136 protein-coding genes are annotated in these 87850 nt (G+C 58.2%); 83 read left to right on the top strand and 53 right to left on the bottom strand.

The genetic code is table 11. The features are described from left to right. Positions 1–143: 143 nt before the first annotated feature. The 3 genes from A9513_RS15375 to A9513_RS36540 are packed head-to-tail and all read left to right on the top strand — an operon-like array spanning position 144 to position 1944. Positions 144–1082: a hypothetical protein gene (locus A9513_RS15375; RefSeq protein WP_255302864.1), complete on the top strand. Its 939-nt coding sequence runs from the start codon at positions 144–146 to the stop codon at positions 1080–1082. 28 nt (positions 1083–1110) lie between these two features. Beyond that, on the top strand, positions 1111–1347 hold the full coding sequence (locus A9513_RS15370; RefSeq protein WP_065327574.1) for a hypothetical protein: 237 nt from the start codon (positions 1111–1113) through the stop codon (positions 1345–1347). A 24-nt stretch (positions 1348–1371) separates the two neighbouring features. Further along, positions 1372–1944 (top strand): hypothetical protein, encoded by a 573-nt coding sequence (locus tag A9513_RS36540; protein WP_065327573.1) that lies wholly within the window; start codon positions 1372–1374, stop codon positions 1942–1944. Between the two features lie 100 nt (positions 1945–2044). Here the strand turns inward: A9513_RS36540 and A9513_RS15360 are convergent, their stop codons facing one another. Further along, positions 2045–2728: a hypothetical protein gene (locus A9513_RS15360; protein WP_065327572.1), complete on the bottom strand. Its 684-nt coding sequence runs from the start codon at positions 2726–2728 to the stop codon at positions 2045–2047. A 174-nt stretch (positions 2729–2902) separates the two neighbouring features. Between A9513_RS15360 and A9513_RS15355 the strand changes: the two genes are divergently transcribed. From A9513_RS15355 to A9513_RS15335, 5 genes are all read left to right on the top strand, one after another. Next, on the top strand, positions 2903–4024 hold the full coding sequence (locus A9513_RS15355; protein ID WP_065327571.1) for a hypothetical protein: 1122 nt from the start codon (positions 2903–2905) through the stop codon (positions 4022–4024). 80 nt (positions 4025–4104) lie between these two features. Beyond that, positions 4105–4527 (top strand): hypothetical protein, encoded by a 423-nt coding sequence (locus tag A9513_RS15350; protein ID WP_065327570.1) that lies wholly within the window; start codon positions 4105–4107, stop codon positions 4525–4527. Positions 4528–4529: 2 nt separating this feature from the next. Beyond that, positions 4530–4751: a hypothetical protein gene (locus A9513_RS15345; RefSeq protein WP_065327569.1), complete on the top strand. Its 222-nt coding sequence runs from the start codon at positions 4530–4532 to the stop codon at positions 4749–4751. Between the two features lie 380 nt (positions 4752–5131). Then, positions 5132–5296: a hypothetical protein gene (locus tag A9513_RS36100; protein WP_176707252.1), complete on the top strand. Its 165-nt coding sequence runs from the start codon at positions 5132–5134 to the stop codon at positions 5294–5296. Then, positions 5296–5730, top strand: coding sequence for a hypothetical protein (locus tag A9513_RS15335; protein WP_065327567.1), 435 nt, complete (start codon positions 5296–5298; stop codon positions 5728–5730). Before A9513_RS36100 ends, A9513_RS15335 begins: the two co-directional genes overlap by 1 nt. Before the next feature lie 259 nt (positions 5731–5989). Here the strand turns inward: A9513_RS15335 and A9513_RS15325 are convergent, their stop codons facing one another. Then, positions 5990–6391 carry a hypothetical protein gene (locus A9513_RS15325; protein ID WP_065327565.1) on the bottom strand — a complete coding sequence of 134 codons (402 nt, stop codon included), beginning with the start codon at positions 6389–6391 and terminating at the stop codon, positions 5990–5992. A 257-nt stretch (positions 6392–6648) separates the two neighbouring features. Between A9513_RS15325 and A9513_RS15320 the strand changes: the two genes are divergently transcribed. The 24 genes from A9513_RS15320 (at position 6649) to A9513_RS15220 (ending at position 21090) form a co-directional block, all read left to right on the top strand. Then, on the top strand, positions 6649–7038 hold the full coding sequence (locus A9513_RS15320; protein ID WP_141678435.1) for a hypothetical protein: 390 nt from the start codon (positions 6649–6651) through the stop codon (positions 7036–7038). A gap of 40 nt (positions 7039–7078) precedes the next feature. Next, a complete protein-coding gene (locus tag A9513_RS15315) occupies positions 7079–7315 on the top strand; it encodes a hypothetical protein (protein WP_065327563.1) in 237 nt (78 codons plus the stop codon). Between the two features lie 11 nt (positions 7316–7326). Then, the gene (locus A9513_RS35585; protein WP_141678434.1) at positions 7327–7749 is read left to right on the top strand and encodes a hypothetical protein; all 423 of its coding nucleotides are present in this window, start codon (positions 7327–7329) and stop codon (positions 7747–7749) included. Next, entirely contained in the window at positions 7746–8606 is an 861-nt protein-coding gene (locus tag A9513_RS15310; RefSeq protein WP_065327562.1) for a hypothetical protein, read from the top strand. Before A9513_RS35585 ends, A9513_RS15310 begins: the two co-directional genes overlap by 4 nt. Before the next feature lie 70 nt (positions 8607–8676). Continuing rightward, positions 8677–9942 (top strand): hypothetical protein, encoded by a 1266-nt coding sequence (locus A9513_RS15305; protein ID WP_065327561.1) that lies wholly within the window; start codon positions 8677–8679, stop codon positions 9940–9942. 71 nt (positions 9943–10013) lie between these two features. Next, positions 10014–10319 carry a hypothetical protein gene (locus tag A9513_RS15300; protein ID WP_065327560.1) on the top strand — a complete coding sequence of 102 codons (306 nt, stop codon included), beginning with the start codon at positions 10014–10016 and terminating at the stop codon, positions 10317–10319. Positions 10320–10365: 46 nt separating this feature from the next. Next, entirely contained in the window at positions 10366–10815 is a 450-nt protein-coding gene (locus A9513_RS15295; protein WP_065327559.1) for a hypothetical protein, read from the top strand. 33 nt (positions 10816–10848) lie between these two features. Continuing rightward, complete coding sequence (locus tag A9513_RS15290) at positions 10849–11163, top strand: hypothetical protein (protein WP_065327558.1); 315 nt, start codon at positions 10849–10851, stop codon at positions 11161–11163. Next, positions 11160–11327 carry a hypothetical protein gene (locus A9513_RS36095; RefSeq protein ID WP_176707251.1) on the top strand — a complete coding sequence of 56 codons (168 nt, stop codon included), beginning with the start codon at positions 11160–11162 and terminating at the stop codon, positions 11325–11327. The genes A9513_RS15290 and A9513_RS36095 overlap by 4 nt, the downstream gene beginning before the upstream one ends. A 166-nt stretch (positions 11328–11493) precedes the next feature. Further along, a complete protein-coding gene (locus tag A9513_RS15285; protein ID WP_065327557.1) occupies positions 11494–12477 on the top strand; it encodes a hypothetical protein in 984 nt (327 codons plus the stop codon). A gap of 422 nt (positions 12478–12899) precedes the next feature. Next, positions 12900–14177, top strand: a complete 1278-nt coding sequence (locus A9513_RS15280; protein ID WP_141678433.1) for a DUF5623 domain-containing protein — start codon at positions 12900–12902, stop codon at positions 14175–14177. Between the two features lie 89 nt (positions 14178–14266). Beyond that, entirely contained in the window at positions 14267–14689 is a 423-nt protein-coding gene (locus A9513_RS15275) for a hypothetical protein (protein WP_065327555.1), read from the top strand. Positions 14690–14760: 71 nt separating this feature from the next. Continuing rightward, a complete protein-coding gene (locus tag A9513_RS35005; RefSeq protein ID WP_083196144.1) occupies positions 14761–15456 on the top strand; it encodes a hypothetical protein in 696 nt (231 codons plus the stop codon). Positions 15457–15491: 35 nt separating this feature from the next. After that, on the top strand, positions 15492–15710 hold the full coding sequence (locus A9513_RS15265; protein ID WP_065327554.1) for a hypothetical protein: 219 nt from the start codon (positions 15492–15494) through the stop codon (positions 15708–15710). A 65-nt stretch (positions 15711–15775) separates the two neighbouring features. Beyond that, complete coding sequence (locus A9513_RS15260; protein ID WP_141678432.1) at positions 15776–16165, top strand: hypothetical protein; 390 nt, start codon at positions 15776–15778, stop codon at positions 16163–16165. A gap of 106 nt (positions 16166–16271) precedes the next feature. After that, complete coding sequence (locus A9513_RS15255) at positions 16272–16694, top strand: hypothetical protein (protein ID WP_065327552.1); 423 nt, start codon at positions 16272–16274, stop codon at positions 16692–16694. Positions 16695–16764: 70 nt separating this feature from the next. Beyond that, the gene (locus A9513_RS15250) at positions 16765–17187 is read left to right on the top strand and encodes a hypothetical protein (RefSeq protein WP_065327551.1); all 423 of its coding nucleotides are present in this window, start codon (positions 16765–16767) and stop codon (positions 17185–17187) included. A gap of 18 nt (positions 17188–17205) precedes the next feature. Further along, entirely contained in the window at positions 17206–17565 is a 360-nt protein-coding gene (locus A9513_RS15245) for a hypothetical protein (RefSeq protein ID WP_065327550.1), read from the top strand. Positions 17566–17616: 51 nt separating this feature from the next. Further along, entirely contained in the window at positions 17617–17754 is a 138-nt protein-coding gene (locus A9513_RS36090; protein ID WP_176707250.1) for a hypothetical protein, read from the top strand. A gap of 33 nt (positions 17755–17787) precedes the next feature. Then, positions 17788–18009 (top strand): hypothetical protein, encoded by a 222-nt coding sequence (locus A9513_RS15240; RefSeq protein ID WP_065327549.1) that lies wholly within the window; start codon positions 17788–17790, stop codon positions 18007–18009. A 139-nt stretch (positions 18010–18148) separates the two neighbouring features. Then, complete coding sequence (locus A9513_RS15235; protein WP_141678431.1) at positions 18149–18856, top strand: hypothetical protein; 708 nt, start codon at positions 18149–18151, stop codon at positions 18854–18856. A 55-nt stretch (positions 18857–18911) separates the two neighbouring features. Continuing rightward, positions 18912–19454, top strand: a complete 543-nt coding sequence (locus tag A9513_RS15230; protein ID WP_065327547.1) for a hypothetical protein — start codon at positions 18912–18914, stop codon at positions 19452–19454. A gap of 11 nt (positions 19455–19465) precedes the next feature. Next, on the top strand, positions 19466–19957 hold the full coding sequence (locus A9513_RS15225; RefSeq protein ID WP_065327546.1) for a hypothetical protein: 492 nt from the start codon (positions 19466–19468) through the stop codon (positions 19955–19957). 308 nt (positions 19958–20265) lie between these two features. After that, entirely contained in the window at positions 20266–21090 is an 825-nt protein-coding gene (locus A9513_RS15220; RefSeq protein WP_065327545.1) for a metallophosphoesterase, read from the top strand. A gap of 10 nt (positions 21091–21100) precedes the next feature. On the opposite strand, the gene A9513_RS15215 is transcribed toward A9513_RS15220, so the two are convergent. Continuing rightward, complete coding sequence (locus A9513_RS15215) at positions 21101–21646, bottom strand: GNAT family N-acetyltransferase (protein ID WP_232925161.1); 546 nt, start codon at positions 21644–21646, stop codon at positions 21101–21103. 38 nt (positions 21647–21684) lie between these two features. Next, on the bottom strand, positions 21685–23712 hold the full coding sequence (locus A9513_RS15210) for a hypothetical protein (RefSeq protein WP_086250761.1): 2028 nt from the start codon (positions 23710–23712) through the stop codon (positions 21685–21687). 173 nt (positions 23713–23885) lie between these two features. Here A9513_RS15210 and yejK point away from each other — a divergent pair, with 173 nt between their 5' ends. The 11 genes from yejK to A9513_RS15155 all read left to right on the top strand — a co-directional run bounded on the left by yejK (position 23886) and on the right by A9513_RS15155 (position 30908). Beyond that, entirely contained in the window at positions 23886–24893 is a 1008-nt protein-coding gene (gene yejK / locus A9513_RS15205) for a nucleoid-associated protein YejK (RefSeq protein ID WP_065327543.1), read from the top strand. Positions 24894–25054: 161 nt separating this feature from the next. Continuing rightward, positions 25055–25297 (top strand): hypothetical protein, encoded by a 243-nt coding sequence (locus A9513_RS15200; RefSeq protein WP_065327542.1) that lies wholly within the window; start codon positions 25055–25057, stop codon positions 25295–25297. A gap of 323 nt (positions 25298–25620) precedes the next feature. Continuing rightward, a complete protein-coding gene (locus tag A9513_RS15195; RefSeq protein WP_141678430.1) occupies positions 25621–25974 on the top strand; it encodes a hypothetical protein in 354 nt (117 codons plus the stop codon). Positions 25975–25997: 23 nt separating this feature from the next. After that, positions 25998–26255, top strand: a complete 258-nt coding sequence (locus A9513_RS15190; protein ID WP_065327540.1) for a hypothetical protein — start codon at positions 25998–26000, stop codon at positions 26253–26255. A gap of 14 nt (positions 26256–26269) precedes the next feature. Continuing rightward, the gene (locus tag A9513_RS15185) at positions 26270–26548 is read left to right on the top strand and encodes a hypothetical protein (RefSeq protein ID WP_065327539.1); all 279 of its coding nucleotides are present in this window, start codon (positions 26270–26272) and stop codon (positions 26546–26548) included. Between the two features lie 10 nt (positions 26549–26558). After that, positions 26559–27053, top strand: a complete 495-nt coding sequence (locus tag A9513_RS15180; RefSeq protein ID WP_083196142.1) for a ParB N-terminal domain-containing protein — start codon at positions 26559–26561, stop codon at positions 27051–27053. Beyond that, positions 27043–27261, top strand: a complete 219-nt coding sequence (locus tag A9513_RS15175) for a hypothetical protein (RefSeq protein WP_065327537.1) — start codon at positions 27043–27045, stop codon at positions 27259–27261. The genes A9513_RS15180 and A9513_RS15175 overlap by 11 nt, the downstream gene beginning before the upstream one ends. A gap of 262 nt (positions 27262–27523) precedes the next feature. Further along, complete coding sequence (locus A9513_RS15170; RefSeq protein ID WP_065327536.1) at positions 27524–28300, top strand: protein KlaA; 777 nt, start codon at positions 27524–27526, stop codon at positions 28298–28300. A gap of 50 nt (positions 28301–28350) precedes the next feature. After that, complete coding sequence (locus A9513_RS15165) at positions 28351–29478, top strand: toxic anion resistance protein (RefSeq protein ID WP_065327535.1); 1128 nt, start codon at positions 28351–28353, stop codon at positions 29476–29478. Beyond that, positions 29478–30521, top strand: coding sequence for a hypothetical protein (locus A9513_RS15160; RefSeq protein WP_065327534.1), 1044 nt, complete (start codon positions 29478–29480; stop codon positions 30519–30521). The genes A9513_RS15165 and A9513_RS15160 overlap by 1 nt, the downstream gene beginning before the upstream one ends. A 123-nt stretch (positions 30522–30644) precedes the next feature. Continuing rightward, positions 30645–30908, top strand: coding sequence for a hypothetical protein (locus tag A9513_RS15155; RefSeq protein WP_065327533.1), 264 nt, complete (start codon positions 30645–30647; stop codon positions 30906–30908). Positions 30909–31337: 429 nt separating this feature from the next. Here the strand turns inward: A9513_RS15155 and A9513_RS15150 are convergent, their stop codons facing one another. From A9513_RS15150 to A9513_RS15130, 5 genes are all read right to left on the bottom strand, one after another. Further along, entirely contained in the window at positions 31338–31763 is a 426-nt protein-coding gene (locus A9513_RS15150; protein ID WP_065327532.1) for a hypothetical protein, read from the bottom strand. A 68-nt stretch (positions 31764–31831) separates the two neighbouring features. Continuing rightward, positions 31832–32020 (bottom strand): hypothetical protein, encoded by a 189-nt coding sequence (locus tag A9513_RS15145; protein ID WP_065327531.1) that lies wholly within the window; start codon positions 32018–32020, stop codon positions 31832–31834. Beyond that, positions 32020–32448 (bottom strand): hypothetical protein, encoded by a 429-nt coding sequence (locus A9513_RS15140; RefSeq protein WP_065327530.1) that lies wholly within the window; start codon positions 32446–32448, stop codon positions 32020–32022. The genes A9513_RS15145 and A9513_RS15140 overlap by 1 nt, the downstream gene beginning before the upstream one ends. 211 nt (positions 32449–32659) lie before the next feature. Further along, the gene (locus A9513_RS15135) at positions 32660–33079 is read right to left on the bottom strand and encodes a hypothetical protein (RefSeq protein WP_065327529.1); all 420 of its coding nucleotides are present in this window, start codon (positions 33077–33079) and stop codon (positions 32660–32662) included. A 179-nt stretch (positions 33080–33258) separates the two neighbouring features. Continuing rightward, positions 33259–33726, bottom strand: coding sequence for a hypothetical protein (locus A9513_RS15130; RefSeq protein WP_065327528.1), 468 nt, complete (start codon positions 33724–33726; stop codon positions 33259–33261). Positions 33727–33929: 203 nt separating this feature from the next. Between A9513_RS15130 and A9513_RS15125 the strand changes: the two genes are divergently transcribed. The 3 genes from A9513_RS15125 to A9513_RS15115 all read left to right on the top strand — a co-directional run bounded on the left by A9513_RS15125 (position 33930) and on the right by A9513_RS15115 (position 37326). Beyond that, positions 33930–35396, top strand: coding sequence for an HNH endonuclease signature motif containing protein (locus tag A9513_RS15125; protein ID WP_065327527.1), 1467 nt, complete (start codon positions 33930–33932; stop codon positions 35394–35396). An 88-nt stretch (positions 35397–35484) separates the two neighbouring features. After that, complete coding sequence (locus tag A9513_RS15120; protein ID WP_065327526.1) at positions 35485–35949, top strand: hypothetical protein; 465 nt, start codon at positions 35485–35487, stop codon at positions 35947–35949. Positions 35950–36135: 186 nt separating this feature from the next. After that, positions 36136–37326 (top strand): Fic family protein, encoded by a 1191-nt coding sequence (locus A9513_RS15115; RefSeq protein WP_083196140.1) that lies wholly within the window; start codon positions 36136–36138, stop codon positions 37324–37326. A gap of 20 nt (positions 37327–37346) precedes the next feature. Here A9513_RS15115 and A9513_RS15110 read toward each other — a convergent pair whose 3' ends face one another. Together A9513_RS15110 and A9513_RS15105 are read right to left on the bottom strand one after the other, a co-directional pair. After that, positions 37347–38666, bottom strand: a complete 1320-nt coding sequence (locus A9513_RS15110; RefSeq protein ID WP_065327525.1) for a type II toxin-antitoxin system HipA family toxin — start codon at positions 38664–38666, stop codon at positions 37347–37349. 1 nt (position 38667) lies between these two features. Next, entirely contained in the window at positions 38668–39063 is a 396-nt protein-coding gene (locus tag A9513_RS15105) for a helix-turn-helix transcriptional regulator (RefSeq protein WP_065327524.1), read from the bottom strand. A 384-nt stretch (positions 39064–39447) separates the two neighbouring features. Here A9513_RS15105 and A9513_RS15100 point away from each other — a divergent pair, with 384 nt between their 5' ends. Continuing rightward, complete coding sequence (locus A9513_RS15100; protein ID WP_065327523.1) at positions 39448–39930, top strand: hypothetical protein; 483 nt, start codon at positions 39448–39450, stop codon at positions 39928–39930. 85 nt (positions 39931–40015) lie between these two features. After that, positions 40016–40360 carry a hypothetical protein gene (locus tag A9513_RS15095; protein WP_065327522.1) on the top strand — a complete coding sequence of 115 codons (345 nt, stop codon included), beginning with the start codon at positions 40016–40018 and terminating at the stop codon, positions 40358–40360. A gap of 71 nt (positions 40361–40431) precedes the next feature. Here A9513_RS15095 and A9513_RS15090 read toward each other — a convergent pair whose 3' ends face one another. The 16 genes from A9513_RS15090 to A9513_RS15005 all read right to left on the bottom strand — a co-directional run bounded on the left by A9513_RS15090 (position 40432) and on the right by A9513_RS15005 (position 53120). Then, a complete protein-coding gene (locus A9513_RS15090) occupies positions 40432–40869 on the bottom strand; it encodes a hypothetical protein (RefSeq protein WP_065327521.1) in 438 nt (145 codons plus the stop codon). Positions 40870–40899: 30 nt separating this feature from the next. Beyond that, positions 40900–41373 (bottom strand): hypothetical protein, encoded by a 474-nt coding sequence (locus A9513_RS15085; RefSeq protein WP_065327520.1) that lies wholly within the window; start codon positions 41371–41373, stop codon positions 40900–40902. 14 nt (positions 41374–41387) lie between these two features. Then, entirely contained in the window at positions 41388–41876 is a 489-nt protein-coding gene (locus A9513_RS15080) for a hypothetical protein (RefSeq protein ID WP_065327519.1), read from the bottom strand. 15 nt (positions 41877–41891) lie between these two features. Beyond that, entirely contained in the window at positions 41892–42392 is a 501-nt protein-coding gene (locus A9513_RS15075) for a hypothetical protein (RefSeq protein WP_176707249.1), read from the bottom strand. A gap of 6 nt (positions 42393–42398) precedes the next feature. After that, positions 42399–42812, bottom strand: coding sequence for a hypothetical protein (locus A9513_RS15070; protein WP_065327517.1), 414 nt, complete (start codon positions 42810–42812; stop codon positions 42399–42401). Between the two features lie 91 nt (positions 42813–42903). After that, positions 42904–43299: a hypothetical protein gene (locus tag A9513_RS15065; RefSeq protein ID WP_065327516.1), complete on the bottom strand. Its 396-nt coding sequence runs from the start codon at positions 43297–43299 to the stop codon at positions 42904–42906. Positions 43300–43685: 386 nt separating this feature from the next. Beyond that, a complete protein-coding gene (locus tag A9513_RS15060; protein WP_065327515.1) occupies positions 43686–45218 on the bottom strand; it encodes a Fic family protein in 1533 nt (510 codons plus the stop codon). A gap of 482 nt (positions 45219–45700) precedes the next feature. Continuing rightward, a complete protein-coding gene (locus A9513_RS15050; protein WP_065327513.1) occupies positions 45701–46258 on the bottom strand; it encodes a hypothetical protein in 558 nt (185 codons plus the stop codon). Further along, positions 46258–46857, bottom strand: a complete 600-nt coding sequence (locus A9513_RS15045; RefSeq protein ID WP_065327512.1) for a GNAT family N-acetyltransferase — start codon at positions 46855–46857, stop codon at positions 46258–46260. The genes A9513_RS15050 and A9513_RS15045 overlap by 1 nt, the downstream gene beginning before the upstream one ends. Positions 46858–46945: 88 nt before the next feature. After that, positions 46946–47452, bottom strand: a complete 507-nt coding sequence (locus tag A9513_RS15040) for a hypothetical protein (RefSeq protein WP_065327511.1) — start codon at positions 47450–47452, stop codon at positions 46946–46948. 54 nt (positions 47453–47506) lie between these two features. Beyond that, positions 47507–47926, bottom strand: coding sequence for a hypothetical protein (locus A9513_RS15035; RefSeq protein ID WP_141678428.1), 420 nt, complete (start codon positions 47924–47926; stop codon positions 47507–47509). 100 nt (positions 47927–48026) lie between these two features. After that, complete coding sequence (locus A9513_RS15030) at positions 48027–48758, bottom strand: hypothetical protein (protein ID WP_065327509.1); 732 nt, start codon at positions 48756–48758, stop codon at positions 48027–48029. An 884-nt stretch (positions 48759–49642) separates the two neighbouring features. Further along, complete coding sequence (locus A9513_RS15020) at positions 49643–51280, bottom strand: class I SAM-dependent methyltransferase (protein ID WP_083196138.1); 1638 nt, start codon at positions 51278–51280, stop codon at positions 49643–49645. 75 nt (positions 51281–51355) lie between these two features. Beyond that, the gene (locus A9513_RS15015) at positions 51356–51808 is read right to left on the bottom strand and encodes a helix-turn-helix transcriptional regulator (RefSeq protein WP_065327507.1); all 453 of its coding nucleotides are present in this window, start codon (positions 51806–51808) and stop codon (positions 51356–51358) included. Positions 51809–52088: 280 nt separating this feature from the next. Beyond that, a complete protein-coding gene (locus A9513_RS15010; RefSeq protein WP_065327506.1) occupies positions 52089–52514 on the bottom strand; it encodes an NUDIX hydrolase in 426 nt (141 codons plus the stop codon). A 9-nt stretch (positions 52515–52523) separates the two neighbouring features. Next, positions 52524–53120 (bottom strand): hypothetical protein, encoded by a 597-nt coding sequence (locus A9513_RS15005; protein WP_065327505.1) that lies wholly within the window; start codon positions 53118–53120, stop codon positions 52524–52526. 113 nt (positions 53121–53233) lie between these two features. On the opposite strand from A9513_RS15005, the gene A9513_RS15000 reads away from it, so the two are divergent. The 4 genes from A9513_RS15000 (at position 53234) to A9513_RS14985 (ending at position 55460) form a co-directional block, all read left to right on the top strand. Further along, positions 53234–53449 (top strand): hypothetical protein, encoded by a 216-nt coding sequence (locus A9513_RS15000; protein ID WP_065327504.1) that lies wholly within the window; start codon positions 53234–53236, stop codon positions 53447–53449. A gap of 33 nt (positions 53450–53482) precedes the next feature. Beyond that, positions 53483–53827: a hypothetical protein gene (locus A9513_RS14995; protein WP_065327503.1), complete on the top strand. Its 345-nt coding sequence runs from the start codon at positions 53483–53485 to the stop codon at positions 53825–53827. 65 nt (positions 53828–53892) lie between these two features. Beyond that, positions 53893–54993: a hypothetical protein gene (locus A9513_RS14990; RefSeq protein ID WP_065327502.1), complete on the top strand. Its 1101-nt coding sequence runs from the start codon at positions 53893–53895 to the stop codon at positions 54991–54993. 245 nt (positions 54994–55238) lie between these two features. Then, on the top strand, positions 55239–55460 hold the full coding sequence (locus A9513_RS14985) for a type II toxin-antitoxin system Phd/YefM family antitoxin (protein ID WP_232925017.1): 222 nt from the start codon (positions 55239–55241) through the stop codon (positions 55458–55460). Between the two features lie 18 nt (positions 55461–55478). On the opposite strand, the gene A9513_RS14980 is transcribed toward A9513_RS14985, so the two are convergent. Next, complete coding sequence (locus A9513_RS14980) at positions 55479–55958, bottom strand: phage regulatory CII family protein (protein ID WP_065327500.1); 480 nt, start codon at positions 55956–55958, stop codon at positions 55479–55481. A 77-nt stretch (positions 55959–56035) separates the two neighbouring features. Further along, the gene (locus A9513_RS35580; protein ID WP_141678427.1) at positions 56036–56314 is read right to left on the bottom strand and encodes a hypothetical protein; all 279 of its coding nucleotides are present in this window, start codon (positions 56312–56314) and stop codon (positions 56036–56038) included. Between A9513_RS35580 and A9513_RS14970 the strand changes: the two genes are divergently transcribed. The 5 genes from A9513_RS14970 (at position 56313) to A9513_RS36085 (ending at position 59560) form a co-directional block, all read left to right on the top strand. After that, positions 56313–57167, top strand: a complete 855-nt coding sequence (locus A9513_RS14970) for a TIGR00266 family protein (protein ID WP_065327498.1) — start codon at positions 56313–56315, stop codon at positions 57165–57167. The two genes, A9513_RS35580 and A9513_RS14970, sit on opposite strands and share 2 nt — an antisense overlap. A gap of 60 nt (positions 57168–57227) precedes the next feature. Beyond that, complete coding sequence (locus tag A9513_RS14965; protein ID WP_086250766.1) at positions 57228–57674, top strand: hypothetical protein; 447 nt, start codon at positions 57228–57230, stop codon at positions 57672–57674. Between the two features lie 45 nt (positions 57675–57719). Continuing rightward, positions 57720–58241 (top strand): hypothetical protein, encoded by a 522-nt coding sequence (locus A9513_RS14960; protein WP_065327496.1) that lies wholly within the window; start codon positions 57720–57722, stop codon positions 58239–58241. Between the two features lie 83 nt (positions 58242–58324). Then, the gene (locus A9513_RS14955; protein WP_065327495.1) at positions 58325–58510 is read left to right on the top strand and encodes a hypothetical protein; all 186 of its coding nucleotides are present in this window, start codon (positions 58325–58327) and stop codon (positions 58508–58510) included. Between the two features lie 582 nt (positions 58511–59092). After that, positions 59093–59560, top strand: a complete 468-nt coding sequence (locus A9513_RS36085) for a hypothetical protein (protein ID WP_176707248.1) — start codon at positions 59093–59095, stop codon at positions 59558–59560. A 91-nt stretch (positions 59561–59651) separates the two neighbouring features. On the opposite strand, the gene A9513_RS14945 is transcribed toward A9513_RS36085, so the two are convergent. Together A9513_RS14945 and A9513_RS36535 are read right to left on the bottom strand one after the other, a co-directional pair. Then, positions 59652–59912: a hypothetical protein gene (locus tag A9513_RS14945; RefSeq protein ID WP_065327494.1), complete on the bottom strand. Its 261-nt coding sequence runs from the start codon at positions 59910–59912 to the stop codon at positions 59652–59654. Positions 59913–59919: 7 nt separating this feature from the next. Beyond that, on the bottom strand, positions 59920–60048 hold the full coding sequence (locus tag A9513_RS36535) for a hypothetical protein (RefSeq protein ID WP_255302863.1): 129 nt from the start codon (positions 60046–60048) through the stop codon (positions 59920–59922). Positions 60049–60387: 339 nt separating this feature from the next. On the opposite strand from A9513_RS36535, the gene A9513_RS35575 reads away from it, so the two are divergent. Next, positions 60388–60834: a hypothetical protein gene (locus A9513_RS35575; protein WP_141678426.1), complete on the top strand. Its 447-nt coding sequence runs from the start codon at positions 60388–60390 to the stop codon at positions 60832–60834. 118 nt (positions 60835–60952) lie between these two features. Beyond that, positions 60953–61252 carry a hypothetical protein gene (locus A9513_RS14930; RefSeq protein WP_065327491.1) on the top strand — a complete coding sequence of 100 codons (300 nt, stop codon included), beginning with the start codon at positions 60953–60955 and terminating at the stop codon, positions 61250–61252. A gap of 19 nt (positions 61253–61271) precedes the next feature. Here A9513_RS14930 and A9513_RS35570 read toward each other — a convergent pair whose 3' ends face one another. The 10 genes from A9513_RS35570 to A9513_RS14885 all read right to left on the bottom strand — a co-directional run bounded on the left by A9513_RS35570 (position 61272) and on the right by A9513_RS14885 (position 66526). Further along, on the bottom strand, positions 61272–61529 hold the full coding sequence (locus A9513_RS35570; RefSeq protein ID WP_141678425.1) for a hypothetical protein: 258 nt from the start codon (positions 61527–61529) through the stop codon (positions 61272–61274). Positions 61530–61606: 77 nt separating this feature from the next. Continuing rightward, complete coding sequence (locus A9513_RS14925) at positions 61607–61957, bottom strand: hypothetical protein (RefSeq protein ID WP_065327490.1); 351 nt, start codon at positions 61955–61957, stop codon at positions 61607–61609. 151 nt (positions 61958–62108) lie between these two features. After that, entirely contained in the window at positions 62109–62324 is a 216-nt protein-coding gene (locus A9513_RS14920; RefSeq protein WP_065327489.1) for a hypothetical protein, read from the bottom strand. Positions 62325–62355: 31 nt separating this feature from the next. Next, positions 62356–63333, bottom strand: a complete 978-nt coding sequence (locus A9513_RS14915) for a hypothetical protein (protein WP_065327488.1) — start codon at positions 63331–63333, stop codon at positions 62356–62358. 91 nt (positions 63334–63424) lie between these two features. After that, positions 63425–63787 carry a hypothetical protein gene (locus A9513_RS14910; protein ID WP_065327487.1) on the bottom strand — a complete coding sequence of 121 codons (363 nt, stop codon included), beginning with the start codon at positions 63785–63787 and terminating at the stop codon, positions 63425–63427. 37 nt (positions 63788–63824) lie between these two features. Then, entirely contained in the window at positions 63825–64103 is a 279-nt protein-coding gene (locus tag A9513_RS14905) for a hypothetical protein (protein ID WP_065327486.1), read from the bottom strand. Positions 64104–64118: 15 nt separating this feature from the next. After that, positions 64119–65312 (bottom strand): hypothetical protein, encoded by a 1194-nt coding sequence (locus tag A9513_RS14900; RefSeq protein ID WP_065327485.1) that lies wholly within the window; start codon positions 65310–65312, stop codon positions 64119–64121. Between the two features lie 110 nt (positions 65313–65422). Next, positions 65423–65665: a hypothetical protein gene (locus tag A9513_RS14895; protein WP_065327577.1), complete on the bottom strand. Its 243-nt coding sequence runs from the start codon at positions 65663–65665 to the stop codon at positions 65423–65425. A 394-nt stretch (positions 65666–66059) separates the two neighbouring features. Further along, positions 66060–66233 carry a hypothetical protein gene (locus A9513_RS36080; protein ID WP_176707247.1) on the bottom strand — a complete coding sequence of 58 codons (174 nt, stop codon included), beginning with the start codon at positions 66231–66233 and terminating at the stop codon, positions 66060–66062. Positions 66234–66244: 11 nt separating this feature from the next. Next, positions 66245–66526 carry a hypothetical protein gene (locus A9513_RS14885; protein WP_232925253.1) on the bottom strand — a complete coding sequence of 94 codons (282 nt, stop codon included), beginning with the start codon at positions 66524–66526 and terminating at the stop codon, positions 66245–66247. A 123-nt stretch (positions 66527–66649) separates the two neighbouring features. Here A9513_RS14885 and A9513_RS14880 point away from each other — a divergent pair, with 123 nt between their 5' ends. Next, entirely contained in the window at positions 66650–67108 is a 459-nt protein-coding gene (locus tag A9513_RS14880; protein ID WP_065327483.1) for a hypothetical protein, read from the top strand. Positions 67109–67122: 14 nt separating this feature from the next. After that, complete coding sequence (locus A9513_RS35565; RefSeq protein WP_141678424.1) at positions 67123–67653, top strand: hypothetical protein; 531 nt, start codon at positions 67123–67125, stop codon at positions 67651–67653. A 79-nt stretch (positions 67654–67732) separates the two neighbouring features. Here A9513_RS35565 and A9513_RS36075 read toward each other — a convergent pair whose 3' ends face one another. After that, complete coding sequence (locus A9513_RS36075; RefSeq protein ID WP_176707246.1) at positions 67733–67894, bottom strand: hypothetical protein; 162 nt, start codon at positions 67892–67894, stop codon at positions 67733–67735. A 125-nt stretch (positions 67895–68019) separates the two neighbouring features. Here A9513_RS36075 and A9513_RS14875 point away from each other — a divergent pair, with 125 nt between their 5' ends. From A9513_RS14875 to A9513_RS14830, 11 genes are all read left to right on the top strand, one after another. Then, on the top strand, positions 68020–68262 hold the full coding sequence (locus A9513_RS14875) for a hypothetical protein (RefSeq protein WP_065327482.1): 243 nt from the start codon (positions 68020–68022) through the stop codon (positions 68260–68262). Between the two features lie 107 nt (positions 68263–68369). Further along, entirely contained in the window at positions 68370–69278 is a 909-nt protein-coding gene (locus tag A9513_RS14870; RefSeq protein WP_065327481.1) for a hypothetical protein, read from the top strand. A 93-nt stretch (positions 69279–69371) separates the two neighbouring features. Then, on the top strand, positions 69372–70088 hold the full coding sequence (locus A9513_RS36325; RefSeq protein WP_198731563.1) for a hypothetical protein: 717 nt from the start codon (positions 69372–69374) through the stop codon (positions 70086–70088). A 300-nt stretch (positions 70089–70388) separates the two neighbouring features. Further along, complete coding sequence (locus tag A9513_RS14860; protein WP_065327479.1) at positions 70389–71624, top strand: RtcB family protein; 1236 nt, start codon at positions 70389–70391, stop codon at positions 71622–71624. A 115-nt stretch (positions 71625–71739) separates the two neighbouring features. Further along, the gene (locus tag A9513_RS14855; protein ID WP_065327478.1) at positions 71740–72264 is read left to right on the top strand and encodes a DUF262 domain-containing protein; all 525 of its coding nucleotides are present in this window, start codon (positions 71740–71742) and stop codon (positions 72262–72264) included. Positions 72265–72316: 52 nt separating this feature from the next. After that, positions 72317–72727, top strand: coding sequence for a hypothetical protein (locus tag A9513_RS34990; RefSeq protein ID WP_141678423.1), 411 nt, complete (start codon positions 72317–72319; stop codon positions 72725–72727). Next, entirely contained in the window at positions 72724–72927 is a 204-nt protein-coding gene (locus A9513_RS14845) for a hypothetical protein (RefSeq protein ID WP_065327476.1), read from the top strand. The genes A9513_RS34990 and A9513_RS14845 overlap by 4 nt, the downstream gene beginning before the upstream one ends. An 87-nt stretch (positions 72928–73014) precedes the next feature. Next, on the top strand, positions 73015–73422 hold the full coding sequence (locus A9513_RS14840) for a hypothetical protein (protein WP_065327475.1): 408 nt from the start codon (positions 73015–73017) through the stop codon (positions 73420–73422). 24 nt (positions 73423–73446) lie between these two features. Further along, positions 73447–74088, top strand: a complete 642-nt coding sequence (locus A9513_RS36530; RefSeq protein ID WP_255302862.1) for a hypothetical protein — start codon at positions 73447–73449, stop codon at positions 74086–74088. A gap of 38 nt (positions 74089–74126) precedes the next feature. Then, a complete protein-coding gene (locus A9513_RS36070) occupies positions 74127–74303 on the top strand; it encodes a hypothetical protein (RefSeq protein ID WP_176707245.1) in 177 nt (58 codons plus the stop codon). Between the two features lie 16 nt (positions 74304–74319). Then, positions 74320–74652 (top strand): hypothetical protein, encoded by a 333-nt coding sequence (locus A9513_RS14830; protein ID WP_065327474.1) that lies wholly within the window; start codon positions 74320–74322, stop codon positions 74650–74652. 494 nt (positions 74653–75146) lie between these two features. Here A9513_RS14830 and A9513_RS14820 read toward each other — a convergent pair whose 3' ends face one another. The 9 genes from A9513_RS14820 to A9513_RS14785 all read right to left on the bottom strand — a co-directional run bounded on the left by A9513_RS14820 (position 75147) and on the right by A9513_RS14785 (position 79611). Continuing rightward, positions 75147–75758, bottom strand: coding sequence for a hypothetical protein (locus tag A9513_RS14820; protein ID WP_065327472.1), 612 nt, complete (start codon positions 75756–75758; stop codon positions 75147–75149). A gap of 165 nt (positions 75759–75923) precedes the next feature. Next, positions 75924–76469, bottom strand: a complete 546-nt coding sequence (locus tag A9513_RS14815; protein WP_065327471.1) for a hypothetical protein — start codon at positions 76467–76469, stop codon at positions 75924–75926. Between the two features lie 2 nt (positions 76470–76471). Then, entirely contained in the window at positions 76472–76792 is a 321-nt protein-coding gene (locus tag A9513_RS14810) for a hypothetical protein (protein ID WP_065327470.1), read from the bottom strand. 574 nt (positions 76793–77366) lie between these two features. Further along, positions 77367–77531, bottom strand: coding sequence for a hypothetical protein (locus tag A9513_RS36065; protein WP_176707244.1), 165 nt, complete (start codon positions 77529–77531; stop codon positions 77367–77369). A gap of 90 nt (positions 77532–77621) precedes the next feature. Beyond that, positions 77622–78008: a hypothetical protein gene (locus tag A9513_RS14805; RefSeq protein ID WP_065327469.1), complete on the bottom strand. Its 387-nt coding sequence runs from the start codon at positions 78006–78008 to the stop codon at positions 77622–77624. A 234-nt stretch (positions 78009–78242) separates the two neighbouring features. Next, positions 78243–78452: a hypothetical protein gene (locus A9513_RS14800; protein WP_065278581.1), complete on the bottom strand. Its 210-nt coding sequence runs from the start codon at positions 78450–78452 to the stop codon at positions 78243–78245. Between the two features lie 35 nt (positions 78453–78487). Beyond that, complete coding sequence (locus A9513_RS14795) at positions 78488–78910, bottom strand: type II toxin-antitoxin system VapC family toxin (RefSeq protein ID WP_065327467.1); 423 nt, start codon at positions 78908–78910, stop codon at positions 78488–78490. Continuing rightward, on the bottom strand, positions 78910–79161 hold the full coding sequence (locus A9513_RS14790; RefSeq protein WP_065278579.1) for a type II toxin-antitoxin system Phd/YefM family antitoxin: 252 nt from the start codon (positions 79159–79161) through the stop codon (positions 78910–78912). Before A9513_RS14790 ends, A9513_RS14795 begins: the two co-directional genes overlap by 1 nt. 75 nt (positions 79162–79236) lie before the next feature. After that, positions 79237–79611: a hypothetical protein gene (locus A9513_RS14785; RefSeq protein WP_065327466.1), complete on the bottom strand. Its 375-nt coding sequence runs from the start codon at positions 79609–79611 to the stop codon at positions 79237–79239. A 147-nt stretch (positions 79612–79758) separates the two neighbouring features. Between A9513_RS14785 and A9513_RS14780 the strand changes: the two genes are divergently transcribed. The 7 genes from A9513_RS14780 (at position 79759) to A9513_RS14760 (ending at position 82619) form a co-directional block, all read left to right on the top strand. After that, positions 79759–80127 (top strand): hypothetical protein, encoded by a 369-nt coding sequence (locus A9513_RS14780; RefSeq protein ID WP_141678422.1) that lies wholly within the window; start codon positions 79759–79761, stop codon positions 80125–80127. 124 nt (positions 80128–80251) lie between these two features. Next, the gene (locus A9513_RS14775; protein ID WP_065327464.1) at positions 80252–80818 is read left to right on the top strand and encodes a hypothetical protein; all 567 of its coding nucleotides are present in this window, start codon (positions 80252–80254) and stop codon (positions 80816–80818) included. A gap of 65 nt (positions 80819–80883) precedes the next feature. Continuing rightward, positions 80884–81099 (top strand): hypothetical protein, encoded by a 216-nt coding sequence (locus A9513_RS14770; RefSeq protein ID WP_065327463.1) that lies wholly within the window; start codon positions 80884–80886, stop codon positions 81097–81099. A 102-nt stretch (positions 81100–81201) separates the two neighbouring features. Further along, complete coding sequence (locus A9513_RS14765) at positions 81202–81765, top strand: hypothetical protein (RefSeq protein ID WP_141678421.1); 564 nt, start codon at positions 81202–81204, stop codon at positions 81763–81765. A 40-nt stretch (positions 81766–81805) separates the two neighbouring features. Continuing rightward, positions 81806–82084 carry a hypothetical protein gene (locus A9513_RS35555; protein WP_086250771.1) on the top strand — a complete coding sequence of 93 codons (279 nt, stop codon included), beginning with the start codon at positions 81806–81808 and terminating at the stop codon, positions 82082–82084. Between the two features lie 154 nt (positions 82085–82238). Further along, on the top strand, positions 82239–82397 hold the full coding sequence (locus A9513_RS36060) for a hypothetical protein (protein ID WP_176707243.1): 159 nt from the start codon (positions 82239–82241) through the stop codon (positions 82395–82397). Between the two features lie 24 nt (positions 82398–82421). Continuing rightward, positions 82422–82619: a hypothetical protein gene (locus A9513_RS14760; protein WP_065327461.1), complete on the top strand. Its 198-nt coding sequence runs from the start codon at positions 82422–82424 to the stop codon at positions 82617–82619. A 64-nt stretch (positions 82620–82683) separates the two neighbouring features. Here A9513_RS14760 and A9513_RS14755 read toward each other — a convergent pair whose 3' ends face one another. Together A9513_RS14755 and A9513_RS14750 are read right to left on the bottom strand one after the other, a co-directional pair. After that, complete coding sequence (locus A9513_RS14755; RefSeq protein WP_065327460.1) at positions 82684–83331, bottom strand: hypothetical protein; 648 nt, start codon at positions 83329–83331, stop codon at positions 82684–82686. 547 nt (positions 83332–83878) lie between these two features. After that, the gene (locus A9513_RS14750) at positions 83879–85066 is read right to left on the bottom strand and encodes a hypothetical protein (RefSeq protein ID WP_065327459.1); all 1188 of its coding nucleotides are present in this window, start codon (positions 85064–85066) and stop codon (positions 83879–83881) included. 113 nt (positions 85067–85179) lie between these two features. Here A9513_RS14750 and A9513_RS14745 point away from each other — a divergent pair, with 113 nt between their 5' ends. From A9513_RS14745 to A9513_RS14730, 4 genes are all read left to right on the top strand, one after another. Further along, the gene (locus A9513_RS14745; protein ID WP_232925157.1) at positions 85180–85689 is read left to right on the top strand and encodes a hypothetical protein; all 510 of its coding nucleotides are present in this window, start codon (positions 85180–85182) and stop codon (positions 85687–85689) included. Positions 85690–85747: 58 nt separating this feature from the next. Next, the gene (locus tag A9513_RS14740) at positions 85748–86146 is read left to right on the top strand and encodes a GNAT family N-acetyltransferase (RefSeq protein ID WP_065327458.1); all 399 of its coding nucleotides are present in this window, start codon (positions 85748–85750) and stop codon (positions 86144–86146) included. Positions 86147–86221: 75 nt separating this feature from the next. Further along, on the top strand, positions 86222–86914 hold the full coding sequence (locus A9513_RS14735) for a hypothetical protein (protein ID WP_065327457.1): 693 nt from the start codon (positions 86222–86224) through the stop codon (positions 86912–86914). Between the two features lie 167 nt (positions 86915–87081). Then, a complete protein-coding gene (locus tag A9513_RS14730) occupies positions 87082–87342 on the top strand; it encodes a hypothetical protein (protein WP_065327456.1) in 261 nt (86 codons plus the stop codon). Positions 87343–87850: the final 508 nt, after the last annotated feature.

Raw genomic sequence — 87850 nt, 5'->3', positions numbered from 1 at the left:
AAGATCTACATCTACGGCTATCTCAATCGCATCCAGTCCAGCCGCCGTCTCGAACGCGAGGCTCACACATCGGTGTCTAGGGGTTGACTTAATGGATAAAACATGGGTGCTGGCTGTGCCTGAGGGTTCAGTCAGATCGCAGCATGGAAAACATGCTGGCGGAGGAGTCGGGCAAGTACACCTGGATGACTCCCCTTCACAAATTCCGCAACTACCTAAAAGCCCGCCACTACGATCCGAAAGGCCGGAACTGGATCTCGCGCTCGATCAACGAAGAAACCGGCATGATCAAGATCGCGGCCAACGCGTACTCCCCAGAGCTGTGCCTGGAGTTGCTGCGCTACGCCCTGACGATCGATGCTGACGAGGCAGTTCGCGCCAGCAATGCAGGCGAACCCGCACGCTTCCAGCTGCTGGGCATGAAGGAGGTCCTGACGATTGACCTCTACTGGGGTCGCTACTCGTATCAGCGCCCTTTCACCGCCCTGAACGAGTACCGCGAGATTCTTGAACGCGGCAAGCGCTACTACATCCCAGATGAGTACGAGGAGTTCACTCGGGATGACCTGGATGTCAGCCGCTCGATCGAAGTCCCCTTTGTCGACAAGGAGTTTCACGGCATCTACGAAGGTCTGCGCTCGGCCATCAGCTCGGTGGCCAACGCAGAAAGCGTGATCAAGAAGAACGGCGTTTACTACACCCACGTGGACGAATCCAACGAGTTCGACATCGATTCTGAGGGTGTTCACCTGTTCTACGAATTCGAGCTGGACCGTGCGCTCGAGTACTACGGTCCACACTCGGACGTCTGCCCTTCCGACGTCGTGCACTACCTGGCTCGCTTCGGGACAGCGAGTTTCAAGAAGGGCGGCCACTCTTCCTGGGACAAGATGCTCCGCATTGGAAACCAGCTGCATCGTCACGGGCTGCGCGACATCCTGAATGACCCGGATGCCCTGATCGCCAAGCTCACCGCATGGGGAGCGGAAAACGGCTACAGCAACGCCATTTCCGCCCCTATTCCTCACCAGGCCCCGACATCGCTCGTGGCTGCCGATGGTCAGTACCTGATGTCCTTCTGAGGACAACCATTTTCGAACAGAGGTGTTTATGCCTATCAAGCGAATCGTTCTGAAATACCCCTCGGCTCCCACCGAGTCCTTCTACACCGAAGAGCACATGTACGTTGCGCTCGACTCGGGAAGTGGCGGCTATCCAGTACGCAGCACCATTCTCAACGCGCACGATTTCAAAACGCTCGAGGCAGCTCAGAAGTACGTCGGTCAATTCGATGAGTTCAAGCCGGTAGAACTGTCGATCGAAGTCCAGGAAAAGCCGCTGGCCTAATACGGCCACAGAGGTAGAACCAACATGAGCAGCATGCAAGCACAGGCTGCACGGCCCCGCGCAGGGACTGTGGCAGAGACCTTCAAGGGCGATCCCAGAATGCTGAACATGCTGGGAGTTCGGGTGATTGCCCCTAGGCTGAGCCGCATGTCCTCTCAGGGAGAGGAATACACCTTCGACGAGTTCCACAACGTGCTCGAAGCCAGGGGCAGCACTGCCAGTTATGGCTATGAGTACATGTTCGATTGGAACCCTGCTGAGCGCTGTCGACTTCCGCCTGTGCTGCAGGATCTACCCGCGGCCGTACCTTCGCCGGTGAAAATCTCTCCCTGGAAGGAATCGGCAATTAAGGTCGTGGCCCTGATGCGAAGGCAAGGCTTCGTTACCGCCAAGCAGATAACGTCCCACGGTATGGGTATGACAGCGTGGACTCAGCCAAAAGGCATGAAGCAAGCCTGGTTGAGAAAAGGTGCTGCTCGAGGTCAATGGGTAGAGACCGAACACATGCCGCCATTCGATATCCAGCACCCCGAGCTCTATCAGATGGCGTTGAAAGCTCTGGATGAGGAAGCGGAAAACCAGTTCAGCCTGGTCTAAGCAGGGACAAACTGAAAGCTGAGCACCGCTAAAAGATAAAACCCCGAAAGCTAATGCGATCGGGGATTTCTTTACCCACACCCTAAGTGCAGGGTGGCCCTTACGGTTTAGCGAAGGCAGCCTTAAAGCGGGCAACTTCTTCTCGCTGTTCAGCAACCAAGCTCTTCAGCTTGTCCATGTGCTTCATGACAAGAATGGGGCTCTGCAGGAACGCGACGCCTGGCATGGTGTTGGGAAACACCGCGGTTACCTTGGCATCTGCTGCCGCCCGGATGGGCTCGTACCACTGCGCAAATCCGCCGTGACGCATTTCGCTTGTATCTCGGAAGATGGATTGAGCATCGCCTACAGGCACGTCCAGTTGCTTCCGGCACTCCAGTGAGTCGTAGCTGTAACAACCAATCTTCAGATCGCCATCCAGGATACCTTGGCGTAGCGCACTGACCTCGGAGGTTGCGAAAACGGCCGACATGCCGATTACCATCATGGTGAGTCCGACCAACCTCCCACTTAGGAGGTTCATCACCCCAAATAAAGCGATTAGCAGGCCAAAGGCGGAGCCATGCCAGTACACCCCTATGCGCCAGCTGAGGAAAGATGCGTTACGCATGTCTTCATCGGTAATCGGAACCTGGAAGGTCAGCCATGACGACGCGCCAATGCAAATGGCCAGGTATGAAAAAGCTACCAGCATGAAGATGACAACAGCCAGGCCGGCGGCCTTGGCCAGTGGCCCCTGCGGCAATTCTGCCTGCTGATTCTGTTGTGCGGTTTCGGCTATCACGTCGGCGCTCCATGGTTTGAAGAAGATGCCAGGAGGATCGCCTTTCTTCAGCCTTTGAAATCGTCAATCTGTCCCCTCGCCCGGCCCCAACCGGCGGTTGCAGTTTCTACATGGGTGGGAGAATGGCTTTACAGGCACCTCCCGTGCTCTGGTTCAGTCTTCCCAGGTATCCGCATGAAGTTACTTCTCGCAGCCGCTTTTGCCCTGTGCGCAATCAACGCCTCAGCCGCATCCACTGTGGTGCCCGCCGATGATCCTCGGCTTCAGCCAGCAGAGGTAGTGCGCGTCGAGCCTTCGGGGCCAGCTGGCTTCCCTGAGATCTACGTCGATGGGTACATCCACAAGGCAACCGTAGAGGCATTCAAGCGACTGGGAAACCTGAATGGCTCCGGCATGGGCATGGTGTATTTCAATTCACTCGGCGGGGATCTGGTGGCTACAGTCGAACTGGGCCAGCTCATCAGGGAGCGAGGGTTCTCCACCAGGGTTGGCAGCAAAGGTACTTCGGGCAAACCTTTACCTGGTCGCTGCGAAAGCGGGTGCCCTTTTGCCTTCGCAGGTGGCCGCTTCCGATTCCTTGAAGCGGGCTCAAGCCTCGGCGTGCACCAGTTCTACCGAGCAGCCGGCCTGCAGGCGAATGACCTGTCCCACGCTCAGATTGCTTCAGCTCTGATTGCAAGTCACCTGGCAGACATGGGCGTTAGCATGGCGCTAATGGGCAAAATGGTCTCTGCAGATAGCGAGAGCATGCGCTATCTCACCCCGCTGGAGGCCTACGACATGGGACTGATCAACGCAGGGACTCTTCCTGCGCAATGGGGTATTCGCGAGATCAATGGCGCTATCGTTCTGGTTGGGGAGCAGGAAACTATCCAGGGAACCGCCAAGATCGCCCTTGCCTGCGGCAGCCATAACGACGTGGAAATGGCTGGGCTGTTCAAAGGGTGGTTCGACCCTTCTCTCTTCAAGCCCTTCAACGAGGTGTCCTTGCAGGTCGATGGTCAACCTATTGGAGCTGCATCGAGCGTCGCCGAACAAAGCATCCACAATGGTTTCCTGAGCTACAAGGTTCTACCCACCGATCATCAGCTCGATGCCTTGGCTCGCGCTCAGGAAATCGGGCTTCAACTTCACAAGTCTGGGACGGAGCACCGGGTCGACTTCAAGGTTGATGCCGCAGGCGCCGGGAACCTGATCACCAGTTTTGTGAAGCTCTGCCGCGGCGACCGGCCCAACTTAACCGGTGGCGTCTCAAGCCACCTACCGCAATCCGCGCCCCAGACCATCACGTTTTAGTCGCTTCGCTTGCAAATTTCGATGATGTGCGAGAATGCAATTCAATCTAGAACCCCGCCGCATCGCGCAGGAACACCAGGATGAAGCTCAATCTCACGCTACCTAATGCCCAGGCCCTCTACGAAGAGCTCCTGCAGAACAAGGCAGCGCTCAGCGCCCCCATGGCGACCCTCCTCGACTCTCTGGAGGACTTCTGCGGCGTGAATCTGGAATGGCACCCTACTGGCGGCCGGAAGCTTCCGACCATTCGCGGGCAGGGCTGGATGGTCTTCTTCAACGAATCGCCGACCGATTCCGATGCACCTGAAACCACACTCTGGGATCGCGAGTTGGATCGCCACTACGTGCTTACGGGCGACCACCGGGAAGCCTTCTCAAGGCTTGCCTCGCAGGGATTCAATGCGCTCTTTGCGCTGTACCTGGAACTCGATCAGAACCCTGACTTCCACAATGGTTGCACCTATGCCCCGCGCGGTGCACACGATACCCCACTGAGGAAATGACAATGGCCCGCGCCCTCACCCAGTCTCAACACCTGGCCCTGAAGTACCTCGAGAGCAAGTGCCCCGATTTCGTCTCTCCTACCGAGGTAGGGGAAGAAGTTGGCAAGCAAATGGGCAAGGAAAATCGACATAGCTCTTTCGGCAGCCCACTGTGCCGCAAGCTGGTCGATCTTGGCCTTGCCGTTCGAAACGAAGCAGGCCATTACGCAGCCGCGACGAAGTAACGAGTTCGTATGCAGACCCCAATTCGCCGGACCGTTCTCCGCCGCGGTTTCGTGGAAGGGTATCAGCTGGTTCAGCTGCACCTGGACTGCGGCCACTACGTCGACGCTGGGCATGGCTTGCCCAAAACTGCTCGCTGCACTCAGTGCGAATTGGCCCGATCCGGAAAACTGGTGGACGCCTGCATGCAGGCTGAAAAGACTCTCACAGAATGCCCGAAGGCCTTGAGGCTTCTGGGCGAATACACAAAGCATGCTCGCGCAGGGCGTCTCTCTACATAGAGCTTGCGAAGCTTCTTCCTGGGACTTAATGCTGCTGGCGCTCTCTCAGATGAGGACTTCAGCAGGCTAGACGCAAACCTTTAACGTGAAGACCAACCACCATGACCGGACTAGCGATCGTTTTCCTAGGATTCATCCTTCTGATTGGGATGGGCATTATCGCAACCCGCCTCGAACGGCTGGACGCGCAATGGAAACGTCAGAATGACCTGCGCGAGGCCGAACTTCGCGCACAAGGCATCGAACTCAAAAAGGAGTCTGCTTGATGAACGTTCCAAACCTTCAAGAACTGTTAGCTGCCGGGCCTGTAGCCATCGAGTTTTCCGAGGGCGTTGAGGAACATGAGGCTTACGCAGAGCCCAAAATGCGCGCTCACCTGGTGTCGGTGAGAGTGGATCCTGACGACGTAGCGGTACTGAAGGTCGACTACAGCACTTACGATGGCTACAACAAGTCCTTCGAAAAGGCGAACTACTACGACAAGAACGGCCATGCCACTCTCACTGCACGTGAAGCCGGCCATTACAACGTTCAGGAGGACCTGTACGTCTCGGCTAGCGAAGAGCTCGATCACGTATTCATCGTCCTGCCCAATATTTCAACGCAGCTACTGGAGGAGTTCAAAGCAAGCGGCCAGGCCGGCTATGTGCGCTGGCTCGAAGAACAGCTGATTACCGCACGTACAGCCGGCGTCAAGTAATGCAGTACGGCCAAATCGCCACCCTAGCGATCTATCTGACAGCCCTGCTTGTTGCGGTTTTCCTCGGGCGCTGGCTTGGCCGACTGCCACAGCAGCAGCTGATGAACGTCCTGGGCGTTTTCGCTGCGCTTAGTGTTCTTGTCCTTCTCGGCCTGGCGGCGGTGATACTCCCCTCTCCAGCGACATGAGTAGGAGCATCAGAACGAAAAACCCCGGCCAGGCGCCGGGGTTTCTTTTGGGAGGATCGCCGAAGGACCTTCTAGATGATCCGGCCGATACGCCAGGTTCCGCTCCAGTCTTTGATTGGGCAACCTGGGTACTTCTCTGCCTCCTCGGCCTCCGCAAAACCGTAGATCGTGCCGAGATCGTTCTGCTGGAACTTCAGCATCCCACACTCCGGGAAAACAACTCGGGTAATCAAAATGCCCTTAAGGGGAAGATCTGTCTGTTTGGCCTCGAGAATCTTTACTCCCTCCTGGGTGTACTTCAATACCCGCGCTTCGACCGTCTCCCCCTCATGCCAGTATGCAAGCTCACCGACGACGGGCCCTGTGTGCGCTGGGACAGGTGAGTCCGCGCCCCGCAAGTAGGACACCAACTCATCGGCAGCAAACCCGGCAGCGACTATTACTGCCGCTGCAATGACACTTAAAGCCCGCATCACACCTACTCCGTCCGATTTGCCAGATGACGGAATGATCGCGCGACCTGTACTTCCATTGAGCCCCATCTGCCCCTCAGAAGGGGGCAGTTGCAGTTTCCCCGCCAGCCCTGAAGCTATCTGCTCATCTTAAGCAGGTACCGATAATGATTGCCCCACACTGCCCTCCAGGCCTGGGCCCTGAGGAACTCGTCAAGCTGGACGACGAGTCTCTGTCTCTGCCCTCAGACGAAGTGAAGCCCTACCTTCGTGAGCGCATGACTGAAGAGCAGATGGTTGCTGAGATTGACGCTATAGGCACCCTAGCGGCTAAGCGATCGGACTATGGCATCTACGGCATGCTGGGGCTTCAGCGAGATGAGCAGGGTTACAGCTGCATCTACAGCGGCAACTCCCTGTTGAACTGGATGCACGAGCACGAGCGCAGGCGGATGCACCTGCTGAAGCTGGCTCTCCCCTCGGCCGGTGAGCAGGCTGAAGCAGCCAGGATCCGTATCAAGTCCCGCATTGCGGCACGGAAAGGCCGCACTCACGTAACCCCGGACTTGCATACTGCAGGCTCTATGTATTCTGGCGATATCGATCAGCAATCAAGCACCTTGTGCACGGCGGCGGTGGCCTCCGACGAGGCAGAATTGTTGCTCTGAAACAGACTCAATGGCGCCAGCGACCTATCCAGGGAACATCATGAAAACTGAAGCCGCGAACGATTTTGCCCAACACATCCTGGCCGAGGTGAAACGCCTCGAGGACCTCGCTAAGAGCTGCGCTGTGCAATACGCAGAGACTGACAGTGCAGAGAGCAAAGCGTCCTTCCAGCGCTATTCGTTTGCCGCAGCAGAGATGCGCAAGCTGCATGGCCCGGCCTGCCAGGCCTTCCACGCGGTAGAAGCCTTGATCCCGGCTGGCACCAAGCTCGACTAGGCCTGCAACAGATGGATATCGAGCAGTTCATCCGGGAGGCAGCCGCGCGGGGATGGTCCAAAACCCAGACCCGGCTCGCCCTAGAGATGAGCAGTTATAAGTTCTGGGCGATCCTCGGCGCCATGCCCGCTCTGACTTGGGCTAAACGAGGAACCACTCTCGGCAACAAGCTCGGAAACGCTCGTCGAAAAACTAGCGCTGCAGTTACAGCTGCCATCACTCGAGCACGGGCCTCCAGGCGCGAGAAAAGCCTCTACAACTGGAATGGCCTGTCGGGAACCATCACCGAACTCGCACGGCATTCGCCGGCTGGCGAGACGACCATCAGGCGCCGCTTGAAGGCTGGAATGCCTGTCGATCAGGCCTTCTCTCTTCCCGCCAACAACAGTACGCCGAACGCAGGTTGGCGAACCACCAATAGGAAGTCATCGTGACCAGCAGCAATCCATTCAACGCCCTTTGCTGGGTCAACCAAACCACCTTTCCGGCCGACCTCGAAGAGGGGCTGGTGGCTCTGGGTGCCCCTGCCGACGTAGCTCGCGATATCAGCTCGGCATACCAGCTCACCTCTGACCGCAACCTCATGCGGTTTTACGAGGAGTACGCCTATGCGACCGAAGATGCCGACTGGCAGAAGTACCTTTGTGCTTTCCTCACGCAGCGCATGGCGCAGTACCAGCTGGCCACTTGCGACGAGGACCAGGAACTGAACTCCTCAGGCAACGAGCACGAGGATCCGAACTCGCCGGAAATCACTGCTCCGGAGCTAATCCAGGTACCCAGCTCTGCTGACAGCTACGGCTTCGGCTACGTCGACGGGACCGACCTCAGCAGCCTGCGCCTCTATCGTGACCACTTGGTTGCCATTCTGGACTCGTTTCCCGAAGGACCTTTGGTTACCGCGGACAAATATCAGCAGGACATCACGCTGCTGAACAAGCTTGCAGATGAAGCTCACGCTCAGATGCAGGAAGCCTTCACTGAGCGAGACGAAGTTATCTCGCGCCACGAAGGCGATGGCACTACAAGCAACAAATACAAAGCTGAGCTCTATGACGAGGTCTGGCAGAAGGCCCGCGTTCTCGGGTTTAGCAATGTGACGATGGCCCTTGATGCGCTGCACAAGGTCAGCGTGAAGCCCGAGCTGCTCGAAGCAGCCCGCAAGGCATATGCCCGCCTCAAAAGCCGCACCGGCACAGACAGCGGCGCGGCCATCAACATAGCGGATCACTGCGATATGCAGGCATTCGAAGGCTTCTTCGGCAAGGCGCCCATCGAAACACCAGCCTGAGCAGCCATTGTTTCACCTGTAACCGTACATGCTACGTACCACACCTGGCCCCCAGGCCCTGGAGAAAAGAATGACCACCCAAACTCAAAAGCCTGAAACTCCCACCAGCTCGGCACCTACCCAGCCTAAGCCATTCAGCAATGTGAACGACTGGTTTCTGGCTCAAGAGCCCGGTCGCCAGGATGTTCTACGCGAGGACAAGTGGATGCTTGCCAGCGCGGCGTTCGACGCAGGCCTGCGCTCCGGGGCTGCCGGCAATGGCGTGACGGTCATCGGTTTCCGCTGCCGGCCGACGGGGAGCAGCTCTGAAACCGAGTGGACCCACGTCTACCACCGTGCCCCGGATAGCTTCGAGATCCGAGAATGCGAGATCCAGAGTATCAGTGTCCCTACCCCCGCTGAGCAGCCTCAAGGCGCCCCGATCGCTCACATCGACAGCTCAACTGACTCCGGGGTAACCCTTACCTCTGCAGGGCATGACCGAATCAGCGAGATCGATGATGCGCCTCTGTACCTGGGCGCAGCGGCTTCCGTCCAGCATGCCCCAGTGCCGAAGAACTATGAGGCCCGCGTGGACTTCTTGGTGGCCCTTCTTGAGGCCGGCCTGAAGAAGTGGGAAGACAACCAGGACGACGACCGCGACCAGCTGCTGGTGCTGGCTGATACCGTGGCCCCCTTGTTTACCAGCTTTGCCGCCGACTCGACTCATGCGGTTGCTCTACAAGCGGCCTTGGGCATCGTCGACAAGCTGATTCACACAGCCAATCAGCCCAGTCGCGATGACTTGCAGAGTGCTCGGACCAAGATCGAAAGCAGCCTCCTGTCCCTCTACGGTACAGCTGCCCCGCAGAGTGGTGACGATAGCAGCACCCTTGCAAGGGTTTGCGATCTGCTGGGCATTGGTACGGCTGCACGGACACCATCCGTCATTCTGACGAACATTTCGAACCTCAAGCACTTCTCCGACCTGTTGGACGCGGTCGAGCATGACTTCTTCATGGTGCCGGGCGAGCCTTCGGATGAACCGGAGGATGAAGGTTGCGAGCCTGACGACGTGTGCCTGTTGAACCGCTGGGGTTCCAGCCGAGAGCAATACGTCGAGCAGTTCCGCAAGGCACTTCCGCGTTTGCTGCTCGAAATGGACGTTCTGCAGCCACCGGCTGCGTATGAGCATGTTTTGGACATGGGCGAGGGCCAGCAGCGGACTTCCTTGACGCCTCACAACAACAATCCATTCGGCAAGCCTGGAATCGACTATGACAGCGCCTTCTCGGTGACGTCTGAGCCGCTTTTCCGTGCCCGCAAAGCACTGGCCAGCCGATCGGATAACGCCTGACAAGCTGCGTTGCAGTTTTGGGGACTGATGAGAAGCTTTGCTCATCACCAACACCGGCCAGGATCACCAAGATGACCCATACCCATACCTTCGACAGCACCGGCGATGCCTACGACGCGACTCAGTGTGACGATGACGTCCTCGGCGGGCATGCACTGCTGGTGCTGGATGAAGGTGTGGTGGGTCTTTCCTGGACCTGGCCGGTGGCTGTGACCACTGCTTCGGGCGAACTGCATGAGATGGGCGACGACCCGGCAAAGGTCATCGTTGATGCCGGCTGGACTACTCCCCAGATTCAGCACGCCGTCGCACTTGCTGATGAGCACAACTTCCCAGTTGCTGATTGGGCTCGGAAGGCTGCTTCGGAAAGCGCCTAACCTCAGCAAGCCTAACCCCATACCACTTCCAACGAGAGCACCTGCCATGTCCAAGACTGCGCCATTCAGCTGGATCGTTCGTTTCGATGTCGCCCAGGAGTGGGTGGCTGATGGTTTCGTATTCAGTGACCAGCGAGCCCTGGAGATGCTGGGCGCCGACCTGAGCAGCGCATGCATGTCCACTGAGCTGGCAGCCGCGGTTCTTGCTGCCCCCAGTCCGCTGCGCATTGCTAGCGAACAAGGCTACGGTAAGAACCATCCCCAGGCTGACGCAGCAGTTGCCGAGATCGTGGCCGGCACTCCGAAAGCGAAACCGGGCGAAACCGTTCTGGAATCTGCATTGGTAAATGCGATCAAGCTGCTGGACTCCGTTGCCTTCGTGCAGCATGAGAACGACAACACTGGCGGTGTCCTCTCGGAACTGCGTGATGCGCTGGCGCTGGTGCAGGGCAAAGACCCTATCTCGAATATTCGCTGGGTACCGACTCCGGCCTAACAGCTCACAGCACTGACAATCAAAGGCAAAAATATGAAGTACACCTGGGAAGAGTGCGACATCCACGTGGGACGCCAGGTCGACTCCCACAACCGGGCTGAACGTTATGTCATCGGCTATGACCCTCGCCGCAATCACGAGGATGGCAATCTGACCTTGGTCAGTCTGCGCGATGGCATGCAGCTCACCCAAGAGCACACCGAGGCCTCTTTGGCCGACTACCTCAGCGACAAAGGTAGTGAAAACTCGCGCCATGCTTACCGACCCGTTGACATCCGCCAGGACGACATTCCTTCCCAGGTGACGGAATCACTTGCTGATTCGGTGCCAGAGGAGGCCAAGCCGTGACGATCAAGCTCAAATCGACGAATGCCATGACTGGTGATATTGCCGAATACACGCTTGCCGAGCGGAGCTATGAGGCGGCAGTGAGCGCCTTCTGGCATTTTCTTCGCGGCCGCGGTTGGAGTGCAGCTCAAATTGCCGCGTCGAAAGTGGAACGAGCTGCTTAGACGACACGGCCCAGGCAAGCCTGCATCACGAGCAGAAAGTACTTTCCAAATTTCTCAGTTGGTACTGAAAGCCGGGCCCAAAGCGCGCTTGCATATTTCCAGACATCCGTAGAGTAGAAGTCGTAAGGCACAAAGCCACTTAGACGACTTCCGATGGAGCGACATCATGAGCCAGCAAGAAATGATCCTCGACCAATCCGCCATCCCCTCTTCCGAGTTCAAGTTCGACTTGCTGCTGGGTGGCATCAAAGCTGCTATGAGCGGTGCCAAGTCCCGCGACCTCTGGATGATCGAGACCAAGGATATCGAGAAGATCCACGTTCTTGATGGCCTGAACGTCCGCATCAAGGACGAAGCCCTGGCGGAGCACATCCGCAGCCTGGCAAACAAGATGAAAGCTGAAGGCTTCAAGGCCTCCAAGCCTCTGGAAGTGGTTGTCCTCGAAGAAGGTGGCCAAAGTCGCCTGGTAGTCACCGACGGTCACTGCCGTCTGGCTGCGGTCAAGATCGCGATCGCCGAAGGCGCTGAGATCCAGCAAATTCCGTGCGTAGCTCTGCCGGCGAAAGGCACTTCGCTGCAGGACCTGGTTGCAGGTCTGGTAACCAGCAACACCGGCAAACCCCTGACCACCTTCGAGACTGCCCTGGTCTGCAAGCGCCTGTTCGGCTACGGCTGGAAGGAAGCCCAGATTGCTGAGCGCCTGGCCTTTGGTGAGGCTTACGTGAACATGCTGCTGGAGCTGGTCTCTGCACCGCTGTCGATCGTCACCATGGTGCAGAACGGCGAAGTCGCGGCCACTTTCGCGGTCGAGATGATGCGCAAGCACCGTGATCAGGCGGTTGAAGTCCTCAAGCAAGGCCTGACCGCCGCCAAGGCTGCCGGTAAGAGCCGCGTCACCAACGCTTACCTGCCGGGCGCCGCCCTGAAGAAGCTGGTGAAGCGCCAGGCTGACAGCCTGTACGAGACCGCCAAGAGCATTACCCAGGATCCTGGCTACACCAGCCTGTCCGATGAAACCCGCGGCAAGCTTGACCAGCTGCTGGCCGATATCGCAGAGCGCGAGAAGACCCTCGAAGCGAAGATGAAGAAAGCGGCCGCCGAGGGCGAGCAGGAACAGCAGGAAGAGAAAGAAGAGGAAACCGAGGCCTAACCCCCCACCCGCGCCTGCCGGGCCCCCAAGCAGGCCCGATCCCCTGGAGGTTCGTCACGGCTCCTCCAGGGCTGTATCGGAAAGTGGTCTAGTTGCCGCGCCCATGGCTGAGCCAGAAATGGAACCCATGGGGCGGAAAGTAGCAGGGGCAACCCAGTAAGTCAGACTGGCTAGCTGACCATTAGACCACTCCCCAATGCAGCCGCCGCCCTGGTCGCATGTCCTCGTGCAGGGGGCGAACCGATGGCCAGGTATCCTGCATGAACGCGATATAGTTTTAGCAGGTGCTTGGTGGGCACCTGCAACCCGTCATTGCGAAGCTGCCAGCGGCACTACCTTTCAAACCATCCCGCATGGCCTTTTCAATGGCCCTGATGTGCAGTGGGTGACGGGCAATGCTGCATATGGGCCTGGGAAAGACTATGTCCCCTACCGCAATCCATCCGACCTCTCTCGCCAGCCTCAAGCGTCACGCCAAGTCGATTGGCCGGGAGCTTGGTATAGCTCATCACGAAGCCCTGGATGAAGCAGCTCGCAGGGCCGGCTTCAAAGATCTACGAGACGCCCAGGAGCACCTGGCGAAGCCTGCGGTTCCATTCGAGCATTCGGCTTTCCTGACAGCATACTGGGAGGAGCGCACGGATCTTCTCGATGAGAGCACAAAGATTGGCTGCGGCCGCCTCACGCTTCAGCTCCCTCTAAGGATGCCGCTGGGCGAGCTGGTTTCGGAGGTGTCGCTCGAGAACACGCCATACCTGAGAGGCTTCATCCTTGAGGCCAGCGATCATCTTGAAACCAGGCTCGACTGCTGCTCGGAAGATGATGCGTACACTGCCCTAGGGAGAGCAGCTCGCGCCCTACTTTTCATGGCAGGTACTGGCCTAGCGGGCGAGCCCTCGATTGAGCGCGAGTTGCGCGCCCCATTCCTGTCAGACCATTGCAGCTACTGGTATGACCCTGAGACGAAAGAGCCAGTTACGCTAAGCGAACCCTACAGCAACTACATCTCCGATTCAGACAGAGACAGCCTGAAGTGGAGCGATCTGCACCTGGCTGAAACCAGCTGGAAAGGCATTTATTCACCTGGCAGAGCCCACCCCCTGATTTTCTCCCGATCTGAAGACCTCATTCAGCGGCTGGAGCAACAACTTTCAGCCATGGTTGAAAGCTACAAGTGGGTCAAGCCAGGCATCGATACTGGCAGCTATGCGGCCCAGTTCTACAGTCCCGGCCGGCGCGCAAGTGGGATAGAGAGAACTCCGCGGCCAATGCCATCCCCTCTCGGCGTTGTTCGCAATGGCTCACTTCCCTACGGTTCCCGGACCGGCGGTGAAGCTTCGTTGTGGCGACCGGCTGAGCCAATGCCCCTTGCGTTCCACATGCAGATCGGACCGATCCTTTACGCCCTCACCTACAGCCAGGATGAGCATCCTGCGAAGAAGCTCGCCTACGAGGCGTGGTCTGACCTGAGCCAATGGGTCTGCCATGAGTATTTGCCCAGCGAAGACCTGAACATAGACACGATCTCAGTCTACGAGGGCCCGCTCCTACTGCACTACGATGACAACCAGCAGCGCCTGTCGGCATTGTCCAAAGTCATAGAGCTTCTGGACTCTGGATATCGCGACTGCTCGCCAAAGCGGGAGATACTGAAAACCCTAGGACGGGCTGAGGCTCTTCTTCGAAAGCAGCTGAGCTAATGGCCCTCCAGACGGCGCTATTAGCCCCTTGCATGATCTCCGGGGCGTGAGAACCTGCAGTCATCGGAAACGGCTTATGGAGCCCCCTGATGACTGCTATTCCCCATCCCCTTGATCCTCGTATTGGCGTTCTGATGCGCAACGGTGCGCCAGTTTTCTATGCGTTCCACCAAGGGAACGGGGCCGATCCGATAGAAGGCACCCTCCAGGAGGTTGAGGCTGCCCTTGGCCTGCCGCCCAGGCTTCCCCTGCCCCTGCTTGTTGATGACAACGAGAACCCCCAGGCGCCAGCCAAGCCGCTCGGCAAACTTGGGCGGATTCGTCGTTATGCAGTCACAGTGACGCCCTCAGTCACTCTATACAGCGGCAGTCTCACCTTTGGCGAAACTGTTGAGCATGTCGACGCCCTCAACCGTCGTGATGCGGAAAAGCAGGTCCGGCAACAACTGCGCGAGGCCAACGGCCGATACGGGCCGAAGTACAATGTCGTCGCCCGGCTCGCTGACAACTAGCGCCCCACGAAACCGTTTGTGAGGCTGCACACAGCAGTCTTGCCGTTATATCCGTTCACTAAGGACCTCAAATGCTTTACCTGCTCCTCTGCTCCATGGTCATGCTGGTAGCTATCGTGTCGCTGCATAAGCATATTTTCAAAACGCTGGATTTCCTTCACAGCGGTGAAGGCGCCCGTCCCAACCCTCTCATCCCCATAGTCCCAATGCTTGTCGCAGGAGCGTTCTGCGCGCCACTTCTGGTCCTGTTCTTTGGTGACCTGTTCATCGATGCGGAAAAGGGTTCGCCGATCAACTACGGTCGCGGCCAGATCTACTTCATGCTCGCCGGCTCGCTGGGGCTTCTGGTGATGGGGTTGTTTGCCGCCCGCTCTGCCTGGGTGGAGGGGAAAATTGGGTTCTGGGCCACTGGCCGGCTGACTGTGATGGCTCTGGCCGGTGTTGTCGGCTGCATCTCTGCGTACCAGCACCTGTCATTTTTCAGCACTGACGAAGATGGCATCGCCAATGTTGGCCTAATACGCGAAATGGCCGATCTTGGTGATATGGAACAGTGCGTTAGCGCTATGGCCCTAGTTCAGTTCCGCGACGCAGGCCCCCTCACCTACCGCTGCCCCACCACTGTCCTGTTCAACCGGGACTCTCAGCAGCCCTTCGCGCCATGGCCGGACTATGTTGAGGGCACTAGCCAGAAGCTGGCCGATGCAATAATGACGATTAAAGACGCGACTGAGCGTGGCTACTCGGTGCAGAAGCGGGATCACTAAGAGGGAATCCAGAATCGTGCATCTCAGGAGTCAGCATGAGCGCTCAAACGAAAAAGATATCTGAACTAACAGTCTCTGAATGGGCGGCCAAGTTGCAAACTGCCTATGAGAACCCGATTACGATCACCCTCAATCCTGATGGCTCCGGAATCATTCATAGCAATGACAAAAAGCCTGGGAACACGGCTTACTTTCACAGGCCTGAAGATGCACTGCATTGGTTAGGTCTGCCCGAAACCGAAATTGAGGTCTGACCGGCACCTACGCTTGCATTTTTCTAGGCTGTGCGAGCATCGAAGTATTTCGCACACGGAGAAAGATGATGAAGACCACTGCCGCTCAGGACGCCGCAATCAAGGCCGCCAATGCGATCCTCGCAAAGGCCGGCCTACCAAAGTACAGCCCGCGGCAGTACCCCACCCTGGAGCTTGAGGGCGTAGATTCGCCCATAGCGGTAGATCTCTCACGCCTGGTCAGGGTTTCGCCTAGCCCCTTCCAGTCGCAGTGGGAGGTTGTCGGTGGTAGCGGGAAGTGGCACAACCGGATTGGTCGGCACGTCGGGGCTCTCGAGATCGTGAACTCTCGAGCACATGGCATTCTGCTTGAGTTCCCCGAAGGCCAGGTTCAGGCCTTCAACCCAATGGACATGTTCCCCTGGAAGGGCGAGCAGGTTCTCTTTCAGAAGCAGCAGCTGTCGCTGGCGGTCTAGCTGTTTGAGAGAATGCCCCACAGGTGGAAAAAAGTGCACCGTTTTGAGTTGCACGGCATCTGCAGGTGCATAGTATGGGAAGCCTCTTTGACAATGAGGCTCCCCCATGAACCCGCTGAAACCAGCGTCCATCTTCCTCTGTGCAGCCCTGACCGGCTGCTCCCCTTCCGACGACCAGTTGGCACCTTGGCCCGAGCAGGATGGCAACTACCTCCAGCTCCAACAATCTCCAAGCGGCGAATGGTTTCTGGCGGGCGCCGTAGTCAAAAGCGGCAAGGCAGCCACCGCTCTCTTCAAAGTGGAAATACCCGCGGATCCTTCGTCTCTGCTCACTCAGCATGTTCCGCTCGCCTCGATTCATGTCCGCGGCTTGGACTGTGAGTCCCTCGTGTTCAAACACCTGATCGTTGATCGGCACTCCCATGTCGAGTCGTACTGGATGGCTATTCCCAGGGGGAGAACCGTCGTAAAGCCTTCCTGCCAGATCAAGAACCCTCCAGAAAAATGGCGGTTCGTGGATGGGGCCTAATGCGGCCTTGCGCTTTCGAAGAAACATGGATGATTGAGGTATACCCAATTCATCCAAAGGAGATGCCTTGATGGCTACTCATGAACACTGGACCCGCCACCTTCCGGCCGGCGATCAACGCACCGTCGAACTGAGCAAGGCGATCGAGGGTGACAATGAACACCTCTCCAATCTCCTCGATCGCGTCGACACCGTGCTGGAGCAGCGCCTGCAGCGTATTCGCGAAGCTGGGGTAAACGAGAGTTCTGGCTACTCCATCGACCAGATCGAACGCGCCAAGGCACTTGTGGGCCGTGAGCTGGTGCAGGGCACGTTGCGCGCAGCGAACATCCTGCACCAGGAAGCCCGCTTCATGTTGACCTCTACCTCCGAGGTTACCGAACGCCTGGTTGACGCCATCGCTGAAAAAACCCTGGAACTCATCAAGCTGCTGAAGCAGCTGGAAAGCACCTGTGCAAGCCTGCAGCTGGTCGCCAATACCACCCGCAGCTGATATCGCGAGAACACCTGAATGACCAAAGTGACTGAAGCCGTTCGCGATGCCATCGCCACGGCACAGAACCAACGCAGCACAGTCCCTGAGCTGCCCAGCGACTGGATCAAGCGTGCTGAGACTGCCATCAAGCAGGAAAGCTTGCCTGCGGTGATGGATGTCGCCGTGGAGCTCGTCGAGTCTCACGCAGGGTATCGAGCCACCTGGGATCATTGGCCGTGGCTGGACACTCTTCGTGATGTCACCCGCGTTGAGCGGGCCCTGCGAAATGCCAAGAAGATCCTGGGCTACGGCGAGCCCGATCGCGCGGTGAAGTACTTCTGCAGGTTTGCCGGCAGCACTGAAGTAACCGCCAAGGCGGCCCTGGGGCTCAACTGACTTCAGGCCCTGAAAAATTCAGGGCCTCATCATGAGGTAACAATGATGCGTATGACCTACGACCAAATCATCGATGCCATCCGCAATCTGTACAACGACACGAGCGTGCCCCGCAGCGTGACGAAAGACGACCTGGAGCAGATCCAGGAGGAAGTCGAAACCTTGCTGGACACTTTGAAGGACGCCTAACCGCTGGCTGCTGAAGGCACTCGAGGAGAGAACATGACATTCGCCGTTAAACGGACATATGGCAAAGGTGGCCACGATTACCTGCACGCATGGTGCGAAGAGTGGGGCACGGCCTGTATTGGCTCGGTAAAGCGGGCGATGCTCTTCAGCACGCAGAGTGAAGCCGAACAGGCCGCAGCGCGGGCACAACGAACTTGCAAGGGTGTCGGCGGCCTACCCGCCCAAGGCGTCAACTTCACGGCTGTTTCCATCTAACCGCAGCCTGGCCCGCGGCCAGGCCTCCCGAGAGCGCATCCAGGGCGGTGCGCTGTCGAGAGCAACCGACTACGAGTAGAGCGAAATGCCGAGCTTAGGAAAGCACCACTTCACCCATTCGAACCTAGCCGGTGAAAGCATGGAGTTCGATGCAGCGGTAACCGTCACAGACAATGGCGTGTTTAGCATCGTCATCCCCGCCGAACTGGAGGAGATCTGTCTTGGTCTCGGCTATCGGCTTGAGCAACCGCAGAAGAACCTTTTCCTTCGTGGCCGTGATCTTGATCAGCTGAAGAGCCAGGTTCGCAAGGCAATGGAAGAACACCTCAAGACTGAGCGTGTTGCCGAACGGGTCATTGTCTACTCGACAGATCTCAAGGTTGCCTTCTGGCAAAATCCTGACGGCAGCATTGCCCCTAACGGTTATCTCGGGGATGACCGTGAGAAAGGTGGCGACTGGAGTGCCGTCAGCTCGTTATCGGCCACGAAGGTTGCAAGTCACTACCACGTCGGACTGTTCGCACACGTTGTTGACCGGGTCGAGTATCGCCGTGGCGCCGCCGGGACGAAGGTTGCGTACGAGAAAGTAGACATCGGGCGCTTCAACTCGGATGAAAGGATGGACTGGGCGTATCGCCTGAACGCTTTCACCGGCCTCGCCCAGAATTATGAGTGGATGGAAAGCCTGTCCCGTATGCCTTACACCGAAGAGGCCGCAAAATTCTTCCACGACAGCCTGGCCGGTCTATGCCTGCTTGCCAGGCAGATCGATGGTTTCTTCAAGTCCCCTGACGCTCTCCGCCTGGCTATCGAGAAACAAACACCCCTTCTTCAAAGCCCGGCATAGAATTACTCGGCTCTCCCTTCCCCTTCAGCCTGGTAAGAAACGCAGCAGATCCGAGATGAACATGTCCGTAAATCAGCAAACAGTAGACGAATTGAAAGCCCTTTTCCGGGTTGGCCACTGCGTTGATATCTACAAAGCCACAGCTGCCCTGGCCAGGGCGATTACTGAAGAGCTGAAGCCAGTCTCTGAATCCGAGATCAACGCTATCTGGCAGAGCGTGGTTGAGCCGGAAGATTTTGCCTACGTCGTTCAGCAAAACGAAAAAACCCTCTTCGGCATTCCATTGCTGTTTAAGCGATACGCCGAGTTTGTTTCCTCGATAGGTGAGCACCTCGGAATAGAGCTCGATGACGACGACATGATGTGCGATGACTGGATCGCGGACACCATGCCCAAGACCCGCGATATCGCTACTGCATTGATGGAGCTGACCGTGGACTACCTATCAGAGGCCAGCAAGAAGATGAAGGAGGAGACTGGTACCACCCCTGCAGAGGTTTTTGTCCAGTCCATCAATACAGGTGAGTCCTTCCAGCAGTCTCAGGCCCGCCTGCGGCATGCGACTCAGGGGCTACGCGTCGTCAAGCCAAAGGATTAACGGGAGGCGCCATGCCTGATATCAGCCAGAACTTCCTACGCCAGCTGGCAAACCTACAGAATGAACGATCGCCTGATGACGTCCGTTTGCGCCAGGTGCATCTCCAGGGGTACATCCTGGCTCTGCACGAGGCCGAGCTGATAGATGAAGCTGCAAAGCTTCAGCTCGAGCAACTGCTGGAGCTACGCGTCGACCAACGCCTCAGCGCCCTGGATGAAACGCCGGAATACGGCGAGCAGGAAGCAGTGTCCCTGGCTACACCTTCCCTTCACGAGGCGACTGGTAGCGGGAGCCAGGTTCACCGCATTTCCAACCATCCTACCGAGCGCGACCGTCCAGGCCTGCTGATGGCCCGCGCTGCTCTCTTCCGTAGACAGGGGCAGTACGGTGATGCATTCAGCATTTGCGACTTGCTCATTGAGCAGATAGGGCTTTCATGTGCGGAGAAGGAGCCAAGTTACGACGATCTGCTTGTAGCCGCTTCTGTGCAGGATAAACCGTGACATCTCACCAGGTGCAGCGATGAACAACAGGTTCCGAAACCCCATCCTGCGCAACCAGTTCGACTCGATGGTGAGCAAGTACAAGCGCCGCCATAGCGACCTTTTCACTGCTGATGGTGCGCCCCATAGCGGTGCCGGTGGTGGGCAAGCATTCTGGCACGGCTACCGGGGGACAACCTTCGGGGCAGGCTTCGTCACTGCGCATGACAAACAGACGCCGGCATACGCCAGCTGGCGAGCTGGGCAGGCATGCAGAGCCGCAGAAGGCTCTTCGCCGGCCTACCCGCACTAGCCAAGGATTCAACCAGATGCTCAACCGCCAGCTCGTACGTCGCCTCCCCCTCAACCGGCACGGCCGCATTTTCGGCATTGGCGACGTGCACGGCGCATTCGATCTCGTGATCGAGGGCATGAAGGCAGTTCAGTTCGATCGTCGGGTAGACCTCCTTCTGTCCGTGGGCGACCTGATCGACCGTGGTAAGGGATCTCATCGCGTTGCGAAGTTCCTGGACCAGCCCTACGTCCACGCCGTGGCCGGCAATCACGAGGATGAGCTTCGGAAGCTGTATGCCAACGGGGAACCGCCAGAAGAGGTTCTGCGATGGGCTGCACGCCACAACGGCTTCGGATGGTGGCTGGATACAGACAAGGCTACCCGCCAGGCAATCCTGAACGCTATCAGGGATCTGCCCATCGCGATCGAAATCGAAACCACCCGTGGCAGCGTCGGAATCGTCCACGCCGAAGTGCCGATCGGCATGTCCTGGCAGCAGTTCACTGCAAACATCGAAGCTGGGGATGAGCGCACGACACACAGTGCGTTGTGGGGGGAGAGCCGGATCAAGCAGCGGGACCAAAGCGGCGTAGCAGGCATCGGCCGTGTCTTCGTTGGCCACCGCATCCAGTGGAAAGGCATGCAGCGCCTCGGAAACGTCTACGCCATGGACACTGGCGCCACCTTTGCCGAAATTTCGCCTGCAGAGTGCCCAGAGGCCCGACTCACCTTCGCCAACCTGGAAATGGCCACCCTGAAGCTCAGTGAACCACCGAGGAACCCCGGACGCGTCGATCACCGAGACGGGGCAATCCCCTCCAAACCGTTTGGCGCATACGCTCGGCCTGCAGTCAGCTAACTGGGCGAAACTACGTCGTCAGGAAGTGTCTTGCCGTACCCGACCCCGCAGGGACTTCCTCGAACCCCATCTGCTGAAGCAAGCTGATCATCCCGGCCGAAGCAGGCATGCACCGCACCAGCATCCTACGGCCGGTACTGGCCAGTTCGGTGCGGAAGGCATCTATGGCATAGCGGCCAAAGCCTCTCTTCCTCCACTTCGACTTAATCAGAACCACGTTCAGATCTAGGACTGCTGCGTTTTCAGTCGCTCTGAGCACGCACAGTCCAATGGCCTGGCCCTGCACTCTGACCGCGTAGGTCGTCACCATCGCCGGCTTTCCTCGGCTCACGGCCTCATTGGCCGCTTGCAACTCCCAGACGTACTGAACAGCATCAACCATTGTTTTCGGGCCAGTGAAGTGGCCGTTCCCAGCCTCAATCTGCAGCAGCTCAGTAAACCCTTCGATCTCCTCGCTTGTCGCCTGTCCAACCTCTGGCTCGACGTACCTGATGCCTCTGAAAAAACCTGCCGCCTGGCGGAGCCTGTCCCAAATCACACCAATTTCCTTGCTCAATGCTAATAGGGGCCCCGTAGGGCCCAAGCGTTAGTCGATTAGTTCGTTCCAGCCTGCTCGAGGTGCGGGCCGACGTAGGCCACAACGACACGGTTATCGAGCACATCGAAGTAGACCCGCATGCTCTCTACCGGCCCCCACCCGTTCCCTACCCTCAAGCGGTACTCAAAGAACCGCGGAGCCCCCTGGTAGACAAACTCCCTCTGCGCTCGCATCTGGGTGGTGACCTGAACCGTTTGGGACTCTCTGGCGGCAAAGCCATTGCTGAACATCTCGCGGCCCACCTTCCCCATGGGCACGCCCTTGCGCACTTCATCCAGGTACTCGAAGAGCAGCTTGCCCAGCATCTCAATCAGCTTGTCTGGTTGAGCAAAGTGCTCGGCGCTGCGAGCGCTCTTCCAGGCTGAGTCGAGAATCTCGACTCGATCTTTGGCCGTGTAGGAATAGAACCGCAGGATCTCTTCGGGCGAAAGACGCCGGCCTCGTGCGATCCGGCAAGAAAGGGCAGCAAGATCTTCGTCAGCACAACCCAATGGCTGGTCTGGACGCTTCTGCAGCGCCTCGACAAGCTGGTTCAGCCGGAAAACATCCGCTCTAGACTCCTTGAGCTCTCTTTCAAGGGCGTCGTTGGCATTGAGCAGATCGAGCTCCAGATCATTCTTTGACTCATCAGCTGCTGGTGCAGGAGCCTGGGCTGGCGCGATCACAACTGGAGGGGCCTCCACTTGCTCTACCGGCGGGGGAACTGCAGCTGGGGTCTCCTCCACCAGAGCACCAGGATCCTTTGCACGGGCTACTGCAGCACTGAAGCGGTCGATGCTTACGGCGAACCGCTCCATGCGGTCGAGCGCGTCATCAATCATGGTTGGGAGTTTCTTCGACAGCTCATCACCTTTCTGGCTCAGGCTTCCAATTTCTTTGAAATCCCCCTTGTCCCTGAGCAGCGTTGCGAGCTGTTCGTGTAGCTCCTCGATCTCAGAAACCGCATCGTCAATTTCGTCGAAGAGCTCGCACTCCAACTCTGTATTCAGCGAAGCCAGAAAGTTTCTTGCTTCAGCCAAGACCTCATGGTCCCCAAGCTGAACCTCATCAGGGAAAACGATTTTCGATAGGTTCTCTAACCTGAGTTGTGCTCCTGGGTTGAGGTCTAGATCAGACAGTATGGACAGCCTGGTCTGCCAGCTCCCATGGGCACGAACTAGCAGGGTGGTGAATGCGTGAATTACAAGATAAGAGTCCGGTCTAGATGCCAGCATGAACGCTTGAATCGTCTCCAGATAGAAATCGACCGCGTCATTACTGCAAATCAACCTTTGCCGGCTGCAGCGAGAGATTATGTCTGCTAGGTAATATGCAGAAACTTCGGGGCTGCTCTCAAACAGAGGGCTCTCTGCGTTCAGCCCCTGGGAGTCGGTGATCGACTCAATGACGCGACCACCATAAACGTCTTCTAGGCGTTCGTAGCAAGAGATAAGCGCTTCACGGATGATTGGCTGAGGGATGGACATGAGCAAGAGGTGCAGAGCCATGTCCACGACATAAACGTTTTTCCCTCCAGATAGCTCCTCGTCCCTGTTCAGCAGGGTGGATATCAGAACCGCTGACGTGGCAATTTCTCGGCTGAACCCACCGGCATCGCATATTTCCCCTATCTCAGGAATCGCTTCTTCGACCCTATCAAGTAGATGATCCGCCCGCGCCCCAGTTATATCACGGAGTAATCCGTTATACGTTTCTTCACCTAGAAGTCTCACCATCTGCTTATGTAAGTCGACTAGGTCTTTTATTTCGTTTGCTCGCTTGAACCCTATCTTGTCTACGAAGGCCTTAAATACGCCGGGATCCAGAATCGTTAGGGTCAGCAATGCACCGCGTGGAATTGCTTTCAGTGCGCCCTTGGCTCTGCCATTAATCTTTATCCCTGACTCCACTACCTCTCGCCAAAGAGCGTTCATAGCCTCCCGTGAACCAAGCAAGGTTTCCCAGGCTTCGTCGCACGTTTCCTCACGGAAATACAGCATCGGCGGGCGTGCTAAAAAATCAGACTGATCGTTCACTCGGGACATTCTCTTCACCTGACTATGGGGTAATTTTTGCGACGTTGACCCGCTGTTGATGGCAGCCAGCCATCAGCAGTAGGGGCCCATTCTAAGGGGCCAGGTAAGGGACGAATACAGGGTGTTGCACATTGCCTGACTCGTGCGAGCCTGAATGGGCATCCACATACGAGGGGTTCCCCATGCCTGCACGGCACATGCAAATCCACCTGATCGACAAGAAGCCGGACGGCTCGCCAGCCGTCTTGCATCAAAGCGAGACCGAGCTTCCGCTCAACGAAAGCACAGAGAACCTTCTGTTCGACCTGAACGAGGCTTACAACGCCAAGCAGGGGAAAGCCTGGGGCTTCTTCCACGATGAGTCGGGCGCCTATCCCCTCAGCGGCTGGCTGAAAGACTACCTGGACGGTGCGCGGGAATTCGGTGACTTCACCACTACCGCCGTCGAGCACCTTCAACGGCTGATGGAAGAGTCCAACCTTTCCACTGGCGGCCACGTGCTGTTCGCACACTACCAACAGGGCATGACCGACTACCTGTCGATCGCCCTACTGCACCACCGGGAAGGCATCACGGTAAGCGAGAAGCTGGATGTGACGCCGACCAAGCACGTCGACCTCTCGCAGCTGCACCTGGCCGCCCGGATCAACCTCAGCGAGTGGCGAAACAACAAGCAGTCCAAGCAGTACATCTCGTTTATCCGCGGCAAGAACGGCAAGAAGGTCTCGGACTACTTCCGCGACTTCATCGGCTGCCAGGAAGGCGTTGATGCGCCGAGTGAGACGCGCACGCTGCTGAAGGCGTTCAGCGATTTCGTCGAGGCCGAGGATCTGCCTGAAGAGCAAGCTCGCGAGAAGACTGGCACCCTTGTCGACTACGCCACCACCCAGGCCAAGATTGGTCAGCCGATCACCCTGGAAGAATTGTCCGGCCTGATCGATGAGGATCGCCCTCGCGCCTTCTACGAGCACATCCGCAACAAGGATTACGGCATGTCCCCGGAATTTCCGGCCGACAAGCGGACCCTCAACCAGTTCAAGCGCTTCACCGGTCGTGCCGAAGGTCTTTCAATCAGCTTCGATGCGCACCTGCTCGGCAATAAGATCGAGTACGACGAAAGCCGCGACGTGCTGACCATCCGGCAGCCGCCTGTACAGCTTAAGGATCAGATCAAGCGATCGAACGGCTGAGATCCGGCCCTCTGCCCCACTGCCATCCTGCTTGCTGGCCTACCCCAGGTCCTCAGGCAGGATGATTCGCCGGGTTGCGCTTTTCGATCTTGTGGAACAATACCTACATTCAAGTGCTGCTCTGCCTGGTGCTGAGCAGACATGATTGAGAGGACTAGGATATGAACGCAGATCGCAAGCGCCACGCCCAGAAGATCGCCACCTATACCGCCGCTGTTGAGCGTGCTGGCTTTGCTAAGGTCGAAGCCGTGATTGGCTCTCAAGCCGCGGGCAAGTTTGAGCTGGCTGCTGATGCACACCGTCGCCAGCAAGCTGACCACATCGTTGCAGACTTCCTGGCTGACGCGCAGTCGTCGGTCAACGACGATGATTTCGATATCTACGACGTCCTGCGTTCCGCCTAACCAATCCCACCACACGCGTAGAGAAGGGTCGAGGATGAGCAACGCAGTTATTGCTGGGCATCAGTTCCGGGCAGCCATGTGGCGCCGGTACGCGCAAGCCTGGGACGGCCGGAAGACTCCGACTGGCGTCGGGCGTTCGTGGGTTGAGAACATCCTGAAGATCAGCCGCGAGGAATGCATGCGGCGGGCTTGGGAAAGCCTCAATCTTTCACGGAAAACTCAACGGTAGCCTCACTCAATGCGGGCCTATGCGGCATTCGAGCACGACTACTGCTGCATATCTGCAAAAGATCCTTTCTTACGACCGACTGAAGAAACGAGCCGTGGCCAAAGCAGCTACAAAAGACGAGATCGAAACCCTCGAACGAGAAGGATACTCCTTGGGTTGGCAGGATGGTCTCATGATGCGTGAGTGCGCTCCCCCCTTCTCCGTACACTCGGTTCAGGGCCGTAAGTATCTGGCTGGCTACAAGGCAGGCAAACTGCATCGTGAATTCCTCAACGCACGCGGAATGAGGCACGTATCCCGCTCAGTCGAGAAAACCAGCTCTGGATGGCACTGGATAGTCCTTGTCGAGGGACAGCTAGCTGCCAGTGGCTGTGAGAAGACCCGAAAACAAGCAGAGGGGGTTGCCGAAAGCACTGCAATCGATAAAGCCTTCTCCCCCCTCATCTGAAAGCAAGTAACTGAGGAAAGCCCATGAAACTGTTCGTTCTGTTTGGTCAACGTAAGTGCGATTACCCTGGGCAGTACGCCCTGGAGGCCCTGGCCTGCATGGATGAAGTGGGACAGTCTGACAACCCCGACTACCTGGAAGGCGAACACGCCAAGTACCAACAGAGCCAGGAGTTCGATCGGCTGAGCCTCATTCCGCTTGAGGTCAGTGAGAAAGACATTCGCCGTATCATGTACCCCGAAGACCAGGTGGTTTCTGCCACTGTCATTGAGCCCGAGTGATCAAGAGACGCCCTATGGATACCAACCCCACCCTCCACATCGTTACTCGCCTGAATGGCGGTTATGCCCGTGAGGATGCCCCCGAGATCAGTATTATCGGCTGCTTTACAGACGCCGGCGTGGCCCGCTCCGTTGCTCTGGCAACCTCCAGCAAGGTCGTACCTGTGGTTCTGAATTCCGTCGCCGGCGGCCTGTTGGATTCGTTTAAGCAGTTGGGGCTATCCTTCGACCCTCAGGTGCTGTCCTGCACCATCAATGCTCAAGCCCAGATCGAGGGGTCTGACAACAACTAGGTAGCCCACCGTGACCCATGCCACCGCGATTCAAACGAATAAACTCATTGGAAATCGCCGCCGACCAGCCCCGCCTAGCCAGGCGAAAGTAGCCGCTATGGTCGATAGCATTCGTACTCTGGGCAGAATCGTCGAGCCATTGGTGGTCCGTCCTGTTGCAGGTGGCCTTTACGAGATAGTCCAGGGTGAAACGCGCTGGATGGCTGCGAAGCAGCTGAACATCGAGATAATTCCTGTCCAGGTCATTCCTTTTGACGACCACGAAAGCTCCATAGTTTCTGTGATCGGCAATCTGAATCGAGAGGCCATTCAGCCAAGCGAAGTTGTAACTTGGCTTGAAAGCGCGGTCTCGGAGTTTGGAGTGAACGCTGCTGAAATCGTGATGGAGATGCTCCCGGCTCTTCGGGAGATAGCAGCTTCGCATCCAGAGCAAAAAGACCGTATCAATGCCATCCTGCTCAGCTGTGGCGTCGAGCAAGACGAAGGAAATACCGATGAAGCGTGATCTCCTCGCTTCTATCGGTGCCGATGCCAGCCCTCTGGCCCAGGCTGCCAAGAAAGTCCTCCGCGAGGCGCTGGATCGGGTCGAGGTGCATCCGTGCGACGAGGGCGACGACACTATCGCCGCCAAGCAACTCCCTCCCGAGTTGCAGGCACTACTCCAGGCCCTGATTGATGTGGACGAGCAGCACCAGCAGGCCACCGACGACTGAAAGCCGAAACAGCCTCAGCGCGTATGCGTTGGGCTTTCTTTCTTCGTTCGCAAGTAGCAACAACCCCTCAGCCCTCCCCCGCACTCTTAGCCACCTGGCTCCCCAAGACGCCTAACTGCCCCCACAAGTGGGACGAATGCACCACTTGCATATTCCAGTTTCTCTGGAGAATCCGCTCAAGGAATTCCTGCCTGTAAAGGCAATGGCGTTCTAGCGCTGCCCAGCATTGAGCCGGGCATAACGGATTTACAGGAGAGCCCCCATGAACATGCCCGTGGTCACCCTCGACCACCTCAAGAGCCATGTGCTTCCCCAGCTATTCCAAAAGCCGGCAAGCATTGGCGAATACGGCAACCTTGCTACCTCTTCCGCCAATATGGACAAGCTTTCCTCCCTCATGGAGAACGGCGCCGCAAGTGCACTGGCTGCGAAAATCGCAGAGGTCCTGTCCAAGATGGCGGACGCAAGCCCGGAAAAGATCACCAAGCCTCCGACCTGGCTAGAGCGTTTCCTCGGCGGCGGCCTGGAGAAGCAAGTCCGCTACCGAGTAGCCCGCAAGACGCTCGAGCAGCTGCTCAGCGAGGCCGAAGGTCATGCTCAGGGCGTACGTGACACCGTGACCGCCATCGACGTGCTGATCTACAGCCATGGCGAGGAAACCGCCTGCCTGAAGATGTTCATCCAGGCTGGCCGTGAGTACCTGGACGAGCACCCTAACGCCGGTGCTATCGCCGAGGGCTCGCTTGAGTTCGATCGTCCACGCGAACGGCTGGCCCGCAAGCTGGCCAACCTGGCAACCCTTCTGGCTTCCCACGAACTGAGCATCAGCCAGATGAAGCTGAGTCGCGCCCAGGCCGTCGACATGCTCGACCGCTTCAGCGAAACGGTCTCGGTGCTGGTGCCGGTATGGCGCCAGCACACGCTGACGCTGATCACCACCACCCACATGTCCCCGACGATGGTTGCTGAAGCCAGCAAGGCTCACCAGGCGCTGATGAACAGCCTGTCGCACAGCCTCGACGGCATGAAGCACCACTAACCGGCCTTCGCCAATCGAAACCGACTCCTATCGACTCCGAGGTAATTCCCGTGCAAGCACCAGCCATCGTGACCACGTCCACCACAACTACCGCTCTCGCCCTCACCGACCTGCAGGCGCTCGGCCTCCAGGAGCAGGACATCCCCGAGATCAACGCACTGGCGGCTCGAATCCAGGGTGACAATCCGCTCACCGTGGCGGAGTTCGGCCGTGCGGTCGCTGACCATACCTCCCGCTATGCCGACAGCCTTCTGGATCAAGTACGCAACCGCGACCTCGACGACGCCGGCGCCAAACTGACCGAAGTGCTCACCGTGGCCCAGGGCGTCAACGTCAATGCCCTGCTGAACACCCGCTCGCGCGTTCCTGTCGTCGGCCCGCTGATCGATCGCCTCAGCCTCAAGCGCCGCAAAGTCATGGGCGAGTTTGACACCACCCGCCAGCAGATCGAAAAGCTGGTCGCCGAAGTCAACCTGACCCAGTCGGGCATCATCACGCGGAACGCCGGCCTGGAAGACATGTTCCTGTCTGTCCGTGAAGAGCACCGCCTGCTGGGCATCCACATCGCCGCGGGTAAACAGCGCCTGGGCGAATTGACGGTCCAGGCCAACCAGATGCGCGGCGATATCGGCAACGACCCTGCGCGCCTGCAGCAACTGGCCGACCTCGACAACCTGATTTCCAACCTGGACAAGCGTATTGGTGACCTGACGGCCCTGCAGCAATCGGCCATGCAGACATTGCCGACCATCCGGATGATCCAGGCCAACAATCAGATGCTGGTCGACAAGTTCCACTCGATCCGGGAAATCACCGTCCCAGCCTGGAAGCGGCAGTTCATGCTGGCGTTGACCCTGAACGAGCAGCGTAATGCTGTGCAGCTGGCCAACCAGATCGATGACACCACAAACGATCTGCTCAAGCGCAACGCCGAGCTGCTGCACCGCAACTCCGTCGAGACCGCGAAGGCGAACCAGCGCCTGGTAATCGACGTGGACACCCTGAAGGTCGTGCAGGACACGCTGATCAAGACCGTCGAAGAAGTCATCAAGCTGCAGCGTGACGGCGCCGAGAACCGCCAGAAAGCCGAGCGCGAGATCCATGGCATGCGTATCGACCTGCAGAAACGCCTGAGCCGAGTGGAGAACCAGGCCGCCCCCATGAAGGAGTTGCATTGATGAGAGTCCTCTCCGGGTTCCTGGAGAACCTACTCACACAGCTGAAGCCTCCCCAGCAGATGGTGGAGGCACCACGACAGGCGACGCTGGCAGAGAGTTACCAGGAGCCAGTGTCAGCCTTGGCTAATCGAGCGGGGTTGCTACTTCGGTTTGCAGTGATCTCCGGTGGAGTCGCGCTTGCCGCCGGTTTGGCGGCCCTGATCTGCTATGCCGTGGGCTGGAGCCACCTACCCACGTCGGCTATCGACCAGATCGTGATTCCTGAGCATGCGGCTGGTTTGTTCGCCCCTGAAGCCGTATCCCACGGCGGAGGCAGAACAGGGGGTGGTCTCGGCGGCCTATCCGGTGCAACGGCCACTTTTGGCAATGTGAACGACATGCTCTATGACATCGCGACGGGATGGTTACTTCGCGGTCTTGGAATCGCTGCATTGCTTTTCGGCATTGTCACGGCATTAATGCGTCAAAACATCATGCCTTTATTCATGGCTATGCCGCTCCTTATCGCACCCAATATATTGGGCGCGATGTTCGAAGCAACGGACTCCGAAAGCGGCAGGGTCGCTCCAACGGAGAACAAGCTACTGGTTGCCGCCGAAGATAAGGACTACCTCACGATCAAAAAGCTGCTGGGAGAGAAAGCCGACATCGACGACTTCACGAAGGTGTTCATCCTTTCCCAAGCGGCGATCGCGGCCAACGTCCATGAGCCAAAGGTCCTTCTGGAAGTGACGAAGGAACTTCGTTCCAGCGCCTGGGCCAACCTGAGGCGGGACACGCGCTCTGGTAAGCCTGGCTTCTCTATTGATCCTCAGGTGGCCTACGCGATTGAGACGGCAACCGACGGTACAGTCAGCAATCGTAAGGCTGTGGAATACGAGAAAGGTGCACTTCGGAGCTCGGCGTCCTGGAGGTCGGCCGGCTGGCTGGCGGCACTGGCGGCTGTATTCTTCGGAATCATGGCCGTCGGCCCGCTGTCCCTCTCCCAAGTCATCTCGATGCGGCTGAAGCGCCTTCGGGTACTTTTCAGTCAGGCGGACTAATCGTCATCATCCGGCTTCCCGGTCGTATGCATGGCTATGGCCAGTTGGCCCTGTTGTGGGAAACTGGCCATGGTCATCGCAATGCTCGCAGGCTTGATGACACGCCACTGATTGAGGCCCCCCATGACCATCAACGTAGAACCGAATCTACCCGTTGAACTGGAAGTGTTTGAACGCAGGGTTGACGGTTTGCGGACTGTTGAGTTCGGCATCAAGGCCTGGGCATCTGCGTCTGTTCGAGAGTTCTACGCTTCAACAGAACGCTTAGAAAGTGGGCTGATTTACGAGATGAGTTGGGAGCAATTGCTTGTTTTCCAGGAGCAAATCTCCAGTCAGATCGAGACGCTGAAACCGCTGATTGAGTCCGGCAAAATCACTGCCAGGTGATCAAGGAAAACCATGAAGAACGTTATTTTTGCTCTCCTCTCACTGACCATACTCGCCGGCTGCGATGACTTGAGCGAAAAGGTCTCCGCCGTGAAGGCGGCTACAGGTGCCTCGAACACGCACAATTGCGTGACTACGGGGCCTAACTCGCCAATCGTGGTCGGGAATAGCAGCGTGGTTATCATTGACGGGAAGAGCTATCCGCCAGGGCAAAGCGCTGATTGCGCACCAGGTTCCAGCAATATCACAACGTATGGAGCGAACAGCCCAATCATTACAAGTAATAGAGGGCAGGTAATCATCAACTACGGAAGCCAAAACGAAGAAACCCGGCGCTAGGCCGGGTTTCCGTTTTTATAACACCCCGATTCGGCAATCGTCTAAGACCGTCGAACCTTCTTTTCTCAGCAACTGAACTGCCATCAAATTTCAGCTGACTTTCTCTCGGTTCCTGAGCAGCCGCACCGCGTAGCTGGCGGCTATCTCTTTCTCTGCTTTCTCGTTGAACACCTTGGCCCCTGCGATCAGGTCTTCCAGCACCAGCTCCTCAGGTAGCTTTACGAGGTGGCCTGTCTGCAGATCTATCGCCGGCGATGTTGCATGCGGCCGGTACCAGACATAGAACGAGGTGGTACACAGGATATTCCCACCCTCGCTGTAGTACTCGCCGCTAAGGCGGTAGCACTCACCAGGTGATTCGCTGAAGTACGCGATTGCTGTCTTCACACCTACAGCGGTGTCGTAGTCCTTCTTAGCGACGGCGGTAGTGCACTGCATCGAAATGTCATCCACCGCCGTCCAGCCGGACTCCAGCAGGCCCTGCAGAATGTGTTTTTTCATTTCTTGATAAAGCATGGAGATCTCCTTCAAATCAGGAAGACCATGCCCTCAACGGGACATGGCCCGTTGTGGGTTGTATTAGTTCAGCTGACGATCTGAGCTCTCACCTGCTCGACAGTCATCCAGGAGAAGGCCTGATACACGAAATTCGGTATCGCCTTCCACAGGATCTCTGCGAACTTGTCGTCAGTGTCGTACAGCTGCCCAACGTTTGCGGCTGGTTTGTACTGCGCCAGCAGAGCCAGGTCCTCGGACGTCAACTGCCGGGCCATTACTGGTCACCTGCATCCGATTCCTCGCCCTGCTCTCCCACGAACTGCTGGTAGGCATTTTCCAAGCCCGCATCCGCGAAGATCACTTCGGCGCCCGTGCCAACCCACTCCTCGAGCTGGTTGATGGACGTCGGATCGGTCTCGATGTCGTAGTCTTCCTTGGCCGGAGCGTCGGTGAAGTAGAACCCATTGTTGAGGACTACCAACTCACCGCAGGTCAGGCGCAATTCATCTTGGATATCACCAGGCCCCCAGTTCGGCGTAGAAAGAATCCGCACCTCAGAAAGCCCGTGAGCGTCCATCAATGCCTTCAGCTCCTGCACACGCTGCAGCAGCTCGACGGCATCGGGATATACCGCGATTTCCGGGGCGGCGCTGCAGCCATCGGTAGGACGAGCATTCATGACCAGAACTTGCTTGATAGACATTTGGAACTCCTTTGCTGAGAAAGGAGGCTCCAACCCCATAGGGGCGGAGCCCCCAGAGGGAATGCTGCGATTGCAGCGGTAGGTGCTGGGTAACCAGCTTTTTCTAGGCATCCGCATGGATGACCAAAGAATCTTCTTACGACAGATGTGCGCTGTTGGAAGAAGACTCGACCTGGCCCCTTCCGATGTGACGGAAAGGACCAGGCAAGGCTTAGGCGGTGAGTTTCTCTGTCTCCACCTCGAGCAGCTGATTGCAGCTTTGGAAGTGCTCGAGCGCATGCTCGAGGCGAGCAGATCGCAGCTGTTGAGTCATGTACGGCCACTGGGTGCCCGTGGCATCGGCAAGGGCCGAGATGCCATCAATCAACTCCCAGTAGGCGCCACTCGCACCTGCCTGCACGAATTCGATCGCATGCTGACGAAGACGAACCCCGAAGGTTTCGATTTTCGACGGCTCGACCAGGGCCTGCAGGTTGGTGAGTGAGTTTTTAAGAAGGATCTTCGGCGCCAGACGCCCCAGAAGGTCGTTGGCCATTTTGACCGCTGTATCGGTTACGGAAGCCACGCGCTCTTGATTGCTGGCGATGAAAACCGAAGCGAGGTGAACTTGCTGTTCGTACAGAGTTTGCATTGGGTCTCTCCAGGTTTGGTGGAGACCCGCCCCCTGAGGGGACTGAGTCCCCAGAGGGTGAAAGTGTGCTTGGTACCAAGCTGCTCTTTCGGCATGCATAGGCGAAAGAAGTAGCCTCAGATACTACAACCTCGCGCGAGCTTTAGGAACTCACCAGCTCATGTTGGCCTTCTTTCTGGCTATACACCCTTCGTGTCACGAGCCATGTAGGAAATCTCCGCCCAGTCTGGAGAGGAAGCTTTTCCAGCTGAGTGGTGCTCGGGGAGGCAGCACACCCCAAGAATTGCTGGCCGCTTGCGGACTTCAGGGAGAATACGCCGAGGAAGCTTAGACGGAGGCAGGCGAGCCCCCTTCAACTTGGTCGCATCCGCAGGCGTGTAGCCGTGCTCAACCTCTTCAGGCCAGCACCCGTGAACCATATGGAAGAGCCTCATCAGATAGTCGTCTTGGGCCGCCATGTGCATGGCGTGCCAGGGGCAATCGTGGAAGAGCGTTGTACGGGCCAAAATTTGCTCTACCACCTCCCGGTGCTCATCCAGGCGCTTGGCCACTGAAAAGCTGTAATCCAGCTTGTCGCGAACCTCGGTCTCAGGAACGTAACCAAGCCGCCTGGCTGCCGCATCTACAAATCCTTTCAGGAGCTTCATTGTCACCACCAGATCAAGGGAAGGGCCTGGCCCCGGCACGCGGCCGTACCTGGGTACCGTTAAGCGATTCTCCCCGTCCTGCGGTAATGCATACTTTCAATTCGCCCCTATGCTGGGGGCATTTACTTCAGCCCCTACGATCCAGACACAACCGGCCCTGGTTGTCGTCTTGGCAATCCGGCTTTGATTAAGGCAATGCCCCGATGAGCAGCACCAGCGAAGAGCAGAAGAGTCGTCGTATCAATTTTTCACCCGAGACCAAGCTAGCCCTGGCTAAGCGTGCCGGCTTTCATTGCAGCTTCCCCAACTGTCTTGTCCCAACCACAGGCCCGACCGTTGATAAAGAAGGGAACGATTCCGCTGCTGGCATTGCAGTCGCGGCCCATATCTACCCGGCCTCAAAGAATGGGCCCAGGAAAACGGACGGGCTAACGGCTGAGCAGATCCGGGACATATCGAACGGCATTTGGCTTTGCCGCACGCACGGCACTCTGATTGACGACTTCCAGGATAAATACCCGGCTGAATACGTCATCGAGATGAAGATGGTGCGCGAGCTCGCCCAGTGGCTTTGCCTCAAGATGCCGGATGTAGCCTACTTCGTAGGCTTCATTGGGGTTAAGCGTCTCGATGCGATCGTCTGGAAGCACTGGCCGAACCCTGACGAACAGCAGATCCGGCTTGACGTCGTTTCAGAAGGGCTCAAGTGCACCCCGACCTCTGACGACCCGATCTGGACCAAAATCCCCGTTCCTCCTGCTGAGTTTGAGCTTAAGCCGATAACGAAGGCAGCCATCCAGCAGGCCTTGCAGATCGCAGCTCTTCCCTCCCCCATCCGGCGCGAATCATTCCCTGCAGAACGCCGTCGCGCAGTCGACATCGTCTCGTCCTGGGGGGAGCAGTCGAAAGGCTGGGGCTGGAATGGGAAAGGCCTTCTCATCAACGACGGCTATGTAAAGATCACTGCTCGTGACCCTGAATCCGGCGACATCGCCGAGCCGTTCTTGTGGGCTCGCGGCCGCTGCGCACACGTGTACGACTACTGCTTCGCAGACGGGGAATCCCTCTTTTTCGATGTCGACCACACCGTCTACCAGGTCTCCAATCTTAACTGGCACCTGAATGTCACCATCAAAGATGGCGAGTGCCGCACTTCGAGCACGCTGGGCATGCTGAGGCCCATCAAGCTGCGTGACAGCTACGAGAGACATGAGCGAGCTGAGTTCGAGGCTTACGCACAGGTGTTGGAGAAACTGGCCAGTGGATGGGAGCCAGTTGGGTATGTTGGCCTTGAACCTGGCGAGTGGTCGGAGCCAGAAAAAGTGCATCCCGAGGTGTTTCCGATTCGGAGCGAAATCACCGAAGTTCAGTTTTCCCAGGCTCTTGAACGCTGCGCGAGGGTGAAGCTTGGCTACGAGCTGGCAGAGGCCTGGGGCATTAGTTTCAGCTTCACCGATGCATTCTTCAGCGATGCCCTCGACGAGGACACCGTTCGCGCAGCCTCTGAGGCTCTTCTTGCGCAGCTCGGTCCTGCCCCGTATCCGCTCTTTGCCCATGGGGAGACACTAGTCTCGATTAACGAGCGGTGGGGAATCAGGTTGACCACCAAGCGTGGCTCTCTGTTCTTCGAGGTTGCTCAGGCCATTCCTAGCATCCAGCGCATCTTCTAGGCAGGGTGAAGCTTGCTCTTTACGCCGCGGTGAGACACTGCTGTTACTCGGCGGGCAAAGTGCCCGCCAACGGATAGGGAGCCTCACCGTGAGCGATCTCGACGCAAAAGATACTTTCCAGCATGGGCAACCCACGGCCCAGGCAAGCTCGGCACTGCTCAATGCGGTCGAGGTGCTACTTCGTGTAGACGCGATTGGTATCCGGACCTCCTCGAAGTTCAACGAGTCGATGGAGAGCCTGCGGTCTGCCTACGAGGAACAGCAAAACGCGGCGCCCTCCAACTGGCCGAAAGCCCTGGACGTTGGCCGCTTCGGCGACATGAGCAAAGCAGCTCACCTGCGCGTTGGTCTCGACGCTGACAACGACGTGTATGTCAGCGTCTACGACGAAGAAGGCGGAGCTGTAGTCGAGTTCAACACTTCCTTTTCCGGCGGCGGCAAGTCACCCCGCACTCGAGAGGCGCTTATTGCGCTGATGATCGCGATCGAGGAAGACAACGCTGCAGAACCATCGCGAGACTGGTGGGCCCGACGTCTTCAGCCGCCAAAGTGAGCGCAGCAGTACGCTCCAGATGGCCGCCATATGTGAAAATAAATGTGCAGCCTAGAACCGCATGTCTCGTCTGTAATACAGTAAACTAGCGGCCTACATCGAAGATTAATGCGCAAATAAATGTGCAGCACTAACGCCAAATCATCTACGCTTGGTGCACATTCCTTTTAGCACCACTCTTCTCAGATGACGCTGATCGCCGACAAAAGCTGGCTCAACCCCATTCTTCCCGAGACGCTCCCCGCGTCGATTCTGGAAAAGGCTGACACGCTACCTGCAAAGGCGGCGTTCCTGGCCGGGCGACTGGCGCCCGAAACTGCTGCTCGCTTGAGCAAGCTGCTGCTCATTACCAACACTTACTACTCGAACTTGATCGAGGGTCAGTACACCGAGCCTGCAGCCATGCAGATCGCCCAGAACGCCCCCAAACGCGAACGCCAACTGCTCAAGGACCAGGCGGTCAAACACATGGAAGTTCAGCGCTTGTTCGAGCGAGCCTTGAGCCGCTACCCAAGGCAATTCCAAGACATGTTCTCGACAAAGCTGATCAGTACGGTGCACTTTCGCCTGTTCCACGGCACCGACGAAGACAGCCGCCGACTCTCTGATGGTCGGGTGTTGGTGCCTGGAGCCTTGCGCAGCACTCCCGATGAGGAAGTATTTGTCGGAAATCACGCAGCGCCGGCTGCCACTGCTGTCTCCGCCATGCTGGCGCACCTGCAGGCTGGTTTTGGCGCCAGCAAGGACCCCCGCCGACGGCTGATTGCTGTGCTGGCCTATCACCACCGTCTAGCCTGGGTTCACCCGTTCCTCGACGGGAATGGACGCGTCGCAAGGATGATCACTCACCTTCAACTGGTACAGCTTGGACTGGAGCCTTACCTGTGGTCGCTTTCGCGCGGGCTGGCACGCCGGCATGAAGACTACTACCGAGCTTTGGCGATGGCCGATCGGCAGAGAGAGGGTGACCTAGATGGCCGTGGGCAGATGTCACAGAAACACTACTTCGCGTTTATCGAGTTCATGCTCGACGTCTGCCATGACCAAGTGGACTACATGATTTCAGCCCTGGATAGGACGAAGCTTCGCGAGAGAGTGCTTCGGGCGTTCAAAACCAACGAGCGGCTGCTAGATGCTGGTATCCGGCCGGAGAGCGCCCCCGCGGTGATTGCGCTTCTCATGCAGGGTGCTCTCCCCCGCAACGAATTCAAGACCTTTACAGGCCTTCCACCTCGATCTGCTACTGACGAACTGACCCGGTTGATCAAGACCGGAATTGTCGTCAGCCCCACCCCAAAGTCCCGCACTTTGGAGCCGGGGCTGCCCGCCTGGTTTGCGCAGGACATCTTCCCGGATCTTCACCGTCGTTTTCAGTGAAGAGCGAGCTTGGCTTACTTCTACTCAGCCAAGTACAGCCGGTGGGTCTGCTCGATCTGCTGAATGAGGTTCTGATCCGTCATGCCGGCCAGGCCTGCAAACTCCCGCCAGCGGCTGACCGCATCGGCCACTTCCTTGATGACCTTTTTCCCATCCAGCTTTGAAATGTGCTTCGAGACCGCCAGCAGGTCATCGACCGTGAAGTTGTCCCGCTTGCCGTTGAGAGTCATCTGGTGGGACGAAACCCAGGGCGAATCCGCCCGGTACGCCCAGCACATGTCATAGGCCGGCGTGAGGTGCCAGACACCATCGCGCCACACCTGGAAGGCGATGTTGCGCGTGTGATCGTCCTGGTTGCGGGCAATCACGTTGAATACCATCCGCCGATAGAGCTCGATCTGCTCTTCGCGATCCAGGCCGAGGTCCCGGCAGACTTGCAGGGCCTCCTCGTAGCTGTATCCGCCCGGCATTGTGTAGTCGGCCTGGTCCATCGCACAGAGCGTCTGCACGTGCAGTTTGTCGCCGTCCTCCAGCCTGTCGAAGCGGCGCGTCATGAAGTGCGCCCGCGGGCCGTCGATGTACAGCCGACACTCTGTCATCTGCACGCCTGCGGCGATCGCCATGAGGTGGTAGGCGTACTCGACTCGCCCGAAGCCGGCCGGATCACCAAGGGCGCTAGCCCCGCTGCTCACGTCGAACTTGAAGAGCCAGTAGCTGAAGCCCTCAGGGGCCTCAATCTGCCCTGAGCAGATATCACCCGTCGCCTCATTGATGGCGATGATCGCCTTCGGGCGTTGCCCGCCGGCGGAGGAACCTACCTGAAACAGGTGCTTGAGCGCTTCATCCTCAGCCTCTGACTTCAGCTCCAGGTGCAGGCCATCGAACTGGGTTCTGCGCTCCTCCAGGATTCGCCCTGCAAGCTCCACCAGAGACTCCAGCTGGAGTTTTTCTGACTTGTTGCTGGCCTTTTCCAAGGCCGGCCGAAACTCCAGGGCGCCCATCCCGCGTGAACCGATGTACAGCAATCTTTCCACGGGAGAGAACTGGCGAGGATCTCGGCCGCTGGCCGCCAGCCAAGCGTCGATCACCGCGTTACCGAAGTCGTCGGGGAGGCAGTCAGACAGGCACGGCGGCAGGGACTTGAACGCCTTGGGGTTCAGCGACGGAAAGGCGTACACCTCACCGGGTACGGCCGGCATTGTCAGCGGCGCGATTTCCAAGCCTATTTCCGTAAAGGCCTGGTCGAATTCGAAGGTGCCGGTTGCCGGCGATTGGGTGTCATCCCAGAACACAGCACCTACCAGGGTATCCCAGAGGTACACCTGAGCTATTTTCGCCACGTCACTTCCTCGGTATCAGCAATGGTTGCTCGCCACGCTTGCTCAATTCGCCGCCTGGCTTGTGAACTACTATTTTCCCGGTTCGGGCCTGCCCGCCGCGCGAACTGCCGGCGGCGCGAATGCGGGTGACCTTCCCTGTCTTGGCCACCTCAAGGGGGCTGACGCGCGGTGCGGCGAGAAGACCGCTCATGAGGTCAAGGCTGTTGAGCTCTCGCAGCACGGCGATCAGGAGCTGGAGCGTCCCCCGCCCCTTCTCCAGCTTCTGGATAGTGGGTACGCTGACCCCCACCAGGCTCGCTATGTCGTCCTGAGTTATGCCCTTGCGCAAGCGCCGCTCACGCAGTGCTTCACCCAACTGCAGGGCAATTGCATCATCGCTTAGTCGCTGGATTCGCATAACAACAACCTTTCTTTGCTTTCAGCCGCCAATTTACGACCAACACAAAGATTTCTTTGTGTTATGACGATCTTAGCAGAGATTCATCATTCTGCACGTAAGGCAAAGGATTCTTTGTGTCACCTCGGCGATTCCGCCAATAACAGAAAGATTTCTTTGCCTTAACTACGCAAGACACACAAGGCACTTTAGCGGCGCTCCCCTCTACCCTCACCCTTGCTGATCGGCCGATGCTGGATGCTATGATGCAATCTCATCGTGCCCGCAAGGCACATGCGGGTTAGCTTCGCCCGGCCTAGGTCGAAGAAGCACATCACACAAACCCATCAGGGGCTCAAGCCCCTATGGGGCCTGGGCTCCTTCTCAAACCTGAAGGAGCTACACATGCAAAAGTTCACCGTCATCTCGATCAACGAGAGCACCGGCCAAATCGTTTCGTACCACGTCTACGCCGAAAACTCCCTGCACGCCTTCTCCACCGCCGCGGCGATGAGCGACTACCTGACCATGGTTGCCGCTTTGCCTGGCTGGCAGGAAGAAGACAAGGGCGTGTACTTCCCTGGCGAAAGTCCGGTCGATAGCGAGACTGCTCTTGGCCAGCCGGAAGTCTTTGGCGCCCCTGTTTGCCAGGTTACGGAGGCAGAGATTGCCGAAGTTCTGCGGGCCTATTCCCTGCGCGTGAGCAACACGCAAGGCGATTCGTTCGAAGAGATGGCAAAGAAGCTGATCGACGATCTGGACGCTGGCGACATCATCAGCACCGCTTTCGAGAAAGTGCCGGCGGACGCTGATGCAGCCGCTTGCAAGAAGGCAGTGTTCGATGAAATCCATGCGGCACTGGTCAAGGAAGGAATCATCGAGTTCTGACCAAACCAGCGCCTCACCAACAACCCTTGGGGGTCATATGCCCCTACGGGGCTGTGACTCCCTCCTGATTTAGGAAGGAGCAGCGATGAACAACCAAGCAGTCACTCAAGCCATCATGGCCAGCGAAGCCCGGTCGATTTCCGGTATCAAGTTGGCGGTACCGGAGTTGTTCGCCGATCCTGGCTTCCAGGATTTCGTGAACAAGTCTCCGGTCATGACCTGGCACGATAAAAAAGGCCCCATCAATCCTGACGATTGGGCCGATGTCGTGGTCTTCGTCGATCCCAGCCTCACTGGCGAGGGAACTGACAGCGATATGCCCTACTGGGATGTCATTGTCGAGAAGCTGAAGGCTGCGCTGGGGGGAGCCCACACCCAGGGGCAAGCGCATATGAGTGAGCACCTGGTCGTGGTGTTGACCAACCTCTAAACAGCAAAAGCCCCGCATCTGCGGGGCTTTTTGCTTTCTGCACTGGGTCGCTGGTTGACGTTGACGTGGCGCTACCGTTCTACCTCATCTTGAGGTTCGGGAATGTCGTTTGCCACGCTCTTGATCCAGGTGAGATCGATACTGGGGTTCATGATCTTGATGAGGTAGAACGGTGCTTCAGCGATGACGCCCCCAACATAACGACCGCCGGGTCCATTCTCAACATAGAGCGGTATCACCAGTATTGAGACGATAACGACAGCAGTCCACGTATTGTCGACCTTCATGCTGAGCAGTTCCGACACTACTCGCCACCATGCCTGAAGGACACCCAAGCCGAGGATGAGCCCCATGACACCTACGAGCAACGAGCCCAAGCCGTTTCCACTGGCGATCGCCATCACCCCGCCGGCCGCAAAGGTGATGAAGAGCGCACCAAGAACGGCTGATGCCAGCAGAACAGGAATGACCTTTGTATGCCGGTAGGTGTTCCAGACCGAATAGAACATTTCTAACCCATCCTCCAAATTACCATGCAATTAAGCCGGCAGTGACACCACGGTGCAGGACACCCCTTCAAAGGTCCACTGCCAGCGCTGCCGATGCCCGTCGACTTCAACGTCCAGCTCAGAACCACCCTGGTCAGCCACTACCGTGGCCTCCTCGCCCCGGTAGTCGATAACGGCGCCAGCGGGCAAAGCTTCGCGATCTTTGTCTCGGTCGTCTGCAGGATCTGCCGACGGCGTACCGCGCCATTCTTGGTACATAGCCAGCCCACGCTTGAGGTCCACCACCCCGTTCTCAGGCAGCTTGATCGCCCCCATCTCCAGAGCCATCTGCAGCGGCGCAGCAATCACTGCCATCGCATCCTCGAGCTGGACGTACGCCGCGGCCAACTCGGCCGCAGCATGACGTGCCTGCTTATGGCCACGTTTGAATGCCTGGCGCTCGCCATGGAGATCAGAGTCGGGCTCACAGGCCAGCCTCATAATGTTGTCGTGAAGATTCGGCACTTTTCCCTCCTCCGCTACCAATTCTGCCAGCCGTTACCGGTTCGACGGATCATTGCGACTTTTACCAGCAAGCCGATCCCAATCAAGAGCATCGCAAATCCACTGAAGGTCAGCAGTCGATTCTCAAGAAAGCCAAGAAGTGGCAGCTCCAGATATCCACGCATCCCGACCGAAAAGCCAAAGGCTCCGAGGGCAGTAGTTATGGCCACCAAGGCAATGCCGAACAACTGCCGCTCAACGCGAAGACGAAGACGCTCTTCGCTGATTGGATCACCCTGCCCAGCTGAGGACCGACTGAGCGGAAGGCTGGCGGTACCGAGCAGATAGCCGCCGACAGCGCCAGCGATGGCGGTGAGAGCAGGCAGCGCCATCGTCAGCGCCTCTCGGGTACCTGGGGTCAAGGATGTTGCGAATCCGCCAAGAGCCAGGCTGACGGCCAGGCCGGCGGCGCAGCCGGAGGCAATGACCATGATGATTGCTAAATTGAGCCGTACGCTACTCATCTGGGGCATCCCTCTTCAGGCCAACAGCACGGATTCGAGCACGGCCAGGCCGAGCGGGGAAAAGTTCACGTCAAAGCAACGGTCGTCTGCATCGAGCTTCTCCGGCATTGAGGCGATGATCCCTTTCTCACGGCAGGAGGCGGCAACTCGAAACTCGGTGCGTGCGCACTCAACGCCATCGCCTTCGGAAAGGTCGCTGTCAAAGGTGAGCAGAAACAGCCGTTGGGGTTCGGTCAGCTTGCGAGCGATCTTTTCGGCCTGCAGCTTGAGCAGGTGCGCCTGCACCTCTTCTGCTGGAATCTCTGCCTTGGCCCATGCAGCGAAAGAGGTTCGCGTGCTGCTCGATTCCTGGCCAATATCAGTTGCCGCTTTGGCACTCAGGCAGCGGTACCGCAGGCAGTCATCGTCCTCGACACCGTCATAGAGCTTGTACTGCGGGCCTTCGTCCAGCACCTCGCGCACGCCAATCTTGCCGTCGCTGTAGAAGCGGCCCTTACCGATTTCAGCTTTCTTCATGATCCTTCACTCGGTCATTTCGAATTGTGTGGAATAGCTGGCGTCACCAGCCGTTGCGGGCGCAGCCTGGGAGGTGGTTACACGCAGGGCCTCAAGCGCCAGCGCGTGGAATTTTTCGAAGAACAGCGGGGCCAGGGTTTCGTAATCCGGGCGGCTGTCCAGAGGGAAGCCGATCGCCTCGTCCAGGTAGTCGGTCAACTCTTGCGTCTTGTCGTGCACCGCGCGGAATTCATCTTCATGCAGCCGAATGGCCATTTCGGTGCTGTTCAGCCCCTTCACCGCCGCGACATAGAAGCTGCAAAGCTCAATATGCCGCATCGCCTTCTCGGCCCCATCCTGACGGCCGTGAGCGTTGCTCATCAGGTAGCGGTTGATGGGGAATTGACAGAAAAGCCAGCTGGCCTGCTTGAAAAGATCCATGGGAGAGGTCCTTGAGTGACTGGGAATAGCCTCTCATGGAGCACTTGAAGTGCAAGTGTCCATCCGCCCCCGGATAGGTGGCGAATCCAGTTCAAACGGTGCCGAAACTTTGGACGATGCTCTCTGACAGCGTTATGAGGCCCGCCAGCTGATTCCGCGCAGATTGAGCACGGCTAGCATGGGCCTTCACATGGTCACCAGAATCAGCATTGATGGTGGCCAGCGAGTATTCGAGGCCATTTTCAGCACGATCCAGGTACTGGTGGAGATTGACCAAGGCATCACCGGGCAGCTGCTGCGCGACTGTGCGTACGGCCTGTAGGGCTGCCTCCATTTCTATGTGGGCCTCCGTAGCCTCTGCCGGGTCAAGCTGGATCCACCCATTGACAGCTGGCTCATGCAGCCCGGCAGCGAACAGCTCATTGCCTTTGGTGCACGCGAGGACGACTTGGCGAATAGCCTCTTGGATCAACTGGACTGCATTCATGGACGACTACCTAGCTTGCAAGCGCCGGATGGATGAAGGGAGCGTGCTGAGTTGGCAGCGGAAGGCTCTTCGAGGCAAGTCGCCGGCGAGCAGCCTGAGCCTGCTTTCTGGCATCGGCCTCGGTCTTGAAGGGCACGACGTAAACTTCACAGAGTTCGTAGTCCGGAGAGGACACCGGGCCTCCAGTAGACCAAGACCCATTCGGGAAGCGCACCACAGTAATTTTGCTCATCAGGATGAATTCCTATGTGAAATGCCTAGTCGGCCTGGCCAAGCTATTCACGGTGTACCAGGTCGATGATGGAATTGTCCCATACAGCCTGAAAGCGCAAGCCTGTACTTGTCAGCTACGAGCGGCCGCCGGGCAACTCAATCCTGAAATAAACCTACTGCAGGGGATCCAGCATCACAGCAGAGCCTGGTGCTTCCGGCGCATGCAGATCGGCGTAGATGCTCTCTGCAAGTGCAATATCCTCATCCGTCAGGTGCTGGAACAAGCCCGTCCGCTTACGCTGGGAGACACGCCCGCTGTTCTCGTAAATCACCGCGATAAGCAGCTCAAGATCACGGTTTGATAGGTCAAGCTCGCGATTCAGCTGCTCTTTGAACCTATCACGCCGGACCAGATGGCTGACCTCATCACGCATGAGCCCGTCCAGAACCCGAGCAGCGCTCTTATTGACCTCTCCCTGCAGATCAGTGATGTCCAGGTGAGCGAACAGATGGGCATGCGCCTCCTCCAACTCAGGGTCGCTGGCCAAGTCCACACGGTGGTACTGCGTGGCGCTAAGTAGCCGGCGTGACAATGCGTCGAGCGTGCCGATGTAACTGTCCAGGTTGACCAGCAGGCCGGCAGAGATAGGCATGATGATGCCCTGCAGTTTGAGACCCTCATTGGCCAGGATGTCCTGCATGATGAAGCGGGACAACCGGCCGTTGCCGTCCATGAAAGGATGGATGTAGATGAAGCTGTGCGCGATTGCGTTTAGCTTCACTAGCGCTGGGGCATCGCTGCGCATGACGCGCTCACGCATGACGAACCACTCTTCCATCATCTCAGGCACTGTTTCGGGCGCCGGCGGGATCAGGTGGATGAGATCCCCGCGGCCGAGCCAGTTTTGCAGATGCCTGTATGCGCCAATGGACGGATCGGGGCGCCCGGTGCCGAGGGCTATCCGGTGGATGTCGAACAGAAACTCCTCATCCAGCGGGCGTTGGCCCGCCTGCTCCAGCACTCGCACAAAGCGCAAGATTCGATCGGGAGCCGGGCGTTCGTGCTCGATCTCGTAGGAACTGCGGGTCTCTGTCGTCAGCAGGTACTGCGCCGCTCTGGCAATCTCGGTGACCGAGAAGTCGACCATCTGGTCATGCATGCGCTCAACTATTTGCGCATTCAAAAGACTGTCGTCGGCCCAGCCTTGGCGGCTAATCAGCGCTGAAAGCTGAGGCGTTCCAAGGAGATTCATCCGCACGCGATGCCTACGAGACATCTCCTCTGGGCCGGTGAAATACTTCTCTGGTGGGAGCAGGTGCTCATAGGGAATGTTCTGTGCCGCGTCGGGCAGAGGCAGCGGGTGGCCTGCAATTTTCTCGCAGATGTACCAGAGCCGGCGCAGATAGCCGCTGGCTGGCTTCTCAGCAATTGCCGCAGCCAAGTCATCCCGGACAGCGGGAATCTGGAATGCGCGCTCCAGGACGCCCAGATTTACCCCTTCGTACGAGAGCGCAAAGAGCATCTGGTCGACGGGGCGGTGCTCTCTGGCGTACCCCTTGGTGAAAACCTCTACTTTCACACCACCGGCGGACTTAGAGAGCGCTGGGCGGGAGCCTATGACACACTCACGATCAAGCGGCACGCAGCGAAGATCGAGGGCGTTGATCAGCCAGCTGTATCCGGCTCGCTCAATGGGTTGCCGCATGGCGAATTTCCTATAGAAAGCGCGGGAAAATTATAATTTACACGGTTTCATGGGAAAATCTTATAGCTATACATCCGGTCAAAGGGCTACGAGCGGCCGACGAGCAACCCAGCCCTCAGGCTCATCGTTGAAGGACGCCAGTCTGCTGTACTCGTGAAGGCATGCCGAGGTGTCCTCGTAGCAGAACCGCTTCTGGTAGGCGAGTTCACGAGTGACGCCGAGGCAAATTGCGTAGGTGAACATGAGTGGTAGCACACCCGCATATGTGCCATCTGGGAGGCGCTTTGCGCCGACGAAACGCGCGTCAGGACCTCGCATCCACTCTGTGAATTCGTCTTGTTGCCCTGCCCCATTGGGGTTGAGGGTTTCGTGTACGGACTCCATCAGCCCATATTCCCTGTTTTTCGTACTGCGCCGCAGGGTGCCATGGTTTGCCAGAAAAACAAGCGGTTCATTCAGCCCTATTCAGGGGCCTCCGGCTGTCATCGCCACGGCAATGCACTCTGGTCATTTTCCCGGAACTGTTTGATGAAGGCCTCTCTCGCTTTCTGGGCGCTCTCGTGAAGATCCATCTCGAGCTTCATAAGCTCATCCCGGCCAAACAGCCCAAGATCGCGACAACTCTGCAGGTACCCTTTGAGTTCGCGGGAGACCATGAATGCGTTGATGGGATAGTCCTGGTTCCGCATGTGCACCAGCAAACTGTGCACATGCCCCCTGGCGATAGCGGCGAGATCCTCTGTGCGGTGCTGGTGCTGGGCAAGGGCTTCCTTGAACAGCTCAGGCTCCAGAGCCTCCGCTGGCCACTTCTCATCGGGGCCCAGGCAGGTTGCTAAGCCCGTCAGGGCATGAGCTGCTCTGGCTTCCTCGACACACCCAGCCCCGTGGGAGCAGTTAACGCAGCCTGGCAACTGGGAGTACCGCTCAGCAACTTCGTTGTTCAACCGGCGCCGAGCCTGGTCCCACTCCTCCCCACGGCGAGCGTGCTTGCGGACATACTCATCATCGAGGTCCTGCGGATTGACCGTGCCGTCCGCCATCACTGAGCCAGCGCCAGCAGTTGCTTAATGTCCTGGTCATTGAGCATGAACACGGGCGCAGTACCGCCGCCTCCGGTCGTCCCCATGAGCACCAGATCGGCGTAGAGACAATTGGTCAGCGCGAAACCATGCCTGGCACCGGGCGCTTCGTATTTCCCTTTCAGCTCCAGGCCTGCGCGTTCGTAGAAGGGCACCAGCTCATCTCTGCAGAGCAGGCAAGTCCCGCGCGGATCGTCCAGAAGCATCTTTAGCATCTGGGAACCAAGACCATGGCCGCGGTACTGCTCATAGACGAAGATTTTGTGGCAGTAGCGAGGGAAAGCCGGATCTGGATGGACGAAGAGCAGCGCATAGCCGTACAGGCAGCCATCTTCGTGGCTTATCACTACCTTTAGGTGCCCAGCCCGGTAGCACTCCTCGAGTATCCCCTGGACGTGCTTGATCGCTTTCCGGGTTTCCTCTTCCGAGAAGCCAAAAAACTGCATAGCAAGGTCTGGCTGGGCCAGAAGATCCTGAAGAATGCCCTTGGCGTCATTCTCCAGAATCGCGGGGAGGAAGGTGTCGATCAGTTGTTGATCATTTACAGGCGTGCCTGTCATCGCGGATCGCTCCAGCTGCAACCGGATCGCCGGCGCAGCTGGTGCGGGCGTGCCAGGGTTGTCGGTGTCTTATGGCTAGGCGCCGAGGTTAACCGTCAATCCTGGCTGCCGTCACGCGATAAGCGCCGACCTTCGCGTCAAGGTAGCCACCATCAACGGTGAACTCGATGAGCGTCCCGTAGACCAGCTCACCCTTGCTTTCTTCCATCAGCACGTCCGGGTTGTCGTTATTAGCGAAGACCCATCCCACGATGCGGGTTTTGCCCCCTCCGATCGTTCCAACGCAGGCCTTCTGAGTCACTTCCACCTGGTTGTCGGGCTTCATGTTGACCACGCGTTTCTTACCCGACGTGCAAAGACCAGACTGCACGCGGAACGAGAAAACCGGCTCGTTGACGACAGCGCCAGTGCTGTCCACCAAACTCGCCGTGACCGAAACCTGCCAGTCAGGATCATGGCCACCCAGCGGGTTGGGCACATAGGCCGGTGTGTGAACGTCGATGCTCAGTGGCTTCTTGACCGGCTCCTGAGCCTGGACGCCCATGATGACGAAAGACGCAAGGACCGCGGCAACCATTTTGGTAAACAGTTTCATGGGGTTTCCTTAGTTTGTGGATGATTAGAGAGGCTACGAAAAATGGCGCGCAGGTTAGCCCGCTTGACGGCTAGCGATGCGATTTTCAGCTTCCTGGAATGCTTCACGCAGATCGCAGCCAGACTGGGAGCGGTACCACTTCACCCAGGCCACGTTCGGACGGCCTTGCTTTGCAAGTTCAGGCTCGGGACCAGCGGTATCACGCTCTTCTTCCCGCTTCTTCTCGGCTCGCTTGCGATGGAGTCTGAAGGAAACGGCCGATGCATCGTGGTAGAAGTCGATGCACAGCTCCCCGGAGGCGATGGTATTGGCTACGGATACATGTTCGCCCTCGAGGGTAATAGCGAAGGCTTGCTTCTCTTCGTCCCAGTTCAGCTCAAAGCCTTTGTAGTGGTGCTGAGCGACCATAATCTTCTCCAGATCAGCAACATATAGCCCGCCCCCATGCTGATATAACCGCATGGGGAGATTCATGAGTCCATCGTACTAGCAGCCGTGAAACTGCAAGCCCGCTTGCAGCTCTATGAGGGATGTTTTAGGCCTTGCCTGCGTCCGGGATTAGCAATCCAAACCGTCAGCGGTAGCTGATAGTCAGCACAGAATGGTCACGCGCAACTTTCTGAATGCGGGTCACCTCTTCAGGCGTGAGAGGCTCCAAGTAGGCTTCCAAGGTTCGACCGGCCGAGCAGGGTTTCACACAGCGCACTGCCCAGAGGTACGCGGTGGCAGAGTCCTGGTTGACGTCTGCCAGGGCCGCCAGATCACCAGCAGCGCTTACTGCACCCTTCTGCCAAGCCTTTTCCAGGCTTGCCCTGGCCAGAGTGAAGTCCTGCTGGGTGAGTACGCCATTCGTGTACATCCGGCCGGCCTGAAGGAGCGCGGCCGCGGATGCATCATCCTGTTTGGCTGCCTCCAGGATCAGCACCGCCGCCTTCTGCCGCAATGCCGGCGTGACAACGTCGCCCTGACCAAGGGAGAAGAGCCTGCGAATAGCCCACGCCTCACCTCTTTCGGCACCAGCGAGCAGCATCCCGGACATCTCGTTGAGTGCCCACTTCTTCACCTCAACGAACTCGGGGCTTTGGCAGCTGGGGATGGTCAGCACGCGATCGCACTCATGTGCCAGCTGGTCGAACTCCTCGTCCAGATTGTCGAACGCACTCTCCGACGGGCCGCTGGCCATCGCTGCCCGCACGGCCTGCGCGAGTCGCTCTGATTTGGTGCCGTGGCCGCAAGCTGCCAACCCAAGGGCCAGCCCTAGAACGACAATGCCCCGCAGCGCACTTGCTGATACTGCCTTGAACATGGATTGCCTCATTCGCCTCTACCTGCAGTCAGGTCTCATCTGTAAGGCACCATCTTCCCCGTCATCGAACTGCCTGGGGCAGCAATCCGCCCCTGGACGGGGGCTCAACTGCTGCGCAAAGGGTCTTTGTTCCCTGGATAATCCGAGCTATACCCATCAGCAAATCGCGCAAGGACTCTGCAGTGACGAAGATTGCGATCAGTGACCAATATGAGATCCACCCTGCAGTAAAGATCCCCCTCTTGGTACTAACGGTAATTCTGTCTATAGCCGCCTTGGTCACAGCAGGCAGCTCATTAGGAACGAAACTGGGCTTCCTCTCGAGCACGCTTTGCATGATTTCTTTATGCCTATGTGTCGTGCCCTCTCTGAAGGTGTGGCGCCGAGTGTCTGATGCGACCGAAAATGAGAGTTGAAGAGACCATGGAAGCTGTGCACCTTCAGGAGAGTATTGACTCGACCATGCCACGAAGAAGCCTGATACGAAGCCTGGTTTCCGCTGAGCTGAGACCCACTGTTTCGAGCAACGACGAGTCGCGACGGGTCGCGAAACTGCTGCTGTGTCTGACAGAGATCGGAGTAAGAACAGGGGGCCTGAGTACACCAGAACTGGTGAGCGATCTGTTGTTTCGTCTAGAAGCCGCCCTCCTGAGGCGCCCTTTGAGCGTGCAGGGCTATCTGCTACTTCTCCGGGTCGATACTGAGAAGTATCTGATCAGGCACCTCAACGATATGACTGAAGGTGATCCACACGAGGCCTTAAGGTCCGTCCTTACGTCTGCTGCAGCTGTTGAGCAAAGGGTGGAATCGTTAGCAGAGTCCTTGCTTTCTGAGATTTCCTCAGTAGAGCAAAATGGGCCGTAATCCCGAGAGTGGACCGGCCTCTAGTGCTCGCTGCGGGTAGCTAGCAAGATCGCGACGGTTACGCCGGTACCGTCGAACTCATTGCAGAATGGGCCGTGCCACTCCAGGTCCCAGCCTGGGAGCAAGTCTTTACCCTTCAGAGAGGCTGGGAGAATGGCCACCAGGCGTCCGTCATCCTTGAGTAGGCCCGCGGCTGCCTGCAGGTGGAGCGTCGCGCGATTATTGGCGAACGGGGGATTGAGCACGATGCGGTCGAAATGCTCAGTGCACTTAGGCGCCCAGGCTAGGAAATCCGCTTCGATTGCTTTGTACCCCTTGCTGGCCAGCACCTTGCAGCGCATGGCCGATATCTCGATGCAGGTCGTGGTCTCAGCCGGCATTTTTGCAGCCAGGGCACCGTTTCCGGCTGATGGCTCTAGGCACCTGTGCCCCTCCCGAATATCAGCCAGCTCCTTCGCGAAGTCGGCGAGGCGCTCGCGAGTCGGGTAGTACTGGTGGCTCTTATCATCCGGCAGCATCCCGCTGATCGCTACCTGGGCGATCGCCGGCTGCGGGTCGTAGTCGAACTCGTACCAGACGAACAGGTTGATGTTATGCCGGACGCCGCCCAGGGCCTCCAGAACCTGATACGCCTCCTCCACCCGTGGATTGGAGTCGAAACGGACGGCATAGGGGTTCTCGGTCACCCGGCGGTAACGGATCTCTCCAGGGGTCTTGGGATCCATCAGAAGCGAGATCACTTCCTGTGGCAGCGACTTGCTGAGTACCGGAAAGTCCTTCGGTGGGCGCTTAGGCTTCGTACGGAAGCGGGAGGGAATGGCCAGCGGGTATAGATGCGCCAGCAAGCTGTTCATCCTCACCGCCAGCTCAGGGTGCACGTCGCAGTGCACGGTACCGACCTTGAACATCTTCATGCGCAAGGCGCCGCCATCTACGGAGTGCCATTCCCCCGTGCGCTGGCTGAGCAGTCTCAGCAGCTTGTACCCGTTACTGGCCTTCTGTTCCGAATGTCCCATGAAGCGAGCAATCACGTTGCGCAGATCGGAGATATAGCCGGCCTTGCTCTCCGCATAGTCGATGATGAAGCGCGAAGTGAAACCCGCCGGGTTATTGGTGACGTGCGTCTTGGACAGGGCTTGGAAAATGCCATCGACCCGCTCTGCGAAGTAAGTGCTCCGCGAAGCAAGCATGCTCTGGAGCGTGCTGCGGACGACGTTCTCTTCGAATGGTGGGGTGGTAAAGCTCTTGATCTGCTCAGACCACTCCTCTCGCCGCTTGTAGGGCATGTACTCCAGGACGTCTGTCAGATTCAGCAGCTCGTTCCAGTAGCAGCCGTTCAGATGCCCGATGGCACCGTCTACTGAGTAAAGGCCGGCAACGCCACTACGGAGTACCGGAGAGAAGTTCTCTGCGTTGCCCGCCATGAAGTGGCTCAGTGCACTACGGTAGGCGGGAGTCTGGATGAACTCCCCCACCGCCTGGATGCTTGCTGCCTCTGCGTTGTAGCGGGCCAGCAACTGGTCGACAGCATCAAAGGCCACCGGGGCGAAGAAGCCCTCGCAGACATCGTCAACCAGTTCCCCAGCAGCAGCGGCTACTTCTGGAAGCTCCACCCGCACGGCGTCTGTGGAAGTGAAGATGTCCTGCTGAATGGTCACGGTGTGTTTCCCCGGCGGATGAACTGGTCACCAGGCTCTCACCATTTCCAAAAGTGCAACCCCACCCTCTCCGACCTAGGCCAGGTAGGCCCGGATCGATGCCTCACAGCCCTCCGGCCATTTGACGTAGGGCTTAACGTTCCCGGCCAGCCCCTTCTTCTCGATAGAAGCAAAGTACTTGTCTACCGAACGGCCAATGCGGATGTAGGCTTTGTCTCTTTCCTTATCCATCATGGTCGGATGACCTGGAATTAGCTTGGGTTTCACACCAGCAAGCAGCCAGGCAGGACTGACTCCCAGCAACATCATCCCGCAGACGAAGTCACGTTGCAGATCAATCTGCCCAGCCTCGAAATCTTTGATCTCCCTCTTCATGTACCCGGTGACATCACCAATCTCGGCGAACCTCAGGCTCCCAGCTTTTCTTGCCTTCTTCAGCCTCTTACCCAACGCGACCAGGTGCTTGATATAGCTCTCAGCGTCGATTACTTGCGATTTCCCTGGGACCACCTTTTTCTGCCCTTTCATTGCCACCTCAGATCTGTGCTTTTTGGGGTTACGCCATACTGGCAAGCCAGAACTTAGAGGCTCGTTTGGCCACGGAGCAACTACCAGAACGGTAAGGGCAAAACGCAAAAAAGGGCTTTTCCGCACGAATTTCTGCGGTCTTTTTCGCCATAGATAGAGATAGCTCTCTGACTACTGACATATGGCGCAACAGCGCGATATTGCGGTCATGTTGAGCCGACGAACGGTCGTATCCGAGCCGGAATCTGAGGGGATCTCAGCGAGTTTGCGAAGTGCTCGGCTACGACTCTGCGTCGAACATCGGGCGCTGGCGCTGGCGCTTGAGGTTCGCTAGGGGCAGAAAATGGGGCTGGGGAATGCCATCCCAGGTGTGCCATTCCCATCCGTGGCACTTGTGGGGTTCAAGAGTCGCGGGGGCCTGGTCATCTTCCAGCTTCGCCAAGGCCCAAAGGGTGACGAAGTGCTTTCCCTCAGATGCGAAAATGTCGTTAGTGGCCATCTCGCACTGCGTGATTTCTCCAAGCCGAAGGCCTGTTTCCTCCAGCACTTCACGGCGAGCACATTCTTCGACGGTTTCCCCAAATTCAAGGCGGCCGCCAGGTACTGCCCAGGCCCCTTCACCATGGGAGCCTTTTCTCCGCCCGACAAGCACCTTGCCCTCTCGGCAGATGATGACGGCTACACCCACTCCTACCGCATTGCTCATCACCATCTCCTAGTACCCAGGTGGTGCGCCGTTGTATTCCGCGGTCGCTTTGAGAAGAGTGTGCATTGTTGGCGGCGTGACGTCCTCAACCTCGCCCAGCACGGCAAGCTTGCTGACGAGGTCAGCGTAAGCAGTATCGATCTGGTTGTATGGCACTTCCCACTGAAGGCCGATAAAGCCGGCGTTGGTGTCCGCGTTATTCGGCGCGAGCCAGTGCATCGCCATGGGATCAGTAATGAACAGGCTGCCCCGGAAGACACCCATTCTGATGTTCTTCTTGCGCGGAAGAATTTGGTTGTAGCTGTGGTCTGCCTGAATCGCCAGAGTGATGAACATCAAGCCTTCAAAGTCCGGGTCAACGTGCGGCCACGCATCGCGGCAGTATATCCAGCAGGTGGCGGAATTTAGAGGCTCTGGCAGTTGGTCGATACCAGCTGTGCAGATCTCAATCTCATTTGCATAGCATCCATGAGATACCTCGTTAGGAATTTCCAGGGACCACAGCCCCTCCCAATTCACTTTCGCCGCTTTCATGCCCGCCTCAACACTTCGGTTCTCGTAGGGTTTCAGTTTCTCATCGGCCGGATAAACCGCAAACTCAAACAACCAGCTGATCTGGCCCTGGGTCTAGAGGTTGCATTCTCCCGACCTGCTGGATAATTCAACGGAATGGGAGGAAATCTCCCGAACATGACCAGTTCAGACGAGGATCTACCAAAATGAGCAATGGCGTTGTTTTGACCGAAGACCAGAGCAGCTCGGAGCTGATGAAGCTGGCGGCGGGAACCCCGATCGCCGTTCAAGTCGACGGCCTCTGGTGGGCCTATGTGAGCGCCGGAGAAGGCAATGTCACCCCTGTCGGCAAGACCAGCTTCGATGACCAGGACAAGGCCTTGCAGGCAGCTCGCGACCACGCCACTGCCCAGCAGCAGTAATTGCCTCTCACGCATTCAGCCAAAGGAATTCCCATGGACGCCGCTCTCCGCTGGACCCCGCAATCGCCCTGCCCGCTGGCAAAAAATGACTGGGTACTGGAAAAGAACATTCAGCATCCGCAGATCGGCAAGGTCGAAGACTGCTACTGGGACGGTTCTTCCCAGGAGTGGGTGATGGATATTGCCCTGTATGGGCCTGAGGGCAACTTTATCGGCCGTTCCTCGCCGGCGATGGGTGGGCCGGAGTACCTCGAGCCTGCGGTTCCCGTTGCCTATTGGGAGCGAATTGAAGAGCCCACCTTCCCGCTTCGCCGCGACACTACCGGCTTTCGCGACTGGCGCGATGGAACCGTGAAGATCGATTTCCGCACTGAGTAAGCTGCCGGCTACTGCTTGCATCTCTGACAACCAGTGTGAGCATGGGGTATCCCTGGAGATACCTCATGCACCTCAACCGCGAATACCTCTGCTGCGCTGACGCCCAACAGGCTGCCAGGCACCTAGCCCAGTCCCAGCCCCTCCCACACGATCTGTCATCACACCGCGACGCGGCAGAGTACATCCTGTCAGCCATTGCCGAAGGCTGGTTCATGCTTCCCTACTGGCGCGAACCTGCCTCCTACAGTCGCGAGCAGTTTGGCGAGATTCACCATCACCTCCAGCACCATCCCGGTCTGCCCGCCGCCATAAAGGCCGCAGAGGCAGCGGTTAACCATGCCAAAGAGGTCTTCAAGGGCCCCCTCTTCGAGCTGTTTGGCTCATACCGAAACAACCGATTGCCTGATCCATTGGTAATGGCAAAGAACGCGCATCAGTCCTGCCCTCGTAAGCCTCTGGATTTTTCTGCCTGGGTGTTCACCGCGCAGGAATTCTGCGACCTGGTGGACGACGTCTCTGCCAGATGCCAGCACGTGCACCAGCTGGCTGACGTCATTACCTGGCCAGGTATGCTGGATGAGGCAGCGTGCTTAGGGGGCAAGGTCGACAGGTTGCGGGCCATTGGACGCCCTGACTGGATCACCCCCATCGTGAAGTCTGTGCACTACTCCTACCTGTCCAGCTCATGCGACGCAGAGCTCAAAAGGCTCGTAGCTGGGTTCAGTGACGGCCGGGCCTTTGTTGAGTTCGTAGCCCGCGATCGTCAGGCCAGGGACTCAGAAAACCAGGCCAACTGGCGTGCGACCAAAGCCATGATCCGAAATGTCGCCGCGGTCCTGGCCGATGCGAAGAGCTACCACCAGGCGGTACTGACCAAGCTGCTGCGGCGCGATCTCGGACGACATTTTTGCGTCAAGACCGTCCACGGACTCGAAGGGACGCGACTGGTGATCACCACAGATACTCATCTTGAGCTTGGCGATAACGCCAAGATCACCGCACCTTTCGACCTGGTGAACTGGGTGCTGGCGCTAGACGATGCCATGGCTAAACAGGCGGATGACGTGTTCGGCTATTGGGAAGCCTGCAAAGCAGCCGATGCTGCGCTTGCAGCCATGTATGCAGCTGAAACAGTTCATGACATGGCAGTCAGTGCATCTAGTTAGCCTCCTGGCATCTTTGCTCGCCAGCAGCGCGACCTATTACACGCACAATTCAACGCACAATATTACACAACATATAGCGGCTATTTTCGCAATGTTGCACAACATATAGTGATCTATATACTTCTCAAATCCGCAGAAACTACCTGCGTAGTTCGAGATAGAGGTTTATTCCCGTGAGCGCACTACTTAGCCGCCCTGAACAGGCCGTTTCCGCAACCGCTATGGCTCGCTCATTTGGAGCTCGGTTGAAGGATGTCTCCAGCGGCGACCTCCCGCACTTAGTCGTTTTCAAAGATAACGAGCCGGCCGCCGTGCTGATTGGTGTTGAAACCTTCCAAGCCATGCAGGACGAACTCGAAGACCTGCGGGCAGAGCGGCTAGCCATCGAACGGCTGGCCACCCTGGATGAAAGTCGCACCATCAGCCATGAGGAAATGGAACGCCGGTTCTTGGCCGGTACCGACTGATAGTGGGTCTGAACTGATCTAGCCCGCCCTGGCACTGTCTTGAGCTCCATGGACAATGCCCAGCACAATCTGCGCGTACTCCAGCAACAGCTTTTCCAGGCGGGGGTATAGGGTCCCCGTTAGAGTACCCTCCTGTTCCAGGGCCTCCGCCACGAATCCCTCAATCTCAGAGCACTTCCCGCTTAGCAGGCTCAAAGCACGGTACTTGTCTGCAGCCGAATTCATTGGAATCGGTCGGTACGCAACGCCACCGGATGCCTTGCTGATGGAGAGCAAGACATCGTTGTTACAAGCGAGCGCCATGAACCTCTCCAGCTCCTCAGGCGTCAGGTACTGCGCTTTTGACGGGTTCAGCTTGGCCTGTAGCAGGTCGTAGTCCATTCCCATATCGATGGAAAGTGCTTTCAACCCTCCCCTGTATTCGCGGCCGGCCAGGTACTGAGCCACCGCCAACCTCGGCACTCCTACAACACCCGCGTGGTGATTCACTCGACTCATGAGAAGCCTCCTGATCTGGAAGGAGTCTCTCATAAGGGTTGCGGCCGAAAAATCAGGTTTATCGGTACACCGGTTTGCTACACCGACAGGGCCCGATTGGCGCTTGCATACTTCCGCGCTGTGGGAAAATGCCCCCGAAGCAAATCGAGGCCGATAAATTGAGTACTCAAGTGTTGATTCGCGTGGTCACGACCGACTTGGCCACCGCGCAAACCACGGAAAAAATCATCGACCACAATGACCGCGAGCAGCGGCAGTGGCTCGGCAAGCATTGTTTCTGGGCAGTCCGGAACAATCATTCCGTTCTGACTACCCCGATCGCCAAGTAAGCAAAAAAACTTGAAAGAGATACCCATGTCCGAGCACACCCAGATTCCGGCCCAGACGCCCGCGAACAAATCTTCCGGTTTCGGTACCGCCGACGTCACCGAAGGCATCGACTACCAGATTCACGGCACCGACACCCAGTTCGTCGAGTTGGAGCTCGACCAGGGTGAAACTGCTGTCGCCGAGGCTGGGGCCATGATGTACAAAACACGGAGCGTGGAGATGAGCACCGTGTTTGGTGATGGTCGCGAGACCACGGGCCTGGTTGGCAAGCTCTTTGGTGCAGGCAAGCGCCTGATCACTGGTGAGTCAATGTTTACCACCGTGTTCACTCAGCAAGCGCCTGGCAAAGGGCGCGTAGCTTTCGCGGCACCCTACTCCGGTACGATCCTTCCCCTTCATCTCAAAGACTACGGCGGCACGATCATCTGTCAGAAGGACAGCTTCCTCGCCGGCGCCCGTGGCGTGTCCATCGGGGTGCATGTCCAGAAGAAAATCCTGACCGGTCTGTTCGGCGGTGAAGGCTTCATCCTGCAGAAGCTACAAGGCGACGGCCTGGTCTTCGTGCACATGGGCGGTACCGTTCACAAGCTTGAACTGGCAGAAGGCGAGAGCCTGGATGTCGACACTGGTTGCGTCGCAGCAATGACGCACCAGGTCAATTTCGAGATCCGCAAAGCTGGCGGCCTGAAATCTATGCTGTTCGGCGGTGAAGGGGTGTTCTTCGCAAGCCTCACCGGCCCAGGTACCGTCTGGTTGCAAAGTCTTCCCTTCTCCCGCCTGGCTGGCAGGATGCTGGCTGCAGCACCTCAAGGCGGCGGTAAAGATGCAGGCGAAGGTTCGATTCTGGGTGGACTTGGCCGGCTTATCGATGGTGACTGATCACCAGCCGCGACCCAGTCACCCAATTCCCCTTTCGCGCCCCTGCAACTGGTAACGATGATGGAAACAAACCAAGGAATTTCGGAACAGGCTCGAGTAGAACAAGCCATCCGTAAAGCCGTGAAGACAGACGTAGCCTTGTCGCTTATCTGTCTGGCGCCTCTCGTCTCCCTGCTTTGGAAGGTTGTTCATGACGAACGATTCACCATTCCGACCCTGGTGCCCATGGCGCTTATGTACTGCTGGGCCATCGGGATGTGCTACTTGCTGCTGATCCGGAAGATTCGCGACAAGGGGCTGCGTCGATCGATCCTGCTGTTCTCAAGTGGGGCCTTCGCTTCGTGCTTTGTGCTCTCCTTCGTGGTTTTGCCCGCGATGCTGGCGGTCGGCGCCGCCCCCATCGGCACTTACCTGATGACGAAGTTGAGGGCTCGGTATTACTTCGAGCTCGACCTGCGCAAGGAGTTGGCAGGCAAAACCTCTGGCCAGGGGCTGCTTGAGGTCTGAGCGGCTGAACCAAACGATGACGAATTTGCGGATGAGGGTTGAACCGTGACCGACAGAAGCGCACCCCCTGCCGACCAGGCAGAAGTATTCAACAGGATCCTCGACAACTTGAAATGGGAGGAGCGCCTCCCAAGGGGGTTTGGCGGTCTCATTGAGAACCGTCTGCCAGTGGAGGGACAGTTCTTGATCACGGGCATCCACAACGGCCCGAAGCCCCACCGAATCGGCTATGTGGTGCAGATTCGCCGTAAACAGGGCCGGCTCGGCACAGACAACTATCTGCTGCGCCACGCTGATGGAACCCTGATGCAGCACTCCGATCAGTTCTTCGCGGCCGCGACTCCAGAGGAGATTGATGCGATTCGGCCGTTCTTCGGCGAGAACCTGCCTGAAACCGAGGACTACAGCCATGGTTATGACCTTGGAAGCCAGGAAAGCCGTGCGACGGGCTTCATCATTGAGCCGCCTGCAGGCTTCCAGCCTCGAGGAGGCGAAGGCACCAGCATGCGCGTAACCCAGACGGATCCGGATGGCCGCCGCTCGACCACTCACATTGCCTTTATCTAGATCGATCGCGAACGCGGCCAGGCCATGGCTTGCATATCCTGGGGGCGGCGCATCATGTCGGCATCATCTCCAGGAGCACCAATATGAACGCTGAACAGCGCAAAGCCGCTATCGCGAACCGTGTTCGCCGGGCTCGAAACCACAACCACCAAGCCATCCTCTATCGAGCCAATGGCGACCGGAAGAACGCTGGCCAGTTCGTGGGCAAGCGTGACGGCTACATGGCGATTGCCAGAGCCCTGAAGGCCGAGGCCTGGCACCAGCCCTGATATACGCCTTCACTGGCCCTTCTCAGGGGCCGTTAGACGCCCTGGAGTCGCCTCGCACTGGCAGATTGGGGTGTACTGGTCACCCGCGGCCAGCCTCTTTCCATCAGTACCCAGCGAAATAGGAGACCACCCCAGTGCAGAACCCAACCCCTCCAGCTGGCTGGCAGCTTTGCACCCAGCGCGATTGCGCTCTTCACCCCCGGTGGTCTCCCGGCTCCTCTGCCTCTCATTGGCACGCACCAGCGGAAGGGCAGTGTCTCACCGCACACATTGCTTACGAACCGGTTCCCGAGGTTGTCCAGGGGCGTCTACGCGACCTGATCGAAGCCCGAGCCACCTCGACTGATCTCGATGACGAGTTCCGAAGCCGCGGCCGCCTGGAAGGCTACCTGACAGCCCTGCATGACATGGGACTGATCAGCAGCAACCACCCCCTGCGCATCCTCAATCGATAGGTCAGAAGCAAGCGTCCCAGGTAGCTTCTGACGCTTGCAATTCCAGCGCCTGGGGCATCATTGCGACATCGAGTTCCGAACAGGCTTCGGAGCACCCCTGAGTCGCAATCCGAGGATCATCCCGAACATGAGCCTGACCGACCCTAAAGCCGTAGTTGGCCGCTCGCGCACCGGCTATGACCGTCCCGTGACTGTGAACGGAGTGTTGATGGGGCACGCCAGCTTCGCCAAGTGCTACCCCACAAGCTGGTGGAACTATCAGCCCGTTGATGGTGGCCGCCTTGAGCAGCATGCTGACCTGAGCCGTGTGCGCGACAAGGCAGTACTCATGTACAAGCGCCAGCAGGCCGCCGAGCCGCTTCCCCCGATCCAATCCCTCAAAGCATGCCCGCACTGCAGCGCAGACGGGTTTTACGTTGAGTACGAGGCCTCCGGGACAGTTTCTGAGCACCGGCTATTCAATGGCCAGCCTGCTGACAACACCAGCATGTACGGCGGTCTTCGGCTGAAAGCTTTGGCCACTGCCTTCTGCAGCAACTGCTTTAAGCCGATCGCGCGCTGGAATGAAGCACTGGACAACAAAGCCTACAAATAGGCAGTCCGGCTTCAGGACGCCATAACCGCACAGGTTCACCTCTCGAAGTGCCTTCGTGCGTGTTCGGCTTGCAGAGAGCACAACGCCCCTCTCAGGCTTCCTGCCACCGCCCTATCGGCCAGATGCGGTCGGCGTATGCCATCGCTGCCTCTTTCGTCTTGAAGCGCCTGCGCATGACCCTGGAGGGGTGGCCTACGTCGCTCTTGTCGCCGGTGATGTACGGCGGCCAGGCATGCCAATAATCGGCCTCTGGCTCGTCGTTGGAACCGTGAGGCTGAGCCGCACCAGCCATATCGCTGCGCGTCCAGCTGCTGGGGCGGAATTCGCGCCAATGGGAAGCTTGTTCGCTCATGAGCTTTTCAGCTTTGGTGATCTTGGCCTTGGGACTTCTTGAAGGCGCTCCAGGCATCAGCGGCGATGCCAGTATCACCAGCAGCACGCATCCAGCGCTGGCGCTCGGCGGTCGTGAGCGAGTTCCACCAGGTCATGCCCGCATGCTCGTCAGCTGAAGGCTGCCGATCCAGCTCCAGAGTTGCGTTAGCTCTACTTGTCATTAACCGCCTCTCTTCCCCCGGCACGCGCTGATCAGCGATGACGTTGGGCGAAGGTGCTTATGGGACTTAAAGAACCTGGTGCACCGCCCGCGAGGGGGACGCTCACCTGGCCCCAGACGTTTGAACCATTCTCCATAGGCCGTCTGGCCCTTCATGAAGAACTTCAAGCGCAGCTGCAGGTCTGGGTCCCCTTTTGGATCGAAAGGCCAGCCATCGGAGTCGACCCCAAAGGGGAAATTGTGAGATGCAAAGCCGATCATCGTGGCCGAATGCATGATTGAGTCTTCCGCAGTGGACATCAAGATCATTGTAACAACCCCAGAGCGAATGCCGCGTATCGCCATTTCGCGTGCCGTGTTAAAGCGCTCGCCTCCCGTGACACGACATGCCGATCTCGCGGACGCTGAGCCCATATCGGGCAACCCGGTTCTTCTCAGCAATGGTGCTGGATCTGTAGCCCTTCTGGCTGAACCGCCAGAGCTCCTCGGCCGTGAACCCGTATTGGTTCATCAGCCTCTGCTGAGTGCAGCCACACGTCCCGGCATCTTGCCGCCAGATTTCGCAGAGGCCCGCGAGTGTCTGTTCCACATTGTTTTCGGCCACCTTTGCTGCTGGTGCTGCAGCCAGAACGGAGCTGGAAAACACCATCATCGCCAGGAGAAATTTCTTCACTTGCTGCAGATCCTTGTCTTGAAAACCAAGGTCAGTCTGCAGGCCTAGTCGCCGCCGCGGCGCTCAATCTGCCCCAGAGTCGGACCCTGGGTAGGGTCGCAATTCCACTTTCCAGCACCAGCGGCGGTGACAGAATCAGGGAACACTCCCAAGACGAGCACTACACATGGACAACCAGGTCACGCACTTCAATCCAGACGGGGCTTCTACCTTTCCTCACATCGCAGCGGTCGAAATCCTGCTGGGCGGGGTCGGAAGAAGCATGTTTCCTGATGGTACGGAGCAGTTTCTGGAGGTTGTTGGCGAGACGGTGCACGTCTACTCCCCTCGCCTGGTACCGGCAGAGCTGGAGCGCTTCTGTCAGACCAACCTTGAGCGGTACCAGGCCTTCCATGAGGAGAATGAGGAGGCCATCCAGAACTACGAGTGCGTCCCGATGGCCCCTTTTGGGAGTGAGCGTCTTTAGCGGGGAGTGACGGAGAGGGTCAGTCGGTGATTTCGACTTCGACGTTGAAGCCAGGCAGATCAGGCTGAGCGTCATCCAGCGCCGCAACGACGTGGTCGTGGAACTCCTGTTCGCTCATGTTCATGTCGGCGAGTTCGTCGGCACTGAGGGAAACTTTCACAATCATGCTTTTTTCATCCGATTCATTGAGAAGGTTGGGGAGTGGCCTGCTGACACCTGCCGGCGCTTTCTGCCGCCGCTGCGAGGGCGCGTCTTGCGCTATCCCAGCTTCATCCATGGAGCCATATCCGCGGACGGTGCTACCGGGTTCCGGTCAGGCCACTCTCCGATCGCCTCGACGAAGATCCACAAACGCTAATCGACCACCTTGAACTCGTACACGTCGAGCCGCAGCTTGCTTCCGTCGCTGAAGACGTACACGCGATTGATGCAGCTGTCGCTTTCCATCGCAACTGCCAGCTCACGGGCCTCCTCAATGGCAGGAATCATGTAGCCGCCGTGTTTCTTGTGATCTTCGACGATTCGCTGCGCGGTATTCATCGGCGCCGAAGCCGGAGCGCAGATCTGGACAGCTGTCTCCGGCTGCTCTGCGTAAATCGCATCCACAGCCTCGACCTTGCCGTCACACTGTGGACACCCGGCGACATTGGACTCTTGAGATACGCCGCGCACAATGTGTGCCAGGCACTGATAGGTTGTGGGCATTCAGGTTAATCCTCGATAGGGCTTTAAGGCCTGCTCGCTAGATTTTCAATGAGGCATCCGCCCAAGTCGCAAACTGACCAGGGCCAACACACGCGAGATGGGATAAGCATCTCATCGGTACCAGGAAGTGCAACTGGGGTACGGACCTCCATCAAAAAGACACTTCGATAACGGTCGCTCGGCCATCCAGGGTCTGGAAGTCGCACAATCCCAGCTGCACCACTCGGGGTTGCTGGTGCGCAACAGCGACCTCTACTTGCTCGCGAAATGCTTCAATCTCGCGCTCAAGCGGTGCGCGGCCAGTAGCGGCCTCGATCTTCGCTTTGAAATCGCAAAGGGCCTTTTCTTCCTGGGTGGTGCTCTTCATGGGTACAGCCCCTGTTTTGATAATGGCCCCGCTACGCCGAACCTTTCGGACCCGCGAGCTCTTTCAGCGCTGCAGCCGCCTTCGCGATGCCCTTGCGCGCATTCCCCTTGCCCAAACGCATAATCAGCCCATGCAGTTCAGCGAACTCCTTCGGAGCGCCGTTACTCAGGGCTCCTGAAGGGTAACCCGACACCGGAGCTTCTTTCAGCACGCGCGGGGTGAACTCAGTAGTTCCGAGTGCATTGATTGCGACATCCCTGACGCGGACCGGCCGCAAGAGATCCTTCAGCGCGGTCTGGGCAGCCTCGGCAAGTGGCTTTAGTGGATCCGTATCAGCCCAGGTAGACATATCGGCACTGCGCATCAGCCTGGCGGGCCGCGCCTCGACTTTGCGATAGTCCTCGAACAGCGCCATGCGGAGCTCATAGGCCTTGCTACTGAGTTCGTGGAAGGGGGTTCCTGGCTGTCCCAGCTCTAAAGCCGATCCGATCGCCTCACGCCAATCAGCCACTTCGTGATCAGTGATCCCCCATGCTGGGTACACGTCCTCGTTGAGCATCCTGATCCAGTCCGGCATCCACTCGGGTAGTCCCTGCTGCTCGCGCCAGTCATAGGCACGCTTTTCCCACTCAATGCGGTCATGTTCATCGTGCTCACGCACGGCTTGCGCAACATTGTCAGCGACGAAGAAACGGAAGGTGATCCAAGTCGTATCGCCGGTGTAGGGCACGACCTGCAGGAGCATGTCCGGGTTGGGTGTCGTCAGGATGTATTTCGCCAGCTCCTTGTAGTCATCCCAGCCAACGTTGGGATAGCCGAAGCGGCGAAACATGTAGGCAAAGAGCGGCCCGTACTGGATAGATTCTCCAAGCACCCCGGTGATCACCGGATCTTCCACTGAGGGAAATCGCTCAGAATAGGAGATGTGGGACCTGAAGCAGAGCACGGTGTACATTTGACCGGCCTTGATGTTGCCAAGCTTCAGCTTGAATCGCGAAGTTGCTGCCACGGTTTCCTCTCAATCATCTCTCGATTTGGTGGCAGCGTCTCACGGAGCTTCAGGAATGCAACCTGGGCCAGCTGCAGAGTCGGCCCCGCGGCTACTTTGCCGAAGCGTGGCCAATGCGGCCGTACTCGCCCACTTCCTTGGCGATCTTCACAACATCCAATGGCGATGTTTGATCGGCAGCCTGGTACCACTGCCAAACCTGAGCACGGGTCTTCTGCCCGAACCTGGCTTCGATCAGCTCGAGGTACTCGAGGCCCTCCCTGGGGAATATCCGAATCACTGCGATGAGAAGCGTGCCCAGAGCAACACTTCCCAGGGTAAAGAGGCTCGGCAGCAGCATCGACTGGTACGGGGCGAATGCCCACGCAACGCAGCAAGCTACGGTCGCAGGTAGAAGGGCAGCTTTGGTGAACAGCGTGAACTTGCGCTTGGACGCGAGAAAGCCGATGACCATGTACAGGCTCCAGCGATCGACTTCATCCCCATCATGCTCAAGCACCCTGGCCACCGCTTCGGCTCTGAAAGCCCCACGATTCGGCAGGGAGACCAAAACGCCGTTTCAGCTTTGAGGTAGCCACCAGAAAAGGCTTGTGGACCCCAAAGAATCCGCCAGCGACCCCACCCACCAGAGCGATGAAACCATGGTATTTCGGCGCGACGAGTAAGCTGGTGATCCAAAAGAGCACGAGCATAATGACGATGGCCAGGACGACATCAAGCGCCCTCCCGATCATCTGCCCCCGAGGATTGACTGGGTTACTGGCTGACATATTGGTCTCTCACTCTTAGGAAAACGGCGGCGGAAGGTCAGTGATGACCGCGCTATGCCGGTTGAACTGCTCGAGGGTCGGCCGGATGTCTGCAATGGAGTCCGGGTGCACCTCGTAGCCCAGGTTGGCAACTTCCTTACTGAGCTTGGTGAAGGAGCCGCGGAACCCATTTTTCCGGCAGGAATAGCGGACGGTCCGGTAGCGGCCGCTGGATGGGCAGGCGTAGCGGAAGAGCATGTACAGGACGTCCTGGCGCCCGCGCTTTGAAAACTCGCGTAGTTGCAGGCCCACGATGGGGCTCATGATCCCCGGCGACATGCTCAGTGCGATATCGAACATCACCCGGTCACGAAGGAACCGCGCTCGCTTCAGCGCCCGCTCCTCACCGAACTCGTTCAGGCACACGGAGAGCTTGACCCGTTCGGTGCCCTTGCGAATGTGCACGCGGTACCCGGACTTCACGTCTTCGATGTAGCCGCGCTTGGCGGTAAAGGCGCTGTCAGCATCTTCCGCGAGTTGGACCAGGGCACCAGCAATGGTGGGCTTGTCCATCACGGCGAGCACCGCGAAGACCGTCTCCAGGTCCTCAGGCGGTAGGGATGCCAGCTTCTCAATCGTGGTGAAGTAGACGGCTGGATCCACCAGGTGCAGAACCGCCTCCTGGAAGCATCTGTCCAGGCTGGATTGTGGCTTTGCCACACGTTCCATCTGCTCTTCAGTCATCAGACCGCGCAGCTCAGTCGTCTCGCAGGCCTGGTGCGAAAGGGGAGCGCTCAGCTCCGGAGAAGCCGACGCGTTGTTCAGCTCCCAGACCAGGCGATCTCGCAGGTAGCGCAGGCGCTGGTAGAAGCGCTCTTCGCCGAAGTTGTTCATGTTGACCCGCACGCTGCTGCGGTGGCCGCCCTGCCAGCGGAATCGCACTCGGCCAACCGGCGGGCTGACCTCGAAGTACTTGGTGGTGTGGCCAAACTCCAGGTCAGCAGCGGCAGCCATTTCTCGCATATCGCTGGCGCTGGATGGAGTTTTTGCGGATGTGATGATGGTTTTCGCCAGGTCGCGTGTCGACGGATTCATGTGGCGGAGCAGATCTGCCGGGCACTCGTACACGGCAGAGTCGACAAAGGACAGAACGACCGACTGGAGCATGCGCTCTTCGGTAGTTTGCGGTTTGGCGAGGGCTGCGATCCAGCCCAGGTCAACCTGAGTCATACAGCGGTTCCCTGATAATTTGCTACCAGGGAATGATGACAGCCGGGCTGGCTGGAATATGGCCAGTTCGCCCCCATGGTGGGGACAGTTGCTGGCGCTCGAAGATACTTCTAGCCCTTGTCGAACCCGTGAATTCGGTCGAACGCTGCCTTGGGATTATCCGCCGCCAGCTGGGCCAGCTCTGGGGCCAAGCAATGCAGTACGTTCCAGGCCTGTCGAACGGCCTTGTGGTTTTCCTTGAAGTACTGGATTGAAACCAACTCTTCAATGGCTGCCTTGAGGCGCTCATCGGTGAGCTCCGGTATCTCGGCACGCGGAACGTATTCGACGCCATCAATGATCACGGTCGGCATAGGCACCCCTATTGGTCGTCAGGCGGGACAAGGGCAAGGCTACCTTCAGTCACCAACGACCGGTAGAGCGCCTCCCCTTCCCACTTAAGCAATGCTCGCTGCGGGCTGTCAGGCCCCTGGAGCCCGTCTCTGCGGATAAGGCGCCGGACAGCGTCACGGTGCGCAGGACTCCAATCCTCTACCCGCTTGGGAAGAGTCCATATCAGCTGAGCTTCACGCCGCGCAAAGCCCGCCAGCCGCTCCCGTTCCGCTCGGGTGAGGAACGGAACTGCGGCGCTGAGCAACCCTTTCGCCTTGATAGTGACCCGCCCGCCCTGCCCGGCCGGCGGAAGGTAAACGCGCACCCCTCCTGCCTCCCAGGCGGCTTTAATACGTTCGTAGAACATGCTGGTGCCTATGCTTTCTCTACTGAGGTTTCGCGTATCACGCCTTGATACGCCATGTTCTTGGTGTGGCCGCAGCAGCTGGGCACAGGCGTTGTTTCAGGTGCTTCCTGAACAACGGTCTGCAGCAGCTCCTTCTGGCATTTCCGGCAGACGTACTTGAAGTGGGTGGGTTTGGCTTCCATACGGGGCTTCCTCAAGCGGCTTCAATTGGCAGTGATTCGATCAGGTTGCGGACTTCATCCGCATAGGCCCACCAGAGGATCTCTTCGGGCTCGACCGTCCACGCCTCACTGCATGCAGTGCTCCAGCGTGGGGTGCTTTCCTCATCAAAGCTGTCGTAGTGCGTGACCTTCAAGGCGTGGAGCCCGTGGGTCGTGGTCATGGCGATGAGCTTCGGCGACTCGCCATCGTTCAACCTCGGCGGAACTTGTGGCGAATATCGGACCATCTCGAACACCTCTTCTCTAAAAACCATGCTGGCATTCTCCCACGACCGCCGTATATGCAAGTCCGCTCCCTGTCGTGGTCACGGTTTGGCAGTTGCAAGTTCGGTGTCCCGTGGGAAGCTACCTCCATCATCAAATCTCGGAGGTCGCCAATGCGCTTCGATCGCCATGCCCGCTTTGAGGGCATCAACTTCACTTCCCGCAAGGAATCTGCCTTCGGGCGCAAGCTGCAGCGCGAGCAGGAAGCTCTGCCGCTGTTCGCCGAACAGATTGCATCTGAGCAGCGCGGATGGGACGAAGAGAAGGCGCGTCGTGAGGCTGCATCCAGGCAGACTCTCCAGAACTGGCGCGACCTGCAGGCGAAACATTGGCGCAAGCTGCGGGCTTCCTACTACGCCATGGACGCCGAGACCCGCGCTCGTTGCCGTGAGTACATGAAGGCCTGGCGCGGCCCCTGCAACCCTGTGAACTTCATCTACATCGTGGAAGGTTTCAACGGAGTCCGCGAGGCTCGCAACAAGGAGCTGCGGGAGCGCGATCGTCTTTTGCGGGAAGAGATCGAGCGTAAGCTTGATGCCGAGATGCACCAGCAGACCCTGCTGCAGGCCTGACCTGACCATACGTTATGCTGCTCGTAGTGCTGCAGCCGAAAATTTCTCACCGGGAATCCATGATGATCGACCAGGAACCCTCCGAAGCCCTGCCTACAAGCCACCCAGAAGCATTGCGCCTGCTGAGTGATGGGCTCTGCCTTATTCGTGAGGCTGCTATAGATGCGCCTGACCATGCACGGAGGGTGGCGGATGCTCTCCACAACCTCCCTGGCTGCATCGCTGGCGAGGATCGTGGAGACGAAGCCTATCTGGGTGAGCTGCTTAAAAATGGCCGTGCTTTGGTTGACGACCAATCCTGGCGCCCAACCTCCAACACGCCCCCTCAAGTTATTCATCGTCAAGAACCACTTCTGTTCAGCCGCCCAACTTCCATTGCTCTCTACTTCGCTCTTATGGTGCTGGGGGTGATGACGCTCCCTGCAGCAACCGTGCTGCATTCCCCTCTTCGCATCACTCTTCATGTGGCGATCACTTTAGGAGTCGCTTTTTGGTGTGCGCGATCAACTCTTCTGTATCTCCGGCCGGCGCCACAGAAAGGCTGACAGTAGGAGCAAGCCTATGAACAAACTCATGGGCCCACCGGCCCCTGGCCCGGTAGTTCGGGTTGTTGCCCGCGGGATGTCAGTGGCTATCCGGGTCGACGACGATGGTGACGCGGAAATCGTCCGGCTGGCGCTTGAAATGGCCCAGCGTCGGCGCTGGGGTGTCCACGGTGCCTGCCAAGCCGCCCTGCAATCCGGAGCACAGCGCTAACGCTCCGAAGCACTTCTTTCCAGTAGCCATGCCCGCTTGGCTCGCGATTACTGAATGCCCTGATGGCGCGCGAATTTTGCGGCGACTATAGGCTTGCGCATCCAGCACCTCGTGAGACGCTAGTTCCAAAGCGAAACCGAAGTAGGAGTTCAACCATGAGCAAGCCCGCATACCCAAGCCCGCAGGAACTGGAAGTGATCTATGCAGAGCGTGACGAAGCCGTAGCGGCGCTGGCCGCCAAGGGGAAAATCGAGGCTGCGGACCTGGCGCCACTCGATCGGCTGGGGCGCTGCAAGGTCGCTAATGAGCACTGGGGCATCTGTGATGAATCGGCTCGCCACGCTCTGCTCAACGACACGCACCACTTTGTCCGCGCATGTGCATGCCTCGCGGCCTAAATCGAGATTCCATCAGAGAAATGCCTTTCAACGGGTGAACGCGAACTCAGGTGAGCGCCCGGTGACCACTCCCCACCGTTCGATACTCGTAGTGAGAGGACCGACAATTGTCCCTGCTTGACCAACTACGCAATGGCCAGGGCACCAGCGAGCAGCTGGATGCCCTACGTCGCTATGACGACGTCATGGACCATGAGATGGCCCGCTTCACGGAGCAGGCCGAGGATGTACCCCAGGCACAAGCCGGCTTCAATGTCCTCTACCGGAACCATCTGCTTGAGAAGTCGAGTCTGTACAACAGGCTTCTCAACGGGGGAAAACCACTCCTCATCCCTCCACCGGTGTCGCACAGTTACCCGTGGTATGAGGCTGTTGAAAGCTCCGACCCGATTGGGATTATGGAGCCTGCTGACGCTGAAGAGTGGTCTGAGAAAGAGGGCGACCGCGAGCGGATGCTGATCCACCAATGCTTCTGGGACGTGCTGGAGCGTCAGGGCGAGCATACCTTCATCGTGACGTACGGCGGCTGGCAGCAGATGGGCTTCACCTGGAAGCTCTGGCGGGAGGATCTTCCTGCAGAACAGGCAACAGCATCCCTTTGCTGCCATCACTCCCAGGAGAAGCGCTCACTGGTGACAGAGGAAGACCTGCGGCAGGAAGCCGAGTACTTCTCGAATCGCTGGAAGACTGGCCTGGTAGATGCTCTGACGGCTGCAGCACCAGCAGAGGCCCCTCCCCTGATGGGCAAGGGCCTGTTCATTGACCGCGGCGCTTATGAGCAGCTGGTGCGCCAACGCGAGCACAAACGCGCGGTTGAGGAACTACTGTCCAGGATAAAGGCCGGGCTTCCTGATCTGCCTACAGATGAAGAAATGGCAGTTAAGACCCAGGAGAACATGGCAAGCCGACTCGGTGATGACTGGTTTATCCGTGATGGACTGCTCTACCACCGGAGCTGGCGCCTACAGCGCATCTCTCCAGCTCAACTCAACGACACCCACTACCTGGCCATCTAAGTTGCATCTCTGTCGACCTCGAGCATCATGCAATCGACGTGCGGCCCGTGGGGCTGTGAGACTGGTATTTGGATGCCGAGAGGTGAGACGCAAATGACTGATTCGACCAACCCGCTGACGAGCCAATGGTGTCCCGACAAATGCCCGATCAGCGGCCGGCCATTCTTCATGTGGATTGAACACCCTCAAAAGGGGATGGTTCCGACCTATGGCGGCCCGCTGGACAGCTACACCCTGGCGGAGCGGGATCATGAAGGCACTTTCCAGTGTGAGCGCTACGATCACGATGAAGGCGCCTGGCGTCTGGACGTTATCGAGTGGATCGACCTGCGCCTGGTTGACGGCCAAAGTGCCATCTCCAGTGATGGCGAAAAAGCTTCCTCTGACCGTGTCGAAGGCGTCGTATTTGAAGACTCCGAGCAGCGCCGCAAGCTGTCGAAGCCGATCCCGCTGAACCGCGGCGACGACGTAGAGGTGTTCCTTCTGCACAGCGAGCCCGCTACCGAGGATGAGCGTGGCGCCTGGTATCCAGCCAAGTTCGTTGCGCTGTGCCTCAGCAAGGTGAGTCCCGAGCCGATCGTACAGCGTGCCGGTAGCATGCCGATCTATGGCACGTGGAACGGTGTTCGCCTCCCCGCCGGCAAGAAGCTGATCGTGGCGCCTCAGCAGAAGACCGAGCAGCGCAAGCCTTTCATGTTCGTCCAGCTGCATGCTGGGGACGTGATGGATTGGACGCTGGACCCCAACTTGGCTGACGCCTGGAAAGAGGAAGGACAAACGGTGGCCAACCTCTTCACCGAAGCCACCTGATGACAACAAGCCACACGGACTCTGCACCACCGGCGCCGGCCGCCCGCCCCTGCGATCGCGCAGGGACGGCTCGCTGGTGCAGCGGTGTCGACGTTCGCCAAGTGCGCCTGGTCAGCTCCACACAGCCAGGTAACCTTGAGCACAAAGGCCCCCTTGTGTGGATGTGCGCGGATTGCCGTGCGGTGCACGGATGGCGGGTTGCAGTATGTTCGACTCATGAGACGCTAGAACCCTAGCAGTTTCACCCATGCACCTCGCTAGCTTGTGGTGCATGCCGTTACTCCATTGGAGATTTATTGAATGACCGCACGAACCTTCGAGCTGATCGAAAGCTCGGGCAAGCCGATCAAAGCCTGGACCGTAGGCGTCCAGGTAGAAGAAGCCGCCAAAAAGCAGCTCCGCAATCTCGCTGGCCTTCCCTTCATCCACTCGCATATCGCAGCTATGCCCGATGTGCACTGGGGTATGGGCGCGACTGTTGGCAGCGTTATCGCTACCAAGGGCGCCATTATTCCCGCTGCGGTGGGGGTCGATATCGGCTGCGGCATGGCGGCACAGCGCACCTCCCTGGTCGCATCGGATCTGCCGGACAACCTTGCGGCTCTGCGCAGCGAGATCGAACGACGCATCCCTCACGGCCGTACCAACAACGGAATGCCAGGCGACCGCGGTGCCTGGGGCGAAATGGCGCCTGGCGCCAGCGGGCACGGTGAGCTGGCCAGCCTGATGCTGGAGCTCGAGGGCCTGGTCAAGAAACATCCCAAGCTGGAGAAGCCTGCCCGTCGGGCGATTACTCATGCCGGAACTCTCGGCACCGGCAACCACTTCGTCGAAGTCTGCCTGGATGAGGAACAGCGCGTCTGGGTCATGCTGCACTCTGGCTCGCGTGGGATCGGCAACGCCATCGGCACCTACTTCATCGAACTAGCCAAGGAAGAGATGCGCCGCTGGTTCGTCAACCTCCCCGATGAAGACCTGGCTTACCTGCCTCAGGGCAGCGACCACTTCAAGGATTACTGCGAGGCAGTCGAGTGGGCTCAGCGCTTCGCTCGCGTGAACCGCGACCTGATGATGGGTGCTGCAATGGAGGCGCTGAAACTGGCGGTTCCAAAGCCCTTCACCTGCGACCAGGCTGCAGTAAATTGTCACCACAACTACGTCAGCTGGGAAAAGCACTTCGGCGAGAACGTGATGGTTACCCGCAAGGGCGCCGTACGAGCTGGCGAGGGCGACCTCGGTATCATCCCCGGAAGCATGGGTGCTCGCTCTTTCATTGTGCGCGGCAAAGGTAATTCGCAGTCCTTCTGTTCCTGCAGCCATGGCGCTGGCCGTGCAATGAGCCGAGCAGAAGCGAAACGCCGCTTCACCCTGGAGGACCACGTCCAGGCCACGGCTGGGGTAGAGTGCCGCAAGGACGAGGACGTGATCGACGAAACGCCTGGAGCCTACAAGGACATTGATGCCGTGATGGCTGCACAGTCTGATCTGGTTGAAGTCGTCCATACCTTGAAGCAGGTACTTTGCGTCAAAGGTTGAACAGGTTGAGGCCCCGCTCGGGGCCTTTCCCTTTTCATGCTGCTGGCGACTTGCATACCTGGCGACCTGGGAGAACATGCTCCTACGTGAGCAACTTCTACCGCAGGAAGATCCCATGTCCGCCACCCTCCTCCCGAAACCGATCCTGGACGGCATTCAGCGTGCCTACTCCATCAGCATGCTGTGGGAAGGCACCGCCGCGAACACCAACGTTCCGGAAGAGCGCCAGCTGCTGAACCTGGTGCTGCCGACCTGGCAGCGCGAGTTTGTCTGGACCGAGGAACAGCAGCGCGCTTTCGTCGAAGGCATCTTCCTGGGCTTCGGTACCGGCTACTACGTCATCAACGGCCGTGACTACGAAGGCGGTAACGATCGCTACATGTCCGGCTGGCTGCTCGACGGTCAGCAGCGCATTACGTCGATCGCTCGCTTCGTGAAGGGTGAGCTCACCGTCTTCGACGGCATTCGCTACAGCGACCTCAGCATTGGGGAGAAACGCCGCCGTTTCGATAACGTGGTTTTCCCGTGCATCGAATTGGAGTACCTGGCGGATGAAGAGCTGCTCAAGGCCCTTTACCGTCGCCTGAACTTCGGCGGCACCGCCCATACCGAGGCAGATCTGCAGCTGCTGAACAAATAACCTATAGCGAGCCGTTATCCTCCGCCCCGATGAGACAAGTCGAGAGAACACCATGAGCCTTCAACATCACCCCATTGATACCAAGCTGCAGATCGGTGAACGGCTGTTTGTCCATGTACGCCCAGGCTGGTGGCGTGAAGATCACCCGGTGCACGGCAATCGCGTCACACGCCCTACCTGCTCTCTGGAACGCATGGAAGAGGCCTGCGGTGCACAAGCCGTAGTACTGCCGGCCGATCATGGCTACTTCGTCGATTGGAATGGTGATGCTCGCCTAACCGCTGCCCCTGGGGATGGGTTTTCCTGCCAGGTCAACGTTGAGACGGCGCATGTTGACGTTGTCGACAGCGAAGGCTTCGTGGTGCACGAGTGCTCGTTTTTCAGAACCTTTGAGTCCATGAACAGCGCTGGCATCAATTGCTGGGCAAATAACCCTGCCCTAAACAAGGGGATGAACGCATGAGCGGGTTCAAATCGCTGCTGACCGCATACCTTGCAGCACACCCGGATTTTCTGCCGCCGGCAGATGCTGGCGAGGAGGTTGCGTTCGAACGTGACGGCCTTGAGTGGAAGGTATCGGTGCGTAACGGGGGTGAGAACTTCGTTGTTACCGTTGATTGTGAAGATCTACTGGGTTGGCTTTGGCTCCAGCAGGCTGGGTGAAACGGCGCAGAGCATCTATTGCAACAATCTGATCAACCCATACCTGCTGAGTGTTCACTACCTGCAGGTCAAACATCGAGGATGCACATGAAGAATTTCCTTTTCAGCCTTGCAGTCCTGGCTTTCTTGGCGGGTTGCGACGCCGTGAACGAGGCAGCCACCAAGGTGATCCAGGAAAGCGGCCCCATGACCCTGGTTTTCCACCCTGGGTACAAGATGCTGGTCGACGGCAAACCATCCCCCATCTTCGGTACAGACGAGTGCCCCAAGGCTGATCCCTTCATGAAGGCGTTCTTTGGCCCAGATCCGGACGAGGGTGATAAATCCTGTGTGGTGGTTGCTCCTGAGACCAAATCGGTTGAGGTGCTGATCAGCAGCGCTGGCCGCCCGGTTAAGGAGACCTGGACTGTCGAGCGGAACAAGGATCTGACCACGCTTCGCCGGGCTGACGGCAGCTATGTCCTAGATGCCAATGAGCCACCGGCCGTCTGGTGAACCACATTCGCGAAGGAGCTTACCATGGGCATTCGCCTTGAGCTGTTGTGCATCAACTCGGAAGATCCAAGCACCGATGACTGCTACACCATCAACGAAAAGGGTGTTGGCGTTACAGCTGACGACTCCCAAGCCGATGTTTCCCGGCAGTACAAACTGCTGCAGGAGATGGCCCATAGGCACGGCTGGCGCTGGACAAAGCTCGCCCAGGGCCCTAAGGGATGGCTCTGCCCCAGCTGTGTCAAACTGTACGAAGAGCAGACCGGGCACGCACTGTCTGAGCCTGAGTCCAATTCCCAGAATGGGGTCATGACCGTCCCGCTTTCTACTGGCGAAATGGCACAGGTGGTCAAGCGTATGCACGACATGGGCTTAAGTGTCGAGTCGATCGCCGTGAAAACAGGAATGGCTCTCCGGAAGATCTGTCATCTGCTTGCTCTGGCCTGCCTGCCGCCAGAAGTATTTGAACTGTACAAGCGTGGTGAGGTGGCCGGTTCGATTGCTCTGAGACTGATTTGCGTCTTGGGTGGAGATAAGGCCTCTGAACTCCTGAGAGAGCTACTTGAGAAGCATGGGGCTGTTGGCTTTTCTGATCATGGCGAGCGCCTTATAGCCGAGCTGACAAAGCGCATTGGCGTGACTCTGCCGCCTGAGGTTGCCGATTAAGATACAGCTACATTGACTCACGATAGGTAAGAATTGCGATGCTCAAGGCCCTCCCGCCCCAGGATGTGGACGACACTGAGAAGTACCCGGTGATCATAACCTTCGACAATGGCTCGGTATGGCTGAAGCGCCGCGGCAAGCCGACCAAGAAAGTTACAGCATGGTGGTGGGCTGGCATCGCAGCGATGCTCCTCATCCTGTTCAACCCGTTTTAGTTCAAGGAAAACGTAGATGGAACGTATCACCCTTCAGGGAGAGCCGATCGCAATGGACCCAGTTCAAGCAGGCCGGACTGCCCCAGAGTACCTGGTGGATTTTCTTGAGCAGCTTGGTGAAGTGTCGCTCGACAGCGAACAGCGGCAGGCTCTGCATGCTGTTGTTGAAGACCTGCCGGAAGGCGCGTCCTTGCGCGATCTGATTGAAGCGCTGAAGGCCAAGGAAGCAGCTGAGCTGGGCATCAGCCTGGAGCAGTACGAAGCACTCACCCCGTTGTTCCGAGCCCTCCAGGCTATGCAGGAGAAAGGCAATTTTTCGCACCTCTTTACCGATGGCTCGGACAAGTAATCGCCTGGGATCGGAATCACCCTCTTCCATGGCCAATACTATGACCCAGCCCAGCGACGAGCCCCCTCTCGCGGAAGGCCATTGGCTGCCGACAGCTACGGTGGCGAATACCAGCACCGGCGCCATTAGCTGGCAAGGAATCCCCAGGCGGGCCTATTCCGCAATGGTCGGGGCAAAGTGCGTCGGGAAGGTCCGCTATTACCCCGCCCATAAGCATTGGCGAGCCACGCTTGAGGGCTGGGTCTGGATCGTTACACCCGAAATGGGTGCCGCCCGCTTCAGGCTCAAGGAAACACCCGTCAAGCACTTCAAGTCCAGAGCAGAGGCCCAGTCGGCCATCGAGCGGGCCTGGGCCCTACCCCGGCATCCAGCCTAAGCGCTGCCATCTGCTGACAACCGAAGTACCTTCGACCAGCAGCCTCACCTCCCCATACAACAAAAAGCCCGCAGTTAAGCGGGCTTTTTAGCTGTTAGTGTCCATACAGCTCCGGACATTACTCATCGAGCTCCGGACGTAGCGCTTGCAGCTCCGGACGTTTGGTGAGGGCAACGACAACCATCGCGGACACGACGTCACTGCAGCAATCGCAGCTGTGCGCACCTGGTGAGGCTGCCCCCTCCTCCGCTGATCGCCACCGGCCGCATTCAACCGACTTCAGGTCATCCAGATCCAGCATGCCGTGGAGGTTTACCAGGTGGTCCAGGATGTCCTCAACCGGCGCCTTCTCCATCCAGGACTCCAGATCCACCTGGTGCTGGTGCATGACCTGCTCATTCGTCATTGGCAGGGCTCGGCTTCCGAGAGCTGGGCGGAGCGTCTTGAGCTCAGGCCGCGGCCCCAGCCCGATCGTCATCCAGGCAAGGACGAAGTCATTGCATTTCTCACAGTGGTGAGCCGCTCCCCACTTGTCCCCGCGAGACCGATACCAGCGGCCGCAGGGGATCGTATCGAGGTCACCTGCCTCCAGCTTTCCCCCATGCAGGGCAGCAAGGTACCGCAGGATGTCTTCTGCAGGAGCTTCCTGTATCCAGGACTCCAGCATCTCGTAGTGTGCAAATTTTCGCTGCGAAAGGATGGCAGGGCGTGGGATGGCTTGGGTCGTCATAGAACTATCCAGGGGAGAAGAACTAGGCCGAGTATGCGGCCGTGGCAGGCAGGGCTAATGCCCCAACTGCTCCCTGGATAGGGATTCTTTCCGCTCCGGTGCAAGATGCCGGAGCCGGCTGAGAGAACGAAGGATCTTCGTCCAATGCGTGGCGGGGCCGCCAGTCTAGATCTTGATGTGCCCGCCCTTGATCTGCTCGAGCACGCGCTGCTTCATTGCCCCGTGAAGGCGGTTCAGTACCACCCCCAGCAGATCTTTCTTGGCCAGCTCCTGTTGAGCCAGGAACAGGTTCTTGCGGCCAGGCTCCTCGGCGATGTTTGCAGCTGTACGCTCCTCGAGCTCTACCAACGCTTCATGCAGCGCCAGCAGCGTCGCATCGAATGGATCCACACCAGGAACCACCCGCTTCTTGTTGGCCAGCAACCAGGCACGCTCAGCCTCGGTGAAGCGCTGATCCTCAATGATCGCGCGGAAGTCCTCTTCCTTCGGAGCAATCGGGAATGGCTGAGGGCAGATTCGGCGGCTCGCCACGTCATCAACGATTTGCTCGAGGTCTTTCGATGAGCACGAGGGACACAACCGGAGCCCGCCGATGCCGCGGGCCTGGCGGCGCTCCTCGGATGAGGCTGAAAGGTAAAAATCGACGCAGCACTGGGGGAAACCGAACAGCTTCGCCAGCACCTGGTCAGCAAACTCTGGTGTCGTGGTCATGGTCAGCAGCCGAAAGCACGTTCTGCAGCGACTTCAGCGGCCATTTCGGCATCCAGCTGCGCATTGATGCGCGCCTCACGGCGCTCCAGGACCAGCTGGCGCTTCTCGCCAAAGGACATGGCTGCCACATTCGGGACCTTCACACGACCCAGGCCATCGCACTCTGTACAAGGCACGTCGTAGGCACCAGTCATGTAGGCCTGCTGCTCGTCGACGTGCATGTCGTGCCACTCACTGGAGGTGAAGCCATTCGAAAACGCGGGGTTATCGACAGTGCTTTCGCCGTCGCAGCAGGGGTAGATAATCCATTTGTGCTTCTTCATGGCGTTGTCCTTCGGTTTCATCTAGGCCAAGTTTCCCACTGACCTTCTGAAGAGCAAACCAGCGCAACCATCCGCTAGCCACCCTGTTGGAACTGGCCCCTCATCAGGGGCTCAATAGACCATTCCTGACCAGCTGCACTGCAGCATCATTACCTCGTCGCCAGGCTAACACCTGGCAACCATTGAGGGAGCCGGAACCCGTAAGGGCCGGAAGTCGCAAATCTTCGTCTCCATAGGTGAAGCTCCTAGACTGGGACTCCCTCAATGCTTATCTACCCTCTGGTGCTGCGACAGTGCCCTGAGCTACGCCTGTAGCCTCTCGAAACGCCTTCAAGCCTTCTTCTGTCATCACGCATACCCACTTGCCAAGCTTTGGGTACGGCATGGCCCAGCCTTTTCGATATAGCGCCCGGATTGCTGGGATGTGTTGGCGCCCAGTGATGATTTCCGGATGTTCCGGACTGAACTGTTCCAGGTCGTACGGCAACCAGGCCAACGGGTAATTTCTCGCCAGGAAGCGCATTACCGTCAGCTGGGCAGGTGTGGGCTTGCTCACCGGTGACCGCCTTATTTTTCAGGCAAGCGACGCTTTGGACTTACTGGCCAGCCATGCCTGGCGCTTCGCCAGAGCATCACCGCCGACAACAAGAGCCTCCCACCGATATCCCGAACGCTGCGCCCATGCGGCAGTGCAGGAACCTTCCAGGATCATCTGTTCGATGGTTACGGGCTTTTCCATTCGTTCATTCCTCGCCGGCGGCGCCGGTTCACGTGTGGGCTCCAACATAGCGGCGCCGGATCTAACAGCGGCCGTCGGGCAGCACTATGGTCAATGTTCGACTTTCTCAGGCTCCGCCTTGGCCGCATACCAAGGCTCGTAGTAGCTCATTGGGAGGATCTCAATGCTCGCTGGCTCGCCGGTCTTTGCGGAAATGCGCTGCACTGCCTTGAACACGATGTCGACAGCCAGGTGGTGCGCCTTGCGCATGCCGTCTGGTGTCGTCGGCAGCCCGGTGTCATGAATCATCCAGTAAGTGCCGACGATGTTGCCCCGGATGATCAGCAGGCATGTTGCCCTCCTGGGGTGGACATCAACCTCAATCTTCAGGTACCCGGCGAAGGTCTCCTTACCCAGCCGTTTCCGGTTGGCCTGGATGTCTTCATGCTCTTTCACCAGAGCATTGATGAAGCGGGTTTTCGTCAGTCGATCGTCCATACGCCACGTCCACTTTGCGAGCCTTCAACAGGGGAGGTTCCGCCCTTTGGTAACTGACCCTCTTAGAGGGTCCAACTCAGCTTCCCAGGACGCCCGATGTTGGCAAACTTGCCACATCGCCGGGCTCACGCCTGGTGATCATTGAGGGAGCCGGTACCCGTAAGGGCCGGAAAGCATTCGCATCTCATTCACGGGAAGCCTCGGGCTTAAGGACTCCCTCAATGTCTTTCCCACCTACTCGACCAACTCCAGGTTGCCGGCCATCGCGTTGTCGATGCATTCGCGCTTGGTGCTCCCCTCGGCGATGTAATAGCCACCTACGGCTTTAAGCCCAGCGGCCTCTGCCGCCATCGGGCCCATCCAGATTCGAAGATAGCCCTCTCCAAACTCAGGTTCTTTCAGCAGCACCCAATCCAGGCGCTCGATGTCGGTATGTTCTGCCATCGTTTGAACTGCCATTTCTCAGTTATGAGCCCGTTTCAAGGCTGATTCCACGGGTTGATAATCGGCACACCAGTGAACTCGAAGTCCCGCACATTCCGCGTCACGACTGACATGCCGTGAACTAGCGCAGTAGCGGCGATGAGTGCATCACGCTCACTTCGTGGATCAGGGACATGAAGCTGTGCGCACCGGCGAGCTACAGAGGTGTCGACTGCCAGGATGCGGCCAGCGAAGCCAGGGAGGACATGCTGGTCCAGCCACGAGCGAAGAATCGCACCCTGAGCCACATCTTTTCGCTCGCACTGCAGCACGCCTTGCTCGATCTCCAGCACGGATATGGCTGAGATGTAGAGCTCTCCCGCCTGCACACCCTGGGCCCATGCAATGACCCCAGCGTCTGCCCTGCCCTGCTTAGCCTTCCGGAGCTCAGAGACAATGTTGGTATCCAGCAAATACATCAGCTGAGATCCACCGGCTTGGACTGAATCACCACGCGAGGAGGCTCAAACTCAACCTCACCACCCTCAGGCATCGCCAGAATGTCGATGATACTGGGCTGGGTACTGGTCAACCGCTGGTACTCCTCAATGCTGAGCAGCACATGCGCGGGCTTGCCGCGATCAGTAATGAACACCGGGCCGCTCAGCGCAGCCTTTTTGGCTCCGCTGGTGTCTTGGTTGAACTCGCGACTGGATACGGTAGTAGTCATGCTCCTGCCCTCACGCACTCAATGTAGCCATGTTACTACATTCGACCTCGGCTTCAAGCAGGGCCACCATAGGCATCAGGCGCCGGCTTCGTCCTTAGCATGCTCTAGGACACACGCCATCAAGTAGGTGACCCCATCCGGGATGTGCGAGAAGGAGGCACTTTTGTTGGCCGGGACCATCCAGCGCTTGGTCGCTGCCGCAATGGCGTCCGGAAGACTTTGTCCTTCGTGAAGGAAGTTACCCACCTCGTCTGCAAAGTAACGTCCGTCTTTGCTGTCGAGGAAAGCACGCACGACCTCACCTGGCTGTTTGGTTGCCTCAGTGATGAGGCCCATAGCCAACACCCAGGCATCTGGCGCTTTAACCTCTGGGTTCTCTGAGTCCGAAATGGTCCCCCAGAAACCCCATTGCGGATTTTCGGTCGGGAGGACTTCGTTATCGGTCGACATGGTTCAGCACCTGGGTTGTGGGTTCTTGATGTTGAGGATGTTCGCACGCCAGCTCTGAACTGCAACTATGGCGGCCCTACTCCCACCTTGCGCTTTCGACGGCTCCGCTAACCTGGCTCCACTGAGAAACAGTATGGGTAACGAGACATGCATAGCGAGAAAGCGGGTGCAGCCACAGCTGCAAATTCAGCATCTGGCGTGACCGAAGAACAGGCGGAAGTAGTGGCGTACATGTTCATCAAGCCGGACGGCAAACTCATGATGGACGCGGTTCGCCACAAGCCGTCTCAGCCAGCTGAAGCAGTTATGACCGTCAAACAGCACAAGCGCATCGTCGCCACCCAGACTGAATCCCTCCGCTCCCAGGTGGTCGAGCTCAGATCGCTTATTGTGGACATCGGCGCGGATAAGGGCGCCTTGAGCATCAGCGCCAGGCTTATCGAACGCATGGAGGCTGCCTTGCTGGTTCCGATCCCTCGTTTGTCCCAGACTGGAACTGCTCAAGAGCACGCATGAGGCAACGCCTCTCACCTGATCTTGAGGTAATTCCGCGCGCTTCTACGGATTTTGAGCTTGCGCTTCTACGGCCTTCGGGAAAATGGCACTCAGATCGCCACTGACGGCAACTGAGGACATCCCCATGCAAACTACCGTTGAAGCCACCCAGGCTCTGAAAGACTCCGGCTTCAAGTTTCCTCACGAGCTGGGGCTGTTCCGTCATCCCATGCTGAACGACGAGGGCAACACTGTTGACCCTGTCACCCTCGGCTTCACCATCATCGGCACCGGCGGCGGGTGCGAAGCCCTGGAGCTCGCGGTGGGCGAGTTCCTCATCTGGATCACCGCGGATGACGGCTGCTCCACACCTGCTGAAGCGGAATGGGCAGAAAGCCTGATCGGCATCTATCGCGCTGCCGATCGGGAAGAGGTTGCGATGCTCACCGGCCTGCAATGGCTGGAGGTGGTGGGCTCGTTGGTCAACTCCATCCCCACTGACCAGGATTTGGACAACAAGACCCTCGCCGAGCTCTCGGCCTGGTACGTCGATCGCGTGGGTTACGATCCACTGAAGGATGATCCGGACCTCGACCCTGACACCTTCCGTGCTGACTGCAAGGAATATGCGCTGATCGAGCGCTGCGGCGGCCTCGATAGCGACGCCTACCGGATGATCGAAGCGAGCCGGCAAGACTCGAACGACCAATAAAGACATCAGGCATTGCGCCGGCCGGCTCTCAACGGGGGAGCCGCATAGCTCAAGGGAATCGCGTTATGAAAAAGACTCGCATGGTCGAGATCGAAGAAACTTTCTGCGACATCTGTGGGGAGAAGTGCGGCAACCACACGGTCTTCACCGACGCTAATGGGCATGAGCAGCATGGCTGCCATGAGTACAACGAAAAGCTGGGCAAGCTCTGTCGCGACGTGCTGAACGACCAGATTGTCGCTGCAGCCATCGCCCGTCGGCACAAAACCGCAGAAAACTAACGTCTCAAGGTTGTGCTTTTGTGGCCTGTGAGAGAATGCAGGCATATGGAGGGAATGCCCCGGCAACCCTCCTCTCCCCAATACTGTGAGGACTCCATCGCTATGGATATCAACGCCCAACTCGACGCTGCCGGCCTTCAAGTAGTCAGCGGGAACATGCGCCTTCAAGCAGCGCTGAGCGCAGGGATTGCCGTCGAAGCTACAGACGACCAGGGCAACCATTTCCGCATTTCTCTCCAGGGGGCACAGGTGAGCGTCGAAAAGCTGGAGAAGCCGAGCAGCCAGGGGCTCGCCTCTGTGCTTGTGAGAAGTATCCAGGGCGGCACCAATGCCACTGAAGTACCGCAGATTCCCGTCAGCTCTCTAACGCCGTGCCCGGCCAGCGCCCGGCTGAACACGTTCTCCTTCAGGGCTGAGGGGGAGAATGATGTCGTGCAGTTCTTGGCAGCCGCAGAGGCTCATGGCTTAACCGTCCAAGGCAACGGCACTGTGCGCCCCGACGCCGATGGCCTACCAGACGTCGACGTCGAGATCCAAACCAGCGCGACCCTCGAGCAGCTACAGGACGTCCTGCGCAATCTGGAAGATTCCCACGTGATGCTCCAGACCCTGCGCCAGCTCCCCCTGGATATCAACTCACTCGAGCGGGACTACGACCTGCACTGATCGCTGATCAGACGCCCAAGCGAACTGTTACGGAAGAAACATGGCCACCACGACTCCTACCCAGAAAGCTACCGACAACTGGACGCCGATTTACACCCGTTGGCGTCATGGCGGCTGGTACGTGCGGAACACCATCTATCCAGGCGGCTCTAGTGGCTGCGTCAGCCGCAACTACGAAGACGGCAAGTGGCGAATCGTCTGCGATAGCCGCCGGAAGAACCTGCACGAGGAGGGCGATTTCACGTATCCCACTCGGGATGCTGCTGCTCGAGCAGAACGGGATCTGGTGGCCCAGGGCGTCATTGGTGCTACCCGATAGATCATTGGCTGCAGCACCAGCACTCCGAAGCTCTGCCTCTCAAAGGCCTGCTCTACGCGGGCCCACTTCCGAAGCGCTTGGATACTTGCAGATCCTGCCACGCCTGGATAATGGATCTCAGCAGTTACTCAACCTACTGATGAGGCCCCACCCCATGAACAGTGCTACCCGCGCGCAATCCGATCAGTCCCTTCTTGGCTTCGCCCTCAAAGTGAACGAGTTCAGCCGCTGCAAGGTGTATGACTTCGCGGATGGCTCGTTCCTGACTGTTTGGGATAGCGGCCGCACCGAAGTGAACGCAGTAAATCCGTAAAGACATCAACAGGGACGCACCAACATGCTGATCGAGTTGAGCGAATCTGAAGTGTGTTTTATCAGACAAGCTGCAAGGGAGTACCGGACCGTAGCTCCCGAGCATGTCGCCGCGGATCCTGGAAAGCTTGAGCGCTGGCGAGAAGAGCGCGAGCTCTACGAATCGGATCGAATGAGTGTCGACCGTAAAATGACCGACGTTTTAGCGGCAACCGTAGGGTAATCCCAAGCAAGTTCCTGAGAAGTCTATACCGCCAGCAGTCGCTGGCGGTCTCGTTTCCAATCGACTATGGCCTGCGGACACCCTTGACCATGTTCTTCGCGGCCTGTTTGGAAATTCCGAGTTGTTGAGCGACCGCCTCTAAAGCCCTGTCATCCATCATCTTCTTGAACTCGGGCGAAAGGTTCTCCAACGCTTGCCCGATGTTCTCGAGAAGAGGACGCACCATCTGCAGTCCATGAAGGCCTCTGGCGCCTCCATACTGCACTGCCATGGTGGTAACCATGGCCACAGCACCGAATGGCGACAAGCCAATCCCTTCAAGCTCTTCGAATATCAGGCTGACTGAATGTTGAGCCTTGCGCATGGACTCGGGGCTGAGCTTCATATCGCTGTCAAAATGCGCTTTCGTATGAGAGAGGGGCGAATAGTCCATGGCTATTTGAGACGCGATGACATTCGAACGAATCGCTATCAGCGCCCCCTCTTCCGACATTGCCCGATCAGCAATTAACTCATCCGTCGCGTCTGGATAGTTCTCTTTTATCTGCTTTACGGCGGTTGCCGAGAGCTTGGCCGGATAGAGGTCGTGCAAGATTGCCAACGATGCGAGACACATCCCCAAAGCTGCCTCGACTGGGTTTTCATCCACGATGTCCTCGACGCGCTCCAATATTTCCTCTTTCAACACAGTTGCTTCTGGCAAACCAAACATTTGGGGATCCTCGCTTTCCCTGGCTATGCGGTGCGCATAGAGACAAGCCGATACTAGTCCAACGATAAGCATGGCACTTGCGCTTTATCGGATCCGTGGAGAATAGCTTTCAAAGGGGGCAACAAGGGCAGCAAGCCCACCAGGCTCCCGACCAGATCCTAGACGTTCAGAAGGCGGCAGCGGCCATAACAGCTGGGCCAAGGCGAGAGCCGAAGGCCTGGACGCACCGAAAGGTGCCGACGCGGGGTGAGCAGAGTGTGCCCCGGACCTTGAGCTAAACCGGTCCATAAAACAGCTGCAGGTACTGATGGCTCCGCGGTTAGAACTACTTCCAGCAATGGGGGCACAGGCTAACCACCTCCACCGCCTCTGGCGGTCCTTCCTGGGAACAGGAAGTCTCCCTGGTAAGGGAGAGGGGCCAGGCGATACCCGCTGCCAGCGTAACTGGCACAGAATCCCCAAGCCCGGCCTAGTGCCGGGCTTTCTGTTTTCCCGCAGAAAAGCGCCTGCGCCAGCTAGGGCTGTGCCAGGCTGCGACTCAAGCCCATCACTGGCTTTCGGTCAGTACTTCTCCAGAAGGACCTTCTGGCACTCTGGTGTAGGTCTTACCGGCCAGGACCCTCCGGACCTGGTCAGCGTTCTTCGCCCCTACCCTGGCCATGATTTCATCTGCAGGAACACCTCCCTGCCCCAGGCTACGGATCAGCATGACTTGTTCAACGGAAAGGCGCCCTTCCGGCCCGCAGATGACCTTCATGGCGTATTCCGGGTCATTCCACTGCTCAGCCACCCAAGGCGCTGGCAGGCCCTTCCTGGGATGCTCTCGCAGCCAGGCCTCCAGCGTGCGCTCCACCTCTTCTGGCCAGGGAACCACGTTCTTCCCTAGGATGCGGTGCTTGTGGAGGTATTCGATGCCCGCCTTGCCGCCAGGGATCATGTTCAGCAGGCGCTGATCATCCCAGTGGCCAGCTACAAACACCTCCTCGAGGTCCTGCAGCTCATCCAGCGTGCTGGCGACGCCCATCACCTTGTGATGCACATAGGTGAGCTGTTGAGCCTCCTGGCGCTCCCGGTAGGCCCGGTGGAACTTGAGCGGCGATCCGCGGTTGATGGCAGCCCGGTGCTCTCCCCAGCGCTTCTGCCAGTCCCTGCTGGTGATCCCGACGTAGAACAGGCCATCTATAGGGTATTCGTGGCCGGCGCCGAAGATGTGCTGGTACAGAGTGAACCGATGGCGCAGGAAACGCTTAGCCGTTGGCGCGAGGATCATCGCGAGCGGGATGGAGAACAGCTGCGCCGGTGTAGCCGCGGTGTTCGCCTCTTGCGTGAGCGCCTGCATGATGCCGTTGCCCCCGCTGGCCGGCTCCCGGAGCATCTGCCTCGCAACCTTGACGTCATGCGCAGCTGTGAGCTTCGGATCCGTCACCACCTCCAGCTGCAGCAAGGGCTGCATTGCCAACTCTTCCACCGGGCCGGACTCACTCACCAGCCTATGGCCTGGCCTAACCTGCTGCGGCTGACCGGGGAAGTAGCTCCACTGACCGTTGCGCTGCAGCGCCACCAGGTGGATCACCGGGAAGTAGAGCCCTCCCCGAAAGACAGCAAGGGGGTTGCTGATTAGGGCTTTGTACCCAGGATGCTCGCGCGAGATGGTCTCTAGGGCTTCGTCAAAAGCCCGGTAGTGCTTGAAAATCTCCTTTGGAGCGAATCGTCTCAGGGCATCCTTGTCGAGCATTGCATCACCTGTTGCCAGCAGCCTGGAGAGAAAGCCCCCGAGATTAGCCTATCCAGGGGCGAAGACGGGTTATCGTAGCTCCGCCACACTCAGCCGGCACCAGGAGACCGACGATGCATGACACCGCAGCACAGAGCGATATCCCCAATGAAGAGCTTGACCCGGTCATGGCGTTGCTCCACCAGGCCAAGCTGCTGGCGCGGCAGTACTACGAGCTGACGACCAAACCGCTCGGTGTCACAGGTGAAATCGCTGAGTACGAGGCTGCCCGCATCCTGGGCCTCACCTTGCACCCGGCACGGACAGCCGGCTATGACGCCACCGAGGTGCGCGACGGAAAACCCTACAAGATCCAGATCAAGGGCCGGTGCATCACCAAGCAAAATACCCGCAGCGCCGGCCGGCTTGGTTCGATCAACCTCAAGCAGGAGTTCGACGGGGTGATGCTGGTGCTGCTCGACCACGAATTCAACGCTTTCGCGATCTACGAGGCTCCCCGCAGCCTGTGCGAGGAGATGATCATGGCCGAAGGCTCGGTAGCGAGAAACGTGAGGGGCTCTTTGGCCATCAGCCAGTTCAAATCGCGCGGCACGCTCCGCTGGTCACGCCCACAGCACGGATAAGCCCCCTGCCCCTGGGCATCCCCTTCGACCAATATTTCTTCTGAGGTAAAGCCCTCCAATGACCGAACTGTTCACAGCCGAAGACGGCCTTTGCTACAGCATCACGATCGACGACGACGGGCAAGAAATCACCATCGAACGCGATGGTAAGAAGGTGGGCTCCATCAGCCTGGATTTCCATAGCGGTGAGTCCTGGGACAACAGCCCCGACCGGTACCACATCACAGACCTGTCGCTTGAGCAGTGCAAAGGGAAAGGCATTGGTCAGCGCTGCCTGGAGCTCCACATCGAAGAGTTCGGGATGAAGCTCACCGCTGGCGTGGCTGGCAGGGGGGAAGCACCGGACGGCAGCCAACTCATCCGCGATGGCATTGGGTTTATCAAGCGCATGCGCGAAAAGGGGATCGTCTGCCCCTCTGAGTTCGATTTTGATCGCCCAGAGTGGGACGAAGACTGACAAAGCGGACTGACAGGGCGAGTTGCTTATCTGTGGCGAATGGTACGGTGTAGCCATCCGCAACAAGGGATTTAGGTGATCGTGCAGTCAGGCCTTTCCATTGTCGGTGCCATCCCGATCAGAGCAGCTGTCCTGGAGCACCGGTTTGCCCTAGAAGGGCTTGCAGCCATTGCAGTTGCCAGCGAAGAAGAGGACCCGCGCAAGCGGGTAATTGGCACATCTAACCAGTCTGATGTCGTCGAGCTGTACGGCTGGGCCCAGGACATAACCCGTCACCGCGACAACTCTGGGTGGATCTATGGTGTCTGCCTCAATCCAGGTAGAACGCGCCTATTCGCTACTGATGAGCGAACTCCAACCCCTGGGGAGACGCTTGAGGTTGAGCTGTCGGCCGGTACGGTGTTCCGCCTGGACGATTACTTTACCCACTGGACTCAAGACAGCGGCCCGCGCCTGGCGGCATTCATCGGCCCCTTTGCGCAGCCCTGCGACGGTCTGGCATTGGCCAAGCTTCGGAATGCCATTGAGCAGCTCGCTGAGGGCGTATACAGCCTGGCCCCAAGAGTATCTGGAGGTTTTCGGGTGCTGCTAGCCGATGAGTGCTGGGCAACGCACGACTATGAATCCCGCAGCCTGATGCTATTGGCAGATGCGAAAGCCTCCAATGCGGACATCCTCTGCTGCGCGGAGTGCGATAAGCCTGCAGCTATCATCGACCATTACTGGCCCTACGAGCAGTCTGCCAACCGCTGCTACGACTGCAAGTAGAGCTTTCAGGCCGGCTCTGCTGCCGCTATTGGTCCACGACGGGGTTCCGAATTACCGGCCTGGGCTCGTCTTGGGAATGTACTTTGTCGCTACTGACACCGGCAGACAGGCAACCCGCGCTAGGCCCTGGATATCTGCAACACACCGGAATTCTGGAGAACACACGAATGAAGATACTGACCAGTGCGCTGATTTTCTTTGGAACTGCAGTTGCTTTTGCCTTGGCCGCGAGCTTCGTTGCCATCACACCAAGCACCAGGGCAATGGCATTCATGGCGGGCGCTTTGGTGGGGATTGGCCTTGTTGCAATTGACCACAACCACACCGTCGGCTCCGCAGCCAGTGAAGCCGCTGATTCCCCTCGCGAAAGATTACTGCCAGGACTGCTTCGTTCGCTGAAAGTCATTTTCGTTGGGACGAAATCCTAGGAATCACCCAATTGAGAAACTTCGACCCGCAAATCAGCGATGCTTGGCCCTGCTGGCGATCCGCTTTCTTCTCTTTGATGCCCTCTTGTCGAGCACATTCGCCGCTGAATCAAGTGCCCGAGCAAGCCAGTAAAGCGGCCAATGCAGCAGCATGCTGATACGTTCGGCGCGATAGCTCAGCTTAATCACATCGTTGGCGAGTCTTCGAAGATTCAAATTGGCTTCCGATGGTTTGCTTCAGGCTTGAGCGGTTGAGAGGATGGTGCAGATAGGCGATGATCGCCCGCCAGCGCTTCCGGTCGACCTGTCACTCCGTGATGACAATCACCCAGAATCGGGTAGGAGGCGGGGTCGCCCCCGCCGTCCTCCCACACCACCGTACATACGGTTCCGTATACGGCGGTTCCTGCCTACTGACAGACTGCGTCAGCGAGCTTGGTTCCGTTGATGTGTCGCCTGTGGTAACTAAGCGCCCAGACCGGCCCTCGGAGTTTCCGACTCCTACCTC

This window comes from Pseudomonas sp. AU12215 (assembly GCF_001675465.2).
Taxonomy (GTDB): domain Bacteria; phylum Pseudomonadota; class Gammaproteobacteria; order Pseudomonadales; family Pseudomonadaceae; genus Pseudomonas; species Pseudomonas nitroreducens.
The sequence above is the reverse complement of the archived record's forward strand: the minus strand, read 5'-3'. Positions and strand labels throughout refer to the sequence as shown.

Bases quoted from the DNA above. Each gene is read 5' to 3' on its own strand.
- A9513_RS15290 (WP_065327558.1), top strand. From the start codon at position 10,849: ATGAAGTACACCTGGGAAGAGTGCGACATCCACGTGGGACGCCAGGTC.
- A9513_RS15200 (WP_065327542.1), top strand. From the start codon at position 25,055: ATGAACGCAGATCGCAAGCGCCACGCCCAGAAGATCGCCACCTATACC.
- A9513_RS36060 (WP_176707243.1), top strand. From the start codon at position 82,239: ATGAACAGTGCTACCCGCGCGCAATCCGATCAGTCCCTTCTTGGCTTC.
- A9513_RS15060 (WP_065327515.1), bottom strand. From the start codon at position 45,218: ATGCGGCAACCCATTGAGCGAGCCGGATACAGCTGGCTGATCAACGCC.
- A9513_RS15265 (WP_065327554.1), top strand. From the start codon at position 15,492: ATGAGCGCTCAAACGAAAAAGATATCTGAACTAACAGTCTCTGAATGG.
- A9513_RS15030 (WP_065327509.1), bottom strand. From the start codon at position 48,758: ATGTTCAAGGCAGTATCAGCAAGTGCGCTGCGGGGCATTGTCGTTCTA.
- A9513_RS35570 (WP_141678425.1), bottom strand. From the start codon at position 61,529: ATGGATGAAGCTGGGATAGCGCAAGACGCGCCCTCGCAGCGGCGGCAG.
- A9513_RS15275 (WP_065327555.1), top strand. From the start codon at position 14,267: ATGACTGCTATTCCCCATCCCCTTGATCCTCGTATTGGCGTTCTGATG.
- A9513_RS36540 (WP_065327573.1), top strand. From the start codon at position 1,372: ATGAGCAGCATGCAAGCACAGGCTGCACGGCCCCGCGCAGGGACTGTG.
- A9513_RS15355 (WP_065327571.1), top strand. From the start codon at position 2,903: ATGAAGTTACTTCTCGCAGCCGCTTTTGCCCTGTGCGCAATCAACGCC.
- A9513_RS14955 (WP_065327495.1), top strand. From the start codon at position 58,325: ATGAACGCTGAACAGCGCAAAGCCGCTATCGCGAACCGTGTTCGCCGG.
- A9513_RS14895 (WP_065327577.1), bottom strand. From the start codon at position 65,665: ATGCCGACCGTGATCATTGATGGCGTCGAATACGTTCCGCGTGCCGAG.
- A9513_RS36075 (WP_176707246.1), bottom strand. From the start codon at position 67,894: ATGGCTACTGGAAAGAAGTGCTTCGGAGCGTTAGCGCTGTGCTCCGGA.
- A9513_RS15255 (WP_065327552.1), top strand. From the start codon at position 16,272: ATGAACCCGCTGAAACCAGCGTCCATCTTCCTCTGTGCAGCCCTGACC.
- A9513_RS15300 (WP_065327560.1), top strand. From the start codon at position 10,014: ATGACCCATACCCATACCTTCGACAGCACCGGCGATGCCTACGACGCG.
- A9513_RS14760 (WP_065327461.1), top strand. From the start codon at position 82,422: ATGCTGATCGAGTTGAGCGAATCTGAAGTGTGTTTTATCAGACAAGCT.
- A9513_RS14815 (WP_065327471.1), bottom strand. From the start codon at position 76,469: ATGACCACGACACCAGAGTTTGCTGACCAGGTGCTGGCGAAGCTGTTC.
- A9513_RS15070 (WP_065327517.1), bottom strand. From the start codon at position 42,812: ATGGATCTTTTCAAGCAGGCCAGCTGGCTTTTCTGTCAATTCCCCATC.
- A9513_RS14860 (WP_065327479.1), top strand. From the start codon at position 70,389: ATGACCGCACGAACCTTCGAGCTGATCGAAAGCTCGGGCAAGCCGATC.
- A9513_RS15135 (WP_065327529.1), bottom strand. From the start codon at position 33,079: ATGCAAACTCTGTACGAACAGCAAGTTCACCTCGCTTCGGTTTTCATC.
- A9513_RS15155 (WP_065327533.1), top strand. From the start codon at position 30,645: ATGACCATCAACGTAGAACCGAATCTACCCGTTGAACTGGAAGTGTTT.
- A9513_RS14830 (WP_065327474.1), top strand. From the start codon at position 74,320: ATGGAACGTATCACCCTTCAGGGAGAGCCGATCGCAATGGACCCAGTT.
- A9513_RS14990 (WP_065327502.1), top strand. From the start codon at position 53,893: ATGCACCTCAACCGCGAATACCTCTGCTGCGCTGACGCCCAACAGGCT.
- A9513_RS15170 (WP_065327536.1), top strand. From the start codon at position 27,524: ATGAACATGCCCGTGGTCACCCTCGACCACCTCAAGAGCCATGTGCTT.
- A9513_RS14775 (WP_065327464.1), top strand. From the start codon at position 80,252: ATGCAAACTACCGTTGAAGCCACCCAGGCTCTGAAAGACTCCGGCTTC.
- A9513_RS36065 (WP_176707244.1), bottom strand. From the start codon at position 77,531: ATGGAAAAGCCCGTAACCATCGAACAGATGATCCTGGAAGGTTCCTGC.
- A9513_RS14810 (WP_065327470.1), bottom strand. From the start codon at position 76,792: ATGAAGAAGCACAAATGGATTATCTACCCCTGCTGCGACGGCGAAAGC.
- A9513_RS15100 (WP_065327523.1), top strand. From the start codon at position 39,448: ATGCAAAAGTTCACCGTCATCTCGATCAACGAGAGCACCGGCCAAATC.
- A9513_RS14925 (WP_065327490.1), bottom strand. From the start codon at position 61,957: ATGCCCACAACCTATCAGTGCCTGGCACACATTGTGCGCGGCGTATCT.
- A9513_RS35575 (WP_141678426.1), top strand. From the start codon at position 60,388: ATGATTGAGTCTTCCGCAGTGGACATCAAGATCATTGTAACAACCCCA.
- A9513_RS14800 (WP_065278581.1), bottom strand. From the start codon at position 78,452: ATGGCAGAACATACCGACATCGAGCGCCTGGATTGGGTGCTGCTGAAA.
- A9513_RS34990 (WP_141678423.1), top strand. From the start codon at position 72,317: ATGAGCCTTCAACATCACCCCATTGATACCAAGCTGCAGATCGGTGAA.
- A9513_RS36535 (WP_255302863.1), bottom strand. From the start codon at position 60,048: ATGACCTGGTGGAACTCGCTCACGACCGCCGAGCGCCAGCGCTGGATG.
- A9513_RS14820 (WP_065327472.1), bottom strand. From the start codon at position 75,758: ATGACGACCCAAGCCATCCCACGCCCTGCCATCCTTTCGCAGCGAAAA.
- A9513_RS15295 (WP_065327559.1), top strand. From the start codon at position 10,366: ATGTCCAAGACTGCGCCATTCAGCTGGATCGTTCGTTTCGATGTCGCC.
- A9513_RS15075 (WP_176707249.1), bottom strand. From the start codon at position 42,392: ATGAAGAAAGCTGAAATCGGTAAGGGCCGCTTCTACAGCGACGGCAAG.
- A9513_RS14945 (WP_065327494.1), bottom strand. From the start codon at position 59,912: ATGAGCGAACAAGCTTCCCATTGGCGCGAATTCCGCCCCAGCAGCTGG.
- A9513_RS15240 (WP_065327549.1), top strand. From the start codon at position 17,788: ATGACATTCGCCGTTAAACGGACATATGGCAAAGGTGGCCACGATTAC.
- A9513_RS15375 (WP_255302864.1), top strand. From the start codon at position 144: ATGGAAAACATGCTGGCGGAGGAGTCGGGCAAGTACACCTGGATGACT.
- A9513_RS36100 (WP_176707252.1), top strand. From the start codon at position 5,132: ATGACCGGACTAGCGATCGTTTTCCTAGGATTCATCCTTCTGATTGGG.
- A9513_RS15080 (WP_065327519.1), bottom strand. From the start codon at position 41,876: ATGAGTAGCGTACGGCTCAATTTAGCAATCATCATGGTCATTGCCTCC.
- A9513_RS14795 (WP_065327467.1), bottom strand. From the start codon at position 78,910: ATGTATTTGCTGGATACCAACATTGTCTCTGAGCTCCGGAAGGCTAAG.
- A9513_RS15280 (WP_141678433.1), top strand. From the start codon at position 12,900: ATGTCCCCTACCGCAATCCATCCGACCTCTCTCGCCAGCCTCAAGCGT.
- A9513_RS15115 (WP_083196140.1), top strand. From the start codon at position 36,136: ATGACGCTGATCGCCGACAAAAGCTGGCTCAACCCCATTCTTCCCGAG.
- A9513_RS15130 (WP_065327528.1), bottom strand. From the start codon at position 33,726: ATGAAGCTCCTGAAAGGATTTGTAGATGCGGCAGCCAGGCGGCTTGGT.
- A9513_RS14780 (WP_141678422.1), top strand. From the start codon at position 79,759: ATGCATAGCGAGAAAGCGGGTGCAGCCACAGCTGCAAATTCAGCATCT.
- A9513_RS15245 (WP_065327550.1), top strand. From the start codon at position 17,206: ATGACCAAAGTGACTGAAGCCGTTCGCGATGCCATCGCCACGGCACAG.
- A9513_RS15285 (WP_065327557.1), top strand. From the start codon at position 11,494: ATGAGCCAGCAAGAAATGATCCTCGACCAATCCGCCATCCCCTCTTCC.
- A9513_RS15065 (WP_065327516.1), bottom strand. From the start codon at position 43,299: ATGAATGCAGTCCAGTTGATCCAAGAGGCTATTCGCCAAGTCGTCCTC.
- A9513_RS14910 (WP_065327487.1), bottom strand. From the start codon at position 63,787: ATGGTCATCGGCTTTCTCGCGTCCAAGCGCAAGTTCACGCTGTTCACC.
- A9513_RS14845 (WP_065327476.1), top strand. From the start codon at position 72,724: ATGAGCGGGTTCAAATCGCTGCTGACCGCATACCTTGCAGCACACCCG.
- A9513_RS14730 (WP_065327456.1), top strand. From the start codon at position 87,082: ATGAAGATACTGACCAGTGCGCTGATTTTCTTTGGAACTGCAGTTGCT.
- A9513_RS36085 (WP_176707248.1), top strand. From the start codon at position 59,093: ATGAGCCTGACCGACCCTAAAGCCGTAGTTGGCCGCTCGCGCACCGGC.
- A9513_RS14930 (WP_065327491.1), top strand. From the start codon at position 60,953: ATGGACAACCAGGTCACGCACTTCAATCCAGACGGGGCTTCTACCTTT.
- A9513_RS14765 (WP_141678421.1), top strand. From the start codon at position 81,202: ATGGATATCAACGCCCAACTCGACGCTGCCGGCCTTCAAGTAGTCAGC.
- A9513_RS15090 (WP_065327521.1), bottom strand. From the start codon at position 40,869: ATGTTCTATTCGGTCTGGAACACCTACCGGCATACAAAGGTCATTCCT.
- A9513_RS36070 (WP_176707245.1), top strand. From the start codon at position 74,127: ATGCTCAAGGCCCTCCCGCCCCAGGATGTGGACGACACTGAGAAGTAC.
- A9513_RS15325 (WP_065327565.1), bottom strand. From the start codon at position 6,391: ATGCGGGCTTTAAGTGTCATTGCAGCGGCAGTAATAGTCGCTGCCGGG.
- A9513_RS14920 (WP_065327489.1), bottom strand. From the start codon at position 62,324: ATGAAGAGCACCACCCAGGAAGAAAAGGCCCTTTGCGATTTCAAAGCG.
- A9513_RS15225 (WP_065327546.1), top strand. From the start codon at position 19,466: ATGCCTGATATCAGCCAGAACTTCCTACGCCAGCTGGCAAACCTACAG.
- A9513_RS14790 (WP_065278579.1), bottom strand. From the start codon at position 79,161: ATGACTACTACCGTATCCAGTCGCGAGTTCAACCAAGACACCAGCGGA.
- A9513_RS14905 (WP_065327486.1), bottom strand. From the start codon at position 64,103: ATGTCAGCCAGTAACCCAGTCAATCCTCGGGGGCAGATGATCGGGAGG.
- A9513_RS35565 (WP_141678424.1), top strand. From the start codon at position 67,123: ATGCTGCTCGTAGTGCTGCAGCCGAAAATTTCTCACCGGGAATCCATG.
- A9513_RS14980 (WP_065327500.1), bottom strand. From the start codon at position 55,958: ATGAGTCGAGTGAATCACCACGCGGGTGTTGTAGGAGTGCCGAGGTTG.
- A9513_RS36080 (WP_176707247.1), bottom strand. From the start codon at position 66,233: ATGGAAGCCAAACCCACCCACTTCAAGTACGTCTGCCGGAAATGCCAG.
- A9513_RS15160 (WP_065327534.1), top strand. From the start codon at position 29,478: ATGAGAGTCCTCTCCGGGTTCCTGGAGAACCTACTCACACAGCTGAAG.
- A9513_RS15045 (WP_065327512.1), bottom strand. From the start codon at position 46,857: ATGACAGGCACGCCTGTAAATGATCAACAACTGATCGACACCTTCCTC.
- A9513_RS14970 (WP_065327498.1), top strand. From the start codon at position 56,313: ATGTCCGAGCACACCCAGATTCCGGCCCAGACGCCCGCGAACAAATCT.
- A9513_RS14770 (WP_065327463.1), top strand. From the start codon at position 80,884: ATGAAAAAGACTCGCATGGTCGAGATCGAAGAAACTTTCTGCGACATC.
- A9513_RS14880 (WP_065327483.1), top strand. From the start codon at position 66,650: ATGCGCTTCGATCGCCATGCCCGCTTTGAGGGCATCAACTTCACTTCC.
- A9513_RS15320 (WP_141678435.1), top strand. From the start codon at position 6,649: ATGACTGAAGAGCAGATGGTTGCTGAGATTGACGCTATAGGCACCCTA.
- A9513_RS15185 (WP_065327539.1), top strand. From the start codon at position 26,270: ATGGATACCAACCCCACCCTCCACATCGTTACTCGCCTGAATGGCGGT.
- A9513_RS15260 (WP_141678432.1), top strand. From the start codon at position 15,776: ATGATGAAGACCACTGCCGCTCAGGACGCCGCAATCAAGGCCGCCAAT.
- A9513_RS15230 (WP_065327547.1), top strand. From the start codon at position 18,912: ATGAACATGTCCGTAAATCAGCAAACAGTAGACGAATTGAAAGCCCTT.
- A9513_RS15210 (WP_086250761.1), bottom strand. From the start codon at position 23,712: ATGTCCCGAGTGAACGATCAGTCTGATTTTTTAGCACGCCCGCCGATG.
- A9513_RS14755 (WP_065327460.1), bottom strand. From the start codon at position 83,331: ATGTTTGGTTTGCCAGAAGCAACTGTGTTGAAAGAGGAAATATTGGAG.
- A9513_RS35580 (WP_141678427.1), bottom strand. From the start codon at position 56,314: ATGGGTATCTCTTTCAAGTTTTTTTGCTTACTTGGCGATCGGGGTAGT.
- A9513_RS15010 (WP_065327506.1), bottom strand. From the start codon at position 52,514: ATGAGCAATGCGGTAGGAGTGGGTGTAGCCGTCATCATCTGCCGAGAG.
- A9513_RS14750 (WP_065327459.1), bottom strand. From the start codon at position 85,066: ATGCTCGACAAGGATGCCCTGAGACGATTCGCTCCAAAGGAGATTTTC.
- A9513_RS15105 (WP_065327524.1), bottom strand. From the start codon at position 39,063: ATGCGAATCCAGCGACTAAGCGATGATGCAATTGCCCTGCAGTTGGGT.
- A9513_RS14745 (WP_232925157.1), top strand. From the start codon at position 85,180: ATGCATGACACCGCAGCACAGAGCGATATCCCCAATGAAGAGCTTGAC.
- A9513_RS14840 (WP_065327475.1), top strand. From the start codon at position 73,015: ATGAAGAATTTCCTTTTCAGCCTTGCAGTCCTGGCTTTCTTGGCGGGT.
- A9513_RS36325 (WP_198731563.1), top strand. From the start codon at position 69,372: ATGACTGATTCGACCAACCCGCTGACGAGCCAATGGTGTCCCGACAAA.
- A9513_RS36530 (WP_255302862.1), top strand. From the start codon at position 73,447: ATGGGCATTCGCCTTGAGCTGTTGTGCATCAACTCGGAAGATCCAAGC.
- A9513_RS14740 (WP_065327458.1), top strand. From the start codon at position 85,748: ATGACCGAACTGTTCACAGCCGAAGACGGCCTTTGCTACAGCATCACG.
- A9513_RS15050 (WP_065327513.1), bottom strand. From the start codon at position 46,258: ATGGCGGACGGCACGGTCAATCCGCAGGACCTCGATGATGAGTATGTC.
- yejK (WP_065327543.1), top strand. From the start codon at position 23,886: ATGCCTGCACGGCACATGCAAATCCACCTGATCGACAAGAAGCCGGAC.
- A9513_RS14900 (WP_065327485.1), bottom strand. From the start codon at position 65,312: ATGACTCAGGTTGACCTGGGCTGGATCGCAGCCCTCGCCAAACCGCAA.
- A9513_RS35585 (WP_141678434.1), top strand. From the start codon at position 7,327: ATGGATATCGAGCAGTTCATCCGGGAGGCAGCCGCGCGGGGATGGTCC.
- A9513_RS15015 (WP_065327507.1), bottom strand. From the start codon at position 51,808: ATGAAAGGGCAGAAAAAGGTGGTCCCAGGGAAATCGCAAGTAATCGAC.
- A9513_RS15370 (WP_065327574.1), top strand. From the start codon at position 1,111: ATGCCTATCAAGCGAATCGTTCTGAAATACCCCTCGGCTCCCACCGAG.
- A9513_RS15315 (WP_065327563.1), top strand. From the start codon at position 7,079: ATGAAAACTGAAGCCGCGAACGATTTTGCCCAACACATCCTGGCCGAG.
- A9513_RS14785 (WP_065327466.1), bottom strand. From the start codon at position 79,611: ATGTCGACCGATAACGAAGTCCTCCCGACCGAAAATCCGCAATGGGGT.
- A9513_RS14805 (WP_065327469.1), bottom strand. From the start codon at position 78,008: ATGGACGATCGACTGACGAAAACCCGCTTCATCAATGCTCTGGTGAAA.
- A9513_RS15235 (WP_141678431.1), top strand. From the start codon at position 18,149: ATGGAGTTCGATGCAGCGGTAACCGTCACAGACAATGGCGTGTTTAGC.
- A9513_RS15000 (WP_065327504.1), top strand. From the start codon at position 53,234: ATGAGCAATGGCGTTGTTTTGACCGAAGACCAGAGCAGCTCGGAGCTG.
- A9513_RS15250 (WP_065327551.1), top strand. From the start codon at position 16,765: ATGGCTACTCATGAACACTGGACCCGCCACCTTCCGGCCGGCGATCAA.
- A9513_RS14875 (WP_065327482.1), top strand. From the start codon at position 68,020: ATGAGCAAGCCCGCATACCCAAGCCCGCAGGAACTGGAAGTGATCTAT.
- A9513_RS15095 (WP_065327522.1), top strand. From the start codon at position 40,016: ATGAACAACCAAGCAGTCACTCAAGCCATCATGGCCAGCGAAGCCCGG.
- A9513_RS14855 (WP_065327478.1), top strand. From the start codon at position 71,740: ATGTCCGCCACCCTCCTCCCGAAACCGATCCTGGACGGCATTCAGCGT.
- A9513_RS15335 (WP_065327567.1), top strand. From the start codon at position 5,296: ATGAACGTTCCAAACCTTCAAGAACTGTTAGCTGCCGGGCCTGTAGCC.
- A9513_RS15035 (WP_141678428.1), bottom strand. From the start codon at position 47,926: ATGAATCTCCCCATGCGGTTATATCAGCATGGGGGCGGGCTATATGTT.
- A9513_RS15040 (WP_065327511.1), bottom strand. From the start codon at position 47,452: ATGAAACTGTTTACCAAAATGGTTGCCGCGGTCCTTGCGTCTTTCGTC.
- A9513_RS15140 (WP_065327530.1), bottom strand. From the start codon at position 32,448: ATGTCTATCAAGCAAGTTCTGGTCATGAATGCTCGTCCTACCGATGGC.
- A9513_RS15350 (WP_065327570.1), top strand. From the start codon at position 4,105: ATGAAGCTCAATCTCACGCTACCTAATGCCCAGGCCCTCTACGAAGAG.
- A9513_RS15125 (WP_065327527.1), top strand. From the start codon at position 33,930: ATGAGCAGCACCAGCGAAGAGCAGAAGAGTCGTCGTATCAATTTTTCA.
- A9513_RS15345 (WP_065327569.1), top strand. From the start codon at position 4,530: ATGGCCCGCGCCCTCACCCAGTCTCAACACCTGGCCCTGAAGTACCTC.
- A9513_RS15150 (WP_065327532.1), bottom strand. From the start codon at position 31,763: ATGCTTTATCAAGAAATGAAAAAACACATTCTGCAGGGCCTGCTGGAG.
- A9513_RS15220 (WP_065327545.1), top strand. From the start codon at position 20,266: ATGCTCAACCGCCAGCTCGTACGTCGCCTCCCCCTCAACCGGCACGGC.
- A9513_RS14885 (WP_232925253.1), bottom strand. From the start codon at position 66,526: ATGGTTTTTAGAGAAGAGGTGTTCGAGATGGTCCGATATTCGCCACAA.
- A9513_RS15145 (WP_065327531.1), bottom strand. From the start codon at position 32,020: ATGGCCCGGCAGTTGACGTCCGAGGACCTGGCTCTGCTGGCGCAGTAC.
- A9513_RS36090 (WP_176707250.1), top strand. From the start codon at position 17,617: ATGACCTACGACCAAATCATCGATGCCATCCGCAATCTGTACAACGAC.
- A9513_RS15190 (WP_065327540.1), top strand. From the start codon at position 25,998: ATGAAACTGTTCGTTCTGTTTGGTCAACGTAAGTGCGATTACCCTGGG.
- A9513_RS15305 (WP_065327561.1), top strand. From the start codon at position 8,677: ATGACCACCCAAACTCAAAAGCCTGAAACTCCCACCAGCTCGGCACCT.
- A9513_RS14995 (WP_065327503.1), top strand. From the start codon at position 53,483: ATGGACGCCGCTCTCCGCTGGACCCCGCAATCGCCCTGCCCGCTGGCA.
- A9513_RS14965 (WP_086250766.1), top strand. From the start codon at position 57,228: ATGGAAACAAACCAAGGAATTTCGGAACAGGCTCGAGTAGAACAAGCC.
- A9513_RS35005 (WP_083196144.1), top strand. From the start codon at position 14,761: ATGCTTTACCTGCTCCTCTGCTCCATGGTCATGCTGGTAGCTATCGTG.
- A9513_RS15175 (WP_065327537.1), top strand. From the start codon at position 27,043: ATGAAGCGTGATCTCCTCGCTTCTATCGGTGCCGATGCCAGCCCTCTG.
- A9513_RS35555 (WP_086250771.1), top strand. From the start codon at position 81,806: ATGGCCACCACGACTCCTACCCAGAAAGCTACCGACAACTGGACGCCG.